This window comes from Rhodococcus sp. PD04 (genome assembly GCF_035918275.1).
GTDB classification, from domain to species: Bacteria; Actinomycetota; Actinomycetes; order Mycobacteriales; family Mycobacteriaceae; genus Rhodococcus; species Rhodococcus rhodochrous.
In genome coordinates, this window is sequence record NZ_CP142143.1 from 2,177,056 (window position 1) to 2,291,768 (window position 114,713).

A 114,713-nucleotide genomic window follows, 5' to 3' on the forward strand; every position below is an offset into this window, starting at 1 on the left:
TGTCGGTGGGTCCGGTTACTGTGCGCGTCATGGACGACCCCGAGGAACGACGGCCCCAAGCACGGCGCGAACGACGCGGACGGCGTCGCTCGGCCCGCACCGAGCAGGAACTGCCCGGCGGTGGCACCGAAGCGCAGGCCAAGGACGTCTGCCTCCGTCTGCTGACCGATCGCGCACGCAGCCGATCCGAACTCGCGACGAAGCTCGAGCAGAAGGGTTTCGCGTCCGACGTCGCGGAGCGCGCCCTCGATCGTCTCACCGAGGTCGGATTGATCGACGACGCGGATTTCGCGAACCAGTGGGCACGGTCACGGCATCTGCATGCGGGGAAGGGCAAGCGCGCGATCGCACTCGAACTGCGCCGCAAGGGAATCGACGCCGACGATGCGGCCGCGGCCCTCGAGCAGATCGACACCGCCGACGAACGCGAGCGAGCGATCGAACTGGTCCGCAAGAAGCTCCGTACCCAGCCGCCGCTGCCCACCGAGGGGGACCGGCGCGAGATCGCGGCCGAACGCGACAAGCTGGTACGGCGGCTGGTCGGGATGCTGGCCCGACGCGGCTACGCGCAGGGGATGGCCTTCGACGTCGTGCGGGAGGAACTCGCGACGTTCGGTGCCGACGCGAGCGACCTCCCGCACGACTGAAGCGTTACTTCCGGCCCTCGCCGGTCAGGTCCAGGCCCGGCACCGTCATGGTCGGAACGGTTCCCGGATCCTCGGCCGGCACGGCACCCTTCTTGCGCTTTCCGGATCGCAGACGCTTCTCGAGCCAGACCGCGAACTGCGTCAGCGCGCTGTTGAGGATGATTATGATCGCAGCGACCACCAGCAGCGACGGCAGGTAGTTCTGGAAGAACGCGCCGAGCTGCTGGCCGGAACGCACCACTTCGACATAGCCGATGAGGTAGCCGAGCGCCGAGTCCTTGAGCGCGATCACCATCTGCGACACGATCGCCGGGAGCATGACCGTGACGGCCTGCGGCAGCAGGATCAGCCGCATGAGCTGGTTCTTCCGCATGCCGATCGCGAAGGCCGCCTCGCTCTGACCGCGCGGGAGCGACCTGATGCCTGCGCGCACGATCTCGGCGATGACCGAGCCGTTGTACAGGGTCAGGCCGGTGATGACGGCCGCGAGCGCGAGATACCCCGACTTGAAGACGCGGTACTCGGCGAACACCTGGTAGGCGAAGATCATCAGGATCAGCACCGGGACGGCGCGGAACAACTCGACGATCGCGCCGGCGATCCAGCGGACCCACCGGTGGTCGGACAGGCGCGCGATGCCCAGGACCGTGCCGAGCACGAGTGCCAGCACGATCGATGCGACGGCCGCGATGATCGTGCCGCGGATGCCGGGCAGCAGATAGGTGGTCCAGCTGGACGATTCGACGAACGGCTCCCACTTGGCCGCTGTCAACTGCCCGTTGGCGTCGAGTGCGCGGTAGACGATCCAGCCGGCGACGACGAGGAGCACGGCCACGACCACCGACAGGATCTGGTAGAGCGCCTTGGCGCGGGGTCCCGGTGCGTCGTAGAGAACGGTTCCGTGTGCACTCATCGGGCGACCTCGTATCGCTTGCTGAGCCGACCGAAGAACAGGCCGGTGGGAAGGGTGAGGATGACGAATCCGAGCGCGAAGATGCCACCGACGACGAAGATGGCCGCTTCGTTCTCGATCATCGTCTTCATCAGCAGCGAGGCCTCGGACACGCCGATGACGGAGGCGATCGTCGAGTTCTTGGTCAACGCGATGAGCACCGAACCGAGCGGGGCGATGACCGCGCGGAACGCCTGCGGAAGGACGATCAGGCGCAGATTCTGGCTGAAGGTCAGGCCCAGCGAGCGGCCGGCCTCCGACTGCCCGAGCGAGACCGTGTTGATGCCCGAGCGGAGCGACTCGCACACGAACGCCGCCGTGTAGACGCTCAGGCCGAGCACGGCGAGCCGGAAGTTGTTGTCCACCAGGAATGTCGGCGACGACTCCGAAGCCAGTTTGATACCGAGTGTCTGGGACAGACCGAACAGGCAGAAGATGATGATCAGGGTCAGCGGGGTGTTACGGAAGATCGTCACGTAGGCGGTGCCGACGGCACGCGCCACGGGGATGGGGGACACACGCATTCCGGCGAGGATCGTTCCGAGGATCAGTGCACCGATCGCCGAGATGACGGTCAACTGGATCGTGGTCCAGAACGCGTCGAGTAGCTGGCTGCTGTACTTGCTCAACAGATCCACAGGTCACTCCGGGATCGAGGGGACGGATGGGAGTCCGGAACGGTCCGGCCGGTCCGTGGACTCACGGACCGGCCGCACCGGCGGACGTGACGGGTGGTGATACCCGTGCGCGGTGACGATCGACACTCAGTAACGATCGACGCTGGGCTGCTCCGGGAGCTCGTAGCCCGAGGCGCCGACGGTCTCCTGGAATGCGGCCTCCCATGCACCGCTGGCGATCATCTCCTCGATCGCGTCGTTGATCGCGTTGCGCGACTCGTCGTCGCCCTTGGCGAGACCGATGCCGTAGCGCTCGGTGGTGAACGGCTCACCGACGACCTTGAAGTCGCCCGGGCTCTGTGCGGCGTAACCGGCGAGGATGATGTCGTCGGTGGTCACCGCGTCGACCGCACCGTTGCGCAGCGCCTCGACACACAGCGAGTAGGTGTCGAACTCCTGGAGCTGGACGTCCTGCGCGTAGTTGTCCTTCACGTTCTGGGCCGGGGTCGAACCCGCCACCGAGCACAGGCGCTTGCCGCCGCTGAGCGTCTCGGGACCGGTGATCTCGGTCTCGTCCGCGCGCACGAGGAGCGACTGTCCGGCGATGAAGTACGGGCCTGCGAAGTCCACTTTTTCCTTGCGGGCATCGGTGATCGAGTAGGTCGCAACGACGTAGTCGACCTCACCGTTCTGGATGAGCGTCTCGCGCTGGGCCGAAGGAGCCTCCTTGAAGGTGATGTTCTCCGGCGGGACACCGAGCTGGCCGGCGACGTACTCGGCGACCTCGACGTCGAACCCGCTGAACGAACCGTCCGGGTTGCGCAGGCCCAGGCCCGGCTGGTCGAACTTGATACCGACCGTCAGGGTGCCGTTCTCCGCGGACTGCGAGACGCTGCGCGTCTCGTCGCCACCGCACGCCGTGGCGACCACTGCCACGGCGACGGCGCCGATGCCCAGGCGGATGGAGCGGGACAATTTCATCGAATACCTCCGGTGCGGTTCGGAACTACGTCCGGCGGGCCGGGCGGCCCGTCGGATGCGGGGAAAGGTCAGTGACTGAGGATCTTGCCGAGGAAGTCCTTGGCGCGATCGGATTTCGGTGCGGTGAAGAAGGTCTCGGGATCGGTGTCCTCGATGATGCGGCCGTCGGCCATGAACAGCACGCGATCGCCGGCCTTGCGGGCGAATCCCATCTCGTGGGTGACCACGACCATCGTCATGCCCTCCTTCGCGAGGGAGGTCATCACGTCGAGGACTTCCTGGACCATCTCGGGGTCGAGGGCGGAGGTGGGCTCGTCGAACAACATGACCTTGGGGTTCATCGCGAGCGCGCGTGCGATTGCGACGCGCTGCTGCTGACCACCCGACAGCTGCGCCGGGTACTTGTCGGCCTGGTTGGCGATCCCGACCCGGTCGAGCAACTGCATCGCCGACTCGCGGGCCTTGTCCTTCTTGATCTTGCGCACCTTGATGGGGCCGAGCATGACGTTCTCGAGGATCGTCTTGTGGGCGAACAGGTTGAACGACTGGAACACCATGCCGACGTCCGAACGCAGGCGGGCGAGTGCCTTGCCCTCCTCCGGCAGCAGGGTGCCGTCCACGTGGATCTCTCCCGAGTCGATCGGTTCGAGCCGGTTGATGGTGCGGCAGAGGGTCGATTTACCCGAACCCGACGGGCCGACGACGATGACGACCTGTCCTCGCGGGATCTCGAGGTTGATGTCCTGCAGTACGTGCAGGGATCCGAAATGCTTGTTCACCCCGTTCATGGAGATCATGGACGAGTTGGTGTCCGACTTCTCGGACGGACGATCCGTTCCGGCTGCCGCTGATGTCATATCTGCAGACCCTATGCCGTCCGACCCCCGAGACTTCGCATTTCGGGACACCTTCGGTGCACGCGTCACGGGATTTTTACTGCACGAGCAGTAACGGATACCTCGACGGAGCCCGCACGGTCGGCGCGAGGGAAGAGGGCCCACCGAGGTGAGATACCCTGAGACGTGTCACTGATCGACGAAGAAGCCCCCCGTACCGGTGCCCGGACCTACGAGGTCCGCACCTACGGCTGTCAGATGAACGTACACGACTCCGAGCGTCTGTCGGGGTTGTTGGAGGACGCCGGCTTCACCAAGGCCGCGCCCGGTGCGTCACCCGATCTGGTGGTTTTCAACACCTGCGCGGTGCGGGAGAACGCCGACAACAAGCTGTACGGCAATCTGAGTCATCTGCGTCCGGTCAAGGACGACAACCCCGACATGCAGATCGCTGTCGGAGGCTGCCTCGCCCAGAAGGACCGCGACACGGTCGTCAAGAAGGCGCCCTGGGTCGACGTGGTCTTCGGCACACACAACATCGGTAATCTCCCCGCCCTGCTCGAACGCGCACGGCACAACCGCCGCGCCGAGGTCGAGATCCTCGACGCCCTCGAGGCGTTCCCGTCGACGCTGCCCGCCAAGCGTGAGTCGTCGTACGCCGGATGGGTGTCGATCTCCGTCGGCTGCAACAACACGTGCACCTTCTGCATCGTGCCGTCGCTGCGCGGCAAGGAGGTCGACCGGCGCCCGGGCGACATCCTCGCCGAGGTGCAGGCGCTCGTCGACGAGGGCGTGCTCGAGGTGACACTGCTCGGCCAGAACGTCAACTCCTACGGCCGGTCCTTCGCCGATCCGGAGCAGCCCCGCGACCGGGGCGCCTTCGCGTCGCTGCTGCGCGCGTGCGGCGACATCGAGGGGCTCGAGCGGGTGCGCTTCACCTCCCCGCACCCGGCGGAGTTCACCGACGACGTCATCGACGCCATGGCGCAGACCCCCAACGTGTGCCCGCAGCTGCACATGCCGCTGCAGTCCGGCAGCGATCGGATCCTGCGCGCCATGCGCCGCTCGTACCGCAAGGAACGCTTCCTGGGCATCATCGAGCGGGTCCGTGCCGCGATGCCGCACGCGGCGATCACCACCGACATCATCGTCGGCTTCCCCGGTGAGACCGAGGAGGACTTCCAGCAGACCCTCGAGGTCGTCGAGAAGGCGCGCTTCACCAGCGCGTTCACCTTCCAGTACTCGAAGCGCCCCGGCACGCCCGCAGCCGACATGGAGGGGCAGGTCCCCAAGGCCGTGGTGCAGGAGCGTTACGACCGTCTGATCGCGCTGCAGGAACGCATCACCCTCGAGGAGAACCGCAAACTCGTCGGCACCGAGGTCGAACTGCTCGTCGCAGCGGGGGAGGGCCGCAAGAACGCCGAGACCGCCCGGATGAGCGGGCGTGCCCGCGACGGCCGCCTCGTCCACTTCCGTCCCGAGGGCGCGATCGACACCTCGGTGCGTCCCGGCGACGTCGTCACGATCGTCGTCAGCGACGCCGCGCCGCACCACCTCGTCGCGGACACCCCGATCCTCACGCACCGCCGCACACGTGCGGGCGACCACTTCGAACAGGGCCGGCTGCCCAAGACACCGCCGATCGGTGTCGGACTCGGACTGCCGAGCATCGGCGTCCCGGACCCGCTGCCGCCTCAGATGGGATGCAACGCATGACCACCGACAAGCCGCACGATCACCACGCGACGGGTGACGTACGCGCCGAACTCGAAGCCGCCGAACGGAAGGTGGCGAGCGACATCGACCCGGGCGCCCGGGCGATGTTCGTCGCGATCGCGGTCCTGATCCTGCTGGCGACCTTCAGCCTGCCCCACGCCGGATCCGCCAACGGGTGGGAGGTACTGTCCTTCGCCCCGGACGCGACCGCCGAGGAGATCGGTCTCCCGTCACGGCTGTTCGTGGGCTTCGCCGTGGTCTTCGCCGGTCTGGGCTCGATCCTCGCGCTCGTCACCCGCAAGTGGGCGCTGGCGTGGGTGTCCCTGGCCGGCTCGGCCGTGACCATCGTCTTCGGCATGCTCGCGATCTGGTCGCGGCAGACCCTGCCCGTCGAGTCGTCCGCCGCCGGACCGGGATTCGGTCTCGTGATCGGCTGGTTCGCCGTGATGGTCGTCGTCTTCCACTGGGCCCGTGTGGTGTGGGCACGGACCTCGGCCCAGCTCGAGGCCGAGGCCGAATTGCGGAAGGTCGCGGCCCAGCACGAACGGCCCCGCCTGATGCGCGACGACCCCGAGGTCTGACGCCTCCCGCACGAAGCGACGATCCCCCTCTCCCGACCGGGAGAGGGGGATCGTCCGTTTCGGATGTCCGGGGTCAGCGCTCGCCGACGGCGCCTTCGGCCGCGTCGGCCCACTCGCGCCACTGCGCGGCCTGGGCGAGAGCCTTCTCGGCCTCTTTCGCCCGGCCCGCCGCGGTCGCCTTGGCGGCCTGCTCCTCGAACTGGCGCACCCGCTCACGGAACTGGGCCGCACGCGCGAGGGCTTCGGGATCGGTGCGGCGCCACTCGGAATCCGCGGCCTCACGCACCTTCTTCTCGATGGCCCGCAGACGACCCTCGAGATCGTGCATGCGGTCGCGCGGCACCTTGCCGATCGCCTCCCACTGGTCCTGCAACTCGCGCAGACGGGCCCGGGCACCTTCGAGATCGGCCGACGGGTCGATCGAGGAGGCAGTCTCGAGCAGGGCTTCCTTCGCGCGGGCGTTCTCCTCGTACTCGGCGTCGCGCTCGGCGTTCGCGGCGTTGCGCGCGGCGAAGAAGACGTCCTGGGCGCCCTTGAACCGCTTCCACAGCTGGTCGTCGGCGTCCTTGGGTGCGCGTCCGGCCGCCTTCCACTCGGCGAGCAGGTCGCGGAAGGCCGCGGCGGTGGCACCCCAGTCGGTGGAGTTCTGCAGTTCCTCGGCCCGGGCGACGAGTTCCTCCTTGCGGCTCTTCGCCGCGGCGCGCTCGCGATCGAGCTCGGCGAAGTGGGCTCCGCGACGCCGGTTGAACGCCTCTCGTGCCTTCGAGTAGCGACGCCACAACACGTCGTCGACCTTCCGGTCGACCCCGCGGATCGTCTTCCACTCCTCGAGGATCTCGCGCAACCGGTCGCCGGCGGCCTTCCACTGGGTGGATTCGGCGGCGATCGTCTCGGCCTCGGCTGCGAGGGTCTCCTTGCGGGCCGTGCTCTCGGCGCGCCGGCGTTCCTTCTCCTGCTTGGCGAGAGCTGCGGCCTCTTCGGAGTGTTCGATGATCGCGGCGAGCCGGGTGGCGAGCGCATCGAGGTCGCCGATGACGGCGGCGGTCGGCAACGACTCGGCCAGTGCCTCGGCGGCCGCGCGGGTCTTCTTCACGTCGGCGGTGCCGGAGGTCAAGCGGGTCTCGAGGATCGCCACCTCGGTGGCGAGATCGTCGTAGCGGCGTCCGAAGTGCGCGAGGCCCTCGGCGGCGTCGCCTGCCTGCCACGATCCGATGCACCGCTCGCCGTCGCTCGTGCGGACCCATGCGGTGCCGTCCTCGTCGACGCGGCCGAACCGACTCGGATCGCTCGCGGGCACCGTCGGGACGTGGGGGTGCGTCTGAGCCGCGACGGGATGCGGCTTCGGGGGTGCTGCGGTGGAACTGCCGTTGTCGCGGGCGGCGGTACCGCCGGTGTCCCGACCGGCAGGGCCGGGCGTTGCAGCATGGGCTCGGGGTGTGGCGGGACCGGGACGCGGGGTCCGCTCCTGCGTCGACTCGCCGGTTCGGTCCTGTGCGTTCGGGTCGCTCATCGATACCTCATCTCTGCCGCGCGGCACGGCTGCCTGGTCGCATGGGTCTACCGCCGGTCGATCCCGGGGCTCCGCGATCGTGTCCGCCCACTATTGAAACAGGTCGTGTCGATGCAGGGCGCCGGGTCCGGTGGACTACGGTTGCCGATGTGTTGACCGCCGCGGCGTTCGTGCCGTCCCCACCGCTGCTCGTCCCCGAGCTGACCGGTCTCGCCGCGTCCGAGACCGACGATCTGCGCGAGGCGGTTCTCGAGGTCGGTCGCACCCTGTCCGGTGCCGCGGAATGGGTGGTCGTGGGCGCTGAGGCGGCCGAGCAGACCGTTCCCTCCACCGCGTGCGGAACCTTCCTCGGATTCGGTGTCGACATCACGGTCCGGCTCGGTCCCGAGGCCGCCGGCGAACCCGATCCCGCGCTCGCGTTGACCGCTCTGGTGGCCGGCTGGATCCGCGACCGCACGGCCCCCGGCACCCGCGTGACGACCCATGTGGTGGCCGCCGACGCGGAGGCCTCGCACTGCGCCGATCTCGGCCGCGACCTGCGTGAGGAGCTCGACCGCGACGATCTGCCGCGAGCGCTGCTCGTCGTCGCGGACGGAGCGACGACTCTCACGGCCAAGGCGCCCGGCGCCTACGATCCGCGCGCGGAGGAGGTCGAGGCGGCCCTGGCGGCGGCACTCGGCGCCGGCGACCCGGAGGTGCTCGCAGCGCTCGACCCCGACCTGTGTTCGGACATCAAACTGACCGGACGCGCTGCCTGGCACGTCCTGGCGGCGACCCTCGGCGAACGCCCGCGCTCGGCGTCCGTCACCTATTCCGCCGCGCCCTACGGCGTGGGCTACCACGTGGGGATCTGGACACCGTGAGCGCCGGAAGCACCGGCTCCGCCGACACGCTCGTCCCGATCGCGGTGGTGGGCCCCACGGCCACGGGTAAGTCCGATCTCGGATTGGATCTCGCCGAGACGCTCGGTGGCGAGATCGTCAACATCGACGCGATGCAGCAGTACCGCGGGATGGACATCGGGACGGCCAAGCTGGCACCCGGCGAGCGTCGCGGCATCCCGCACCATCAGCTCGACGTCCTCGACGTCACCGAGACCGCGACGGTGGCCCGCTACCAGCAGGCCGCGAGCGCCGACGTCGAGGCGATCCTCGGGCGCGGTCGTGTCCCGATCGTCGTCGGCGGATCGATGATGTACGTGCAGGCACTGCTCGACGAGTGGCAGTTCCCGGCGACGGATCCGCAGGTCCGTGCCAAGTGGGAGGCCGTGCTCGAGACCGAAGGGCTCGCCGCGGTCCACCGGGCCCTCCAGAGCGCCGATCCCGCCGCCGCGGCGACGATCCTGCCCACCGACGGTCGCCGCATGGTCCGCGCGCTCGAGGTCGTCGAGCTGACGGGGCAACCGTTCGCGGCGTCGCAGCCGACGATCGGTGAGCCCCGCTGGGGCACCGTGATCGTGGGCGTCGACCGCGACACCGCCGAACTCGACGACCGCATCGCGCAGCGCACGGACCTGATGTTCGAACGCGGCCTCGTCGACGAGGTGCACGGGCTCCTCGAGGCCGGCCTGCGCGAGGGTGTCACCGCGCGTCGTGCGATCGGTTACGCGCAGGTCCTCGCGTGCATCGACGGCGAATACGATCTCGACCACGCGCGCGAGCGGACGTTCATCGGGACCCGTCGCTACGTGCGACGGCAACGCTCGTGGTTCCGCCGCGACCCGCGCATCCACTGGCTCGACGGCGCCGACCCCCATCTGCTCGACGTCGCGCTGCGGGCCGTGCAGGGCGCACGCACATCACCGGCCCCACCAGCCCGATAAGGTAGCGCGCATGGAGTTCAGCAAAGGGCACGGAACCGAGAACGACTTCGTGATCCTTCCGGATCCCGACGCCCGCCTGGACCTCGACGCAGGCCGGATCGCTGCCCTGTGCGACCGGCGGCGCGGGCTCGGTGCAGACGGTGTGCTCCGGGTGGCGCGGGCAGGCGCACTGGTGTCGGCCGGCGTGCTCGGTGAACTGCCCGAGGGCACCGGGGCGGACGACTGGTTCATGGACTACCGCAACGGCGACGGATCCATCGCCGAGATGTGCGGCAACGGTGTGCGGGTGTTCGCGCACTATCTCACCGCGCACGGGTTCGAGAACCGCCGCGAATTCGTCGTCGGCAGCCGGGCCGGAGGCAAGCCCGTCACGGTGCACGAGACCGGGCCGGTCCTCGGCGAGGTGACGGTGGACATGGGCACGGTGCGCACCCTCGGCGAGTCGGCGGCGACCATCGACGGGCGGGTCTATCCGGGCATCGGCATCGACGTCGGCAACCCGCACCTCGCGTGCGTGGACCCGCACCTGAACGAGACGAGCCTGGCCGGTCTCGACCTCACCTCGCCCGGCTTCGACCCGGGCTTCTTCCCGCACGGCGTCAACATCGAGTTCCTGACCCCCATCGCGGCCGGAACGGTCCACATGCGCGTCCACGAACGCGGCGTGGGGGAGACCCGCTCGTGCGGAACCGGCACGGTGGCCGCGGCCGCTGCGGCCCTGCGCTTCGACGGCGCATCCGACGGTGCGGTGCGGGTGCAGATTCCCGGCGGCTCGGTCGAGGTGCGGATCGAGGACGGTCGCGCCTGGCTGCGCGGACCGTCGGTGCTGGTCGCGACGGGTGAACTGGACGACACCTGGTGGTCGGCGCCGAACTGATCGGCGCTGCTCGGCCCGGCGGAGGGTGCACTCGGGTACCCCCTGCGCGAATGCGGCGGAAAAACTCGAATGCACCGATTCGGGCTTCGTGACACCATGGAGGTGTATGACGAACACACAGCGCACGCGCCGCGCAACCACAGATGACAGCACTTCGACCGCGTACGACGCACCCGGAGGCTGGACCGCCGAGGATCCGTCCGTCGGCGAGATGCAACTCGAAGACCGCAGCGCGTTGCGGCGTGTGGCCGGTCTGTCCACCGAACTCGAGGACATCACCGAGGTCGAATACCGCCAGCTCCGACTCGAGCGTGTCGTGCTCGTCGGTGTCTGGACGGGCGGAACGGCCGCCCAGGCCGAAGCGAGCCTGGCCGAGCTGGCCGCACTCGCCGAGACCGCGGGCTCCGAGGTCCTCGAAGGTCTGGTGCAGCGCCGCGACCGGCCCGATGCCTCCACCTACATCGGCTCCGGCAAGGCCGACGAGCTCCGGCAGATCGTGCTGGCCACCGGCGCCGACACCGTGATCTGCGACGGCGAACTCACTCCCGCCCAGCTCACGGCGCTGGAGAAGGTCGTCAAGGTCAAGGTCATCGACCGGACCGCGCTGATCCTCGACATCTTCGCCCAGCACGCCACCTCGCGTGAGGGCAAGGCCCAGGTCTCCCTCGCGCAGATGGAGTACATGCTCCCGCGGCTGCGCGGCTGGGGTGAATCGATGTCGCGGCAGGCCGGTGGTCGTGCCGGAAGCAACGGCGGTGTGGGCCTGCGTGGTCCCGGTGAGACGAAGATCGAGACCGACCGTCGCCGGATCCGCGAGCGGATGGCCAAGCTCCGTCGCGAGATCAAGGCGATGAAGGCTGCGCGCGACACCAAACGCACCCGGCGTCTGCGCAACAAGATCCCGTCCGTCGCGATCGTGGGATACACCAACGCCGGCAAGTCGAGCCTGCTCAACAAGCTCACCGGATCCGGTGTCCTGGTGCAGAACGCACTGTTCGCGACCCTGGATCCGACGACCCGCCGGTCGGCGTTGCCCGACGGCCGCGAGTACGTGCTCACCGACACCGTCGGTTTCGTCCGGCACCTCCCGACCCAGCTGGTCGAGGCGTTCCGGTCGACCCTCGAGGAGGTCGCCGACGCCGATGTGCTGCTCCACGTCGTCGACGGCTCCGACCCGCTGCCCACCGAGCAGATCAAGGCGGTGCGCGAGGTCGTCACCGAGGTGCTTCGCGAATCGGACGCACCGCCGCCGCCGGAGCTGATCGTCGTCAACAAGATCGACGCCGCCGATCCCGTCACCCTCACGCAGTTGCGCAGCGCGATCCCCGGCGCGGTCTTCGTCTCCGCACACACCGGGGAAGGCGTCGAGGAACTGCAGACCCAGCTCGCGGAGCTGCTCGAGGATCCCGACGTCGAGGTGAAGCTGCTCCTGCCGTACACCCGCGGCGACCTGCTCGCGCGCATCCACTCGGACGGCCAGATCCTGTCGTCCGAACACGAGGTGGACGGCACGCGGCTGCACGCGAAGGTTCCGGCAGCGCTGGCGTCGGCATTGGTCGACTTCGCGGCCTGATGCGGCTCGTGCGCCGGGCGGCGCTGCTCGCTGCCGTCGCGGCGTTCGTGCCGGTCTCGCACGCCGCCGCGCAGGACGCCGGGATCCCGGTCGCGGATCTTCCGACCGAGATGCTGTGCACGCCCGACGATCCCGCGCTCGCCGAACTGTCCGGCCTCGCGACGATCGGCGACCGCCTGTTCGCGACGCCCGATGCCGGGGAGGACGAACGCCTCGTCGAACTCGACGAGGATTGTGCGGTGCTGCAACGGATCCCGTCGCCCGTCGATCCGTACGACGTCGAGGACCTCGCCGCGGGGCCCGACGGCCGGCTGTGGCTCGGGGATCTCGGCGACAACACCCGCGTCCGCGAGACGATCGCACTGATCTCCCTCGATCCCGACACCGGGCAGGGAGACCTGCACCGACTGACCTATCCCGACGGACCCCGCGACGCCGAGACCGTACTCGTCTCCGCCACAGGCGAACCGGTGATCGTGACGAAGGCGCTGTTCGGATCGAGCAATGTCTACCGACCCGCACGTGGACTGACGATCGACGGCCTCCCCGTCCCGGGGCCGGCCCCTCTCGAGAAGGTCGGGTCGCTGGCACTCGGACCGTCGGATACTCCCGGCGGCCCCATTCCCGGTGCGTCGTCCTCGATGATCACCGGTGGGGCGGTGAGCGCCGACGGGACGGTCGCGGCGGTCCGCACCTACACCGACGTCTACCTGTTCCACGTTCCCGACGGCGATCTCGCCGCCGCCCTGGTCGCAGGCCCTCGCTTCCGCATCCCGGTCCCGGACGAACCGCAGGGCGAAGCCGTCGCCTTCACCGCCGACGGCGATCTCCTCACCGCGTCCGAGCGTGGTGCGGCAGGCACGGAGAATCCACCGATCCGGATCCGTCGCGGTGCGACCGCTCTCTTCGCACCCGCCGACGACGATGCCGCGGACGAGATGTCGTCCGCGGCACTGCCGGTCGTGGGTGCGGGCGTGGCCGCCGGGGTGATCGCCCTCGGGGTTCTCGGACTCGTCGTCCGCCGCCGCGCCCGCGGCTGAAGTCGAGCGACGCGCCCAGGGGCGGGGTCAGGCGTCGAGGTCTGCGGCGACCAGCTCGGCGACCTGCGCGAGGACCGCGTCGTCGTCGCACGAGATCGTGACCTGCGTGCCCTGTCCCGCGCCGAGGGTCATGATCATCAGGGCCGAACCGGCATCGACGGGTTCGCCGCCGTCGACCGCCAGGGTCACGGGGACACCGGCCGCGACCACGGCCTCGGCGATGATTCCTGCGGGACGGGCGTGCAGGCCGATGGACGAACCGACGGCAACCGTGGTGCTGGGCATGTGAATCTCCTTCGTGGTGGGAAGTGCAGGGGGTCGGGTCGGATCAGGAGCGTGCCGCTACAGGCTCGGGGTTCGACTCGTCGGCGGATTCCCGGGCAGGACGGGTGATCGACTTGGCGATGCTCACCGCGAGTGCGGCGACCACCGTGCCCGCCGCCAGTGCGATCAGGAACCACACGACGCGGTCCATCGCGAACAGCACGAACAACCCGCCGTGGGGAGCGGTGAGCGTGACACCCGTCGCCATGACGATGCCGCCGGTCACGGCGCCGCCGAGCATCATCGACGGGATCACCCGGAACGGGTCGGCCGCCGCGAACGGAATGGCGCCCTCCGAGATGAACGACGCACCGAGCAGCCAGGCTGCCTTGCCGTTCTCGCGCTCGGCCGTGCTGTAGAGACGCGGACGCACCAGCGACGACAGCGCCATGGCGAGCGGCGGAACCATGCCGGCAGCCATGACCGCCGCCATGATCTCGAGCGAACCGGTGTTGGCGACGTCGAGACCAGCGACCGCGAAGGCGTAGGCGGCCTTGTTGACCGGTCCACCGAGGTCGAAGCACATCATCAGGCCGAGGATCGCACCGAGCAGCACCGCGGAACCGCCGGACAGACCGTTGAGCCAGTCGGTGAGACCGGTCGTGATCGCGGCCAGCGGGCGACCGAGCAGCAGGAACATGAGCCCGCCGACGATCAGGCTTGCGAGCAGCGGAATGATCACCACGGGCATCAGGCCGCGAGCCCACGTGGGCAGCGGGATACGGCCGACCCACAGGGCCGCGAAACCGGCGATGATGCCGCCGACGAGACCACCGATGAAGCCGGCGCCGACGAAGACGGCCACCGCACCGGCGGTGAAGCCCGGGGCCAGCCCCGGGCGGTCCGCGATCGCGAAGGCGATGTAACCGGCCAGTGCCGGGACGAGGAACGAGAACGCCAACGAGCCGATCTGGTACAGGACCGCACCGAGATAGGTGCCGAGCCCACCCGCGGGCAGGTTGGTGAGCGTGTTGTCGAGAACGATGTCGGAGGCCGAGTCGGTGATGTCGGGACCGGCGAGCAGGAAGCCCAGGGCGATGAGCAGACCACCGGCCGCGACGAACGGGATCATGTAGCTCACGCCGGTGAGCAGGATCTGCCGCAGACGGGTACCCCAGCCGAGGTCGCTGCTGCTCTCCGACTCACCCGCCGGGGCGCCGGAGGTTCCTTCGACGGTGCGCGCGGACGGATCGGTGGCGGCCCGCAGGGCCTCGTCGATCATGGTGTCCGGTTCGTTGATCGCGCGCTTGACGCCCGAGGCGATCACGGGCTTGCCGGCGAACCGCTCCCGGCCCTTGACGCCCACGTCGGTGGCGAAGATGACGGCGTCGGCGCCGGCGATCACGTCGGCGGGCAGGGGAGTGCTGCCACTCGATCCCTGCGTCTCCACCCGGACGGTCACACCCGCGCGTTCACCGGCGGCGGACAGCGCGTCGGCGGCCATGTAGGTGTGCGCGATGCCGGTCGGGCACGCGGTGACCGCGACGATCGTGCGGCCTCCGGGCTGTTCCGCGCTCTGCGGAGGCGCGACCGCGGGCTTCGCGGAGGCTGACGGTGCCGGTTGTTCCGGCGCTGCGGTCGAGGCGGCGGGAGCGTCGCTCGACGATTCGGGTCGCGGCGGGAGGACGTCCTCGACCAGCGCGATGATCTCCTCCGCGGATGCGGCCGCGCGCAGCGACGCGACGAAGTCGGGGCGCACGAGTGCACGGGCGAGAGCGGTGAGCAGCTTCATGTGGTCGCCGCCCGCACCTTCGGGCGCGGCGATGAGGAAGACCAGGTCGGCGGGGCCGTCGGGCGCACCGAAGTCGGCCTTCGGGGATAGTCGGGCGAATCCGAGCGACGGTGTGGTCACCGCTTCGCTGCGTGCGTGCGGGATCGCGATCCCGCCGGGAAGACCGGTGGCGGACTTGGCCTCCCGTTCGAGAACGGCTGCGGTGAGTGCGTCGGCGTCGGACGCGCGACCGGTCGCTGCGAGGCGCTCGGCGAGTGCGGCGATGACGGAGTTCTTGTCGGATCCCAGGTCGGCATCGAGCGAGACGAGTTCCGTGCCGATGATCGAGGAACCGCCTGCGGAGCCGGAGGTGGTGTCGGACATGACGTTCCTTAGGAGTGGGAGGGGAGCGGTCGGGGTCGGCGGTGGACGTCGGTGACGTGCACTCGGGATGGATCGACGGAATCGGGTGTGGGCAGGGCTGTTCCGGGGAGCGTGACGGCCGCGGTCCCGTAGGCCACGGCGAGGCGCAGGCACTCGTCGGGTGTGTGACCGGCCTGCTCGGCGAGCAGATATCCGGCGAGCGACGAATCGCCCGCGCCGACCGTGCTGCGGACCGTGACGTCGTCGGTGGTGGCCCGCCACGCGCCGGTGGCGGTGACCAGCACCGCGCCCGCACCACCGAGGGTCGCGAGCACCGCACCGACGCCGCGTTCCACCAGCACCCGGCCCGCGTCGACCACGGCGCCGACGTCTCCTGCGGCGGCGCCGGATTCGAGTTCGTGGGCGTCGGCGCCGGTGAGCTGGGCCAGTTCGTCGGAGTTCGGCTTGATCACGTCGGGGGCCGCCGCGGGGAACCGTTCGGCGAGGGCGAGCAGAGGCCGTTCGGAGGTGTCGACCGCGATGCGGCATCCGAGACCGCGCAGAGCACCCACGAGGTCGGCATACCACGACTCGGGCACACCCGGAGGGAGGGAACCGGACAGGACGGTCCACGCGGCTCCCTGCGCGCATTCGAGCAGGACGGCGTTCAGCTCGCCGAGGGTACTTCCGGTGCAGGGCGTTCCGGGTTCGTTGAGCTTCGTGGTGGTGCCGTCGGGTTCGGCGACGGTGATGTTGTTGCGCGTCGGCCCGGAGGTGGGCACGGCCCGATGGGTGATGCCCTGGTCGTCCAGCGCGGCGAGCAGAGGATCGCCGGCGTTGGCGGGAAGCACGGCGACGACCTCGGTCGTCGCGGCGTGCAGCACGCGGGCGACGTTGATCCCCTTACCACCCGGATCGACGGTGGATCGCTCGGTGCGATGCACCCTCCCGCGCTCGAGAGGGCCCGTCAGCCCGACCGTGCGATCGAGACTGGGGTTGGCCGTGAGCGTGACGATCATGCCGTCACCACCTCGATTCCGTGTTCGATGAGTTGCCGACGGTCGGTGTCGTCGAGGTCGGTGTCGGTGACCAGGACGTCGATCGGATCGAGCGACGCGAAGCTCAGCAGATTGCGCCGACCGACCTTCGACGAGTCGGCGACCACGACGACGCGGTCGGCGGTGCGCACCATCGCGCGCTTGACCGCGGCCTCGTCGGCGTCGGGGGTGGACAGGCCGTGGTCGATGCTGAGCGCGTTGGTGCCGATGAACGCCACGTCGACGTGCACCGTCGACAAGGTGGCGAGGGCCTCGGCGCCCACCGCCGCCTGCGTGACACCGCGGACGCGACCGCCGAGCAGGTGCAGTTGCACGGTGCTCATCGCGGCGAGGCGCGCGGCGATCGGTACCGAGTTGGTGACGACGGTGAGTTCGACCTCGGGCGGCAGTGCTCCGACGATCCTGCCGGTGGTGGTGCCGGCGTCGAAGAGCACGCTTCCGCCGGACGGTGGGAGAAAGGACGTCGCGGCGGCGGCGATGCGGTCCTTGTGTTCGGCGCGGGTGTGCTCGCGTTCGGAGAGAGCGGGCTCGGAGACCGAGAGCGAGGCGGCCGGGATCGCGCCGCCGTGGACACGACGCACGAGTCCCAGGCGTTCGAGATGCGCGAGGTCGCGGCGCACCGTCTCGGTGGTGACGCCGTACCGGTCGGCTAGCGCCGCAACCGATACGCGGCCGCGAGCCGCCACCAGCGCTGCGATCGCCTGCTGCCGTTCCTCTGCGTACACCGACACTCCTGGGGTACCCGATTTGTGGGGAAACAATGTTGGTTTATGTTGTTTTACGCCCGTCTGTGTTGACATGTCAAGGCTTCTGAGTAATCTGAGTCACAACGAACTACTGCGGTGAGGAGATCTCCATGGAGCAGTCGGCGTCCGTCCTGCACGGCACTCCCGTCGTCCCCGGCATCGGATACGGGCCGGTCATCCGACCCGTCGCGCGTCCTGTGGCCCCGGAGCAGGGCGCCTCGATCCCCGACACGGCGCGCGAGGCCGAGGTGGGCCGATTCGAGGACGCCGCGAAGGTCGTGGCCGAGCGGCTGCGGGCCCGCGCCTCGCGCGCATCGGGAGCCGCGGCAGAAGTGCTCCAGGCCACCGCCGTGCTGGTCGAGGACCGCGCCTGGCGCGGGGCGGCCGCGACGAAGATCCGGTCCGGCACCGACGCGGTCGGCGCCACGGTCGCCGCCACCGACCAGTTCGCGGCCCTGTTCGAGAAGATGGGCGGGCTGCAGGCCGAGCGGGTCACCGACCTGCTCGACATCCGCGACCGCGTGATCGCCGAGCTGCAGGGCGCCCCCGAACCGGGCCTCGAGATGCCCGACGCGCCGTCCGTGCTTCTCGCCACCGATCTCGCGCCCGCCGACACCGCCGGACTCGACCCGTCCGTCGTCGTCGCGCTGGCCACCTCGCTCGGAGGGCCCACGAGCCACACCGCGATCATCGCGCGCCAACTCGGCATCCCGTGTGTCGTCGCGGTGGCAGGTCTCGACGACGTCCCTGCCGGAACCGAGGTGCTGGTCGACGGCGCGACGGGCCGGATCGTGATCTCCCCGGACAGCGCCGAGGCCGCAGCCGAGGTCGAACGCGACCGCGTCGAGCGCGAGCGGGTGGCGGGCTGGTCCGGTCCCGGCGCCACCGCCGACGGTCACCCGGTCGAGATCCTCGCCAACGTGCAGGACGGATCGGGTGCCCGCGCGGCGCGCCGGACGCCGGCGCAGGGCGTCGGACTGTTCCGCACCGAGTTGTGTTTCCTCGACCGCGACACCGAACCGACGGAGGACGAGCAGGCCGACATCTACGCGGAGGTCTTCGACGCGTTCGAGGGACGGAAGGTCGTCCTGCGGACCCTCGACGCCGGCTCCGACAAGCCCCTCCGGTTCGCCAACCACCCCGACGAACACAATCCCGCCCTCGGCGTCCGCGGAATCCGCATCACGACCACGGCGCCGGGAGTGCTCGATCGTCAGCTCGACGCGGTGGCCGCCGCGGCCTCGCGCACCGGCGCCACGCCGTGGGTCATGGCACCGATGGTGGCGACCGTCTCGGAAGCAGCCGATTTCGCCGCGCGGGTGCGCGAGCGCGGGCTGTCACCCGGCGTCATGATCGAGGTTCCGTCCGCGGCGCTGCTCGCCGATCGGTTGCTCGAACACCTGGACTTCCTGTCGATCGGCACCAACGACCTCGCCCAGTACACGATGGCGGCCGATCGGATGTCGCCGCAGCTGGCCGCACTCACCGACCCGTGGCAGCCCGCGGTGCTCGCACTCGTGGCCCGCGCGGCGCAGGCCGGGGCGGCCGCGAGCAAGCCGGTGGGGGTGTGCGGCGAGGCGGCGGCCGATCCGCTCCTCGCCTGCGTCCTGGCCGGGATGGGCGTGACCTCCCTGTCGTGCGCGGCGTCGGCGGTGACGGGCGTCGGGGCCCGGCTCTCCTCGGTTCCGATGGACCGTTGTCGCGAGGCGGCCGAGGCGGTCCTCGCGAGCGACGACCCCGTCGCGGCACGTGCTGCGGCCGCGAAACTGCTGGACTGAGCGGCACGGCCGGGACGGCCTGTTCCACCCGGCCGGGACGGCCTGTTCCACGCCGCCGGGCCAACCGGTTCTACGATGTCCTGTCGTGACCGAACGAGCGAACACCACCGGACGCACGACCACACGCCGCGGCTGGACACTGCACGGCGACGGGCGTCGCATCAACCCCGGTGCGGTGGTCGCACCGCACGAGCGACTGTCGTGGCCGCGCACCATCGGCATCGGGATGCAGCATGTCATCGCGATGTTCGGCGCCACGTTGCTCGTGCCGACGATCACGGGCTTCCCGGTCACGACGACGCTGCTGTTCTCCGGTATCGGCACCGCGCTGTTCCTGATCATCACGCGCGGTCGGGTGCCCAGCTATCTCGGTTCGTCGTTCGCGTTCATCGCGCCGCTCAGCGCGTCGGCCGGTTCCGGTCCGGCAGCGCAGCTCGGCGGGATCGTCGCGGTCGGTATCGTGCTCGTGCTCATCGGCCTGGTGGTCAAGGCGGCAGGTTCGCGCATCATCGATGCGGTCATGCCGCCGGTGGTCACCGGGGCGATCGTCGCCCTCATCGGTCTCAACCTCGCGCCGACCGCCACGGGCTCGTTCGAAGCCCAACCGCTCGTCGCCACGATCACGCTCGTGGTCACGCTGCTCGTGACGGTGGTCGGCCCGGGCATGCTCGGCCGCCTCGGCATCCTCGTCGGTGTGATCGTCGGATGGATCTTCGCGGCGTTCACCGGGGCGATCGCGTCCGAACGTATCGACGCCATGCGGGACGCCGCCTGGTTCGGTCTGCCCGACCTGCGCGGCCCCACCTTCGAACTGTCGGTCGTGCTGCTGGCGCTGCCCGTCGTCGTCGTGCTGGTCGCGGAGAACGTCGGCCACGTCAAGGCGGTCGCCGCGATGACCGGCCGCAACCTCGACGACATGGCCGGCAACGCGCTCATCGCCGACGGCCTCGCGACCACCCTCGCAGGTGCGGGCGGTGGCTCGGGCACGACCACCTATGCCGAGAACATCGGCGTCATGGCGGCCACGCGCGTGTACTCGACCGCTGCATACGCCGTCGCGGCGGTCACCGCCGTGGTGCTCGCCTTCTCGCCGAAGTTCGGTGCGCTGGTGTTCACCGTGCCCGACGGTGTCCTCGGTGGCGCGACCCTCGTGCTCTACGGCCTGATCGGCATCCTCGGTGTCCGCATCTGGACGGAGGCGAAGGTCGACTTCACGGATCCGGTCAACCTCACGGTCGCGGCCGCCGCGCTCGTTGCCGGAATCGGCGACCTGACCCTGTCGATCGGCTCGGTCGAACTCGGCGGTATCGCCTGGGGTTCGATCGGCATCCTGGTCGCGTACCCCCTGCTGCGCAGACTCGCGGATCGGCGTCGCTGACCCGAGATCGGCGCGTCATGCGACCCACTCCGCGCCCATGGGGTCGTCCGGGTCACAAAATGCGCTCGCTTGTGTCAGCGTCACCACGCGCTCTCCTGCATACCGTGAGTATGTCGAACGACGTCTCACACAGGAGCGCAGATGGAACGCACCCTTTTCGAGCCCGAGCACGACCTCTTCCGGGAGTCGTACCGGAAGTTCCTCGAACAGGAGGTGGCCCCCTTCCACGAGCAGTGGGAGAAGGACAAGATCGTCGACCGTGAGGTGTGGAAGAAGGCCGGCGCGCAGGGCTTTCTCGGCATGGCGGTGCCGGAGGAATACGGCGGCGGTGGCATGGACGACTTCCGTTACAACGCCATCATGGCCGAGGAGACCACCAAGCTCGGCTTCAGCGGCCTGGGCTTCATGCTGCACAACGATGTCGTCGCTCCCTACCTGCTCGAACTCACCAACGAGGAGCAGAAGAAGCGCTGGCTCCCGGGCTTCTGTTCGGGCGAGCTGATCACGGCCATCGCGATGACCGAGCCCGGCACCGGCAGCGACCTGCAGGGCATCAAGACCCGCGCGGTGCGCGACGGTGACGACTGGGTCCTCAACGGCGCCAAGACGTTCATCACCAACGGTATCCACTCCGACCTGGTGATCGTCGTCGCCTGCACCGATCCGGAGAAGGGCGCCCAGGGCTTCTCGCTGCTCGTCGTCGAGCGCGGCATGCCGGGCTTCGAGCGGGGACGCAACCTCGACAAGATCGGCCTCGACGCCCAGGACACGGCGGAGCTCAGCTTCAACGATGTCCGCGTCCCGGCGTCCAACCTCCTCGGCCAGGAGGGCATGGGCTTCATCTACCTGATGCAGAACCTGCCGCAGGAGCGCCTCGCGATCGCCGTCGTCGCCGCTGCCGCGATGGAGCGCGTGCTCGACGACACGATCCAGTACTGCCGCGACCGCAAGGCGTTCGGCAAGCCGATCGGCAAGTTCCAGAACACCCGCTTCGAGCTCGCCGAGCTCGCCACCGAGACCCAGCTGGCCCGGGTCTTCGTCGACCGGTGCATCGAGCTGCTCAACGAGAAGAAGCTCACCGTCCAGGAGGCCGCGATGGCCAAGTACTGGACCACCGACAAGCAGGTCGAGCTGATCGACCGCTGCCTGCAGCTGCACGGTGGCTACGGCTACATGCGCGAGTACCCGGTCGCCAAGGCGTACCTCGATGCGCGCGTGCAGAAGATCTACGGCGGCACGAACGAGATCATGAAGGAAGTCATCGGGCGCGGCCTCAACGTCTGAGGCACGTACGAGAAGGCCGGGGTGGCTCCGCTCAGCGGAGCCACCCCGGCCTCGTTCGTCTCCGGTGGGCCCGGGGATCAGATCTTGCGGACGACCGTGACGACCTTGCCGAGGATGACGGCGTCGTTGCCCGGGATCGGTTCGAACATCGGGTTGTGCGGCATGAGCCAGACATCGCCATCGACCCGCTTGAAGGTCTTGACGGTGGCCTCGCCGTCGAGCATCGCGGCGACGATGTCGCCGTTCTCGGCGACGTTCTGCTGCCGGACGACCACCCAGTCGCCGTCGCAGATGGCCGCGTCGATCATCGACTGGCCGACGACCTTGAGCAGGAACAACGAGCCCTGACCGACGAGCTCGCGCGGCAGCGGGAAGACGTCCTCGACCGATTCCTCGGCGAGGATCGGACCACCGGCCGCGATGCGGCCGACGACGGGAACCATTGCAGCCGAAGGAATGTCGTCGGTCGACGAGCCGGCGACCACCTCGGGGGAGGACTCCGGTGCGGGGGTGGGCTCGAGGCCGCGGACGTCCACGGCGCGCGGACGGTTCGGATCCCGGCGCAGGAAGCCCTTCCGTTCGAGCGTGCGGAGCTGATGCGCGACGGACGACGTGGAGTTGAGTCCGACGGCGTCGCCGATCTCACGGATGCTCGGTGGGTACCCCCGTTCGCTGACGGAATCGCGGATGACCTCGAGTACACGACGCTGACGCTCGGTGAGGCTCGCGGTGGGATCGTCGGTCGTGGGTCCGCCCCGGCGGGCTGTGGATGTTCCGTCCGCCTTCATCGTGACCTCCGTGCGGCGAGTGTCGGATGGGTTGCAAGTTGCCTTTCGAATCTATCGAGATCCCGCGCGTATATCAAACAGATGTTCGAGATTCACCCTCCGAGGAGCTGTCGCAGGGGCGTGACTCGTGGTAGAACATTCGAACAGACTTTCGTTCGAACACATGATCGAGTGATCGAACAGGGTCGTGAGACCACGCCCGGCGACACGGACGGGGTCGGAAGACCACGCACAGCGACACGGAGGATTTCCGATGAGCAGAGCGGTTCGGATCGACACGGCGGTTCCGGTGGGTACGGCGGGAGAGGGCGCTGTGGCCCGAACCGGTGCCTTCGTCCGGACGAGCACGGCAGGGCGAACCGTCGCGAGCCCGCCCGGAGCAGGTGCCCCCGGGGCTGCGGCGTATCGCATCCGGCCGATCGCGACGTCGACGCTGCACCATCGCACCCGTGTCCCGGTTCGCGCGAGAGCGCGCGTCGCTGCGTCCTCGCGCGAATATCGCGAATATGTCGCCGCACCCTCGCGCGAACCCCTGCACCGCCGCTCGGAGATCACTCCGCGCAGCCGCAGGCCTGCCGAGGGGACGAGTCGGCGGCAGATGGCCGCGACGCTGCTCCTCACCGCGCTCGCGACGACGATGCTCCTCGTGCTCGCCCACATGCGCACCGACGAGGTGATCTCGCAGAGCGCCGGCACCACGGTCACGGTCGTGCGCGAGGGGGAGAGCCTGGAGGCGTTGGCCGCTCGCGTGTGGCCCGATGCTCCGATCGACGTCACGGTGGCGAGGACCGCCGACCTCAACTCGCTCGACGGTACGGCCGTGCAGGCCGGAAGCCGTCTCCTCGTGCCGGATTCCACCCGGGGATGAGGACGTCGTGGCCCTGCCCGACCCGCGATCCGCGCCCGAACCGGACAGGCGGGTATTGTCTAACACTGTCAGTCACACCACTCCGTGTGGTTGCGGCGGTGTCGGCCCACTCGCGGGTGGAGACGGTTCCGGTCGGGAGACATTGCTTCGGCGCCGACGTCGCGACCCGCACGGGCACGACGAAGGAACCGACATGTACTGCCCGTATTGCCGCCACCCCGATTCCCGGGTGGTCGATTCGCGTGAGGCAGACGAGGGTGCCGCGATCCGTCGTCGGCGGGCGTGTCCCGAATGTGGGCGCCGCTTCACCACAGTCGAAACGGCCGTGCTGTCCGTCGTCAAGCGCAGCGGCGTGACCGAGCCCTTCAGCCGCGAGAAGGTCGTGCGTGGCGTGGCCCGCGCCTGCCAGGGACGCGATGTCGACAACGATGCGCTCAACAAACTCGCGCAGCAGGTCGAGGACGCGGTACGGGCGAAGGGATCACCCGAGGTTCCGAGCCACGAGGTGGGGCTGGCGATCCTCGGACCCCTACGCGACCTCGACGAGGTCGCCTATCTGCGATTCGCCTCGGTCTACCGTTCCTTCAGTTCCGCAGAGGATTTCGAACGCGAGATCCAGGAACTGCGCGAGCACAAGAAGTCCCGCTCGGTCGAGACCGACTGAGCGGCCCGGTCGAAGCCGACCCGCACGCCGGCCGGTCCGGTCGCTACCGGATCCCGTCGATCGCCTTCAGGACGCGCTTCTCCGACACCGGGACCCGCGTTCCGAGACCCTGCGCGAACAGGCTCACGCGCAGTTCCTCGATCATCCAGTAGATCTCGACCACCTCGGGTGCGGCACGCCGTTCCTCCGGCAGTCGCGCGAGCAACTTGTCGTAGGCGCCGTAGACGCGATCGAGCACATCCATTCCCGCAGCGTCACGATGCGCGCTCGCCGGCAGCGCCTCGAGGCGTTGCGTGGCCGCGGCGAGATAGCGCGGCAGGTCGGCGATCCGCCGCGACCCCAGATCGGTGACGAAACCGGGGAACAGCAACGACTGCAGTTGTTCGCGTACGTCGTCGGCCGCCTCGCCGTTCGACCGATCGAGGAGCACACCCACCTCGTGAGCGTGGGACAGTACGGGCACAACCGCTTTCAGCAGGCGGGCGACTCGTCCCGGCAGATGGGAGCGCACCGTGGCCGCGAGCGCCTCGAACTCTTCGGGCGTGCGCACGGGTGCGCCGTGTGCGGCGATGAGTTCGTCCACCGCGCAGGCACGGCAGTCCTCGATCAACGCCTCGAACGAGCCGTCCGGATTCCGTCCGAGCGCGAGGCGCTCCATGTTGGTCAGCCCCGAGGTCACGGCCTTCGCCTTCGTCGGTGCCGACGAGAGCAGCAGGGCGCGCAGCCCTTGCCGTGTCGCGTTCTGCTGGGCCTGCGGTGTGCTGAGCACGCGCACCGCGACGCCGTCCTTCTCCGCGACGAGGGCGGGATAACCGGTGACCTTCCGGCCGCCGACCTCGCGGGTGACGGTCTCCGGCAGGTTCCCGAGGGTCTCGGCCGTCCACACCACCGCCGCGGGACGCTCGGTGCCCGCCGCGGCGCGTGAGACCTCCGCTTCGACCCGCGGAGCCAACTTCTTCCGCAGCGCCGCCAGGCTCTTGCTGCGGCCGAGCACGGTACCGCGCTCGTCGACCGCGGCGAAGGTCATCCGCAGATGGTCGGGCAACGCCCCGGGATCGAAGTCCGAGGGTTCGATCGTGCACCGTCCGAGCCGGGACAGTTCGCGGGCCATCGCGTTGACGAGCGGTTCGGAGCGGGGCGTCACCGACGCGAGCGCGGCCGCCGCGAAATCCGGAGCCGGGACGACCTGTCTCCGAAGATGTTTCGGCAGGGTCTTGATGAGGGCCGTGACCAGCTCGGTCCGCATCCCGGGTACCAGCCAGTCGAAACCGACGGACTTGAGGTTCGCGAGCAGCGCGACGGGGACGCGGGCGGTGACACCGTCCTCCTCCGTGCCCGGCTCGAACTGGTAGGTGAGGGGGAACTGGATCTCACCCTGGCGCCACGCATCCGGGTAGTCGCCTTCGAGCACCGACGCGGCGTCCTGGTTCACCACGGTGTCGGGCGTGAACGTCAGCAGGTCGGGTTGTTGCCTCCGGGTCTTCTTCCACCACGTGTCGAAGTGCCGGGCCGAGATCGCTTCCGGGCCGACCCGCTGGTCGTAGAAGTCGAACAGGGTCTCGTCGTCGACGACGATGTCGCGGCGGCGCGCACGGTGTTCGAGTTCCTCGACGTCCTCGAGCAGCGCCCGGTTGTCGTGGAAGAACTTGTGCTGCGTGCGCCATTCGCCCTGCACGAGGGCATGGCGGATGAACAGTTCGCGCGAGACCTCCGGATCGATCCGTCCGTACGGCACGGGACGCTGGGCGACCAGGGGGATGCCGTAGAGCGTGACGCGTTCGTAGGCCATCGCCGATTCGCGGCGCGTGGACCAGTGCGGCTCCGAGTAGGTGCGCTTGACCAGGTGCGGGGCGAGCTTCTCGACCCACTCGGGTTCGATGCGCGCAGCCGTCCGGGCCCACAGCCGTGAGGTCTCCACGAGTTCGGCCGCCATCACCCAGCGCGGTGGCTTCTTGAACAGCGACGACCCCGGGAAGATCGCGAACCGCGCGCCGCGGGCACCGAGGAAGTCGCGCTTGTCGCCCTCGCGAAGACCGATGTGCGACAGCAGACCTGCGAGCATCGACTTGTGGACGTCGTCGGGGTTCACGTCGCGATGGTGCGTCTGCCAGCCCATGTCGACGGTGATCTGACGCAGCTGCCCCTGTAGGTCCTGCCACTCGCGGATCCGCAGCCAGTGCAGGAACTCGTCGCGGCACAACCTGCGGAACCTGCTCGACGACAGTTCCCGCCGTTGTTCCTTCAGGTAGTCCCACAGCCGCAGGAAGGCCAGGAAGTCCGAGCCCTCGACCGCGAACCGCGCGTGCTTCTCGTCGGCGGCCTGCTGGAACTCGGTCGGGCGCTCGCGCACGTCCTGGATCGACAGGGCCGCGACGATGATGAGGACCTCGCGCAGGCATCCGTTGCGGTGGCCCTCGACGATCATCCGGGCCATGCGCGGATCGACGGGCAGCCGGGCGATCTCGCGGCCCGTCGCGGTCAGGCGCGGCGTCCCGCCCTTCTTCGCGGGTTCGAGCGCGCCGAGTTCCTCGAGCAGAGCGATGCCGTCGCGGATCGCGCGGGGATCCGGTGCCTCCACGAACGGGAACGCCTCGATGTCGCCGAGACCGAGCGCCGTCATCTGCAGCACGACCGACGCAAGGTTGGTGCGCAGGATCTCGGGTTCGGTGAATTCCGGCCGACCGTCGAAGTCGTCCTCCGAGTACAGCCGGATGCAGATACCGTCGGCGACGCGACCGCACCGTCCGGCACGCTGACGCGCCGAGGCCTGCGAGATCGGCTCGATCGGCAGTCGCTGCACCTTCGTCCGCACCGAATACCGCGAAATGCGGGCGGTGCCGGGGTCGACGACGTAGCGGATGCCGGGAACCGTCAGGGACGTCTCGGCGACGTTGGTGGACAACACGACCCGCCGGCCCGTGTGCGGTGCGAAGACCCGGTGCTGTTCGGCCGCCGACAGGCGTCCGTAGAGCGGGAGGATCTCGGTGTTGCGCAGCTTGCGGTCGCGCAGTGCGTCGGTGGTGTCGCGGATCTCGCGCTCGCCGGAGAGGAAGACCAGGATGTCGCCGTCACCCTCGCGCTGGAGTTCCTCGACGGCCTCGCACACCGCGTCGACGGGATCGCGGTCGACGAGCGTGTCGCCTACCTCGACGGTCAGCGGGCGGTAACGCACCTCGACGGGGTAGGTGCGGCCGGAGACCTCGACGATGGGCGCGGGCGTGCCGTTCGCGTCGGCGAAGTGGCGCGCGAAACGTTCGGGGTCGATCGTCGCCGAGGTGATGATCACCTTCAGGTCGGGGCGACGCGGAAGCAGCTGCGCGAGGTAGCCGAGCAGGAAATCGATGTTGAGGCTGCGCTCGTGCGCCTCGTCGATGATGAGCGTGTCGTACTGACGCAGCAGCCGGTCGCGCTGGATCTCGGCGAGGAGGATGCCGTCGGTCATCAGCTTGACGAGTGTCGACTCGGTGACCTGATCGTTGAAGCGCACCGTGTACCCGACGGTGTCGCCGAGCTCGGTGCCCAGTTCCTCCGCGAGTCGCTCGGCGACGGCCCGTGCGGCGATACGGCGCGGCTGGGTGTGGCCGATCAGGCCGCGAACCCCGCGCCCGAGTTCGAGACAGATCTTCGGGATCTGCGTCGTCTTGCCCGAACCGGTCTCACCGGCGACCACCACGACCTGGTGGTCGCGGATCGCGGCGGCGATGTCGTCCTTGCGCTGCGAGACCGGCAGATCCTCGGGATAGCGGATCTGCGGGACCGACGACGCGCGGGACGCGAGCCGGGTGCGAGCGGTCTCGATCTCGGCGGCGACCTTGGTCAGCGCCTCGCTGCCCCGCGCCCGGTCGAGCCTGCGACGGAGGCGGTTCTCGTCGCGGAGGGAGACCTCGGACAGGGCGGCGCGCAGTTCGCGACGATTCGGGGCGGGGGAGATGGACATGCTGATCACACAGCCTAGCGAAACGGCCCGGTCGGGGCCGGTCGGGGAGGGCAGGCTCCGGTGGTCAGCCCGCCGAGACGCGTACCCGGCCGATCACCTCACCGAAGATCTCCCGGTACGGGGCATGGACCGTGAAGTGGGTGAACCCGTAGCGCTCCCGGCTGCGCAGGATCTGCCCGGCCATCTCGTCGACCGTGCCGATCAGCACGAACGGCGAGTCGAGCAGATCGTCGGCGTCGATCGTGTGCTCGAACCGCTCGGCGAGCGCGGCGGCGGTGCCCGCCCGGTCGTCGGTCTCGACGACCGCCTGGAGCAGGGTGTGCCACTCGATGTCGTCGACCCGGTCGCCGGCCCGCGCCCGCGCGAACGCGACACGGTCGTCGGCCTCGGTCGCGGTGGCGATGCGGAACGTCCCCGGTGGCTTCCCCGGCAGCTGGACGGCGCCCGCGACGCTCACGATGTCGGCGTGGGCGGCGGCGACGGCGAGGATCCGGTCGCCGGTGCCTCCGACGATCAGGGGCGGGCCGTAGCCGCCGAATCCGCGCCGCTGCACCGGACGGAGCACGGGCAGGTCGAACGCTTCGCGCAGCGCCGCCTGCTCGTCGAAACCGGGCCCGGTGAACGATCGCTGCAGTTCCTGCACGGTGGATTCGAGTCGCTGGGCTCGTTCGTCGAAGCGTTCCCATTCGATCCCGGCCGCCTCGAACTCCCATCTCATGTGGCCTGCGCCGAGGCCGACCTCGAGCCGCCCGCCGGTGAGCAGATCGGTGGTCGCGATCTCGCGAGCGAGCAGTGCCGGACTCCAGAAACCGGCGTTGAGCACCATCGTGCCGACCCGCATGCGCTCGGTGGCGCCGGCGGCGGCGACCAGGACGGGGAACGGTGCAGGGACACCGAGGTGGTCGGCCGCGTACACCGCGTCGAAGCCGGCGTCCTCCACGGCGCGGCACCAGCGAGCGAACCCGTCGGGGGACCCGACCTCGAAGATGTTGACGGAGAAGCGGAACTCGGTCATGGCTCCCAGGGTGGTGGGTTCGGGCCTCCGGCGCCAGAGTCGTTTCCTCCGCATACGATGACGGGTGTCGTGATCGTCGTGGACGGGAGTTGGTCGTGGGTGCGTTGTGGCACGGATTCGCCGATATGGGCGCGATCGAACGGGACGGCGCATTCGTCGTGTCGCGCGGGGAAGGCGCCTACATCTGGGACGACGCCGGCAACCGTTATCTCGATGCCACCGCCGGACTGTGGTTCACCAATGTCGGTCACGGCCGTACCGAGATCGGCGAGGCGATCGCAGCGCAGGTCGCGAAGCTCGCCCACTATTCGAACTTCGGCGACCTGACCTCCGAGCCCGCGGTCGAACTCGCCGAGCGTCTCGCGGGGATCGCCCCGGTCCCCGGCAGCAAGATCTTCTTCACTTCGGGTGGATCCGACTCCGTAGACTCGGCGGCCAAGCTCGCGCGGCGTTACTGGCAGGAGGTCGGCAAGCCCGGCAAGCGGCTGCTGGTCTCGCGTGAGAAGGCGTACCACGGCATGCACGTCGGTGGCACCTCGCTCGCCGGTATCCCCGTCAACGGGGAGGGCTACGGCCGCCTGTGGGAGGACACCGCGCGGGTTGCCTGGGACGACGCCAAGGCGCTGCTCGAACTCATCGATTCGGTCGGTGCCGACTCCATCGCGGCCTTCTTCTGCGAACCCGTCATCGGTGCGGGCGGGGTGTACCTGCCGCCGGACGGCTATCTCGCCGAGATCCGCGACATCTGCCGCGACCACGACATCCTGTTCGTCGTCGACGAGGTCGTCACCGGTTTCGGTCGTATCGGTGGTTCGTGGTTCGCGTCGTCACGATTCGACCTGGCTCCCGACATGGTCACCACCGCCAAGGGACTCACCTCCGGCTACCTGCCGATGGGCGCCCTGTTCGTCGCTCCGCGCGTCGCCGAACCGTTCTTCGCCGGAGACGTGTGGTGGCGCCACGGTTACACCTACGGTGGGCACGCCGCTGCTGCGGCGGCCGCGCTCGCCAACCTCGACATCATCGAGCGCGAGGATCTGCTCACCGAGGCGGCGCGGATCGAACGGACTCTGCACGACAAGCTCGCTCCGCTGGCGGATCATCCGCGGGTGGCCGAGGTGCGCAGCGGTCTCGGTGCGGTGGCGGCCGTGCAGCTCGCCGATCCGTCCGAAGCTCTCGGTTTCGTCAAAACCCTGCGACAGCACGGGATCTCGGGACGCGCGGCCGGTCAGGGCGCGATGCAGATCTCCCCGTCGTTCGTGATGACCGACGAGCAGATCACCGATCTCGCCGACGGAATCGCCGCAGCACTCGGCTGATCCGTTCCTTCGGCCCGATCGGTACCTCGGCGAGGGGGAGTTCGGCGCTGCCGTCGCGTGCGGCGAGCGAACGGGCATAGCGCTCGTGCAGCACCGAACGCACCTCGTCGGGGCTGTAGTTCCGTCGCTGTCGCTCGTTGCGGGCGGCGACAGCACCGGTCGCCGCGACTCCCACGATCCCGGCGAGTCCGACGAGCTTCCACCACTTGCCACCGCGCAGTGCCATGGGGACGACCCTAGCGGCCGTCGGGGCCATGGGGACGACCCCAGCGGTCCGTCGGGGTCATGGGGACGACCACAGCGGCCGTCGGGCATGGCAGGCTGACGGCATGGACACTTCGTCGGCAGATCGGTCCGCCGGTGCGCGTTCGCGTCTCACCCTCGACGAGGCCGTGGCGACGACCCGCACGGGGGACCTGTGGATCTTCCGCGGCGCCGCCCCGGCCGACCGAGCGATCCAGACGCTGACCAACGCACCGGTCAACCACGTGGGGATGACGGTCGCGCTCGAGGACCTGCCGCCGCTGATGTGGCACGCCGAGCTCGGACGCAGTCTCCCGGACATGTGGACCGGGCGGCACCAGCGCGGCGTGCAGTTGCACGACCTGCGCAGCGCGGTGCAGGTGTGGGCCGCGCGTTACGGCCAGCGCGGTTGGCTGCGGCAGATCTCGGTGGCGGTCACCCCGGACCAGGAGGACCAGCTGCTGCGCACGATCGCGCGGCTCGACGGCACACCGTTCCCGTCGACGACGAAACTCACGGGGCGATGGTTCGCGGGCCGGCTCCCGCGCCGTCGCCGAGCTGCAGTCCCGTCCGGTGGGCTCGAGAGCGCGTACTGCGCCGAGGTGGTGGGGTTGACGCTGGAGGAGATGGGGTTGCTGCGGCAACGGCACCGGGGGAGCAACTGGTACGACCCCGGCCGGTTCTGGAGCGGCGACCGGCTGCCGCTCGCTCCCGGGGTGGAGTTCGGTGGCGAGATCGAGGTCGTGCTCGACGAGGACGACCTGGCTGCCGGAAGAGCGGCGGGCTCGGCGTCGTAGGACCTGGCAGTCGGCGCAGCGAGCGCCCCGTCTCGTGGTCGACGCACGACCGTCCGATAGTTGCGAAAGGTAAAGGCGATAGGTCGCACTACACTGATAGGCGTGACCGATCAGAGCTACCAGCCCACCCTCTCGCAGCTGCGTGCCTTCGTCGCGGTGGCCACCTACCGCCACTTCGGCACGGCAGCAGCGCGACTCGAGGTCAGCCAGCCCACCCTGTCCCAGGGCCTGGCGGCTCTCGAGAACGGCCTCGGCGTCCAGCTCATCGAGCGGAGCACCCGCCGCGTGCTCGTGACACCGGTGGGAGCGCGCCTGCTTCCCTACGCGGAGGTGGTACTCGACGCCGCCGACGGCTTCGTCGACGCGGCCGCAGGCGTGTCCGACGGACTCTCGGGCCCGCTGCGGGTGGGCCTGATCCCCACCGTCGCGCCCTACGTCCTGCCCGAGATCCTGCCCGCACTCGACCGGGCGATGCCGGCGCTGTCGCTGCAGGTCGTCGAGGACCAGACCGCGCGTCTCCTCGACGCACTGCGCGCCGGAACCCTCGACGTCGCCGTCCTCGCCCTCCCCGCAGACGTCTCGGGTGTCATCGAAGTGCCGCTGTACGACGAGGATTTCGTCCTCGTCCTACCGACCGGACACGAACTCGCCGGGCGCACCGACCTCTCGGTCTCCGCACTCGACGACGCACAGCTGCTCCTGCTCGACGAAGGTCACTGCCTGCGCGACCAGACACTCGACCTGTGCCGGTCCGTCGACGCGCGACCGGCACTCGGCGACACCCGTGCGACCTCCCTGTCCACCGTGGTGCGCTGCGTCGCAGGACGATTGGGCATCACCCTCGTCCCGGCCTCCGCGGTCGCCGTCGAAACTGCCCGGGGAGACCTCGAGGTCGCGCACTTCGCGGACCCGGCACCCGGCCGCCGGATCGGGCTGGTGTTCCGCTCGTCGTCCCCACGCGGAGTCGACTACCGCATCCTCGCCGACACGATCCGCGGCTGCGTCCCGCCGACCTGCCGCCCCGTCTCCTGACGAAGACCCCGATCAGCGCCGACCGCGGCAGTGTCGATCAACGCTTACCGCGGCAGTGTCGATCAACGCTTACCGCGGCGGTATCGATCAGCGCTTACCGCGCCGGGGCTTCCCGGGGCGCTTCCGCGCGGACGTCCCCGCCCGGCGGGACGTCTTGGGCTCGGGCGCGCGGCGCTTCGGGGTCGAGCCCTTGCGTTCGCCACGACGCGAGGTGCCGCCCGACTCGGCGTCCGGCTCGGAATCGCTGCGGCGGCCACGGGAACTGTTGGCCGTCCGTCCCCGGACGATGCCCACGAACTCGTCGACGTGATCGGTGGTCCGGTCGGTGACCCACACGAGACCCACCTGGGACGCGGGCGCGTCGACGACGGGACGGTAGGTCAGGTCGCGGCGGTGGTGCAGGCGGGCGAGCGACTGCGGCGTGACGAGTACACCCACCTCCGAGGCGACGTGCGAGATCGCGTCCTCGGTGGTCGCGGGCCGCTCGAAGGCCTCCTCACCGGGGAGGGCGACCCAGTCGAGCACGTCGTCGAGCGGATGCAGCACCGTCTCGTCGGCGAGGTCGGACACCGACACCTCGTCGACCGCCGCGAACACGTGCTCCTTGGGCACCACCACGACGGAGACCTCGGTGTAGAGCGGGATGACCGACAGGCCGTCCCGCTGCAACGGCAGGCGCAGCAGCGCGATGTCGGCGACGTCCTCGCGAAGCGGATCCGCACCGGCCGTGGGATCGACGGGGACCAGTTCGATCGGGACGTCCGGCATCCGCTCGTTCCACACCCGCACCCACTTCGCGGGGGTGACACCCGGGACGTAGGCCAAGCGGAAGGGTTGCACGGTCGGTTCGCTCACCGAGTCAGGCTACCGCTCCCGAGGTCCGCCGCCTACGACGATCAGCCCTCGACGATCTCGAACTCGTCGAACACCACTTCACCGGCCGCATCGGACTCGCCGAGGTTCACCTCGCCGATCAACGCCCAGCCGTGATCGCCCTGCGGATCGTGCAGGGTCTGACGCACCCGCCACAACTCGGGACCCATCTCGACGGTGAACAGCAGCGGTCCACGCGCGTCGGGGCCGGTGCCGATCTCGTCGTACTCGTCGAAGTACAGCTCGAGCAGGTCCTCCCAGTCCTCGGCGTCGAGACCGTCGCCGAGGGCCGCGAGTTCGTCCCAGCGTCGACGCGAGGCCAGTTCGACCCGCTTGAACATCGCGTTGCGGACCATGACCTTGAACGCGCGGACATTCGCGGACAACGGGCGAGGGGAGTCGACGCCGAACGCGATCTGCTGGTCGTCGGATTCCACCCCGGGATGGGTGAGGGACTCCCACTCGTCGAGCAACGACGAGTCGACCTGCCGGATCAGCTCGCCGAGCCACTCGATGATGTCCTCGAGTTCCTCCGTGCGCGCGGCGTCCGGCACCGTCTGCCGCAGCGCGCGGTAGGCGTCGGCGAGATAGCGCAGGACCAGCCCCTCGGAGCGGGCCAGGCCGTAGTGCGAGACCATCTCGGAGAAGGTCATGCTGCGCTCGATCATGTCGCGCACCACCGACTTCGGGGACAGGGGGAACTCCGACACCCAGGGATGCCCACCCCGGTACGTCTCGAAGGCCGGCTCGAGCAACTCCACGAGCGGCTTGGGCCAGGTGATCTCCTCGAGCAGTTCCATCCGCTCGTCGTACTCGATGCCGTCGGCCTTCATCTGCGCGACGGCCTCACCGCGTGCGGCATGCTGCTGCGCCATGAGCACCTGACGGGGATCGTCGAGCGTCGACTCGATGACCGACACCACATCGAGTGCGTAGGTGGGGGAGTCGACGTCGAGCAGTTCGATCGCTGCGAGGGCGAACGGCGACAGCGGCTGGTTGAGCGCGAAGTCGCGTTGCAGGTCGACGGTGAGGCGGGCCCGGCGCCCGAACTCGTCGGGCTCGTCGAGTTGCTGCACCACACCCGCCTGGAGCAGGCCCCGGTACAGCGAGATCGCCTTGAGGATGTGCTTGCGCTGCGCCGGACGGGGTTCGTGGTTGTCCTCGAGCAGGTGCCGCATCGCGTCGAAGCAGTTGCCCGGTCGCGCAATGACGTTGAGCAGCATCGAGTTGCTCACCGAGAAGCGTGACTGCAGCGGTTCGGGCGAAGCCGCGATCAGCTTGTCGAAGGTGCCCTCACCCCACGAGACGAACCCTTCGGGAGCCTTCTTGCGCTGCACCTTCCGGCGCTTCTTCGGGTCGTCCCCGGCCTTGGCGAGCGCCCGGACGTTCTCGATCTCGTGCTCGGGGGCCTGCACGACGACCGTGCCCATCGTGTCGTATCCCGCGCGGCCTGCGCGACCGGCGATCTGGTGGAACTCGCGCGCCTTGAGCTGCCGGGTGCGGGTGCCGTCGAACTTCGTCAGGCCCGTGAGCAACACGGTGCGGATCGGCACGTTGATGCCGACGCCGAGCGTGTCGGTGCCGCAGATGACCTTCAGGAGCCCGTCCTGCGCGAGCTTCTCGATCAGGCGCCGGTACTTCGGCAGCATGCCCGCGTGGTGCACACCGATACCGTGCCGGACGAGACGCGAGAGGGTCTTGCCGAAGCCGGTGGAGAACCGGAAGTCGCCCAGCGCGGTGGCGATCGCCTCCTTCTCGGCCTTCGTGCACATGTTCACGCTGGTCAGGGCCTGGGCGCGCTCGAGGGCCGCCGCCTGGGTGAAGTGCACGACGTAGACGGGCGCCTGATGCGTGGTGACGAGTTCTTCGATCGCTTCACCGATGGGTGCCTGCGAGTACGAGAAGGTCAGCGGGACGGGGCGTTCGGAGCCCGAGACCTCCATCGTCGGCCGTCCGGTGCGGCGGGTCAGATCCTTCTGCAGGAAGGTCACGTCGCCGAGCGTCGCGGACATGAGCAGGAACTGCGCGTGCGGCAACTCGATGAGCGGAACCTGCCACGCCCACCCGCGGTCGGGTTCGGAGTAGAAGTGGAACTCGTCCATCACGACCTGGCCGATGTCGGAGTCCGGTCCTTCGCGCAACGCGAGATTCGCGACGATCTCCGCGGTCGCGCAGATGATCGGCGCTCCGGCGTTGACCGATGCGTCGCCGGTCATCATGCCGACCTTGTCGGCACCGAAGACGTCGCACAGGGCGAAGAACTTCTCGCTCACGAGCGCCTTGATCGGGGCGGTGTAGAAGGTGCGCTTCCCGGCAGCGAGCGCGAAGAAGTGCGCGCCGAGCGCCACCATCGACTTTCCCGAGCCGGTGGGCGTGGCGAGGATGACGTTGGAGCCGGCGACGAGCTCCATGAGCGCTTCCTCCTGCGCCGGATACAGCGAGATGCCCCGATCCGTCGTCCAGGTGGTGAACGCGTCGAACAGCGCGTCGTCGTCGACGGGGTCGGGTATCAGATCGGGAAGCAGCACTTCTCCAGGCTAGTCGGAAGGACCCGACCCACCGGAGCGGGTCGCGTGGCCCTGCGTGTAGTGCAGGTCAGGTGGCGCTGCGCTCGTCCGAACCCATCGCGCCGAGCACCGCCATGCGGGTCTCCGGGCCACCGGAGATCTGCGACTCGCTCACACCCGACACGAGGAGCCGACGCCAGCGGTCGAGGTCGAACTCCAGGGGAGCGGTGGTCTCCAGGAAGTTCTCGACCACCCGCAGGAAGCGCATCGGGTCGTCGCGGAACGGGAAGTGGCCGGAGCCCCGGAAGACCTCGAGACGTGAACCGGGCATGGCCGAATGCGCGAGATAGCCGTGGGCGATGGGGATGACACTGTCGTGATCGCCCCAGATGAGCTGGACGGGAAGGTTCTCCGTCAGATAACAGCGGTCGAGCATGGTCACCACCTGACCGCGCCAGTCGACCACCGCACGCAGCGTACGCAGATACGCTTCGTAGGCCGTGGGGTCGGGGAGGTTCCCCAGTACGCGCACCAGATCCGAGGTGTCGTGCAGCAGGGCACCGGGCCGCAGCGGTGATCCGTTGACCCGGTTCAGTACCGCGCCGGCAGCGCGCAGGACGGGCATCGCCCCGGGCAGCCGCAGGACCCGCAGCGCTTCGCTGACGATCGGCACCGAGATCAGGCGCAGGGCGGGATGAACGTCCTTGGTGACCCCGCCGGAGGCGACGAGCACGAGACGCTCGACCATGTGGGGGAACTGGTAGGCGAACTGCATCGCCACCCCGCCGCCGAGGGAATGGCCGATCACCGTGACCGATTCGATCCCGAGGACCGACAGCAGGTCGCGCATGCCGTTCGCGTAGGCGGCCACCGAGTAGTCGGCCCGCGGCTTGTCGGAGCGACCGTGCCCGAGCAGGTCGGGAGCGATCACGGTGTACTTCTCCGCCAGGTGCGGGATCACGTCCTGCCAGGTCGACGAGTCGTCACCGATGCCGTGTACGAGCAGCAGTGCGGGACCGCTGCCGGCCATGCGGAATGCGCGTCGGTAACCGTGGATCGTGCGGAACACGATGCGGGGTTCGTTGTCCGGAACCGGGCGGAGCGTCCGGGCGCGCGGTGGAACCATGAGCGTCTCCTGCGACGTCGGTGATCGCGTGGTGGTAGCCGGGCTGCCCGACCCGTCGCCGGGAATCGGACACGACTACCACTGTGGCATGCCGCCGAAGCGTACCGCCTGTATGTGACGTCGACAACGACGATTGTGACGATCATGAAACATCCGGCGGACCCGTCGTGGCGTCAGCGCGGAGCGGAATCGTCCCCGTCGTCCGGACCGAGCTCGCCGAACCCACCGCCGCCGGTTCCTCCGTCGCCCGGACCGGGGAGATCGTCGCCGGGGTCGGTGCCACGCCGGTCGTATTCGGCGAGGAACCGCTCGAACTCCGCCCCGATCTCCTCACCCGTCGGCAGACTCTCGTCGGTCGGCAGGGGAGAGGTCTGTTGTTCCTGGGCGGCCACGTAGCTGTCGTACTGCCGCTCGAGCGCGTGCACCACCCCGAGGACCTCGGCGTTGTCCTCGATGTGCTCGTCGATCTGTTCCCGCACCCGCGCTGCGGCCTCACCGAGCGCCTGCAGCGGCAGATCGAGACCACCGACCTCGGCGACGTTCGTCAGCAACGTCTCGGCGGCCGCCGGATAGTCGGTCTGGGCGAGATAGTGCGGCACGTGCACCGAGAAGCCCACGGACTCGTGCCCGTGCTGTCCCATCCGGTATTCGAGCAGCGACGACACTCCTGCGGGCACCTGCAGCTCGCCCGACCAACGGTGGTGGCCCGCGATGAGGTCCTTGTTCGTCGAGTGCGCGGTGACCGCCAACGGCCGGGTGTGAGGGATCGCCATGGGGATCGCGTTGAGCCCGATCGTCCGCCGCACCCCGAACTGCTCGGCGAGCAACCGCACTGCGGTGATGAAGCGCTCCCACTTCAGATCCGGCTCGGCACCTGCGAGGAGCAGGAACGGGGTGCCCGCCTCGTCGATGAGTGCGTACAGATTCAACTCCGGCTCGGCGTAGTCCGAGAAGTGGTCGGCCTTGAACGTCATGAGCGGGCGACGCGACCGGTAGTCGATCAGTTCGTCGACGGCGAACGACGCGACGAGTTCGGTCTCGAGACTCTCGCGCAGATGTGTGGTCGCCAGCCGCACCGCGTGTCCCGCGTCGGCGAACCCTTCGAGACCGTGCACGAGGACCGGCCCCTCACCGTCCGGGGAGGTGAGTTGCGGAGCCGGGAATTCCAGCTCGTACATGCGGGACTGCTCGTCCATCTGCGAACCACTCCGATCACACTTCGTCTCGGCTCTCCGTCGGGTCACCCGACGTGGCATGGTGGTGTTCGAGTCTAATTGACGCCACGACGACCGATTCCGGGGCGCACATCCTGCCCGACGTCGACGACCGAGGGAGGTTCGGGTGACCCGACGCGACACTCGTCCGAGGCACCGCGCATCGGCCGGTCGGAGCGCGGTGGCGGCCGCCTGCCTGGTGCTCGCATCCGCCTGCTCCCAGACCGTCTCCGGCGATCCCAGGCCCGAGCCGGCGGCCCTGACGGCAACCGCACCTGCGTCCGCACCCGCGATCGTCCGGGCACCCGGCGATCTGGTGCTGCCCCCCGAACGTTTTCCCGAACCGTACGTCGCGGTGGTCCTCCCGCCGGAGGCGGTGGCGCAGGCGGCGCCCGACCTGACCGGGATCCAGCCCGGTTCGAAGGTCGATCCGGGCGGATGTCTGCCGCCCGCGCAGGATTACGGCCCGGAGAGCACCGCCATGGTGGTCGGTACCGACAACGCCGGTCGCGCGACGATCAGTGTCGAGGTCACCCGTTCCGCTCCGGATCTCGGCGAGTACCGCACCTATCTCACCGAGTGCTCGCAGGTGGACGCCACCGTGCGGGGGATCACCTCGACCGTCTCGACCGTCCTCGGCGACGATCCCGCCATAGCCGTCGACGGGGCCGAGACGCTGGCCCTGACCCGCACGGTCGACTCCGGCAGGGGATCGGGTGGCATGACGCAGTCGATGGCCGCGCGGATCGCGCAGATCGAGGACGTGCGTGTGACGGTCACGTACCTGTCCTTCGACGCGGCGCCGCCCGACGCCGACAATCTCGACCTCGTGTTCCGGGAGGCCGTCGACTTCGCCGCCCGCCCCTGACGGGGCCGGGTGCGCACCCTAACAGCGCTCACCGACGGGATCGTCCGTTCGGCACGGGTCGACGATGCCGGTCGCGGAGTTGTCCACAGCCGGCCGGTTCATCCCCAGAAGGCCGCGGAACGGCCCCGGGAGCCGCTTTCCGCTCGGACCGATGGGCCACGGTCCGAGCATGACAACTTCCACGCCTTCGTCGTCGCATCCGCTCCGTCTCACCGATGTCGGTGACGTGATCGCCGCCCTGCCCGCACTGATGGGGTTCCCGCCGACGCGCTCGATCGTCGTGATGTGCCTGACCCCGACCGGTGACGCCCCGACCCGCCCGAACGGGAAGGTGGCGAGTATCGGCGCCGTGATGCGACACGACCTCGTCCTGCCCCGGCCCGGGGAGCCGGTCCCGGAACTCATGCGCGCGGCGTTCCGGCGCTTCTGCGCCGTCTGTGCCCGCGAGGGCGCCGAATCGGTGGTGGCCGTTCTCGTGGACGACGATCTCATCGACCGGCACGATCCGGTGATCGCCGACGTGTGCAGGCTCGTCGACGACTTCGCCGATCGTCTCGACGCCGTCGGCATCGACCTGGCGGGGGTGTATGCGCTACCGGAGATCTCCGGTGGAGCGACCTGGTTCGTGCCCGGCCAGGACATCACCGGCAGCGTGGCCGATCCCGGGTCCTCGGTGGTCGCGGCGGCCCGGGTGTTCGAGGGCAGCCCGATCCGCGGCTCCCGCACCGAACTCGCCGCCCTGCTCGCGCCGTATCCGCCGGCGGTTCGGCAGGAGGTCGCGCGGTGCATCGACGAGGTCGTCGAAACTCGCGACCGCGAGTACGAGCGCTGTGCCCGCGAGGGCGGTGGTGAACGCGCCGACCGTCTCGAACTCGAAACCGTGCTCGCGCACATCGAGACGTACGCCGCCGGAACGGATCCCAGTGCGTCCGACATCGCCGAACTGGCCGTCCTGCTCGCCAACCGCACGGTGCGGGACGCCGCCATGGGGCTCGCGACCGGACCGCTCGCACGGCCGGCGGAGCGCTTGTGGACCGAGCTCGCCCGCGCCCTGCCCGATCCGGAGCGGGCCGATGCCGCCGCGCTCGTCGGCTTCGGTGCCTACGTGCGCGGCGATGGTCCGCTCGCCGGGGTCGCACTCGCAGCGGCCCTCGAATCCGATCCCCGCCACCGGCTTTCGGATCTACTCGACCAGGCCCTGCAGGCGGGACTGCGACCCGAGTCGATCCGCGGCCTCGCGGAGACCGGTCACGAGATCGCGGCGCGGTTGGGACTCGAACTGCCGCGCGGCGACGAACCGTCCTGACCGGAGCCGTGTGCGCGGTCGGGTCGTGCGCTCGATCAGCGTCGAGCGGCGTGCAACCGGTCGCCGAGGGCGCGGGTGAACTCCCACGCATCGGAGACGATCTCGTCGAGATCGGTGTGCTGGGGGTTCCACCCGAGTTCGGAGATCGCGCGACCGCTCGAGGCGATGAGCACGGCCGGATCACCGGCGCGGCGCGGCGCGTCGACCGCTGCGATCGGCAGGCCCGTGACCCGCTCGCATGCCGAGATGACCTCGCGGACGGTGAAACCCTCGCCGCTGCCGAGGTTGTAGATGCCGTGGCGGCCGGGCTCGGACTTCGTCAGAGCCAGCACGTGGGCGTCGGCGAGGTCCTTCACGTGGATGTAGTCGCGCACCGCGGTGCCGTCCTTGGTCGGCCAGTCGGTGCCGAAGACCGAGATGTGATCGCGCACACCGAGAGCGACCTGCAGTACCAGCGGGATCAGATGCGTCTCGACGACCCGGTTCTCCCCGGCACCGCCGTAGGCGCCGGCAACGTTGAAGTACCGCAGGCTCGTCGCCGCGAGACCGTGGGCGTGCGCATACGAGGAGATCGCATGATCGATGGCGAGCTTCGACGCACCGTACGGGTTGGTCGGCCGGGTGGGCGCGTCCTCGGTGATCGGCACGCTGTCGGGTTCGCCGTAGGTCGCGGCGGTGGAGGAGAACACCAACCGCGGGGTACCCGAGCGACGGATGGCCTCGAGCAGGGCGAGAGTGGTCACCACGTTGCCCTGCCAGTACTTCTCGGGGAACTCCACCGACTCGCCGACGAGGGACTGTGCACCGAAGTGGAGGACGCCGTCGAAACGGGATCCGGAGAGCAGTTCGTCGGCGACGGCCGCGATGTCGCCCTCGACGAACTCGGCACCGGTGGGCACCGCCTCGGCGTTCCCGGTGGACAGGTCGTCGACGACCACGACATCGTGGCCCTGCTCGAGCAGCACGGTCGTGCACACGCTGCCCACATAGCCGGCGCCGCCGGTCACCAGAAGTCTCACGCTGGACATCCCCTTTTCGCATGCCCGTACCGGACATGCGAAAAGGGGTCTGTGTCAGACCTGCTTCACCTGCACGGCGTGGGCCATCTCGTCGGAAAGCTCGAAGCTGTCGTGACCGGCCACGGTGATGGACACCGAGCCCGGTCGCGTCTCGACTGTAACCCGCGCGTCCGGGACCACACCGGCCTCACGCAGTCGCGCGATGACCTCGGGGTCGGACTGGACGTACTCCGCGAGCCGGCGCACCACGACCGCGGTCGGCTTGCCGTGCGGGATCTCCGTCAGCCGCACCAGTTTCTCGTCGAGGACCGCCGTGCGGTCGAGACCGAGCTGCGCCAGTCCCGGGATCGGATTGCCGTAGGGGGAGGTGGTCGGGTTGTTGAGCACCTCCACGAGGCGGCGCTCGACCTCCTCGCTCATCACGTGCTCCCAGCGACACGCCTCGGCGTGCACGTTCTCCCAGTCGAGACCGATCACGTCCACGAGAAGCCGTTCGGCGAGCCGGTGCTTGCGCATGACCGAGACCGCGAGATCGCGGCCCTTCTCGGTGAGCTGCAGGTGGCGGTCGCCGGCGACCCGGAGCAGGCCGTCGCGTTCCATACGGGCCACGGTCTGGCTGACCGTCGGTCCGCTCTGTTCGAGGCGCTCGGCGATACGCGCGCGCAGCGGCACCACGCCTTCCTCTTCCAAGTCGTAGATGGTCCGGAGATACATCTCCGTTGTATCGACCAGGTCCTTCACTCTCACACCCCTTCGTCTGGGCCGATTCTAACCGTGCGAACAGGACGGTGGGGGCGCCCTCCGAGGCTCGCATGTCGGTGGGTGGACCAGTAGCGTCTGTGTCCATGACCACGAGCTCCACCGCGGCGGGCGGTACGACACAGCTGAGCGGCGATCGGATAGTGGTGTGGAGCCCCGACTACCTCGATTACCGGTGGGGTCCGACACATCCGATGAATCCCACGCGCCTCGATCTCACGATGGCGCTGTCCCGCAGTCTCGGTCTCCTCGAGGGCGTCGAGACGGTCCGCCCGTCCCCTGCGGACGACACCGATCTGCTGCGCATCCACACCGCTTCCTACGTCGACGCGGTCAAGCGCGCGGGCTCCGCTCCGGAGGGAGCGGCACCCCCGGCCGACGCACCCCACGGTCTCGGCACCGAGGACAACCCGATCTTCCCCCGTATGCACGAGGCCAGCGCGACGCTCGCCGGGGGAACCCTCGCGGCCGCACGCGAGATCGCGAGCGGCCGGGCCCGCCGCGCGGTGAGCATCGGGGGCGGCATGCACCACGCGATGGCCGACTGGGCCGCCGGGTTCTGCGTCTACAACGACGCCGCCATCGCGATCTCGTGGCTGCTCGACCACGGCTACGACCGCATCGCCTACATCGACGTCGACGCTCACCACGGCGACGGTGTGCAGCACGCCTTCCTCGGCGATCCCCGCGTCCTGACCATCTCCCTGCACCAGCATCCCGCGACGCTGTGGCCCAACACCGGGTGGTCCAGCGAGGTCGGTTCGGGTCCGGCCGAGGGCACCGCCATCAATCTGCCGGTGCTGCCGGGCACCGTGGACGCGTTGTGGTTGCGCGCCTTCCATGCCGTCGTGCCGGGCGCGGTCGCGGCGTTCCGCCCCCAGATCCTCATCAGTCAGTGCGGTGCCGACAGCCACCGCGAGGACCCTCTGGCCGATCTCTCCCTGACCGTCGACGGCCAGCGCGCGTCGTATCTCGCGATGCGCGATCTCGCCGACCGCTACTGCGAGGGTCGCTGGCTCGCCGTGGGCGGCGGCGGTTACGGCCTCGTGCGGGTGGTGCCGCGCGCGTGGACCCACCTGATCGCCGCGGCGCTGGACCGCGAGATCGACCTGAGCACCCCGGTCCCGGCGGACTGGAGCGAGCGCGTCGGTGCTCTCGCCCCGAGTGTCGAACTGCCCACGGTCATGGGGGAGGGCTCCGACGTCTCGTACCTGCCGTGGGACGGTCCCGGTGGCACACCGGAAACGGGGATCGCGTCCCTGGACCGCGCACTGACCCGCATCGATTCGGCGATCATCGCCACGAGGCGGGCGGCCTTCCCGCTGCTCGGCCTGGACCCGGAGGACCCCCGTGACTGACCGGCAGAATCCCTCGGCGGCACCGGACTCCGCGTCTGCGACGGGCGCGGCCCCCGCGCAGGGTGCCGGGACGGCGGGGGAGACCGACCCCGCGCGCGAGGCGGCGCTGGCGCGCGCCCGCGACTATCCGCGGCACTGGGTCGCAGACGTGCTGGCCTCGGACGGCGGTGTCGTACACCTGCGGCCGATCGTCCCCGAGGACGCCGACGCGATCGTCGCCTTCCACAGCAAACTGTCCGAACGCACCCGCTATCTGCGGTACTTCGGTCCGTACCCGACGATCTCGAAGAAGGACCTGTTCAACTTCACGGTCGTCGACCACAAGTCCCGCGTGGCGTTCGTCGCGGTGCTCGGCGACGAGATCATCGCCGTCGGTCGGTACGAGGGACTCACGAACGAGGGCGACGGTCTCTCCGCCGAGGTGGCCTTCACCGTCGCCGATGCCCACCAGGGCCGCGGCCTCGGTCCGATCCTGCTCGAACACCTCGCCGGCGCGGCCGCCGAGAACGGACTGCACACCTTCGTCGCCGAGGTGCTCGCCGAGAACCGGCACATGATCACGGTCTTCCGGGAAGCCGGCTACCAGGTCAGCCGCAGCTTCGAAGGAGGAGTCGTCCGGCTCGAATTCGCGATCGATCCCACCGAGGCCCTCGTCTCCGTCCGCAACGCGCGCGAACGCGCCGCCGAGGCGCGCAGCGTGCGAAACATCCTCGGCCCCGGCAGTGTCGCCGTCATCGGTGCGTCCACCGACAGCCGCAAGGTGGGCAACGCCGTGCTGGTGAACATGCTGCGCAGCGGGTTCACCGGGCCGGTCTACCCGGTCAACGCCGAACACCGGTCCGTCCGGGGGGTCCGCGCCTACCCGACGGTCCGCGACATCCCCGACGAGATCGACCTCGCCGTCGCCGCCGTACCCGCCGAATCGATCGACTCGGTGCTCGACGACTGTCTCGCGAAGGGCGTCAAGGCGCTGCTCGTCGTCTCGTCGGGTTTCGGCGAGACCGGACCGGAAGGCCGCGACGCCGAGCGGCGGCTCACCCTGGCCGCGCGGTCGCACGGTATGCGCCTCATCGGGCCGAATGCTCTCGGTGTCGCCAACAACGATCCCGCGGTCCGGCTCAACGCGACCCTCGCACCCGTGCTCCCGGCAGCCGGCAACGTCGGCTTCTTCTGCCAGTCCGGTGCCCTCGGCATCGCCATCCTCGACGAGGCCGCCAAGACGGGGGTCGGGCTGTCGTCCTTCGTCTCGGCCGGTAACCGCGCCGACCTGTCCGGCAACGACCTGCTGCAGTACTGGGACACCGATCCCGCCACCGAAGTGGTGCTGCTGTATCTGGAGAGCTTCGGCAACCCGCGCAAGTTCTCGCGCATCGCGCGGCGGGTGGCGCGTAGCAAACCGATCGTCGCCGTCAAGAGCGGCCGCCACGCGGTGCCGCCGGCGCTCGCCGCGCGGACGGGGGAGATGGACGACACCATCGTGCGATACCTGTTCGAGCAGGCCGGTGTCGTCCAGGTCGAGTCCATCGGCCAGCTCTTCGACTCGGCGCTGCTGTTCGGTTACCAGCCGCTGCCCGCGGGTCCCCGCGTCGCCGTGGTCGGCAACTCCACCGCCCTGGGTCTGCTCGCCGTCGACGCCGCCCGCGGCCAGGGTCTGCAGGCACCGGACGCGGTGGATCTCGGCGCGCAGGCGTCGCCCGAGGAATTCGCCGAAGCCGTCGCCCGGGCGCTCGACTCACCCGATGTCGACTCGGTGATCGCGGTCTTCGTCCCACCGGTCGCCGTCGACGTCCAGCCCTACGCGCAGGCCCTGCGCGACGCCGTCGCCGGGTCGGAGAAGCCGGTGGTCACGACCTTCCTGGCGACCGAGGGCATCCCCGACGTCCTGGCCGTGCGCGGACCGGACGGCAACCCGACCCGCGGATCCGTGCCGTCCTATCCCGGTCCGGAACGAGCCGCGCTCGCCCTGGGACGGGCCTGGCGGTACGCGAAGTGGCGCAGTCGTCCGCCCTCGCAGGTCGTGCGACCGGCGGGCATCGATCCCGAGCGTGCCCGCGCGCTCGTGGACGGCTGGCTCGAGACGACTCCGGAGGGTCGCTACCTGTCGGACACCGAGGCGGCGCTGCTGCTGTCCTGCTACGGGGTCGAGGTCGCGGACTTCCGCGCGGTCACCACCGAGGAGGAGGCGGTCGAGGCGGCGGAGGAGATCGGTTTCCCCGTGGCGGTCAAGGCCACCGGTGCCCAGTGGCGGCACCGGCCCGACCTGAGCGGGGTCCGGCTCGATCTCGTCGACGCGGATTCGGTGCGGATCGCCTATCGCGACCTGGCCGCGGTCTCCGGGGAGCCGTTGATGCACGTGCAGCGGATGGCCCACAAGGGCATCGGGTGCGCGATCCGTGTGCAGGACGACCCGTCGTTCGGTTCGCTCATCTCGTTCGGTCTCGCCGGTGTGATCTCCGACCTGCTCGGCGACCGGGCCTACCGGGTCCTACCGCTCACGGAGGACGAGGCGGTCGAGCTGATCGATGCTCCGAAGGCGGCGCCGCTGCTGTCGGGCTACCGCAACGCCGCGCCCGTGAACAAGCCGGCGCTCGTCGACTTCGTCCAGCGGATCTCGGCGCTCGCCGACGACCTTCCCGAGGTACGCGAGCTGGTGTGCGAGCCGGTGCTGGCCTCGGTGGTGGGAGCCGAACTCACCGACGCGCACGTGCGGATCGGGCCCGAACCGCACCCGCTGGACCTCGGACCGCGCCGTCTGCGCTGACGTGAGGCCGGGGCGACGACTCCCGGCGGGACACCCCGGACAGCAACGATCCCCGAGAACCCAGCCCGGTTCTCGGGGATCGGATACCGCTGACGCGCCCGGTCAGCTGGCGTAGGCGCGAAGACGCTCGGCGCGGTCTCCTTCGCGGAGCTTGGCCATCACTTCGCGTTCGATCTGGCGGACACGCTCACGGGAGAGCCCGAAGAGCTTGCCGATCTGATCGAGGGTGCGGGGCTGACCGTCGTCGAGGCCGTAGCGCAGCCGGATGACCTGCTGTTCGCGCTCGTCGAGCGTTGCGAGGACGCTGCGGACGTCGCTGTGCAGCAGGCCGGCGATGACGGCGGTCTCGGCGGACGTCGCCTCGGCGTCCTCGATGAAGTCGCCCAGCGGGGCCTCCTCGTCGTTGCCGACGGGCATGTCGAGGCTCACCGGGTCGCGGCTGTGGTCGAGCAGGTCGGCGATCTTCTCGACGGGGATACCCGACTCGTTGGCGAGTTCCTCGTCGGTCGCCTCACGGCCGAGCTGCTGGTGCAGCTCACGCTTGATGCGGGCGAGCTTGTTGACCTGTTCGACGAGGTGGACGGGGAGCCGGATCGTGCGGCTCTGGTCGGCCATGCCGCGGGTGATGGCCTGACGGATCCACCACGTCGCGTAGGTCGAGAACTTGAAGCCCTTCGCGTAGTCGAACTTCTCCATCGCGCGGATCAGACCGAGGTTGCCCTCCTGGATGAGGTCCAGCAGGGGCATACCGCGTCCGGTGTAACGCTTCGCCAGCGAGACGACGAGGCGCAGGTTGGCCTCGAGCAGGTGGCTGCGAGCGGCCTGTCCTTCACGAACGATGATCGCGAGGTCGCGCTTCTTCGCGGCCGACAGGCGCTTCTTCGTCTCGAGCAGGTGCTTGGCATACAGGCCGGCCTCGATCCGCTTGGCCAGTTCCACCTCGTCGGCTGCGGTGAGCAGAGCAGTCCGTCCGATACCGTTCAGGTAGACGCGAACGAGATCGGCTGCGGGGCTCTGACCGTCGAGGTCGGAATCGAAGCGAGCGGTGGTTTCGGGGCGTGCCATGACGTGCCTCCTCATCGGTGGTGTCTCACAGGGTTCAACGACCGGCGAAGCGGTGGAGTTCCCGTCGGTCTCCGAGTACCACCGCGCTGACCTGCACTAACCCGATGAGCTCCTGAGAAGTTGCTGAGAGAACCGAATCGTGGAACCTCAGGAACGCCCCGAAGGGGGTCAGACGGGCTCGATCAACCCGTGCCGGACCAAGCCGTGCACGAGGCCCACCGATTGCGTGAGGAGGTCGTCCTCGTCCTCGCCGTGCGCGGCCGCGAGCAGCGACACGAGATCCCCGAGCGGAAGACCGTCGGCGCGCATGCCGCCGAGCAGGGCGGCCGCGAGATCGTCCACCTCGTGCTGCCAGGCCGGACCGCCACCACGGTGCACCCGCACGACCACCTGGTCCCACCCGTCCTCACCGGGCAGGTGCACCCGCTCGAGGGCCGTATCGGGCCGCACCGCGAAACGGGCGTCGAGCACCTCGTGCGTACGCAGCCAGTCGAGGCGACGGAAGTAGTCGACCGCCTCGTCACCCAGCGCATCGGTGAACGCGTGCCGCAGATCCTCGGCCATCACGTCGGACGGCAGGTCGGTGCGGCGCAGGTAGACGAACCCGAACCCGACGCCCTCGACGCCGTGCTCCTCGAAGTGGTCGAGCCACTGCTCGGCGCGCACCGCGACCTCCGGCTCCCGCTGATCGGCGTCGCCGTCGCGCAGCCACGTCCCGACGTACAGGGCGGGATCGGCCACATCACGCTGCACGATCCAGGCGTCGACGCCGTGTGACGGCAACCACGATGCGACCCGCGCCCGCCAGTCCTCACCCTCGACGTGCACCCAGGACGCGAGCATCGCGGCGGTGCCGCCGGGATTCAGGTGCTCGGCGGCCTGCGAGATCATGAGCCGACTGGCGCCGTCGAGGTCGAGACCGGAGTCGCGGTAGCTGTGCTCGACGCGTCCCGCGCTCACCACGAACGGCGGGTTCGCGACGATGCGGTCGAAGGTCCGGCCGGCGACCGGCTCGAACCACGACCCTTCGAGAAGATCGATGTCGATCTCGTTCAGCGCGGCGCTCGCGGCGGCCAGGGTCAGGCAACGGGGATTGATGTCGGTCGCGGTGACCTCGTCCGCGTGGTCCGCGGCGCGGATGGCCTGCACCCCGCAACCGGTGCCGAGGTCGAGCACCGAACCCACCCGATCGGTGGGGGTGGCCTGCAGCAGCGACAGGGAGGCCTGACCGACGCCGAGGACGTGATCGGGCCGGGTCGGGACGGGCCGGATCGAGCCGTCGAGATCGGACAGCACCCAGCGGCTACCGGTCCCGGCGTCGAGGGGTCGCAGGTCGAGAGCGGCCCGCACGCCGTCGCCGTCGCGTTCGACGAGCCCCGCCTGCACGGCCTGCTCCGTCGTCACCGGAGCGAGAGCCTGCGCGACCTCGTCCTCGGGGCAGGTGTCCTGGAGGAGGAACAGTCGCACGAGCACGCCGAGATCGCCCGCGCCACGCGCGATGCGCCGGGCGGGGACGGGTTCACTGCGTCCGAGGGCGGCGTGCGCCTCGGGTCCGAGCAGTTCCCGCACGGTGTCGAGGTCGTAGCGGCACCGGATCAGTGCGGTGCGCAGAGCCGGGCAGAGAGACAGGAGAAGGTCGCGGTCCACCACGACATTCTCGCAAGCGCCCCGTCGGGGATCCCTCTCAGCCGTCGATCACATGGTGTCGGGACGACTCGATCGCCGGGGCGTCGTCGAAGCGGCCGTCCCAGCGGCTCGGTTCGTCCTTGCGGCGCGGCGGCCGGTCGTTGGCGATGAGGACGGCGATCCACGGCAGCGGGATCGACACCCCGATGATCGCCATCGAGATCCAGGGATTGGCCCATACGCCGTACGCGATCGCCGCCAGCAGCAGGGCGGGGATGCGGACCGACATGATGGTGAGGTACTTGCGAACCCGTGCTCGGTGCTGATCCTCGAGCGACGTCTCCGCCGCGGTGATCAGAACCGGGTTGTCGGGCGATCCGTTCTCGGGGGATCCGCCGAAACCGTGAGTTCTCGCCATGTCTTCCACCTTCCCACGCCGGGCCGTCGCACGCACATACGCATCCGGCCCTTCCGTGCGGCATCATGGACACGTGAGCACGGATATCAAGGAACGGCCGGATACCACCACCGACGAAACGACCGACGACGACACCCCGAAGTTCTTCCACTACGTGAAGAAGAACAAGATCGCCGAGAGTGCGGTCATGGGTACCCATGTGGTCGCGCTGTGCGGTGAGGTCTTTCCGGTGACCCGGTCGCCGAAGCCCGGCTCGCCGGTGTGCCCCGAATGCAAGAAAGTCTACGACGGTTTGCGCAAGGGCGACTGAGACACCTGGTGGAACACCCCGTCGTCCGCCGCGGCGTCGGGTGATTCCGGCGGAAGCGTCTCCACCGGCGGAAGTTCGGTCTCGGCCGGGGGAACTTCGGATCCCCCGGCCTTGTCGTCGTGCCCGGCCTTCTCGTCGCACGAGGCCGTGTCGTCGGGTGGTGTCGTGTCGTCGTGGGATGCCGCCTCCGACTCGGCGGGCTTCCCGTCGATGGGCCACGACTCGGGTTGGCGATCGCCGGGCCGGATCAGGTCGGACAGACGGATGGTCGTGGAGCCCGTCAACCGGCGGGTGAGGTTCGTCACCGGCCCGCTGTCGGGCGACGGATCACGTGCCGACTGCTCGGCGAGCCAGATCCGCCACTGCTCCAGACGTGTGGCGCGCGCCGGCCAGAACTCCTGCACCGTGGCGTTGAACTCGGCTCCGAGGACCACGGCGAAACCCAGGAAGAACGTGAACAGCAGGAACGCGATCGGTGCGGCGAGTGCGCCGTAGGTGTAGCCCGTGGCGGCGACCCACGTCAGGTACCACCTCAGGATCACGCTCGACGCGAGGAAGAACACCCCGGCCAGGACCGCGCCACCGAGCAGTCGGTGCCACGGCAGCGACTTGGGCAGCGCCACCTTGTAGAGGGTCGTCAGCCCGATCAGCAGGAGCAGGCCCACCGCGGGGAAGTAGAAGGTGTCGATGATCCGTGAGCCGACATCGAACCAGGCGTCGGGCAGCAACCTGCCGATCAGGGTGGGTCCGAGCGCGACGAGGGGCATCGTGAACACCGCCAGGATCAGGAAGACCACGTAGAGGAGCAGCCCGAAGATCCGCTGCCACACGGGGTGACGATGGTCCTGCTGGTGGTGCGCTTCGACGATGGAGTCCACGAACGTCGAGATCGCCGACGATCCTGCCCACAGCGACAACACGAAGCCCAACGACATCACGTCGGCGCGCCCCCGCCGGAGGACGTCCTCGACGGTAGGCTCGATGATCTGGTCGACCACGCTGTCGCTGAAGACCGAGCGGAGGAAGGTGACGGTCTTCGACGTGATGATCTCCACCGTGTCGGGACCGAACCAGCCACCGACGTACCCGAGGCTGCCGAGCAGACCGAGCACCAACGGCGGTAGCGAGAGGGTCTGCCAGAAGGCCGCGGTCGCCGCCTTGCTGAAGATCGAGTGGTCCCAGGCGGACGACAGGGTGTGGGTGACGACCTTCCAGCCCTTTCCGACCGCGCGGCGAACGCGGCCGGAGGATGCCTGGGCGGGGGATCGTGGTGTGTCGTTCATCTACTTCCAGAATTCCTGATGACACGCTCGCGTGCGCGCACAGGCAGGTGAGGGCCTCTCGAATTCTGCCACGCAGTCCTCGGAGAACCCGCCGACGCCGCGGCTTCGGCGGGTTCGCGGGCTCCGAGACGATAGGCTGCATGACGGTCGGCGCCCGGACGAGTGCGGTGGGACCGACCCGAGCGAAGCGGACAAGGAGCACGAGAAACCGGTGAGCACCGAAACCGTCGGACAAGCTACGACCTCCGCCCCTGTGGCCCAGCTGCGTGCCTGGCAGCGCCGCGCCCTCACCAAGTACCTCGCGACGAAGCCGCGCGACTTCCTCGCCGTCGCGACCCCCGGCGCCGGTAAGACGACCTTCGCCCTCCGGGTGGCGTCGGAGCTGCTGCGCGACCGGACGGTCGACCAGATCACGGTCGTCGCCCCCACCGAGCACCTCAAGCATCAGTGGGCGGGTGCCGCTGCCCGCATCGGCATCGCGCTCGACTCGAACTTCACGAACTCCACCGGGCAGACGTCGAGCGACTACCAGGGCGTCGTGGTCACCTACGCGCAGGTCGCCTCGCATCCGTTCAAACACCGCGTGCGCACGGAGGCGCGTCGCACCCTGGTGATCCTCGACGAGATCCACCACGGTGGCGACGCGAAGAGCTGGGGTGAGGGCATTCTCGAAGCGTTCGGGGACGCGACCCGTCGTCTGGCGCTGACCGGTACGCCCTTCCGCAGCGACGACAGTGCGATCCCGTTCGTGAGCTACGAGCCGAACGAGGACGGTCTGTTGCAGTCCAAGGCCGACCACGCCTACGGCTACGCCGACGCGCTCGCCGACGGCGTCGTGCGCCCCGTCGTGTTCCTCGCGTACTCGGGCGAGGCGCGCTGGCGCACGAGTGCGGGGGAGGAGTTCACCGCCCGGCTGGGAGAGCCTCTCAGCGCCGAGCAGACGGCTCGGGCGTGGCGGACTGCCCTCGACCCCCAGGGCGACTGGATTCCCGCGGTGCTGGGGGCGGCGAACACCAGACTGCAGCAGCTGCGTGCCGGCGGCATGCCGGACGCCGGTGGACTCGTCATCGCCACAGACCAGACCACCGCCCGGGCGTACGCGAAGATCCTCGAGGCGATCACCGGCGAGATGCCGACCGTCGTGCTCTCGGACGATCCCACCGCGTCCGACCGCATCTCGCAGTTCAGCGAGGGCAACCAGAGGTGGATGGTCGCCGTGCGCATGGTGTCCGAGGGCGTCGACGTCCCGCGACTGGCGGTGGGCGTGTACGCGACCAGCGCCTCGACCCCGTTGTTCTTCGCGCAGGCGATCGGCCGCTTCGTGCGGTCGCGGCGCAAGGGGGAGACCGCCAGCGTCTTCCTGCCGTCCGTGCCGGTGCTGCTCGAACTCGCCAGCCAGCTCGAGGCCCAGCGCGACCACATCCTCGGCAAGCCGCACCGGGTCAAGGAGGGCTTCGACGACGAGTTGCTCGCCGACGCGAACCGGCGCAAGGACGAGCCCGGCGAGGACGAGAAGGCCTACCACTCGCTCGGGGCGGACGCCGAACTCGATCAGGTCATCTACGACGGATCCTCGTTCGGCACCGCGACATTCGCCGGTTCCGACGAAGAGGCCGACTATCTGGGGCTCCCCGGTCTGCTCGACGCGGAACAGATGCGGGCGCTGCTGCGTCAGCGTCAGGAACAGCAGCTGAACAAGCCCAAGGCCGCACCGGCACCCACTCCGCCGCCCCAGGTGACCGAGCGGGTCGAGACCGCCGACACCCTCGCCCAGCTCCGCCGCGAACTCAACTCGCTCGTCGCGGTCGTGCACCACCGGACCAGGAAGCCGCACGGGGTGATCCACGGCGAACTACGTCGCCAGTGCGGTGGTCCGCCGACGGCGATGGCGACCGCCGAGCAACTGCGCGATCGGATCGCGATCCTGCGCAGCTGGTGACGACGAGAACGGGCGACCACCTCGAGGTGGTCGCCCGTTCGGTCGGGTCTCGGAACCGTGGTTCCGGACGGCGGATCACACGGTGGCGTCGGACTCGCTCACGATCGTCGCTCCGAGTTCACGGAGGCGGTCGGTGTGCTCGTTCGCGTGGTGCCCGCAGAACAACAGTTCTCCGCCGGTCGGAAGGACGGCGCGGACACGAGCGGCGGCATTGCACCGATCGCAGCGATCTGCAGCGGTCAACTTCGGGCTGGTCAACGTACCGGGCATGACTCCTCCAAACTGGCCACCGCTCATATCGGGTGCCGGGGTCTGGTCCGCCGCACCGGCCGGCGCGGTGGATCTACTCTGACAGACGATTCGTATTCACGTGTTGTTCCCCTGGATGCCCAATGGTGGCGTGTTTCACGCATCGAACAGCGAAAACGCTGCGACATGGCCGTTTTCCGCACCGTGTGTTCGCTCACAGCGCAGAGCCCGAGGGTGCCCGGAACGCCCCGGAGAGGCCGTCCGACGCACAATGACGCCATGACCGAGACCCTGCTGCACATCATCTCCCGCGACGAGTGGGACCACTTCCGACCCCTCGGGGCGGTCGCACCGGAGTCCCTCGGGACCCAGGGTTTCGTCCACCTCTCCACGCCGCACCAGGTGCACCTGCCCGCCGACCGCTTGTACTCAGGCCGTACGGATCTGCTCCTGTTGCATGTCGATCCGACGCGTCTCGTCGACCCGCTCCGTTTCGAACCCGGCGTGCCGGAGGACCCGGAGTCCATGCGCTTCCCCCATCTCTACGGGCCGCTGCCCGTCGACGCCGTGGTGGAGGTGACGCCCTACCTGCCGGGGCCGGACGGTCGGTTCGCACCCCTCGACCGGGAGCGACCGGACGCGGTCGGGCCGGAGGACTAGTCTTTCGGCATGATCGTCGACGTGACGCCGCTGCCCGGGATCGGTGTACGCAAGGACTTCGAACTGGCCTCCGGGCGCCGCATCGGGGTGATCACCCACCGGGACGGTCACAGCGACCTCATCATCTCGAAGGCGGACGACCCCGACGCGTGTGCGGCCTCCCTCCCTCTCACCGTCGAGGAGGCGGCGACGCTCAGCAATCTGCTCGGCGCCCCACAGCTCGTCGCCCAGTTACGTGAGGACCACCGCGACCTGCCCGGGATCCTCACCCGCCAACTCCACATCCACGAGGACTCCCGCTTCGACGGAGCGGTCCTGGGCGACACCGCACTGCGCACCCGCACCGGCGTATCAGTCGTGGCGGTGATGCGTGCCGGCCAGGTCATGCCGTCCCCGACACCCGACTTCGTTCTCACAGGCGGGGACATCCTGGTGGCGGTCGGCACGGCGGACGGCCTCGACGCTGCCGCCAGGATCCTGCGCAACGGCTGATCCGGCGGTATGGACACCACGACACTCGCACTCATCGAACTGGGTGCGGTGTTCTTCGGACTCGGCGTCCTCGGCCGGCTCGCGGCGCGGATCGGCATGTCGCCGATCCCGTTCTATCTGATCGGCGGCCTGTGCTTCGGCAACGGTGGCTTCATCCAGCTCGGCGACATCGGGGCGTTCAGTCACATCGCCAGCGAGATCGGCGTGGTCCTGCTGCTGTTGCTGCTCGGTCTCGAGTACACGGCGAACGAGTTGATCAGCGGTCTGCGGCGCTCCCGGATCGGAGGCCTGATCGACCTCGCTCTGAACGCGGTGCCGGGAGCCGCCGTCGCGTTGATCCTGGGTCTCGGACCCATCGGAGCCTTCGTGCTCGCGGGTGTGACCTACATCTCGTCGTCCGGGATCGTGGCGAAGGTCCTCGCCGATCTGGGGCGCCTCGGCAACCGCGAGACACCGGTCGTCCTGTCGATCCTCGTCTTCGAGGATCTCGCGATGGCCGTCTACCTCCCGGTCCTCACGGCGATCCTGGCGGGCGTGAGTCTGCTCGGCGGCCTCGAAGCCGTCGCGATCTCGCTCGGTGTCGTCACCGTGGTGCTGGTGCTGGTGGTGCGATACGGGCGCTACGTCCCGTTGGTTGCCAGGCTGTTCGTGAGATACCTGGCAATCGATGTGGGGATCGGAGACTGCAATGGTCGACAACTCCGTCGGTCGAGGTCCGCAAGGGCGACGATCGTTCACGATGGCGTTCAAGTACGACATCGTGCGTCAGTGGGATCAGTGCGTCGAACGCGGAGCCAAGATCAGGTTGCTGCGTGAACACAACCTGGATCCGAATACCGTTCGTGCCTGGGTGCGCGCCCGCGATGAGGGACACTTCTCCCAAGCGATGCTCAAAGCGGCGGAGAGGTCGAAGGCGCGGATGAACAGCCAGGAACGGGCAGAGCTCGGGATGCTCCGCAAGAAGGTCGAGCAGCTCGAAGCGAAAGTCGCTCAAGCAGAAGCCGCCCAGGACATCCCGGGAAAAGCATTCGAGCTCTTGCAGGGGATCAACAAGACCTCGATCGACGACCCGTCCTCGGTCCCGACGGCGTTGATGAGCGCCGACGAATACCTGCGCTGGCTCGGACGCAACAACATGTCCTGACCGCGACGATCACCGGCTTGCACACCACCGGCATGGCGGTGGCCCGGGCGTGCGCGCTGGTGGGATTGGCGCGGTCGAGTTACTACCGGCTCGACCGCGGTTACCGGCACTACCGCCCGGCCGCCGCACCGATCCCGCACCGGCAGCGCCGTCAGCCCGCGGCGTTGACCGGCGACGAACGCCGGCGGATCGTCGATCTGCTCCTCGACGAGGCGCATGCGGATCTGTCGGTGGTGCAGATCTACTGGCGCGGATTCGACGACGGCCGGATCGACTGTTCGCAGCGCACCTTCTATCGGGTGGCGCGGGCGGAGAATCTGACCGGCGATCGACGGCGGCGCCGCTCCGGCGGTGGCGGGACCTCGCGTCGCAGACCGGTTGTCGCCGCCACGGCGGTGGGCCGGCTGTGGTCCTGGGATGTCACCAGTTTGCACGGGCCCGGCAAGCAGGACCTGTACCGGTTGTATCTGGCGATCGATGTGTTCTCCCGGTTCCCGGTGGCCTGGCGGATCGAGTATGCCGAGACCACTGCTCTGGCCGTGCAGATGTTCACCGAGGCATTCGCCGACTTCGGTGCTCCGGCGGTGCTGCATGCGGACAACGGGGCGTCGATGCGCGCGCATCGGATGCTCGATGCCTTGGACACCGCCGGTGTGCTGGCGTCGTTCTCGCGACCGCGGGTCAGTGACGACAATCCGTTCTCGGAGTCGTTGTTCAAGACGATCAAGTACGACCTGTCGTGTCCGGAGCGGTTCGACAGCATCGACCATGCCCGGGCATGGACCGAGGAGTTCTTCACCCGCTACGCCCTCGAACACCGGCACAGCGGGTTGGGTCGGCACACCCCGGTGTCGGTGCTGTTGGGCACCGCCACCGAGGAGCGCCGCGCCCGGCAGGCCCACCTCGACAAGGTCTGGCGCGAGCACCCGCACCGGTTCCGTCGCAGGCCCAGAGCACCGGACCTACCGCAGCTGACAGGAATCAACATCAACCACGATCTGTCTCAGACAGGTTGACAACTTCCGCGTCTCGGTCGTACTCGACAGTCCCGACCGGGAAACCCTGTTGCTCAAGCTGCTCGGCGCGGCGCTGTTGGTGGCGGGGATCGCGTCGGCCCTGCAGGTGTCCGCGGCCGTGGGCGCGTTCCTGCTGGGCATCGCCATCTCCGGTTCGACGGCACACAACGCGGTCCGGGTCCTCGAACCGCTCCGCGATCTGTTCGCCGCCATCTTCTTCGTCTTCTTCGGACTGAACACCGATCCGACGGCGATACCGCCGGTGCTCGGCTGGGCGATCCTGCTGGCTGTACTGACGGCGCTGACGAAGCTCGTCACCGGATGGATCGCGGCGGCCCAGCACGGTATCGCCGTGATGGGGCGGGCGCGCGCCGGCGCGGCACTCATCGCCCGGGGCGAGTTCTCCATCGTGATCGCCGGGCTGGCCGTCGCCTCCGGCCACGTCGACAGTCGCCTCGCGGCGATCGCGTCGGCATACGTGATGATCACCGCGGTGCTCGGTCCGGTAGCCGCGCGGGTCGTCGAACCGGTGATGCGGTTCGCGTCCGCCCGGCTCCCCGGACGCGAGGGACGACAACGTCTTCCAGGAGACGAACCGGAACTTCTCTAGCGCCCCCCGTGCCCGGAACCCCCGGGCCCGGAACGAGGAACGAGGGCCACCCGATCGGATGGCCCTCGTTCGTCCGTGAAGGATGTCAGTCGAGGTAGTCGCGCAGTACCTGCGACCGCGAGGGGTGGCGCAGCTTCGACATGGTCTTCGACTCGATCTGGCGGATGCGCTCGCGCGTCACGCCGTAGACCTGACCGATCTCGTCGAGGGTGCGCGGCTGGCCGTCGGTGAGGCCGAAGCGCAGACGCACGACGCCCGCTTCGCGCTCGGACAGGGTCTCGAGCACCGACTGCAACTGATCCTGCAGCAGGGTGAAGGAGACGGCGTCGACGGCCACGACGGCCTCGGAGTCCTCGATGAAGTCGCCGAGCTGGCTGTCGCCCTCGTCGCCGATCGTCTGGTCGAGCGAGATGGGTTCACGCGCGTACTGCTGGATCTCCAGCACCTTCTCCGGCGTGATGTCCATTTCCTTGGCGAGCTCCTCGGGCGTGGGCTCGCGGCCCAGATCCTGGAGCAGCTCGCGCTGGATACGGCCGAGCTTGTTGATGACCTCGACCATGTGCACCGGGATACGGATGGTGCGGGCCTGGTCGGCCATGGCGCGGGTGATGGCCTGACGGATCCACCAGGTCGCGTAGGTGGAGAACTTGTAACCCTTGGTGTAGTCGAACTTCTCGACCGCGCGGATCAGACCGAGGTTGCCTTCCTGGATCAGGTCCAGGAACGCCATACCGCGGCCGGTGTAGCGCTTGGCGAGCGAGACGACGAGGCGGAGGTTCGCCTCGAGCAGGTGGTTCTTGGCCCGGTTGCCGTCGCGGCAGATCCAGTTCAGATCGCGGCGCTGGGCGACGGGGAGCTTCTCGCCCTTCTCCGCCAGCTGCTGCAGCATGTGGGTCGCGTACAGACCGGCCTCGATGCGCTTGGCGAGCTCGACCTCCTCCTCGGCGTTGAGGAGGGCGACCTTGCCGATCTGCTTGAGGTAGGCGCGCACGGAGTCGGCCGAGGCGGTGAGCTCGGCGTCCTTGCGTGCCTGACGCAACGCTTCGGACTCCTCCTCGTCCCAGACGAAGTCGCCCGAGGCCTTGTCCTTCTCGCTGGGCTCGTCCTCGACCGCGACATCCTCGGCGCCGGCGAGATCACCCTCCGAGACCTCGAGGTCTGCGAGGTCCGCTTCCTCGGTGGCGTCGAAGTCCTCGTCGCCCGAACCTGCAGCCTTCGTGGCCTTCTTTGCTGCCTTCTTCGCGGTGGTCTTCTTGGCTGCCTTCTTCGCAGGAGCCTTCTTGGCGGCTGCCTTCTTCGCGGGGGCCTTCTTCGCAGCGGTCTTCTTCGCCGGCGGCTTGGCACCGGGAGCGGTGCCCTCCGCGGAGTCCGCAGCGCCTGCGACGCTCGAAGCGCCCGCAGCGGGTGCCGATTCGTTGGCGGAATCAGCGGTGTGGATGTCGGTGGCTGCCACGTACGCCCTTTCGTGACGAGGTAGTGCGGCGTCGCGCCAGAGTGATTCCGGCGGAGAGGTCTGTCGGGATGAGGGCCGGTTCCGGCCTGCTGGGGACCATTGTAACGATCCCTCGGGCGGCCGATGCGCCGGACTCAGGGAGTGACACCTGTTTTCGCAGCATATGCAGCCCCTACGATTCCCGCCGCGTTGCGCAGTTCGGCGGGGACCACCGGGGTGCGGTTGGTCAGGTGCGGGATCCACTTCTCGTGCTTGCGGCTGATGCCGCCGCCGGCGATGAACAGGTCGGGCCAGAGCAGAGCCTCGAAGCGGGTGAGGACACGGGAGACCTCCTTTGCCCACTGCTTGTACGACAGGTCGTTGCGTTCCTTGACCGACGAGGCGGCGCGGTGTTCGGCTTCCTTGCCGTCGACCTCCATGTGCCCGAACTCGGTGTTGGGCAGCAGTACACCGTTGTGCAGCACGGCCGAACCGATCCCGGTGCCGAAGGTCAGGAGGATGACCACGCCGTCGGTGTCCTTGGCGGCACCGAAGCGGTCCTCGGCGATCCCCGCGGCGTCCGCGTCGTTGAGCACCGAGACGTCCCGACCGCCGAGCACCCGCGAGAAGAGGGACCCGGCGTCGGTGCCGATCCACGACTTGTCGATGTTGGCGGCGGTGCGGGCGACGCCTCCGGTGACCACGCTCGGCAACGTCACGCCGACGGGACCCGTCCAGCCGGCCTGCTCGACGATCTGCGCCACCGTCGTCGCCACGGCCTCGGGAGTGGACGGTTGCGGAGTGAGGATCTTGATCCGGTCGCCGACCAGACGACCCGTGTCGAGATCCACCACGGCACCCTTGACGCCACTTCCCCCGATGTCGACTCCGAATCCGTGGTTGGCGGGAGTCGATCGGTCCGTGGGGACGTCCTGTGCCATTGCGTACTTCCTCTCGCTGGGTGGGGCCGGCTGCTCCGCTCGTGTGGAAACGATAATGCCCGGTGTCGCCGGGTGCGGGGTCGGTGGCGAAACCGTCGGCACTGTGTTCGGATCGGTTCGTGCACGCACAGAGAACACTCCCCGAACCCGAGTTGTCCGAACTGAGGGACGTGGCGGTGACCGTCGCACGTGAGGCCGCGTCCTACGTCCGTGCACGCCGGGTCGAACTGTTCGGTCCTCCGGGCTCGGGGGAGGCCGCCCGTGTCGGGACGAAATCGACGGCGACCGATCCCGTCACCGCCGCCGACACCGAGAGCGAGGAACTCATCCGGCGCCGGCTCGCGGAACTGCGGCCGGGCGACGCCTTCCTCGGTGAGGAGACTGGGAGCGACCACGGGACGTCGGCGGCCGCGGGCGGCGTCGTCTGGGTGGTCGATCCCATCGACGGCACGGTCAACTTCGTCTACGGACTCCCTGCCTCGGCGGTCTCGGTGGCCGCACGGGTCGACGGGCGCTCGGTGGCCGGTGCCGTCGTCGACATCGCATCGGGGGAGACGTTCTCGGCGGCAGAGGGCCTCGGTGCCCATCTGGACCTCGACGGCACGCGGGTGCCGTTGAGATGCAATCCCGTGACGGATCCGCGACTGGCGCTCGTGGCGACCGGCTTCTCGTACTCACCGGCACGGCGCGCGCGTCAGGGGCAGCTGGTGGCGGCGTTGCTACCGAGGGTGCGTGACATCCGGCGGGTAGGAGCGGCCGCCCTGGACCTGTGCATGGTCGCGGCCGGCAGGGTCGACGCCCACTACGAACACGGACTCGGTCCCTGGGACTGGGCGGCGGGGGCACTCGTCGCCGCGGAAGCCGGTGCGGTGGTGCGTGTCCCGAGCGGCACCGGGGACGACGGGGAGCTCACGGTCGCGGCCGCGCCGGGGATCGCCGCCGATTTCGAAACTCTGCTCGCCGAAATCGGAGCGCTCGACGCAATTCCGAATTGACCGATTCGTCGCATCGGGGAATTACCGTTCGTCACCTTTTACCGCAATAGTGACGAAAAACAGGATGCACGGTCTGTGAATACGGATTCAGCAGCGGGCATTGCGTGCGGCCGTGAGCAGATCGAGGTCGAGCGGAGCCGTCTGCTCGCCCACCGGGACCTCGCGCAGCGCCCGCAGGACCTCCTCGGCGTCGGCCCCGGGAGAGATGTCCCGGAAGTAGGTCCCCAGCGCGAGATCGACCGTGTCGTCCTCGCGTGTGTCCTGCACCAGTTCGGCGCACGGGGCGAGCAACCACACCGAGGATGCGGCCGCGCGCCCGGCCTCGCCGAAGCGGATCTGCCCCTGGCACTGCATGTTCTGGTCGACGTAGACCGGATCGTTGCCGGCCTGCACGTCGGGCGGGCTCGAGAAACCGTAATCGCTCAGTTGCGCGGCCACATGTGTCGCCTGGCCGCGTTCGCCGTTGGCGTTGTAGACCCGGACCCGGGTGGCCGCCAGGGGAGCGGGTTCGACCTCGAGCAGCGTCGATCGGTCCACGACCTCGCCGAGCGGCGCCGGTTGCGGGCCTTCGGGATCGGTGGCCTCGGTCGGGGGAGCGTTGCATGCCACGGTGGTCGTGACGGGCTCGGACGAGGTGAACACGGAGGTCCACACGACGATGGTGGCGGCGGCGAGGACGGCACCCGCCACGGCGGCCGGAACCATCCGGCGCCGACGGAACGGGCGGCCGCGGTCATCGGTTGCGCTTCCTTCGGTGATCAGGGAAACCACGCGGCCCTGCCTCTCGTGTCATGCCGTGTTCGTCGCACTCACTGTAGAGGTCGCGGACGTGGTCGGTGGAACCGCCGACCCGAGGAAATGTCACGAGTCGTTGTGTTGTTGATGACGATTGCCAGACAATTTCCGGCGTTTCCGCGCATCGATTGCATATTCGTGCGTGCGGTCGGCTATTGTTCGGCGGCCGAACCGTCCAAGAAGGGACGGTGCGGCGCGAAAACAGAGTGAATTCGGGTATGCCACAGCAGTGACACACCCGTCGGGAACTCCAACGGACGGCCGTGCGTTGCCCTGGCCGGGAGCACCGTCCGTGTCCCGGCCGGCTACCGGTACGAGTACTAGAAGGTAAGAGGAAATGGCGACTGACTACGACGCACCCCGGCGGACCGACAGCGACGATGTGTCGGAGGATTCACTCGAGGAACTGAAGGCCCGGCGCAACGAGGCCCAGTCCGCGGTGGTGGACGTCGACGAATCGGATACCGCCGAGTCCTTCGAGTTGCCCGGGGCGGATCTGTCCGGAGAAGAACTGTCGGTGCGTGTCGTCCCGAAGCAGGCCGACGAGTTCACCTGCTCGAGCTGTTTCCTGGTGCATCACCGGAGCAGGCTCGCGAGCGAGGAGAACGGAGTCATGATCTGCAGGGACTGCGCCGCGTAGGCATAGGGCAGCGTGAGGACCCACGTGCGAAACGAGGCGGGGTGACGACGGTGCGCCGTGGTCACCCGCGTCTCCCTCGTGCGTGCCCCGGCGCCGCGGCAGCCTGTGCTGTCCCGGCACCCGGGGCACGGTTGTATCCGGGGTCCTACCTACCTGTCGGTCCGGCCGTCCTTGCGGCCCGACTCGTCGCAACCCAGCGCCGCGAGCAGTTCGGCAGGCCGCCGCGTGCTCACCAGCCAGTAGGGAGTCGGATCCTCCGGGTCGTCGAGCACGACGAGTGCCATGGTCCGCACCCAGGGACGGTGCTGGACGAACGCTGCCGGATCGAGCTGGCGTCCCATCGCGGCGCTCTTGGCCGATGCCGGAACCACCACACCCCGCGAGATCACGTCGACGGGCAGATGTGCGCGACCGACGACGAGTTCGCCGCCGACCACCTCGACCCGGCTGCGTGAGAGCCAGGTCAGGACCCAGATCGGGACGGGGAGCAGAAGGACGTAGGGCAGCCACGCGTACATCCCCGGGGCGCCCATGTGCAGCTCGGCCGCGAGCAGAGCGGCCACACCGAGCCCGATCGGCCACCACCACCACGGCACCCACATCCGCTCCGAGAAGGTCGGAGCGTCGGCCGTCGGAGGGGTAGTCGGTGAGGTGCGCGAGGAACGGGACACACCGTAAGGATAGTCGCCTCGGTGGGGCGGCCCGGCACGCGAGTAGTCTCGGACGACGTGACCGATCTTCCCCCGATACCGCTGCGCCGGCTCGATCCGGAGCTCCCCGTGCCCACTCGTGCCCACCCCGGTGATGCCGGTGTGGACCTGTGCACGTCGGTCGACGTGACCCTTGCCCCGGGGGAGCGGGCGCTCGTCGGCACCGGCATCGCTGTCGCGCTGCCCGTGGGCACGGTCGGCCTGATCCACCCCCGTTCGGGCCTCGCCGCCAAGTTCGGCCTGTCCGTCGTGAACACTCCCGGGACGGTCGACGCGGGCTACCGTGGAGAGATCAAGGTGTGCCTGATCAACCACGACACCGAGCGCGCCGTCGAACTCCGCCGAGGCGACCGCATCGCGCAGCTGCTCGTCCAGCGTGTCGAACTCGTCGACTTCGTCGAAGTGGACGAGCTCGACGACACCGCGCGGGGCAGCGGCGGATACGGATCGAGCGGCGGGCACGCCGGCCTCGTGAAGGAGGGTTCCTGACATGTTCGGACGACGCCGCAAGGACCGCGGGTCGAACGTCGAGACGACCGACGCGGCATCCGCCGGCGACCTCGGCGCGTACGACGGGCCCTCCGACGAGGACTACGACGAATACGCCACCGGAAGTGCGGCCGATTCCGGCCCGTACGACATCGACGAGGTCGACGAGGAGACGGTGACCGATTCCCGTCTGGACCTGGGGTCCGTGCTCGTCCCGCTGCCGGCCGGTGGCCAGATCCAGGTCGAGATGGCACCGAACGGGACGCCGCAGAACGTCCACCTTGTGACCCAGTTCGGGCGCATCACGGTCTCCGCATACGCCGCACCGAAGTCGCCGGGACAGTGGCGCGAGGTCGCGGCCGAGCTCGCAGAGACGCTGCGCAACGACAACGCCGAGGTCAGCATCGAATCGGGGCCCTGGGGGCGTGAACTCCACGGCAGGACTCCGAACGCCGATCTCCGGTTCATCGGTGTCGACGGCTTCCGCTGGATGATCCGCTGTGTCGTCGCGGCGCCATCCGGGAACGCCGGAGCCGACTCCGAACTCGTCCGGATCGCGCGGTCGGTGATCTCCGGTACCGTCGTCCGCCGCGGATCCGAGCCCCATCCGGTCCGTACGCCGCTGCCGATCGTGCTGCCCGAGGCACTCACCCGCCAGCTCGTCGCGGCGCAGCAGCAACAGGCCGCCGCACAGCAGCAGCAGGGCGCCGCTCAGCAGCAGGGCGCGGTTCCGGCGCAACCCGCTCCGCGGACGGCTCCGCCGGCGCAGCCCGCCCAACCGACGCAGCAGCAGGTCCCGCCCACCCAGCCGAGCCCGCCGCCGCGCCGGGGCGAATCCGGTTCGGCGATGCAGCAACTCGGCTTCTGAGGCCGATTCCGATCATCGTTTCGGGTCGGGGGCGATCCTGTCGAGCGCGGTGAGGCACAGCCTCCCGAGCACGGAGGGATCGTCCCCGACCTGTCCGAGCGTCACCGTCGCGAGTTCCGCGTGCGGGATCTCCCGCGCCCATTGCTGCCCCACCTCGAGCGGATGGACCGCGTCGTCCACCGCGGCCGCGATACCGACCGGCACGGTCACCGATCGCAGTTCTTCGACGTCGAGTGCTCGGTACTGTGCGGCCTCGTCCAGCGCGGACGGGAGATCGGGCCACTGTGCGCTCCACGAGCGCGTCAACTCCCGTGCGAGCCAGGGCGGACTCGATGCCGTCATCGCAGCGGTGACCGCGGCGAGCCCGTGTTCGCGCAGCTCGGAGGCCGTCCACCGCGCGCTCGCGGCGGCCGGCGCCTCTCGCGGATCGCCGGTCCACGCAGGTAGGGCCGCGAGGACGCCGACGACCCGATCCGGATTGTCGAATGCCCACCTCAGGGCGACGGCCGCTCCGATCGACACCCCTCCCACGAGGATCGGTCCGTTTCCGGCCGCGTCGTCGAGTGCGGTGAGATAGCTCGCCACCACACCTCGCGGATCCGGATCGACGGCGATCGGGGTGATGCCCCGCCGTCGGAGTTCGGCGCCGAACGCCTTGTCGGCGAAGCATGCGTCCGAACCCGTGCCGGGAAGCACGACCGCGGTGCCGGCGGTCGGAGTGACCGGGGATGCGCTGTGGGACATGCGGACGATCCTGCCCCATCGGGCCCCGGAGACCGCGCTCACCTGCCCGCACAGCAGGACGAACGACAGCTGCACGCCTGTGTGCATCGTGCAACTTGTATCCGGCGAGAATGCGTCTACAGTGGCGGTCGAAGAAGAGTCCGGTGGCACGTGATCCGTGCCCCTTCCGTACAGGAGCGTGTTATGGCTTCCCCGGCCGGCTACCTGCGTCGGCTCACACGGCGGCTCACCGAGGACATCGAAGAACTCGATGCCGAGGAGATGGCCGAATCCTCGCACTCCACGGGCGCCCTACCCGTCGTCGAATGCGCCCGCGGTCAGGAAGTGACCATGTACGGACGTCTTCGCAGTGTCGAGTCGTGTTCGCGTGCTGCTGCCGCCGTCGTCGAGGCGGAGTTCTTCGACGGCACCGATTCGATCCAGCTCGTGTGGATCGGTCGTCGGCGCATCCCGGGGATCGAACCCGGGCGTACGTTGACGGTCCGCGGTCGTGTCGGCGAGCGCGGCGGACGCAAGGTGATCTACAACCCCTACTACGAGTTGCGCGAGCCCGCCTGACCCTGGCGAGCGCGAGGGGTACCCCTGGTGCATGCAGGGTCTCGTACCCCTGTGCCGGATGTGGCAGGCTCGTAGGAGTGAGCGACACCAACCAGCAGACGATGCTCGAACAACTCGGTGGGATCAGCGGGTTGATCTATTCGACGCTGCCGGTGCTGGTGTTCGTCCCCGTCAACAGCCTGTGGGGTCTCACCGTCGCCATCTGGTCCGCGCTGGGCGTCGCCCTCGCGGTCCTCGTATGGCGTCTGATCCAGCGCACCCCGATCCAGCCCGCGATCTCGGGCTTCTTCGGTGTCGCCCTGTGTGCCTTCATCGCTCATCGCACCGGCGACGCGAAGGGATATTTCCTCTTCGGGATCTACGCGAGCCTGGTCTACGGGGGCGCTTTCCTGGTGTCCGTGCTCGTCCGCAGACCGCTCGTGGGTGTGATCTGGGGGATGCTCAACGGCCAGGGATCGCGGTGGCGCTCGCATCCCACCGCGGTACGCGCATACGACGTCGCGACCCTCGCGTGGACCCTGGTCTTCCTCGGCCGCTATCTCGTGCAGAACCACCTCTACGACGAGGACCGCACCGGCTGGCTCGCGGTGGCGCGGATCGGTATGGGCTGGCCGCTGACCGCGCTTGCCCTGCTCGTGACACTCTGGGCGGTCCGGCGCGCCGACCGCATCGTCGAACCCCCGCCTGCGGCGACGGCCGACGACGCATCGGTCGACGACGCACCTACCGATGATCCTGGGGCGGACGAGGCGCGGTCCGAAAAACCCCGCGACGAACACGGCGCGCACGACGAGCAGCGATTCCCCGGTCGGCACAGACTCCACGACTAGTCGGTACAAGCTCTGCGACCAGTAGGTACTGCCTCCGCGACTAGCGGTTCACCGCCTGCCGGAGATCGTCCTCGACGTCCTCCGCCGTGACGAACAGCAGTTCGTCCCCGCCCTCGAGCGGATCGTCCGGCTGCGGGACGATCACACGCCCGCCGCGCAGGATCGCCACCAGCGCCGTATCGCGCGGCAGTTCCAGTTTCCGAACCGGTTTCCCGGCGAGAGCGGTGGTGTCGCGCAGAGTGATCTCCACCAGGTTCGCACCCTTGCGGAGCGTCATCAGCCGCACCAGATCGCCCACGGTGACGGCCTCCTCGACGAGCGCTGCGAGCATGCGCGGCGTGGACACCGCGACGTCCACACCCCACGATTCGTCGAACAACCACTCGTTGCGGGGATCGTTGACGCGGGCCACGACCCGCGGGACACCGAACTCGGTGGTCGCCAGCAGACTGAGGACCAGATTGGCCTTGTCGTCGCCCGTCGCCGCGATCACGACGTCGTACTGCTCGAGTCCGGTGGATTCGAGCGAGCTGAGTTCGCAGGCGTCGGCGTGGACCCACGTCGCGTCCGGCACGGACTCGGGTTCGACGTGGTCGAGCTTGCGTTCGATGAGCATCACCTCGTGGGCGTTGCGCAGCAGTTCCCGCGCTATCGAGCGCCCCACCGCGCCGGCGCCGGCGATCGCCACCTTCATGTGGGCTTCCTCTCGGGTGGACGGGTCAGTTCTCGTCGACCGGCGGGTTCTCGGCGCGCGTGATCGCCTCCGAGACCGAACCGGACACGGCCGCGATGTAGACGGAATCGTCGGCCTGCAGCACGGTCCTGCGGTCGGGCAGCAGCCCGGTGCCGAACCGGATCAGGAACGCGACGCGCGAACCCGTGGCCTCCTCGAGGTCGGTGACGCGTCGTCCGACCCATCCCTCGTGCACGTTCACCTCGGCGATGGCGACGGATCCGGTGGGGTCGCGCCAGCGGGCGGTCTCGCTGTCGTGCGTGAGCGCATGCAGGAAACGGTCGGTGGTCCACGGCACGGTCGCCACGGTGGGGATGCCGAGCCGCTCGTACGCCGCGGCCCGCTTGGCGTCGTAGATCCTCGCGACGACGCGTTCGACGCCGAAGGTCTCGCGGGCCACGCGCGTCGAGATGATGTTCGAGTTGTCGCCGGACGAGACCGCCGCGAAGGCGTCGGCTCGTTCGATGCCGGCGGAGATCAGAACTTCGCGGTCGAAGCCCATGCCGAGCACGGTGTGCCCGGGGAAATCGGGACCGAGTCGTCCGAACGCGCTCTCGTCGCGGTCGATAACCGCGACCTCGTGACCGAGCCGGACGAGAGCGGTGGCCACCGCCGAACCGACCCGACCGCACCCCATCACCACCACGTACACCCGTGGACTCCGTTCCGGTCGATCTTTCCGAGACGGACCGCAGCGGACCGCCGATCCGAACGGTACCGCGTGACGATCTTCGACAGGTCGTGACCCGGCCGAGGGGTACTTCGGGGCCGGAACCGCATAGGCTTTGCGCGTGTCCAAGCTTTCCACCGCGGCTAAGCGGCTCGTGCTGGGTCGTCCCTTCCGCAGCGACACTCTCGGGCACGAGTTGCTGCCCAAGCGCACCGCACTGCCCGTCTTCGCCTCCGACGCGCTGTCGTCGGTCGCCTACGCACCCGAGGAGATCTTCCTCGTCCTCTCCGTTGCGGGGCTGTCCGCTTATGCCTTCTCCCCGTGGATCGGTCTCGCGGTCGCCTTCGTGCTCGTGATCGTGATCGCCGGTTACCGCCAGACCGTGCGCGCCTATCCGTCCGGCGGTGGCGACTACGAGGTGGCCACGAAGAATCTCGGCCCCACTGCAGGACTGACCGTGGGCAGTGCGCTGCTCGTCGACTACGTCCTGACGGTCGCGGTGTCGCTGTCGTCCGCGGCGGCGACGGTCGGATCGGCCGTCCCGTTCGTCGCCCGGCACAAGGTGCTCTTCGTCGTCGTCGCGATCGCGTTGCTGACCGCGGTGAACCTGCGCGGGCTCCGGCGCGCCGGCCGGGCGTTCGCCGTCCTCACCTACACATTCGTGGGCTGCATGCTGGTGATGCTCGGGGCCGGACTGTTCCGGATCTTCGTCCTGGGCGACGATCTGCGTGCGGAGTCGGCGGACTTCGAACTCGTCGCCGAGCAGACGGATCTGACCGCGCTCGCCTTCGTCCTCCTGCTCGCGCGCGCCTTCTCGTCCGGTTGCGCGGCGCTGACGGGTGTCGAGGCGATCAGTACGGGTGTGCCGGCCTTCCGGAAGCCGAAGGCGCGCAATGCCGCGACGACCCTGCTGGTGCTCGGCGGTATCGCCGTCACGTTGTTCCTCGGGGTGGTCTTCCTCGCCGAGCGGCTCGGTGTGGTGGTGGCCGAGCATCCCGCCACCCAGCTGCGGGGTGCACCCGAGGGCTACGAGCAGAAGACGCTGCTCTCCCAGCTGGCGCACACCGTCTTCGACGGGGTGCCGGTCGCGTTCGTGCTGATCACGATCGTCACCGCCGTGATCCTCGTGCTCGCCGCCAACACGGCCTTCAACGGATTCCCGGTGCTCGGTTCGGTTCTCGCGCAGAACCGCTACCTGCCGCGTCAGTTCCACACCCGCGGCGACCGGCTCGCCTTCAGCAACGGCATCCTCTTCCTCGCCGGGATCGCCATCGTCTTCGTGTGGGTCTTCGAGGCCGAGGTCACCCGGCTCATCCAGTTGTACATCGTGGGTGTGTTCGTCGCGTTCAGCCTGGGGCAGGCCGGCATGGTGCGTCACTGGACGCGGGAACTGGGCACGGAGACGGATCCGTCGGCGCGGGGCCGCATGGTGCGGTCGCGGTGGATCAACGGCGTCGGATGCGTCTCCACGTCGGTGGTGCTGCTGGTCGTGCTGACGGGCAAGTTCGCCGCCGGGGCGTGGATCGCGGTGGTGACCATGATCGTCGCGTTCGTGCTCATGAAGGCGATCCGGCACCACTACGACACGGTCGCTGCGGAACTCGAGAGGGCGGACTGGGACGGTGTGCTGCCCAGCCGCACCCATTCGATCGTGCTCGTCTCGACCCTGCACCTGCCCACGATGCGCGCCCTCGCCTACGCCCGGGCGACCCGCCCCGACACCCTCGAGGCGATCACCGTGAACGTCGACGACGAGAGCACACGGCGTCTCGTACTCGAGTGGGAGAAGAGTGATCTGACCGTGCCGTTGAAGGTCGTCGAGTCGCCCTACCGGGAGATCACGCGGCCCGTCCTCGACTACGTCCGTCGCGTGCGGCGCGATTCTCCCCGCGACGTCGTGACCGTCTTCATCCCCGAATACGTGGTGGGGCACTGGTGGGAGCAACTGCTCCACAACCAGAGTGCCCTGCGGCTCAAGAGCCGGCTCCTCTTCCAGCCGGGGGTGATGGTGACGAGCGTGCCCTGGCAGCTGCGCTCGTCCGCGGACGCCGGCGCGGTGGGGCGGGCCACCCCGAACGGACAGGATCGACAGTTCGACAACGAGGAGGAACCGCGGTGAATCGTCAGGCACACCCGCGCACGGATTGGTCCGGCCGGAGGATCGAGGTGGTCCTCGGCAACCCCGCCCACGGTGGTGCGTGTGTCGCGCGGTTCGAGGGACGCGTCGTGTTCGTGCGGCACGGACTGCCGGGGGAGCGGGTCTTCGCTCGCGTGACCGAGGACCGGGGCGGGTCGTTCTGCTTCGCCGACGTGGAGGACGTGCTCGAGACGTCCGAGGACCGCGTCGATCGGGTGTGCCCGATCTCCGGTCCGGGAGGAGCGGGTTGCTGCGACCTCTCGCACATGACCGTCGAGGCGCAACGCCGGTTCACGGGTGCGGTGGTGGCCGAGCAACTGCGCCGGCTCGGTGGGGTGGACCGGGAGGTGACCGTCGAGGAGGTGCCGGGTGGTGCGTCCAACGGCACCCTGTGGCGCACCCGGGTCCGGCTCGCGGTGGACGTGGTGGGGAACCCGGGATACCGCCGGTACCGCAGCAACGAGGTCGTCCCGGAACTGGCGTGCCCGCAGATCGATCCGCACGCCTACGTCGGTCTCGCCGATCGTGTGTGGCAGCCCGGAGCGGAGCTGCAGGTCGTGCTCGACGCGGACGGCCGCCGGCACGTGGTGGAGATCGCACCTCCCGTTCTCTCGGGTGGTGCCCGACGGCAGGGCCGGCGTGGCGCTGCGTCGCGTCGGGCGGCGGTGAACGCGCCCCGGCCGGAGAAGGTGATCGAAGGCCCGGGACGTGTGGTCGAGCGGGTCGGCGAGCGCGAATGGCGGTTGGCGCCGACCGGTTTCTGGCAGGCCCATCGCGGCGCTGCGTCGACCTATTCGGCGGCGGTGGCCGACTGGGCGCAGGCATCGGAAGGCGCGACGGCGTGGGATCTGTACGGCGGAGTGGGGGTCTTCGCGGCCGTGCTCGCCGAGCAGGTCGGTCCGTCCGGTCGGGTGGTGTCGGTGGAGTCGTCGAAGACCGCCGTCGACGACGGGATCGAGGCGCTCGCCGACCTCGGTCAGGTGTCCTTCCGTCACGGGCGCGTGGAGCGGGTGATCCCCGATCTGCCGGCTCCCGAGGTGGTCGTCCTCGACCCGCCCCGCGCGGGGGCGGGCAGGGACGTGGTGGCCGCCGTGGCCGCAGCGGGACCGCGCCGGATCGTCCATGTGGGCTGCGATCCCGCGTCCTTCGGCCGTGATGTGGGTCTGTACCGGGATCACGGATTCGAGTTGGCGGACGTCCGGGCCTTCGCGGCGTTCCCCTCCACCCATCACGTGGAATGCATCGGTCTGTTCACCCGTTGAACCGGTTCCCGTCGCACCTCTCGGGGGGTGTGACGGGGATCGCATCCGGGTAGTCGGTGTGACATGAGAAAGAGATTGCTTGTAGTACGCAACTAATCTGTATAGTTGCATGACGTAATCAATTAGTTCATTCCGACGGAGGTTCGCTGTGCCGGAAAAGGCTCAGGCCCACGAACTCGCCGACGCCATCTTCATGTTCGGTCGCACGCTGCGTGGTGCACTCGTGCACCACGACACCGATGTGCTTCCTTCCGCGCTCGTCGCGGTGCTGTTCGTGCTCGCGCGGATGGGGGAGTGCCGCCCCAGCGAGCTCGCCGTCGAAATGTGCGTCAGCCAGTCGTCGTTGAGCAGACAGATCGCCGAACTCGTCGAGCGCGGCCTCGTGGATCGACATCCCGATCCCGACGATCGTCGCGCTCACCGGGTGAGTTGTTCGGTCGCGGGTATCGAGATCCTCGAACTCGTGAAGAAGCGCCGGACCGAACGGCTCTCCGCAGAACTCGCGGACTGGCACGAGGACGAGATCGCGGGCGCCATCACGACGCTCGAACGTCTCACCTCGTCCCTGGCTCCGCTCGTCATCGATACTCGAAGGACCAATTCATGACCACAGTCTCCGGATCGGGAGCGCAGCCGGATGCTCCGGCAGCCGAGGAGCAGATGACGCACCGCGAGATCCTCGTCGTGCTGTCGGGCCTCCTCGCGGCTCTCTTCACGGCGCTGCTGAGCAGCACCATCGTCTCGACCGCTCTGCCGACGATCATCGCGGATCTGAACGGCACCCAGACCCAGTACGCCTGGGTCATCACCACGGCGCTGCTCGCGAACGCCGCGTCGACGCCCATCTGGGGCAAGTTCGCCGACCTGTTCAACAAGAAGCTGCTCGTCCAGCTCGGGATCCTGGTCTTCGTGATCGGCTCGGTGCTGGCCGGTATCGCGCACAACGTGCCGGTCCTGCTCGCCGCCCGCGTGATCCAGGGCATCGGCATGGGCGGTCTGACCGCTCTCGTCGTCGCGATCATCGGCAGCATCATCCCGCCCCGTCAGCGTGGCCGGTACTCCGGTTACATGGGCGCCGTCATGGCCGTCGCGATGTCGGGCGGACCCGTGCTCGGTGGTGTCATCGTCGACCTCCTCGGCTGGCGCTGGTGCTTCTACGTCTGCGTGCCGATCGCGGTCGTCGCGCTGATCCTGCTGCAGCGCACGCTGCACGTCGCGACCGTCCGCAAGGAGAACGTGAGCATCGACTGGTTCGGTGCCACGCTCATCACCGCTGCCGTGAGTGTCCTGCTCGTCTGGGTCTCCTTCGCCGGTAAGGCCGACTACTACGAGTGGTTCTCGGTCGAGTCCGCCCTCTACGTCGGTGCCGGCATCGTCCTGCTCGTCGCGACGCTGATCGTCGAGTCCAAGGTCGCCGATCCGATCATCCCGCTGAAGATCGTCACCGAACGCACCACCGGCCTCGCGATCATCGCGTCCGTGGCAGTCGGTATCGGCCTGTTCGGTGCCACCACCTTCCTCGGTCAGTACTTCCAGACCTCGCGGGCCTACAGCCCGACGGTCGCGGGTCTGCTCACCATCCCGATGGTCGCCGGCACGCTCGTCTCGTCGATGCTCTCCGGTCAGCTCATCACGCGCTTCGGCAAGTGGAAGGGCTTCCTGATCGGCGGCGCGATCCTGCAGATGGTCGGCTTCGGCCTGCTCGGCACCGTCGACCACCTCACCTCGCTCACGCTGATCAGCGTGTACATCGCGATCGTGGGTCTGGGCACCGGCATGCTGATGCAGAACCTCGTCCTCGCCGTGCAGAACACCGTCAGCGTGCGCAACATCGGCGCCGCGAGCAGCTCGGTCGCCTTCTTCCGTACCTTCGGTGGCGCGATCGGTGTGTCGGTGCTCGGTTCGATCCTCGCGTCCCGTGTCGCGACGATCTCCGCCGACGGCCTCGCGAAGCTCGGTGTCGACACCTCCGGCGGTGGATCGGGCGGGACCCTCGACTTCTCCCAGCTTCCCGAACCGGTGGCGGAAGTCATCCGTGCCGCCTACGGCGACGCGACGGCGACCCTCTTCCTCGTAGCGGCGGCGTTCGCGGTCGTTACCCTGGTGGCAGTGGTGCTGATTCCGAACCAGGCGTTGCGCACCACCATCGACCTCGTCGAGGAGAAGTCGCCGGCCGATCGCGCCGACATCTCCTCGTGAGGGTGACCTCGCTCACCGGCAGACGATCCGTCCGCCGGTGACCAGGAGATCACGCGGAAGCGAGTCGGTGGCGGGAGACGCTCCGTTCCTGCGCTCCGTAGACTGAGGAAATCACTCGCGCGACGAGCGTGAGCCACGAGCCGGAGGGAGCTGTTCCAGTTGGGTGTTCTGTCCCGCATCCAGTCGCCCGACGATCTACGTCGACTCTCCCCTGTGGAGCTCACCGAGCTCGCGGGGGAGATTCGGGAATTCCTGGTCGAGAAGGTCGCGGCGACCGGCGGTCACCTCGGGCCCAATCTCGGCGTCGTCGAGCTGACCATCGCTCTGCACCGGGTGTTCGATTCGCCACGCGACCCGATCCTCTTCGACACCGGTCACCAGGCCTACGTCCACAAGATCCTCACCGGTCGTCGCGACGAGTTCGACAGTCTCCGGCAGAAGGGCGGGTTGTCCGGCTACCCGTGCCGCGCGGAGAGCGAACACGACTGGATCGAGTCGTCGCACGCCTCGGCGGCCCTGTCGTACGCCGACGGACTCGCCAAGGCCTATTCGCTGTCCGGACAGTCCGATCGGACCGTGGTGGCCGTGGTGGGCGACGGCGCGCTGACCGGTGGTATGTGCTGGGAGGCGCTCAACAACATCGCCGCCGGGCAGAACCGCTCGATGGTGATCGTCGTCAACGACAACGGCCGCTCCTACGCGCCCACGATCGGCGGTCTCGCCGAGCACCTCGCGGCGCTACGCCTCAAGCCCGGCTACGAGAAGGTGCTCGACAACAGTCGGCGCATCGTCAAGCGGATCCCCTGGATCGGCTCGGCGGCCTACTCGGTGCTGCACGGCATGAAGTCCGGCGTGAAGGACGCGGTCAGCCCCCAGGTGCTCTTCACCGATCTGGGCATCAAGTATCTCGGCCCCGTCGACGGGCACGACGAGCAGGCGATGGAATCCGCTCTGCGCCGTGCGAAGGCGTACGGCGGCCCCGTCCTGGTCCACGCCGTCACCCGCAAGGGAGCCGGCTACGCGCCCGCCGAGAACCACCTCGCCGATCAGATGCACGCCACGGGCGTGATGGATCCGCGCACGGGTCGCGCGAAGTCCGCCTCCGCCCCCGACTGGACGTCGGTCTTCTCCGACGAACTCATCGCGCTGGGGGAGAAGCGGGAGGACGTCGTGGCCATCACCGCCGCGATGCCCGGGCCGACCGGCCTCGCCAAGTTCGGCGAACGGTTCCCCGATCGCACCTTCGACGTCGGCATCGCCGAACAGCACGCGGTGACCTCGGCGGCAGGTCTCGCGCTCGGCGGGATGCATCCCGTCGTCGCCGTCTACTCGACCTTCCTCAACCGGGCGTTCGACCAGCTGCTCATGGACGTCGCGCTGCTGAAGCAGCCGGTCACCGTGGTGCTCGACCGTGCGGGTGTGACGGGCTCCGACGGCGCCAGCCACAACGGCATGTGGGATCTGTCCTTGCTGGGCATCGTCCCCGGCATCCGGGTCGCCGCTCCACGCGACGGGGCGACGCTGCGCGAGGAACTCGGTGAGGCGCTCGACGTCTCCGACGGACCGACCGTCCTCCGCTTCCCCAAAGGCTCGGTGGGAGAAGACATCCCGGCGATCGAGCGTCTCGACGGCACCGTCGACGTGCTGCGGATGCCGCCATCGCGTCGCGGCGACGCACTGATCGTCGCGGTCGGTGCCTTCGCCGGTCTCGCGCTCGACGTCGCCGATCGTCTCTCCAAGCAGGGCATCGACGCTGCCGTCGTCGACCCGCGGTGGGTGTTCCCGGTGCCCGACGCGGTGGTCGACCTCGCCCGTGGCTTCCGGATCGTCGTCACGATCGAGGACAGCGGCCTCCACGGTGGTGTCGGCTCGGCGGTCTCCGCCGCGTTGCGCCGCAACGACGTCGACGTGCCCACGCGCGATCTCGGGGTGCCGCAGAAGTTCCTCGATCACGCCTCCCGCAACGAGATCCACGCCGAACTCGGTCTGACGGCCCAGGACGTGGCGCGTCAGGTCACCGGTTGGGTCGCCGGCCTGGACAGCGAACCCGAGGAACGGTCGCGCCCCTCGGCGGTCGAGCAGTCCGACCGCGAAGCGGGCTGAGTCCGGCCGGACCCAGGTACACACAGACACGAGGGGCGGTATCCGGTGATCCGGATACCGCCCCTCGCGTCTGTATCGACTAGCTCTGCATCTCCTCGAGTTCCATGCCCTTGGTCTCGGGAATCCTCGACTTGACGAAGAAGAACGACAGCAGGGCGAAGAACGCGAACAGTCCGTACAGGAACCACAGTCCGACCGCGGAGGTGAGCGGCGGGAACGCCAGCGTCACCGTGAAATTCGCGACCCAGTTGGCGGCGGTGCTGATGCCGAGGGCCACTGCGCGCATGCGGTTCGGGAACATCTCGCCGAGCATCACCCACATGATCGGGCCCCAGGTGGCAGCGAAGAAGATCACGAAGGCGTTCGCGCCGACGAGCGCGAGCGCCCCCCACGGTGCCGGCAGTTCGACGTCCTCACCGCTGCCGACCGCCTGCGAGAAGGCGATCGCGGCGAGCAACAGGCTGACGAACATGCCGATCGAACCGGTCATCAACAGCGGACGGCGGCCGATCTTGTCGACGAACAGGATCGCGACGAACGTCATGAGCACGTTGATCACGGCCGTGATCACCGACGTCGTGAACGACTGGTTCTCGGTGAAGCCCACCGACTTCCACAGGGTCGTCGAGTAGTAGAAGATCGCGTTGATACCGACGAACTGCTGGAAGACGGCCATCGTGATGCCGACCCACACCAGCGGCTGCAGACCGAAGACCGGGCCGCGGATGTCGCCGAAGGACGCCTTCGACTCCCGCCGCAGCGTCAGCCGGATCTCGCGGACACGCTCGTCGGGCCGGAGTTCGCCCGTGACGTTGGCCAGCACGGCCGCGGCCTCTTCGTCCATGTCCTTGCCGACGAGATAGCGGGGCGACTCCGGGATCGTCAGCGCCAGTACGCCGTAGAGGACGGCGGGCGCGACGCCGACGAGGAACATCCACCGCCAGGCCTCGAGATTCCACCACAGCTCGTTCGACGCTCCACCGGCGGCGTTCTGCAGGACCGCGTCGGACAGCAGGGCCGCGAAGATGCCGAGGGTGATGGCGAGCTGCTGCAGCGATGCGAGCGCACCGCGGTAGCGGGCGGGTGCGATCTCGGAGATGTAGGTGGGTGCGATGACCGAGGCGATACCGATGCCGAGGCCGCCGAGCACGCGCCACAGCATGAGATCTGGAACGCTGAAGGCCAGACCGGACCCGATCGACGAGATGACGAACAGGGCGGAGCCGAGGAGCATCACGCGCTTGCGGCCCCAACTGTCGGCGAGGCGTCCGGCGAACCATGCGCCGACGGCACAGCCGAGCAGGGCGATGGCGACGGCGAAACCGGTCACGAACGAACTGAGCGCGAAGTTGTCCTGGATGGAGTCGACGGCGCCGTTGATGACCGAGCTGTCGAAGCCGAACAGGAAACCGCCCACGGCTGCCGCGACGGTCACGGCGATGACTTTCGCGGCGTGTGCGGTCGATGGTTGGGTCACCGAGGAACTCCTGGATGGGACTGGCCGCGAGGGCGGGAAAAGGGCTGGACACAGTGTGTTTTCTTCAGGGGAACATTACGCCGGGGTGAACGGCCGACTCGACGTTTCCGGCGAGAACTCGCCCACAGGGCGGACTCCGGACGGGACATCCACGGTGTGTGACGACGCCTCCGAGCGGGCAGGAAGTTAAGAAATATTCTCTCCGCACCGTCGTTCTGCCTGCGACGTTCCCGTCCGGTGAGGACCTCTGCTTGACACTGTGTGATCTGGGAATACAGTCTCGTTCCATGACTCGGCGACGACCGGACGCAACGGTGCAGGGTGTGGTGGGTGAAGCGGCGTTCCTTCTGACCTCTCCCCGGAGGTTCCTCATGGAGATCGCTCTGCCTCCGGTGGGGCACGGTGTGGTGGAACACAGCAAGGCGCTCATCGATCCCGTCACACGTTTCCGGAACACGAGCGCGTATATCTTCCTCGTGGCGTTCGGCGACGACGAGGAACGGCGCAGGGTGGTGCGCTTCGTCAACCGCGCACACGCACCGGTTCGCGCCGACGGATACAACGCCTTCGATCCGAAGCTCCAGTTGTGGATCGCCGCAGTGATGTTCCACGGCGGCCGCGACGTGTACGAGCGGTTCTTCGGCCGCCTCGATCGGGCCGAGGCCGAACGGCTGTACCGCGAGTTCGCGGTCTACGGCACATCGCTGCAGGTACCTGAGGAGATGTGGCCCGCCGACCTCGACGCGTTCGATGCCTACTGGCACAGCGTCGTCGACGATCTCGAGATCGACGAGACCGTTCGTTCCTACGCGCGCGCCCTGCTCTCCGGGGGCGAGTTGCCGATCGTCGTCCGGCCGGCGATGGCGCTCACCAGGTTCTTCACCCTGGGTATGCTCGATCCCCGTATCCGGGAGGCCTACGGCTTCACGTGGACCGATAGCCACCAGCGGTGGTTCGATCGCCTCATGCGGATCGCGGTGCCCGTCTACCGGGCACTGCCCATGGCGGCACGGCACCTGCCCATGAAGCTCGTCCTGCGCGATGCGCGCACGAGGTTCTCTGGTGTGTCCGCGCACGCTGCTGCCTAGGACGCGGCAGCGCCGGAATCCGGCAACGCGCAGGAGGGACGGGGATCAGTTCTCCGCCGTGAGGGCCTTCGCCAGTCGCGGCACGGTCAGCGCGCGCTGCCACGGCCGTGCCCCGCCCTCGGCGAAGCGGCCTTCGATGTACTCCTCGACGTCGACCCCGTCGGAGACGTCCCAGTCCCAGCACAGGCGCCGAACGAGCTCGGGACTCACCAGGTTCTCCACGGGAACGGCGACTTCCTCGCTCAGAGCGGCAAGTTCGCCGCGCGCGAGGGCGAGACGTGCGGCCTCCTCGGGGTGGTGACGCGACCATCGACCGGCAGGGGGAGGCCCGGTCAGCGGCGGCGTGAGGGGTGGGAGCCGGTCCTCCGGCAGTGCACGGGCCCGCTCGATCGCGTTGAGCCACGCGCGCGAGGAACGCCGCTGCCGCGGACCACCGAAGACCGGAAGCTTCTGCAACTGTTCGATGGTGGTGGGATTCGCCTCCGCGGCGGCGATGATCGCGGAGTCGGGAAGGATGCGCCCCGGCGCGATGTCGCGTCGGGCGGCGATCTCGTCGCGCGTGGTCCACAGTTCCCGGACGATCGCGAGGCGACGCCGGTCCTTGATCGCGTGGATCTTGGACGTCCGCCGCCACCGGTCGGGCTTCGGAGCGGGCGGCCCCGCGAGCCGGATGTGCTCGAATTCCTGGGCGGCCCACTCGGTCTTGTTCTGCTGCTCGAGTTCGCGCGCCATCGCGTCGCGGAGTTCCACGAGCGGTTCGACGTCCAGCGCGGCGTAGTTGAGCCACGAGTCGGGGAGCGGTCGCGTCGACCAGTCCGCCGCACCGTGGCCCTTGCGCAGCTCGAGGCCGAGGGTCTCGGCCACGATCGCGGCGAGACCGACGCGGGGGAATCCGGCGAGACGACCGGCGAGTTCGGTGTCGTACAACTTCGCCGGGCGGAGCCCGAGTTCGGCCAGGCCGGGGAGATCCTGGTCGGCGGAATGCAGGACCCATTCGAGGTCGTTGATCACCTCGGCCAGGGGAGCGAGGTCGTCCCGCGTGGGAATGGGATCGAGCAGCACCGTGCCGGCGCCGTCACGACGGAGCTGTACGAGATAGGCGCGCGCGGAGTAGCGGTAGCCCGATGCGCGTTCGGCGTCGACGGCGAGCGGGCCGTGTCCCTGCGCGAGCATCGCTGCCGCGTCGGCGACCCCGCGCGCCGTGGTGACGACCTCCGGGACGCCGTCGCGGGGTTCGAGGAGCGGCACCGTGGTCACGCTCGTGCTCTTCTGCTCGTCCTCGTCGTTCTGTGCCGGCATGGGCGTGACTCTAGCGGTGTCGTCCCCGTGTGCAATTCCGTTCCTGTCCGGAACGTCCGATCGGTGGACACGCACGGACCCGCTCGACGTCTCGCGAACTCCCCTCGGGACGCCGTCACCTCTCCTGCGAGACGACATCGTCGCGCTCCGCATCCGATGCGAGGATGTCGTCGTTCTCCGCGCCGGCCGCGAGGATGAGGTCCTCGAGGGCGGGGGAGAAGTCGTCGACGAGTTCCCACAGGTCGGGAACGAGATCGGGACACGAGATCAGACCGATGTCGAGCCTGCCGTCGAGGGAGAGCACCGTGATGTTGAGCGCCGCGCCGTGGAAGATCGGTCCGAAGGGGTACATCGCCGTCATGCGGGCGCCCAGGAAGTACAGCGGCACGGCAGGTCCGGGCACGTTGGAGATCACGAGGTTGTGGATCACCGGATGCCGGTCGGCGAGCCGCAGTCCGGCGTAGGCGCGCATCGCGGGGGCGAACACGGCCGCGCCGAGGAACTGGGACCAGTCCTGCAGCAGGTTCGCGCCGAGGTCGGCGTTGTGTTCCTTGGCCACCGCGTTCGCTTCCGAGAGTGCCCGCAGCCGCTCTGCGGGGTCGGCGATGTGGGTGTGGAGGTCGGCGAACATCGCCGAGACCTGGTTGCGTCCCGGCCGATCCGACCTGCCGTGGACCGAGACCGGGATCATCCCGATGAGCGGGGAGTCGGGCAGCTCGCCGCGCCGCTCCAGATATCGGCGTAGCGCGCCGGCGCACACCGCCATCACCACGTCGTTGACGGTGACGCCGAAGACGTTCTTCACCAGCTTCACGTCGTCGAGGTTCAGCTCGGCGAAGCCGACGTTGCGGTGTCCGGTGATGGTGGAGTTGAACGGGGTGCGCGGCGCCGTGAACGGCGCGGGCATGGCGTCACCGCGTCGGGCGCGGGCGATCCACGAGGTCAGCGATGTGACCGCGCCGGGAAGGATCCGCAGCAGATGGAGGGGCCGGCGGGCGACGTTGAGGGCTCCGGCGATCGCGATGGCGAGATCGTTCGCGTCGCCGGCACCCCACTGCACCGGTTCGGGCCGGGGATCGGCCGGGTCGAGGCTGCACAGCTGCGCGATGAGTGCGGCACCGGAGACCCCGTCCACCCCGGCGTGGTGCATCTTCGCGATGACGGCGATCCTGCCGTCGTCGAGACCGTCGACGAACCACATCTCCCACAGTGGCCGGGAGCGATCCAGGGGTTGCGCGGCGATGTGTCCGCACAGCTCCGCGAGCTCGGTCCGGCCGCCCGGGGCGGGTACGCCGACGTGGTGGACGTGCCGGTCGAGGTCGAAGTCGTGGTCGTCGACCCAGACCGGATGGTCGAGGTTGAACCTGCTGTCGGCGAGCTTCATCCGGAACTGGGGTACGGCGGTGAGGCGCGCTTCGAGTTCGTTGCGCAGGCTCACGTAGTCGTAGCCGCCCGGGACGGTGGACGGATCCAGCACGATCAGCCCGCAGATGTGGAGGAGCTGACTTGGGGTCTCGAGATAGAGGAAACCGGCATCGAGCCCGCTGAGACGCTGCATGGAACCAAGAGTAGAACAGGTTCTAGAAATCCGGTCGGATTGCAGCGGTTTTCACCGCTGGAGTCGCGCAACCCCCGCCGGAGGCAGACCCGCGGCATATGCGAGGACGTCACAGAACGCCTCCACGTGTGGGGTCAGCATGTCGGACTGCGGGGTCCACGACGCGCGCAGTTCCAGTTGGTGGGCGCGTCCCGGGCCCGCGATGTCCCCGAACCGCACGGAGGTCGTCGCCGTCACGGTGCCGCCCAGCGCCGTGAGCGGTTCACCGTGCGCGGCAAGGGCGTCGACGAGCCAACTCCACGCGACCTCCGGCAGCAGCGAGTCCGCTGCCAGGCTCTCGTCGACGTCGGCCTGGATGTACGAGACGAGCCGGGTGGTTCCGTGCCACGCCTCGTCGCCGTCGGGGTCGTAGAGAAGGATGAGGCGGCCGAACGCGTCGCCCTCGGACTGCTCGGGCACACGGTCGGTCTCGTCGTGCAGGACCTCGGCGCCCAGCGCGTAGCTGTAGGGCGCGAGCCGTTGCGGGGGCCGGATCGGCCCGACCTCGATCTCCGGGCGCACGGTGGCCGCGTTCATCGCATCGACTGCGGAACGGAAGCGGGCCGGCTCGGCGGGCGAGGTGGTCACCGAGCGGAGGTTAGTGCCGGTGACGCACCGCACGCGGGAGGCGCGCCGATTCCGGCGAACGGCGCGGGCGTGGCAGCATGGGCAGCGGGTCCGGACCACACGTCCTGTGTGCGACCGGCAGACGCTGCCCTGCGCGACGGCGCGCAGTGCCCGAAGAACGAGGATCGATGACCGGCTTGGAGAACACGAACGTCGGATCTGCGGTGCCCGCGGAGTACCCCGCGCGGAGGATCCTGCCTCATGCGCCCCTGCTGGCGGCCGCGCGCGGCGAGAAGCCTGCCCACCGCCCCGTGTGGTTCATGCGCCAGGCCGGCCGCTCCCTGCCCGAGTACCGCGAGATCCGGGCCGGCATCGGCATGCTCGAATCCTGCTTCGACCCCGAACTGGTCTGCGAGATCACGATGCAGCCGGTGCGGCGGCACAAGGTCGACGCCGCCATCCTGTTCTCCGACATCGTCGTCCCGCTCAAAGCCGCCGGGATCGACCTCGACATCGTCGCCGGCACGGGCCCGGTCGTCGCGAACCCCGTCCGCACCGCCGCCGACGTCACCGCGCTGCCGACCCTCGAAGCCGAGGAGGTCGGAGCGGTCGCCCGCGCGGTCGGTCTGCTGACCCGCGAGCTCGGCGACACCCCGCTCATCGGGTTCGCGGGCGCGCCCTTCACCTTGGCGTCCTATCTCGTCGAAGGCGGTCCGAGCCGCAACCACGAGCGCACCAAGGCGCTCATGCACGCCGACCCGAAGACCTGGCACGCCCTCCTCGGCAAGCTCACCGATGTCGCCATCACCTTCCTGCGCGCGCAGATCGGTGCCGGTGTCGACGCGGTCCAGCTCTTCGACTCGTGGGCCGGTGCCCTCTCGCTCGCCGACTATCGCGAGTACGTCCTGCCGCACTCCGAACGTGTCTTCGCCGAGATCGCCGGTGCGGGGGTGCCGCGCATCCACTTCGGTGTCGGCACCGGTGAGCTTCTCGGCGCCATGGGCGAGGCGGGTGCCGACGTGGTCGGCGTCGACTGGCGCATCCCGCTCGACGTCGCCGCGACCCGCGTCGGCCCGGGCAAGGCCCTGCAGGGCAATCTCGACCCCGCGATCCTGTTCGCCGGCCGCGAGGTCGTCGAACGCGAGGTGCGTCGCATCGTCGCCGAGGCCGACCGCGCTCTCGAGGCCGGCGCCATCGGACACATCTTCAATCTCGGTCACGGCGTCCTGCCCGACACCGATCCCGACGTCATCACCCGAGTGGTCGAGCTGGTGCATTCGCTGTGAACCCGCCGACGGTCGCGGTCGTCGGCGGTGGGATCAGTGGGCTCGTCGTCGCGTACCGGCTGCGCCGTTCGCTCGGCGCCGCCGCGCGGATCGTCGTGCTCGAACGATCGTCGCGGCTCGGCGGCAAACTCCGCACGGTCCCGCTCGCGGGCGACCCCGTCGACGTCGGTGCCGAAGCGTTCATCGCACGCCGACCCGAGGTGCTCGCGCTCGTCGAGGAACTCGGCCTGAGCGACCACATCGTCCACCCCTCGGCCGCCCGTCCGCTCCTGTACGCCGACGCACGACTGCATCCGCTGCCGGCAGGCACGCTGATGGGTATCCCCGCATCCGCGCAGTCCGTCGAAGGACTCGTCGACGACGAGACCCTGGCACGCATCACCGCCGAACCCTCCGTGCCGTTCCACTGGGACCGGGACTCCGACGTCTCCGTCGCGGAACTCGTCCGATCGCGCTTCGGTGAGCAGGTGGTGCGGCGCAGCGTCGACCCGCTGCTCGGCGGGGTGTACTCGGGGCTGTCCGACACCGCAGGTGTGCGCGCCACCGTCCCGACGCTCGCGGCAGCCCTCGACGCCGGCGCGACGAGCCTGAGCGAGGCCGTCGCCCGTGCACTGCCCCCGAAGTCGGACGCTCCCGTCTTCGGGACGCTGCGCGAGGGCTACGGCGTGCTGATCGAGGCCCTCGTCCGCGAGGCCGACGCCGAGTTCCTGTACGGCACGGCGGCATCCGGACTGAAGCGCAGCGCCGGCCGGTGGTCGGTCGATCCGCTCGGCGAGGTCGACGGTGTGGTGCTCGCCGTGCCCGCCCCGGACGCCGCCCGGCTCCTCGCCGACAGCGTGAGATCCGCCGCGCAATGCGCCGCGCAGATCCCGCTCGCCTCGTCGGTCGTGGTCGCGCTCGCGTTGCCGCACGACGCCGGTCTGCCGCAGAACTCCGGGATCCTCGTCGCGACGGGGGAGGATCTGTCGGCGAAGGCCTTCACGCTGTCGAGCCGCAAGTGGCCGCACCTCGCCGAACGACCCGTCGCACTCGCCCGCGCGTCGTTCGGACGGTTCGGCGACGACGCGCTCGTCGACGCATCCGAGGCCGACCTGATCGCGCTGGCCCGCGCGGATCTCGCGACCGTCACCGGAGTCGACGCCGAACCGGTGGCCGCCTTCGTGCAGCGGTGGCACGGCGGGCTGCCGCAGTACCGCGAACACCACGGCGAGATCGTCGCCGCCTTCGAGGCCGAGATCGCAGGGATCGACGGACTCGAGGTCGCCGGCGCGATGCTGCACGGTGTGGGCGTACCCGCATGTATCGCAACAGGCACGGCCGCGGCCGCACGCCTGGCTGCACGAATGGAAGGATGAACGTCATGGCACGTCTCGACTACGACAAGCTCAATTCCACCCTCCGTTACGCGATGTGGTCGGTCTTCCAGGTCCGACCCGGCGTTCTCGGCGACGACCGCACGGCGGCGATCGAGGACGCGAAGGCGTTCTTCGCCCGCTTCGACGACACCGACGTGATCGTCCGCGGTCTCTACGACGTGGCCGGCACCCGCGCCGACGCCGACTTCATGATCTGGACCCACGCCGAGCACATCGAGGATCTGCAGAAGCTGTACGCCGACTTCCGGCGCACCACGATCCTCGGCCGCGCGAGCACCCCGGTCTGGTCGAACACCGCACTGCACCGGCCCGCGGAGTTCAACAAGAGCCACCTGCCCGCCTTCATCGCGGGGGAGGAGCCGGGCAACTACGTCTGCGTGTACCCCTTCGTGCGGTCCTACGAGTGGTACCTGCTGCCCGACGAGCAGCGTCGCAAGATGCTCGCCGACCACGGCATGGCGGCCCGCGGCTACCCCGACGTCCGCGCCAACACCGTTCCGGCCTTCGCGCTCGGCGACTACGAGTGGATCCTCGCCTTCGAGGCGCCGGAGCTGCACCGCATCGTCGATCTCATGCGCGACCTGCGTGCCACCGACGCGCGCCTGCACGTCCGCGAGGAGACCCCCTTCTTCACCGGACCGCGGGTCGACGTCGAAGCCCTCGTCGCGTCGCTGCCCTGACGTGACCTCGACGAGCGCGGTGCCACCCGAGGGGGGAGGTCGTCTGTTCTCCCAGATGGCCCACTGGGGGATGTTCTCGGCGCAGGCACGCGACGGCGAGGTCGTCGCCGTGCGGCCCTACGCCGGGGACCGCGACCCCTCACCGATCCTGGGGAACATCCCCGGATCGGTGCGGCACCGTGCTCGCATCGCCGGGCCGGCCGTTCGCCGCGGCTGGCTCGAGAACGGACCGGGACCGAGCTCACGACGCGGCGACGACGAGTACGTCGCCGTCTCGTGGGACGAGCTCACCGAGCTCCTCGCGGGCGAACTGCAGCGCGTGAAGGACCGGCACGGGAACCGGGCGATCTTCGGCGGATCCTACGGCTGGTCGGCACCCGGCCGGTTCCACCACGCACAGAGCCAGGTGCACCGCTTTCTGAAGATGTTCGGCGGCTACACCCGCTCGGTGCACTCCTACTCGCTCGGCGCGACCGGCGTGATCATGCCGCACGTCGTGGGGACCCACTGGAAACTGTTCGCGCGCTCGACCTCCTGGGAGGTCATCGCCCGCGAGACCGATCTGATGGTGTGCTTCGGCGGGATCCCGCTCAAGAACACCGCCGTCAACGACGGCGGCACGAGCGACCACCCCACCCGCGACGCCCTCGACCGGATGCGGGCCCGCGGCGGCCGGATCGTCTCGTTCAGCCCGATCCGCAGCGACGTGCACGGTGAGCACGAGTGGCTGGCACCCCGGCCGGGCACCGACGTCGCGATCATGCTCGCCCTCGGCTACGTCCTGGCCACCGAAGGCCTCGCCGACCGCGAGTTCCTCGACCGCTACTGCACCGGTTACGACCGCTTCGAGGAATACCTGCTCGGCCGCACCGACGGCGTCCCCAAGACCCCCGAGTGGGCCGCCGGACTGTCGGGCATCCCGGCCGGCACCCTCGTGGACCTCGCGCGACGCATGGCCCGAGGCCGCACCCTGGTGTCGGTCACATGGTCGCTGCAACGCGTCCGGCACGGCGAGCAGGCACCCTGGGCGGGTGTGACCCTCGCCGCGATGCTCGGTCAACTCGGCGTTCCCGGAGGCGGTTTCGGCCACGGCTACGGCTCGATGAACGAACCCGGTCTCGCGCCCGTCCCGTATCCGCTGCCCACCCTGTTCCAGGGCAACAACGACGTCGAGGACTTCATCCCCGTCGCCGCGATCGCCGACCTGCTGCTGCGGCCGGGGGAGCAGTTCGACTACGACGGGCAACGCCTGACCTTCCCCGACACCCGGCTCGTGTACTGGGCGGGCGGCAATCCCTTCCACCACCACCAGGACATCGGCCGGCTCCGCCGGGCCCTGCAGCGACCCGACACGATCGTCGTCCACGACCCGTACTGGACGCCGATGGCCAAGCACGCCGACATCGTCGTGCCGTCGACCACCGCGCTCGAGCGCGACGACCTGACGTGCACGCGCAACGATCCGCTGCTCGTCGCGATGCAGGCCGCCGTCCCGCGGTTCGCCGACGCCCGCGACGACTACGACACCTTCACCGATCTCGCCCATCGCCTGGGCTTCGGCGAGAAGTTCACCGAGGGCCGGAGCTCCCGGCAGTGGCTCGAGCACCTCTACGAGCAGTGGCGTGGTTTCGTCCTCGCCGACGACCGGCGGATCGAGGACCCGCCGCCCTTCGACGACTTCTGGTACGGCGGACCGGTCCGGATGCGGACCGAGGACGATCTGACCCTGTTCGAGGACTTCCGGACCGACCCCGAGGCGAACCCGCTGCGGACCCCCAGCGGACGGCTCGAGATCTTCTCCGCCGATATCGACTCGTTCGGGTACGACGACTGCGCCGGGCACCCCACCTGGTACGAACCCGACGAGTGGCTCGGCTCCTCGCGGGTCGAACGGTTCCCGCTGCACCTGATCGCCAACCAGCCGGCCACGCGCCTGCACGGCCAGCTCGATCACGGCTCGGTGAGCCAGGCATCGAAGATCCGTGGACGCGAACCGATCCGGATGCATCCCGAGGACGCGGCCGCGCGAGGTCTGGAGGCCGGTGACATCGTGCGCGTCTTCAACGAACGGGGTTCCTGCCTCGCCGGGGTGGTCCTCGACGACGGCCTGCTGCCGAACGTCGTCCAGCTCGCGACCGGAGCCTGGTACGACCCGCTGGATCCGTCCGATCCCGGGTCGATGTGTGTGCACGGGAACGCGAACGTGCTCACCCCCGATGTCGGCACGTCGTCGCTGTCCCACGGGTGCACGGGGCAGCACGTGCTCGTCGACGTCGAGCGGTTCGACGGCGAGTTGCCGCCCATCCGGGCCTACGATCCGCCGGTCGTCCGGCAGCGCTGAGCGCTCACGGTCGTGCCCGCCACGAGCACGGCCGTTACGCGTCGGGTCCTCACAGACCGAGGGACGCCTGGACCTCGCGCAGAGTGGCCGAGGAGGCGGCCAGCCCCGCCTCCTCCTCCGGCGACAGCGGCACGTCGAGCACGGTGTGCGCGCCGCGCGCGTCGACGACGGTGGGCAGCGAGAGGCAGACGTCCTGCAGGCCGTGCCGCCCGGTCTGCAGCGTCGAGACCGCGAGCACGCGGCGCTGGTTCCGCAGCACGGCCTCCACGATGCGGGCGCTCGACAGGCCGATCGCGAGATTCGTGGCGCCCTTGCCGCGGATGATCTCGTAGGCGCTGCGCACGACCTCGTCGAAGAGTTCGGCGCGGGTCTCCGGATCGAAGACCGGCCGGCCGTCGACGGAGAAGGACTTCACCGGCACACCCCCGATCGTCGCGCCCGACCACAGTGCGACCTCCGAATCGCCGTGCTCCCCGACGACGAACGCGTGGACGTTCTCGATCGCGACGTCGGCGCGGTGGGCGAGCAGATATCGCAGCCGGCCGGAATCGAGCACCGTGCCCGACCCGAAGATCCGGCCGTCCGCGATGCCGCTCGCCGCGATCGCGGCGCGGGTGACGATGTCGACCGGATTGCTGACGAAGACGACCACCGCCTCGGGGGAGACGGACAGGAGGCCGGGAGTCAGGTCCCGTGCCAGGGCGACGTTCGCGGCCGCGAGATCGAGGCGGGACTGGCCGGGATGCTGTTTGGCACCGGCGGTCACGACGATCAGATCGGAACCGGCGGTGACGGCGATGTCGTCGCTGCCCTCGATGCGGCACGACGGCGCGAACTAGGTGCCGTGGTTCAGGTCGAGGACCTCCGCGCGCACCTTCGCGGCATTCGTGTCGTACAGCGCGATCGCGTCCGCCGATCCCCGGAGCAGGCACGCGTACGCCACTGCGGTACCGACGCTCCCGGCGCCGACGACGGACAGCTTCGTGTGTCGCCGGATTCTCGTACCCGTCTCACCCATGCGAGGAATTGTGGCTCATACGGGCGGCTCGCTCGCTACCGTTGGGATTCATGAACCGGTCCGCATCGGCACGTTCCCTGCGCGCGGCCGGTGCCGCGGTCGCAGTTGCGATGATCGTCGGAGCCTGCTCGGGGTCCGACGACGACAGTTCGCCGACCGAGGGGACCTCCCCGCCCGGTACGGCTGCGGGGGTCTCCGCGACGGACACCGCCGTGAACCCGGTCGACCAGGCGCGGCTCGAACAGGTACTCGAGCAGACGGCGCAGGAGTTCCTGGTGCCCGGTGCCGCGGCCCTGCTGCGGACACCGTCCGGCACCGTCACCGCCACCTACGGGACCACCGAGCGCGACGGTGGGGACCCGGTCTCCCTCGACGACCATGTCCGGGTCGGTTCCAACACCAAGACCTGGACGGCGACCGTGATCCTGCAGCAGGTGCAGGACGGGAACCTCGCACTGTCGGATCCGGTGTCGAAGCATCGACCCGACGTCCCGAACGGCGACGCCATCACGATCGAACAACTGCTGAACATGCGGTCCGGTCTCTACAACTACACCGAGACACCGGAGTTCAACCAGGCGATGGACGACGATCCCGAACGGGTCTGGCAGCCCGAGGAACTGCTCGACCTCGCGTTCGCCAACCCGCCGTACTTCCCGCCGGGGGAGGGCTACCACTACTCCAACACCAACTACGTGCTGCTCGGCCTGATCGCCGAACAACTCGACGGCAGACCGCTCGCGCAGATCTTCGACGAGCGCCTCTTCCGTTCGACCGGTCTGACCAGGACATCGCTCCCGGGGCCCTCCGACACGTCGCTGCCGTCGCCCTACGCCCACGGTTACTTCTACGGCACCAACATGCTCACCCTCACCGACCCGGCGCTTCCGCCCGAGATGCAGGCCAAGGCCCGGGACGGCACGCTCGAACCGACCGATGTGACCAGGATGAACCCGTCGTGGGCATGGGCGGCGGGCGGGGGTATCTCGACCGCCGAGGACCTCGCCACGTGGGTGGAGGCGCTGACCGGCGGCGACCTCCTCGACGCGGACCTGCAGCAGCAGCGGATGACGACCATGCCTTCGACCGATCCGGCGAACCCGGACGCCCCGAGCTACGGCTGGGGCATCGCGAAGATGGGTCCCATGTACGGGCACACCGGTGAACTGCCCGGGTACAACTCGTTCATGGGCTCCGATCCCGACAACGGCGTCACGCTGATCGTATGGACCGATCTCGCGCCCGGGGTCGACGGCCGTGATCCCGCGTCGACCGCGGCCAAGAGTCTCATGGAGGAGATGTACCCGAGCTGACCTGCCGATGTCGCGCAGCCGTTAGCCTCGGGGCATGGCCGAGACCCCCTTCGATGCCGTCCTGTTCGACTTCTCCGGCACCCTGTTCCGGCTCGAGGAGGACGAGAGCTGGCTCGCGGACGTCACCGACCACGAGGGCAGACCCTTCGACGTGCACCGGCAGGCCGACCTCATGCGGCGGCTGACGCAACCCGTCGGGCAGCCCGTCGAGATGGACGCCGACGAGCACCATGCGTGGACCAACCGCGACCGCGAACCGCGCTGGCACCGTGAGGCCTACCTGACGGTGCTGCGGAAGTCGGGCGTGGCCGATCCCGAGCAGGCACAGGCGCTCTACGAGAAGGTGACCGACCCCGACTGCTGGACCGTCTATCCCGACACGGTCCCCGTCATCGAGGCGCTCGCCGGGGACGGGATCGCCGTCGGCGTGGTGAGCAACATCGCCTTCGACCTGCGGCCGGCGTTCGCGCGGCTCGGTATCGACGACCTCGTGTCGGTGTTCGCCCTGTCCTTCGAGGTGGGCGCCGTCAAGCCCGAGCCGGAGATCTTCCGCTACGCGGTGGAAAGACTGGGCGTCGATCCGGCACGCACGTTGATGATCGGCGACAGCGAGAAAGCGGACGGTGCCGCCCGGTCGATCGGGTGCGCGTTCGAACTCGTCGAACCGGCACCGACCGCCGAGCGGCACGACGCGCTGTGGACCGCGCTGGCCGCGGCCGGGATCACTCCGACGGAACCAGGCGCAGGGAGATCGAGTTGATGCAGTACCGCTTGTCGGTGGGCGTCGGATAACCCTCGCCCTCGAAGACGTGCCCGAGATGGCTGTGGCACGTCGCGCACACCACCTCGATGCGTCGCATGCCCAGCGAGTTGTCCTCGCGCAGGATCACGGAGTCGGAGTCGGCAGGGTCGAAGAACGACGGCCACCCGCAGTGGGAGTGGAACTTCTCGGTGCTGCGGAACAGTTCGGCACCGCACGCGCGGCATTCGTAGATGCCTTTGGTCTCGGTATCGGTGTACTCGCCGACGAAGGGGCGCTCGGTGCCGGCCTGCCGCAACACGGCGAACTCGGCGGGAGTGAGCTTCGCGCGCCATTCCTCGTCGGTGTGGACGACCTTGGGTGCGGGCTCGGATCGAGGAGCAGACGTCATGATCTCCACGCTAACCGCGGTGGGCGCGCGCGTCACGTCCGTACACCGTCCGACGTTTCACGTCCGTGTATCGACCGTCGTTTCACGTCCGTGCCGGTTGTTTCTCCTCGAGCAGGTGCGACGGCTCGATACCGTCCGCCAGGCGTCCTTCGCGCTTCGCGGCGAGGTAGCGGTCGAGCAGGACGGCGAAGACGACGATGAGCAGCAGCGACCAGCCGAAGGTGGTCTTCATGTACTCCGCGGCGCGTCCGGCCTCCACCCACCGGCTCGACAGCCACGAGTCGTAGCTCAGGAAGCCGTAGACGGCGAGCCATGCGGGCCAGTTCCGCATCACGGAGTTCGGCAGCAGCACCGTCATCAGCAACGGGAACAGCATCATCGAGTAGTACATCTGGCCGAGCGATCCGAGCAGGAACGAGGCCGCGAGCAGCACACCGCCGGCGGTGCACACGAAGAACACCTCGTCGTGGCGGCAGTAGCGGTACAGCAGCCACACCGAGACCGCGACCATCACCGCGAGCACCGCCCGCAGGCCGAAGATCAGCCAGGCCGGGAGCCCGTAGTACATGCCGTTGCCGACGATCGCGCTGTTGAAGTAGTCGCGGGACTCGAGCAGGTACGGCACGGTGTGCTCGACGAACTGCCACGCGTCGACCGACAAGGGCCACGCGATGAGCGTGAGCGCGATCGGGACGCCCGCCGCGGTGATGAAGACCTTCCACTGGCCACGCACGAGTGGGAGGAACAACAAGGGAGCGAGGATCGGTTTGACCGCAAAGGTCAGGCCGAGCGCAGCCCCCGCCCACAGATCACGTCGTTTGAGCAGCAGCGTCAGGAAGGCGATCTCGCCGAGCAGGACGAGACCGTTGATGTTCGTGAAGACGAGTGTGTTCGTCACCGTCTCGGACGCGAACGCGGCGAAGACCAGCACCGGCGCGATCGGCGAATCGAGTCGCAGACCGAACATGCGCAGCAGCAGGTAGAGCGCGATGAGGATCGCGATCGCATTGGCGAGGATGAACAACCACCGCGACCGCTCGGGGTCGATCACCGCGATCGGGGCGATCAGCAGCGTGCCGGAGGGCGGATAGAGGTAGTGGGGATCGACCCACTGGAACTCGGCGGTGTACACCGGCCGACGGTTGAGGAAGGCCAACGCCGCATTGTAGACCGGGGTGAAGTCGTCCGTCCGGAACCCGTTGACCGCTTTGATCACTACCCGGTGCAGAACCGTCAGTACGGCAAGGGGCCACACCACGGCCTTGACCACCTCGGCGGTCGTGCGTGCGGTCCGGGGTTCGAGACTTCTGAGGAACACTACGGCACGGTACACCGCGGGCCTGCGGGCTCGTGCACACGCCCTGACCCCCGGTCGGGGAACGTCTACGCGGGGCACAGGCTTCCGTTGGGCGGAAGTTCCCCGTCGGACAGATAGGTCTCGACCCGGGCCTGCACGCAACCCGAGTGCAGGACCGCCGAATAGCCGGCACCCTGCCACGACAGCGACGCCCAGGCGATACCGCCCGCGGTGAGCACACCGGTCACCGACTCCACCCCGGCATTGCCCACGATCGGATCTGCGGCCCCCGAGGACACGAGCACGGGCACGTCGAGTGCCGCCGGCAGCGGCGGGGGCGGCAGGCTCGGCCACGCCGCACATGCCGTCAGTCCCGTCGCCAGGTCCGCGCCGTACAGCGGATACAGGCCGGACCAGTTCCGGGCGAGATCGCCCGCGTGGGTCGGAGTCGGCCAGCGCTGTCCGTCGCTGCACCGCGCGACGAACTGACCGTCCGTCGAGAGCCTCTCCTCGGCCGCACCGACCAGTTCGATGAGCGGCATGACATCACCGTCCCGCGCGGCCGCGAGGACGTCCGCCACCTCACGGACGCGAGCCTGCAGATCGGCGCGCGGAGTGCCGAGGACACTCGTCAACGCCGTGAGGAACGAGTTCGCCGAGACCGGCGCGAGCTCACCCGTGGTGGCCTGCTCGTGCAGCCCCTCGATCGCCGCGCGGGGATCGTCACCGAGGGAGCAGTCGAGGGCGGTGCACTGCCGGGCGAAGGCATCGACGGCGGCCTCCGCGCCGCGGGCCTGCGACTCGGCCATGAGCTCGGCGTCGGCCGTGGCCGCGGCGGGGGAGTCGAGGACGAGACGACCGACCGCGCCCGGATAGGCGGCGGCGTAGGCGAGCGCGACCGTCGCACCGTTCCCCACGCCCAGGAGGCCGATCCGGTCCACTCCCCATGCCTGGCGGAGGCGTTCGATGTCGTCGGCGGCGTGCGACGCGCCGAACATCAGCTGCTGCGGCTGCAGGTAGTCGGTGCACGAGACGGTCGCCTGACGGCCCAGATCGGCGACACGTTCGGGTGCATCGCCGGTGCGGCCGAATTGCCCGAGATCGCCGAGGCCGCGACGATCCGCGGGAAAGATGCAGTCGATCGCGAGCGAGTTGCCGATTCCGCGCCGATCCACCGCGACGATCGGACGCATCGCCAGTGCACCGGACATCGGACCGGTCGCCATCCCGGTCAGTGCACGCGTCGATGCGATGTCGGCGCCGGTCGTGAGAACCAGCGGCGCCACGTCGGTGGGGGTGTCGGGCAGTCGTGCGCGCATGACGGCCAGGGGGAAGGTGCCGGTGACGGTGCCGGCCGCATCGATCGGGGCGACGACCTCCGCGCACTCGAGAACGAGGCCCTGGGGACCGGGAGGTGCGTCGAACGAGGAGAGCGTCTCGTCCGTGCAGTTCCGCCACGTCGGTTCGGCCGACGGCACCGGAAGTTCGGGTACCGCGGTCTCGTCCTGCGGGGTCCTGTCGACGGCGACACCGGGATCGTCGCGCACCACGGCGACGTCGGGACGTATCGACGGTCCTGCTCCGCACGCGGTCGACGCCGCGGCAACCGTGATCAACATCGCGGCGATCACTCCCGATCTGCGCATGCGCACAGCCTGCCAGGTTCACCGACGGAGGCGTGCAACCGGTGGTGGAGCAGCCGATCGGAAGTGTCCTCCCGGAGCGTGACGCCGAGGTGAACGCCGTGTGAAGTAGGTCGCATTCCGGATTCGAGTGCGGATCCGAGCATGGTGCGGTCGTACCCTGGGCTAATGCACGAACGTCTCGTCGACCGCAATCCGGTGGTGCCTGCTGACCAGTTGGTGGCGCAGATGGTGCCCCCCGCGATGTTCGACGAGGTGAGCTTCGAGTCGTACATCCCGGATCCGAACGAGCCGAGCCAGGCGGCCGCGGTGAAGACCGCTGCGGAGTTCGTCAGCAAGATCGGGAAGATCCGCGGTGGCAAGCGCGGCCTGTTCGGCCGCCGCTCCCAGCCGCAGGGTGCCGGCCTCTACCTCGACGGCGGCTTCGGCGTGGGCAAGACCCACCTGCTCGCCTCGATCTTCCACAGCGCACCCTCTCCCAAGGCCTTCGGCACGTTCGTCGAGCTCACCCACGTCGTCGGCGCCCTCGGGTTCAACAAGGCCGTCGAGGAGCTGTCTAGCCACAGCGTGCTGTGCATCGACGAGTTCGAACTCGACGATCCGGGCGACACCATGCTCGTCTCGCGCCTGCTGACCGAACTGTCGGCCCGCGGTGTCTCGATCGTCGCGACCTCCAACACGCTCCCCGGCCAGCTGGGTGAGGGACGGTTCGCGGCACAGGACTTCCTGCGCGAGATCAAGAAACTCGCGTCGATCTTCGAGACCATCCGCGTCGACGGCCCCGACTACCGTCACCGCGACCTGCCGCCCGCACCCGATCCGGTCGACTCGGCCGAGCTCACCGAGCGCGCCGAGGCGATCCCGGGTGCCACGCTCGACGACTTCGACGAGCTGTGCGCGCACCTGAGCACGTTGCACCCCTCGCGGTACGGCAAGCTCGTCGAAGGTGTGCCCGCCGTCTTCCTCGAGGGTGTGCATCCGGCGAAGGACCAGTCGGTGGCCCTGCGTCTGGTGGTCCTCGCCGACCGCATGTACGACGCGAGCATTCCCGTGACGGTCTCCGGCGCCAAGCTCGACGAGATCTTCACGCCCGAGATGCTCGCGGGTGGCTACCGCAAGAAGTACCTGCGTGCGACGTCCCGCCTCCTGGCGTTGTCCCGCTTCGAGGTCGCCGCGGGCTGAGCGGATACCCGGCGCTCATCCGCGCCGGGTCGTTCACACCGCATCACCGGATCACTGCCGGCATTCCGTTCAGAGGGTGCGCTGCATGACGAAATCGTCGTGTGTCTGCGCGCCCACGACGAACGTGCGCGTGCCCACCACCTCGAAGCCCTGCTTCTCGTAGAAGCGCCGGGCGCGGGTGTTCTCCTGATTGACACCGAGCCACAGGCCCGCCCGCCCGAGCGCGCGGGCCCGCGCGACGATCGCGTCCATGAGCGCTGCGGACACCCCCGACCCGTGATGGCCCGGCATCACGTACAGCTTGCTGATCTCGATCGCCGGCCGCGCCGTGATCATCGCGTCGATCGCCGGATCCTCGGGCGCGGCGTCCACTGCCATCAGGTAACCGACGATCTCCTCACCTGCGCGTGCCTCGAGAACGATGCGTTCGGGGGAGGACAGGTATTCGGCGAACTTCTCCGCGCTGAGGGTGCGCTCGATGAAGTCGGCGATGTCGTCCTCGGCGGCGTCCGGAGGGCAGGCGAGCGGGAAGGTCGCGGCGGCGACCTGGGCGATCGCCTCGGCATCCCAGATGCCCGCCTCGTCGACGGAGACCGCTTCTTCGAGTGGTGGCATGGACATGCACACCAGTGAAGCACTCGGACGGGATGATCCGGCAGGAGCCCCGGCGTGTCGATGCGAGACGGAGACACGAGCCCGGACACGAGGCGAAGAAGGGCCGGATATGGCTGAACCCCAGCCTTGGATGGGGGGTCATGGCTGGGGTTCGACACCATCGGGGGGATGGCAACATCCACGCTACATGAGGGATACCTCAGGTTCCAGCCGCAGTGGTCACGGTTCCGTCACACGGTCCCGTGCATACGACTTGCACGAAATGTCGGTGCGTTGTACCGTCGCGGCTATGAAGCGCGTACTCGTAGTTCACCGCCGTAGCGGGGTCTGATTCGGACCGACCCCTCGCTGCGGGTCGTTGAGCTACGCGTCGGTCCTTCCTTCTCGTGGAAGACCACTACGAACGATGAACGCCTTCACCTCCTTCTCCGGTTTCGCTCCGATGTTCCCCTTCGGCACCCCTGATGCCGATCCGTTCTTCGCCCGCTACGGGCGCGCACTTCCTCGGGGATTGCGCGAGGAAGCCTCCGGCATGAGCTGGACGGAATTCGAATCCACCTACGGTGCCCAGCACGGTCCGGTCCGCCTCGGCGGCTGGACTGCGACGACCCTCGGTGCGGGACGCAGCGCCTTCGAGGCGACGATCGCGATCGGCGACACCATCCATACCGCATCCGCCACGACCTGCGGGCCGATCGCCGCGATGACCGCGATGCTGTACGACCTCGGACTGAACATCGAGATCCTGTCGTTCCATCGCCACGACCTCGGTGGGATGTCCGCGACCTTCCTGCTGTGCCGCTCCGGCGAGCGCACGGCCTGGGTCATGGGCACCGGCGAGACCGGCACCGAGTCGTCGCTGCGGGCGATGATCGCGGGGATCAACAAGCTCGGCGCGTGACGCGCCGGTCCGGTGCGGGGGAGTACCTCCGCACCGGATCGCTGTCGGATTCCTCACCGGATGGCTCGGACGTCGACCCACTCCACGAACGAATGAAGGCCCCCTTCGAAATTCGAAGGGGGCCTTCATCTTCTGTGCGCGATACTGGGATTGAACCAGTGACCTCTTCCGTGTCAGGGAAGCGCTCTCCCGCTGAGCTAATCGCGCCGGCATGGTGATCGCCGGAGTGGAGCGGATGACGGGATTCGAACCCGCGACCCTCACCTTGGCAAGGTGATGCGCTACCAGCTGCGCTACATCCGCATGTGCACGTTGTTTCGGTGAACCGGTCCGACCCACGTGCTGGTCGAACCTGGTGCGCGATACTGGGATTGAACCAGTGACCTCTTCCGTGTCAGGGAAGCGCTCTCCCGCTGAGCTAATCGCGCGAGGTGGAGACGGGAATCGAACCCGTGTGCACGGCTTTGCAGGCCGTTGCCTCACCACTCGGCCACTCCACCGTAAAAGGTCGAGTCCAACCTCTCGAGCGGATGACGGGATTCGAACCCGCGACCCTCACCTTGGCAAGGTGATGCGCTACCAGCTGCGCTACATCCGCATTCGCACCGTTCGGCGTCTTGCTCTCCGTGGTGCGGTTCAAAACAGTAGCCGAGCATCTACGGAACACACAAATCCGCAGGTCAACGGAAGAAAACGGCAGATTTCGCGAAGGTGACGGGTCGATGACCCCCGCGGGAGGCGCCGAATCGGGTTGCCGAATCGGGCTTCGGGGGTCGATCTCGTGTCGCTCCCGCCGGCGGTTGCACCTTCCGGGGCCTCCGGGACGAAGAGATCGTCCGAGGCTCCGGCTTCGAGGTGCCGGCTCCGGATGCCGAGTCCTGGGTCCGACTCCTGTCCCTCGCGTACGCGCGCGTGCAGCGCGGGGACGCGCCGCACGGAACAGCGCATCGAAACGCTGTCACCAGGCGATTCGTGTTCATGGCGGGAGCGTGTTAGTGTTCCATCTCGTTCGAGCCGCTGTGAAGCGGCCCGGTCCCGTGGCTCAGTGGAAGAGCGTCCCGTTCACACCGGGGAGGTCGCTGGTTCGATCCCAGCCGGGACCACCGAGATCGACAGTGACGAAAGGCACCCCCGCAGGGGTGCCTTTTTTCGTACCTTGATGAAATCGTTGAGCATGCGTGGCGCCCGGTCGGGCGGGTCGCCCGCGAGCGCTTGTTTCCTTCGAACCGCAACGGCCCCATCGGGCTCGACCACGCGTGTCGTGTGGGCACAGCTGTGGTGCTTGTGGCCGAAGTGCGCATAGTGATGGCAGGATCGTGGTCGTCGAGGAGGACACGTCCGGATGAGCGTTGCGGACAGCGAATGGCCGGTCGTGGGGGCGACCGGAGCGAGATTCGGATCCGGTCGGTCCCGTCGACGTCGGCGGCCGGCGGATCACGCCGTGCCGGTACGGAATCACCGCGAGCCGGGCCCCGTCGTGGACGAGGTCACGGCAGCCGAGGTGTACCGGCCCGCAGCGCAACCGGTCGACACAGCGCAACCGGTCGACAGAGCGCAGTCGGTCGGAGCAGCGCAGGCGGCCGGCCGGAATGCGGGCACCGGGACCAGTGTGGGAATCGAGGACATGAACCAGCCAGAGACGTCGTCGTTCGTGCGCCCGTTCGTACGGAGCGGGGGACGCACCCGAGCCGAGGTGGAGTTGCCTCTCGAAGTGCTCGTGTCGGCCGTCCCCTCCGCGATGGGCAGTGAGTCCGGTCCGGCGATGGACGAGCATCGCCTCGTGCTGGCGTTGTGCGCCCAGCCGAGATCGATCATGGAGATCGCGGCCCTCGCGCAGATCCCGCTCGGTGTCGCCCGCGTGCTCGTCGGCGATCTCGCGGCGACCGGCGAGATCACCGTGCACCGCACCGCCGACAAGGTGGGACCGAACGTCGAACTGCTCGAACGGGTACTGACGGGTCTCAACCACCTCTGAGGACTTCACGGCTCCCTGTGTTCGCGGTCCGCGCGGATGTCGATAGCATGAGGAAGTTGCCGTGTGCTCGCGGTCGTCGACCGCAGCACGTGCCCGGCGACGACCACGTATCAGGCATCGAGCCGAGGAGTCCGTCACAGTGACCACGCCCGCATCCGCGAAACCAGCCACGATCGTCCGGGTGCCCGCGGGGACCACTGCGGGCGCGGCGGTCCGTGACGCGGGTCTGCCCACCAAGGGACCCGAGACGATCGTGGTCGTCCGCGACTCCGAAGGCGCGCTGCGCGACCTGTCCTGGACGCCCGAAGCGGACGTCGAGGTCGAGGCCGTCGGCGCCGACACCGACGACGGCCGCAGCGTCATCCGCCACTCGGCCGCCCACGTGCTCGCGCAGGCCGTGCAGCAGGAGTTCCCGGAGGCCAAGCTCGGCATCGGCCCGCCGATCCGCGACGGCTTCTACTACGACTTCCAGGTCGAGCGTCCCTTCACGCCCGAGGATCTCGCGAAGCTCGAGAAGCGGATGAAGAAGATCGTCAAGGACGCCCAGCGCTTCTCGCGTCGCGTCGTCGACAGCCTCGAGGACGCCCGCGAGGAACTGAAGGACGAGCCGTTCAAGCTCGAACTCATCGACGACAAGTCCGGCATCGACGACCCCGAGGTGATGGAGGTCGGCGGCAAGGAACTGACCATCTACGACAACCTCAACCCGCGCACGGGTGAGCTCGTCTGGAAGGACCTGTGCCGCGGCCCGCACGTGCCCACCACCAAGTTCATCCCGGCCTTCAAGCTCACGCGCAGCTCCGCGGCCTATTGGCGCGGCGACCAGGACAACGCCGGCCTGCAGCGCATCTACGGCACGGCCTGGGAGTCCACCGAGGCGCTCGACGCGCACCTCGAACTCCTCGCCGAGGCCGAACGCCGCGACCACCGCAAGCTCGGCAACGAGCTCGACCTGTTCTCGTTCCCCGACGAGCTCGGTTCGGGTCTGCCCGTCTTCCATCCCAAGGGCGGCATCATCCGCCAGGAGATGGAGAACTACTCGCGCCAGCGGCACGTCGAGGCCGGCTACGAGTTCGTGTACTCGCCGCACATCACCAAGGGCCAGCTGTACGAGGTGTCCGGTCACCTCGACTGGTACCGCGACGGCATGTTCCCGGCGATGCACATCGACGAGGAGCTCAACGAGGACGGCACCGTCCGCAAGCCGGGCCAGGACTACTACCTCAAGCCCATGAACTGCCCGATGCACGACCTGATCTTCCGGTCGCGCGGGCGCTCCTACCGCGAACTGCCGCTGCGCATGTTCGAGTTCGGTTCGGTCTACCGCTACGAGAAGTCCGGTGTCGTCCACGGCCTGACCCGCGTGCGCGGCATGACGCAGGACGACGCACACATCTTCTGCACCCCGGAGCAGATGCGCGACGAGCTCACCAGCGTCCTGAACTTCATCCTCGACCTGCTCAAGGATTACGGGCTCGACGACTACTACCTCGAACTGTCGACGAAGAACCCCAAGAAGTTCGTCGGCAGCGACGAACTGTGGGACGTCGCGACCGAGACGCTGCGCGAGGTCGGTGAGGCCTCCGGCCTGAACCTCGTGCCCGACCCGGGCGGAGCCGCCTTCTACGGCCCGAAGATCTCCGTGCAGGTCAAGGACGCGCTCGGCCGCAGCTGGCAGATGTCGACGATCCAGCTCGACTTCAACCTGCCCGAACGCTTCGAGCTCGAGTACACCGGCGCCGACGGTGCCAAGCACCGCCCCGTCATGATCCACCGCGCACTGTTCGGTTCCATCGAGCGGTTCTTCGGTGTGCTCACCGAGCACTACGCCGGTGCCTTCCCCGCGTGGCTCTCGCCCGTTCAGGTCGTGGGCATCCCCGTGGCCGCCGACTTCGAGGGTCACCTGTTCGACGTCGTCGGAAAGCTGAAGGCGCAGGGGATCCGCGCCGAGGTCGACGTCTCCGACGACCGCATGCAGAAGAAGATCCGCACACACACCACGCAGAAGGTGCCGTTCATGCTGCTCGCCGGAGAGCGCGACGTCGCGGCCGGCGCGGTCAGCTTCCGCTTCCGCGACGGCACGCAGGTCAACGGCGTGCCCGTCGACGAGGCCGTGCGGATCGTCACCGAATGGGTCCGCCGCCGCGAGAACGCCTCGCCCACCGCCGAACTCGTCGGCTCCGGTGGGGAAGGCAGCCCGTCGTGACGGGCGACCGCACCCCGGGGCCCGCCGACATCCCAGCGACGGAGGACAGTCCCGCCTCGATGGTCGATCGCGGCGTGGGAGAGTCCGACCACCTGCAGCGCCTGTGGTCGCCCCACCGGATGTCGTACATCACCGAGTCCCCGCGGGGTCGCGACGAGCCGTACGAGCCCTTCACCGACATCCCGAAGATGTCCGACGAGGAGGGCCTGGTCGTCGCACGCGGCGAACTGGTGTACGCGGTGCTCAACCTGTACCCGTACAACCCGGGACATCTGATGATCGTGCCGTATCGCCGGGTGGCGAACCTCGAGGATCTGACGCCCGAGGAGAGCGCGGAGCTCATGCAGTTCGCGCAGCGCGCGCTCCGCGTCATCAAGCGCGTCTCGCGGCCGCACGGCTTCAACGTCGGCCTCAACCTCGGTGCCGCGGCGGGAGGCTCGCTGGCCGAGCATCTCCACCTGCACGTCGTCCCGCGCTGGGGCGGCGACGCCAACTTCATCACCGTCCTCGGTGGGTCGAAGGTGATGGTGCAGCTGCTGCGCGACACCCGTGCACTGCTCGCCTCGGCATGGGACGAGTGACAGCCCTCCCCGAGTCGTCGCGATCGCAGCGCACGGCCGTGGTGCCGTTCGCATGCCGATCCACCGCGGGCCGACCGCGCATTTCCGGCTCCACTCGTGGCAGGATCGGATTCCGGACACAACGGTCGGACAGGAAGACAGGGGTCGCGGGATGCTGAGCTTCTTCGGGCGTGCGTCGGTGTCGAAGGTCACCGCGCCGCTCGGCAAGGCGCTGATCCGTACCGGCCTGACTCCGGACGCCGTCACGCTCATCGGCACCGTCGCCACGATCGCCGCCGCCGTGACCCTGTTCCCCATGGGACACCTGTTCTGGGGAACGATGGTCATCTGGCTGTTCGTCATGTTCGACATGCTGGACGGCGCCATGGCCCGGGCCCGTGGGGGCGGAACGCGCTTCGGAGCGGTACTCGACGCGACCTGCGACCGGGTCGCCGACGGTGCGATCTTCGGTGGTCTCGCGTGGTGGGCCGTCTACCACGAGCAGAGCCGCCCGTTGTTCGTCGCCACCCTCGTCTGCCTCGTGACGTCGCAGGTCATCTCGTATGCGAAGGCGCGGGCCGAGGCGAGCGGTCTGTCCGCCGATGGCGGCCTGATCGAGCGACCCGACCGGCTCGTGATCGTGCTCGTGGGCGCCGGTCTCACCGGCCTCGGGCTCGACTGGGCGATCCACATCGCGATGTGGCTGCTCGTCGTCGGATCGGTGATCACGGTCTTCCAGCGGGTTCTCGCCGTCCGCAACTCCGCGGGTGCGCGCGAACTGCTTCCCATCACGCCCCCGGCCGGCGGGACGACGGAGACCCGGGACGACGGGGGAGCGCAGTGAGTGTCGGCGAGAAGGCGTCCGATCTCGCGTACGCGGGTGGCTGGCGCCTGGTCCGGGCACTGCCCGACGGCGTCGCGCGACGGTTGTTCGACGCCGGCGCCGACTATGCGGCGCGCCGTGGCGGCGGACCGCAGCAACTGCGCCGCAACCTCGCGCGGGTGCTCGGGGTGCAGCCGGACGAGGTGCCCGACGATCTGATCCGCCGGTCGGTCCGGTCCTACGCGCGCTACTGGCGCGAGGCGTTCCGCCTGCCGTCGATGGATCTCGACGCGACCGCGAAGTCGATCGATTCGTCCATCGAGGGCCGTGAGCACATCGAGGCGGCGCTCGCCGCCGGTCGCGGCGCGATCCTGGCGCTGCCCCACAGTGGGAACTGGGATCTCGCCGGCGTGTGGTGCGTCCGCTACTTCGGCGGATTGACCACGGTCGCCGAGCGCCTGCGTCCCGAGTCCCTCTACCGCCGTTTCGTGGACTACCGCGAGGGTCTCGGTTTCGAGATCTTCCCCTCGAGCGGCGGGGAGACGCCTCCGTTCGGGGAGCTGGCCGCGCGGTTGCGCGACAACCGGATCGTGTGCCTGCTCGGCGAACGCGACCTCGCTCGCAAGGGAGTCCCGGTCACCTTCTTCGGCGAACCGACCCGCATGCCCGCCGGACCGGCGAAACTGGCCATCGACACCGGTGCGGCACTGTTGCCGGTGCACTGCTGGTTCACCGAGGACGGCTGGGGGTTCCGTGTGGATCCGGAGCTCGACGTGAGCGTCGGGATCGACGCTGCCACACAGGCCCTCGCCGACCGGTTCGCCGCCAACATCGCCGCCCACCCCGAGGACTGGCACATGCTGCAACCGTTGTGGCTCGACGACCTGTCGGAGGCCCGCCGCGCCCGGATGGAGGCGTAGGTGAGGATCGGGATGGTCTGCCCGTACTCCTTCGACGTTCCCGGTGGAGTACAGGCACACGTCGTGGATCTCGCGGAGGTCCTCATCGGCCGCGGGCACGAGGTGAGCGTGCTCGCTCCCGCGTCGGAGACGACGCCCCTGCCGGACTTCGTCGTCTCCGCAGGTCGCGCCGTCGCCATTCCGTACAACGGATCGGTCGCGCGCCTGAGTTTCGGTCCCGTCTCCTACGCGCGGGTCCGCCGCTGGATCAACGACAACGACTTCGACGTCCTCCACATCCACGAACCGAACGCGCCGAGCCTGTCGATGCTCGCGCTCAAGGTGGCGGAAGGGCCGATCGTTGCGACCTTCCACACGTCGACGACGAAATCGCTGGTGCTCAGCACCTTCCAAGGTGTCCTGCAGCCCTATCTCGAGAAGATCAGCGGCCGGATCGCGGTGTCCGAGCCGGCCCGGCGCTGGCAGGTCACCTCTCTCGGCGCCGACGCGGTCGAGATCCCCAACGGTGTCGACGTGCCGTTCTTCCGGCACGCCCCGCTGCTGCCGGGCTACCCGCGACCGGGCCGCACGGTGCTGTTCCTCGGCCGGTACGACGAATCCCGCAAGGGCATGGATGTCCTGCTCGGAGCGTTGCCGGCTCTCGTCGCCCGGCATCCCGACATCGAGATCCTCGTGGTGGGGCGCGGCGACGAGGAGCGGTTGCGGAAGGAGGCGGGGCGCTACTTCCGGCACCTGCGCCTGCTCGGGCAGGTCGACGACGACGAGAAGGCGTCCGCGATGCGCAGCGCCGACGTGTACTGCGCGCCGAACCTCGGTGGTGAGAGTTTCGGCATCGTGCTCGTCGAGGCCATGGCGGCGGGGACGGCGGTCGTCGCCTCCCAACTCGACGCCTTCCGCCGTGTGTTGCGCGACGGACAGGCCGGTGTCCTCGTCCCGGTCGGCGATGCCGACGCGCTCGCACGCGGCATCCTCGAGGTCCTCGACGACGACGACCGCCGGCAGGCGCTGGTCGACTTCGGATCCACGGTGGTCGAGGCGTACGACTGGCCGGTGGTCGCTGATCAGATCCTGCGGGTCTACGAGACCGTCACCGTCGGTGCCGGCCCGGTGCGGGAGGTCCGGTCGTGACCGTCAGCGCGGTGACGATCCTCGTCCTGTCGCTGGTCGCCGCCGTGGTCGTGGCGATCGGTGTGTGGGCCTATTCCACCGCCAACCGGCTCGACCGTCTCCACGTGCGCTCGGATCTGTCCTGGCAGGCACTCGATGCGGCCCTGGCGCGCCGCGCGGTGGTCGTGCGGAGCATCGCCGCGTCGATCCCCGTCCCGGAGGGACGCGCACTCGCCCAGCTCGCCGACACCGCCGAGCGGGCCGACCGCGACCGGCGCGAGGAGGCCGAGAACGCGTTGTCGGCTGCCCTGGCACGGCTCGAGACCGGCCGGCTGCGGCCCCAGCTCGTGGCCGAACTCGCCGATGCGGAGGCACGCGTGCTCATCGCCCGCCGCTTCCACAACGACGCGGTACGCGACACCCTGGCGCTGCGCACCCGACGACCGGTCCGCTGGCTGCACCTCGGGGGAACCGCGCCGCTGCCCACCTACTTCGAGATCGCCGAGCGGGCGGGTGCAGTCGCCACCGCGTCTCCGGCCGTTCCCGGCACGGCTCCTTCTCCGAGCGCGACCCCTGCCTCCGGCACTGCCACTGCTCCCGCTGCGCGCACCACCCCCGTGCCGGATCGGGCACGCACGTCGGCCCGCGTCGTGCTGCTCGACGAGGACGGCCGGGTCCTGCTGCTGCGCGGACACGACCCGGCGGTGCCCGAGCGGCACTTCTGGTTCACGATCGGCGGCGCCGTCGAACCCGGCGAGGACCTCGCGTCGGCCGCGCTCCGCGAGCTCGCCGAGGAGACCGGCCTGCGGGTCGAGCGCGACATCCTGTGTGGGCCGATGTGGCGGCGCGTGGCCGTCTTCCCGTTCAACGGCGAGGTCCTGCACTCGGAGGAGCTGTTCTTCGCGGTGCGGGTGCCGTCCTTCGAACCCGCAGCGGACGGCTTCACCGATCTCGAGCGGAGCATGCGCCTCGAACACCGCTGGTTCGACGACGACGAACTGCAGACGCTCGTGCAGTCCGGGAACCCGGTCTACCCGCACGATCTGCCCGAGCTGCTCGACGAGGCGCGGCAGGTCGCGATGCGGCGGCTCGAGCCGGAGATCCGCGCGATCCACTGAGCCCGAGCCGCTCCTCACACGAGCGTCGACCGGAACGACCAGGCGTCCTGCAGCCGGGCGTAGAGCCTGCCCGTGGCGACCAGCTCGTCGTGCGTGCCGTCCTCGACGATCCGGCCCCGGTCGAACACCAGGATTCGATCGGTGACCCGCGCACTGTGCAGGCGGTGGGCGATCGTCACCGTGGTGCGTCCCCGTCCGATCGATGTCAGCGCCCTTTGCAGGCGCACGTCGGTTCCGGCATCGACACCGCTGGTGGCCTCGTCGAGGACCAGCAGGTCGGGGTCGACGAGCGCGGTGCGTGCCAGCGCGACGAGCTGGCGTTCGCCGACCGACAGCGCCTCACCGCGCTGGCCGGTGCGGGTGTCGAGGCCGTGCGGCAGGTCGCGGGCCCAGTCGTCGAGCCCCAGCTCGGCAAGGATCGCTTCGACGTCGTGCCGGTCGGCTCCCGGACGGGCGACGGCGATGTTCTCGAGGACGCTGCGATCGAACAGGAAGGGATCCTGGGGGACCACGGCGACACGCCGGGCGAGCGACTCGTCGCCGATGCTCGCGACGTCGACACCGGCGAAGCGGACGGTACCGGTCGTGGGGTGCAGTTGCCGGGTGAGCAGCTTGGCGAAGGTGCTCTTGCCCGAACCGGTCTCGCCCACCACCGCGACCTGCTGCCCGGCACCGATCCGCAGGTCCAGCCCGCTCAGGACCGGGCGTCCGGGGACGTAGCCCACCTCGACGGTGTCGATGTCGACGTCGAACATCCCGGGTCGCAGCGGCGTCGCGATCTCCTGTGCGACCGCGTCGGTCTCCAGGTCGAGGATCGCGAGCACCCGGCGCAGTCCCGCCTCCGAGTTCTTGGCGTCGGCGAGCGTGTTGACGGCGAACTGCAGGGGACGGACGAAGAACGTCACGAGGAAGACGAAGGCGACCACCGTCCCCACGGTGATCGACGAACCCACACCGGAGGTGCCGAGGCCGAGCACGACCCCGCCGCACATCACCGCGATCGTGATGAGTGTGTCGATGCTCTGGCCGACGGAGAACGAGGCGCTCATCGGCAGCAGCGTGCGGACCTGTGCGTCCGCCGTCGCATCGATCCGCGAATGCAACCGGGTCCGGACCCGCTCGACGGCGCCGGCGGCCCGGATCGTGTCGATCCCGGTGAGGGTCTCCGCGAACGCCGCGTACAGCTGCCCGATCCGCGAGCGCACCACGTCGAACCGGCCCGCGATGATCCGCTGCACGTAGCGGCCGACGAGCGGCACGACGCACGCGACCAGCGCCGCCAGGATCGCCAGCGGCCACGAGTACACCGCCATGACGACGAACGCGATCGTCATCTGGGTCAGGTTCTGGACGAGGGTCATGCCGCCACCCTGGGCGAACACCGTCACCGCATCGAGGTCGTCGGTGCTCCGCGCGACGAAGCCGCCCTGCGCGCCGGATTCCAGACGGGTGGGAGGCAGCCGCAGGGTGTGGTCGAGCACCCGGATCCGCAGGGCGGACACGACGTCCTCGACGGTCGAGATCAGACGACGGTTCATCAGCGACGAGCCGACGCCCGCGACCAGCACGGCCGCCATTCCCAGGAGCGCGCACCGGACGACGATCCGGGTGCGCTCCTCGGAGGTGACCGCGGTGAGCAGACCGTGATCGATCGTGTACTGCACCACGACGGGAACGACGATGCGTCCCACCGCCGCGAACGCGGCGAACGCCAGGGTGGCGGCCAGTCCGGTCCGCACCGACGGGACGAGCCGGGCGACGCGGCGGAGCAACGCGACGGTGCCGAGTCGTTCGGTGTCGGTCCTTTCGGCGTCCGGTTGTGGGGATGCGGTGGGGGACACGGTCATCGGGTCGCCCCCTCGAGTTCGGCCGTGCGTGCATTGTCGTCGTAGGCCGTCACCAGATCGCGGTAGGCGGGCACCGATGCCGCGAGACCGGCGTGAGTGCCGGTCGCGACCACCCGGCCCTGATCGACGAAGACCACCTCGTCGGCGAGTGAGATCATCGCCGGACGGTGTGCGACGACGAGGATCGTGGTCTCCGATCGTCCCTGCGAGAACTCCGCCCGCAGGTTGTCGACGACGGCACGCTCCACGGCGGGATCGAGCGCGGACGTGGCGTCGTCGAGGACGAGCACACGGGGTCGCCGCACGAGTGCCCGAGCGAGGGCGATGCGCTGACGCTGGCCGCCGGACAACCGCGCGTGACCGTCGCCGATCACGGTGTCGAGACCGTCCGGCAGTTCGTCGACGAAGCCGGCCTCGGCGAGCGCGAGCGCGCGACGGACCGCTGCCTCGTCGATCCCGTCGTCCCACAGGGTGAGGTTGTCGCGCACGGATCCGGCGAAGACGAACGGGGTCTGGGTGACGAGAGCGACGTGTCGTGCCGTGTGACCGGGTGGTGTCGTGGCCAGGTCGACGTCGTCGAGGGTCACGGTGCCCGAGGTGGGCGGGAACAGACGAGTGAGCAGCGCGACGAGGGTGGACTTGCCGGAACCGTTGCGCCCGACGAGCGCCACGATGCGTCCCGGGCGCAGATCCAGGTCGACCGAGTCGACAGCGGGCCGGTCGGCGTCGGCGAAGCGGTAGGAGACGGCATCGGCGCGCAGACGGGCCGGAGCTACCGAGTGGGGGACGGAGGCCGAGCCGGACGGCTCCGATTCGGACTCGGCCAGGACCGCCTCGACGCGGCGGCGACCGACCACACCGGCCGGCAGGACGGCGAGGAAGCGGCCGATGACACCGAGCGGTATCGCCATGGTGAGCAGCAGGTAGACGACCGAGACCAGAGCGCCGATGGTCACCGCACCGGCCTCGATCCGCACCACGCCCACGAGCAGGACCACGAGGACCGCGAACGACGGGGTCAGTTCGATGAGCGGGTCGAAGATCGCCCCGACACGACCCGCGGACCGATTGGCCCTCGCGAGTTCGTGTGCGGCGCCGGCGAATCGCCGCGTCTCGTCGTCGGTCGCTCCGAGCGTGCGGATGACCTGGGCGCCGGCGATCGCCTCGTGCGCGAGCGCGGCGACCTCGGCGCGGCGCGACTGCACCTGCCGGGCGCGCGGCGACAGGACCCGTTGGTAGACCACGTTCGTCGCGATGAGCGCGGGGATGAGCACGGCCGCGATCACACCGAGCCGGGTGTCCGTGCGGAAGACCTGGACGAGCACCGCCAGGAGCATGCCGGTCATGCCGACCGCGAACGGGAAGTGCTGCATCGGGGCGTGGGCGGAGTCGGCGTCGGAGACGGCATGGGCGAGCAGGCGACCGGTGGGATGACCTCGGTGCCAGCGCGATCCGGAATCGAGATAGTGATCGGCCAGGCGCGTGCGCGTGCGGGCCAGTCCGCGGAACTGGACGGTGCCTCCCGCGAACGTGCGGGTCACGATGCTCAGGACGCGCAACAGGGCGACGCCGATCAACGCGAGGGCCGTTGCCACAGCGACGCCGGTGGACAGCTCGCCGCGTTCGAAGCTCCCGAGGACGAGATCGTCGGTGGCCGAGCCGATCACGTCGGCGAACAGCACCGTGCACAGGCCGTTGGCGATGCTCGCGCCGATCGCGACCGCCGCGGGGACGGGGAATCGGCGACAGTCCTCGACCATCATCGCGATCCCTGCCCGGAAGGTGGCTCCGCGGAGCGGTTCACGAGCAACAGGGCGGTTCGGTGCCACGGGCATCCCAGCCTTTCTTCGGTTCCCGGACATCCGCGTGAACCCTCGAGGTGAAACGGCGGAGTGCGCCCACGGCCGTGGGCGCACATCCCTCCCATCATGAGCATCGGCAACGATCCGGGCGACGGTTCGAGTCGGCGTGATCGAAACCTCCGGAGCCCGGCCGGGGGGAGTGGACCGGCAGTGTGCAGTCCAGTTGTTGTCAACTGGCTATGGGGGTGGCTCGGATACGGCCCTAGGCTGGGGTCCGCTGCCCGTCGCCCGTGCGCCGGCAGTATTCGCCGATCCGTCCACCGAGGAGGAATCCCCATCGTGACCAGCCCCGATACCGCCCCCGTCACCGGCACCGCCCGCGTCAAGCGCGGCATGGCCGAGATGCTCAAGGGCGGGGTGATCATGGACGTGGTGACCCCCGAGCAGGCGAAGATCGCCGAGGACGCCGGCGCGGTGGCGGTCATGGCCCTCGAACGCGTGCCCGCCGACATCCGCGCGCAGGGCGGCGTGTCGCGCATGAGCGATCCCGACATGATCGACGGCATCATCGAGGCCGTCTCGATCCCCGTCATGGCCAAGGCGCGCATCGGCCACTTCGTCGAGGCGCAGATCCTGCAGGCCCTCGGGGTCGACTACATCGACGAGTCGGAGGTGCTCACCCCCGCCGACTACGAGAACCACATCGACAAGTTCGCGTTCACCGTGCCGTTCGTGTGCGGTGCCACGAATCTCGGTGAGGCACTGCGCCGTATCAACGAGGGTGCGGCGATGATCCGCTCGAAGGGCGAGGCCGGCACCGGCGACGTCTCGAACGCCACGACCCACATGCGCCGGATCCGCCAGGAGATCCGGCGCCTGACCTCGCTTCCCGAGGACGAGCTCTACGTCGCCGCCAAGGAATTGCAGGCCCCCTACGACCTCGTCGTCGAGGTCGCCCGCGCCGGCAAGCTGCCCGTCACCCTCTTCACCGCCGGTGGCATCGCCACCCCCGCCGACGCCGCGATGATGATGCAGCTCGGGGCCGAGGGCGTGTTCGTCGGATCCGGAATCTTCAAGTCGGGCAACCCTGCCCAGCGTGCGGCCGCGATCGTCAAGGCCACCACCTTCCACGACGATCCCGACGTGCTCGCGAAGGTCTCGCGGGGTCTCGGCGAGGCGATGGTCGGTATCAACGTCGACGAGATCCCGCAGCCGCACCGGCTCGCCGAACGCGGCTGGTGACCGCTCTACCGGGGTGCGCTCTACCGGGGTGCGTGCAGGGCGAGCAGGGCGACGTCGTCCTGCACGCCCGCTCCGAGCGTCGCGAGCGCCTCGCGGACGGCCCCGACCGCTTCCGCCGCGCTCGTCGGCTTCGACGCGCGGACGTGGTCGAGGAGCCGATCCTCCCCGTAGCGTTCACGGGTCTCGCCGGAGACGAGCGCCTCGGTCACCCCGTCGGTGTACAGCAGCAGCGTGTCGCCGGGGCGCAGCGCGAAGGTATGCTCGACGAGTCGCGGCGTGGGCAGCATCCCGATCAGCTGTCCGCCGATCGTGGGGAGATAGTCGACGTTGCCGTTGGCGCGCACGAGGAGCGGCGGCGGATGCCCACCCGAGGCGAGACGGATGTCGACCCGTCCCGTATCCGGATCGGGAGCGACCGTACCGAAGGTGAGCGTGCAGAAGGGGGCTCGCGTCTCGCTGTCGCGTTCGTCGAGCAGGGTGGTGTTGAGCGTCCTGAGCGCCGCGGACGGGAACGTCTCGTAGACCGCCGCGGCGCGCAGCGTGTAGCGGACGATCGACGTCACCGCCGCTGCGCGAGCGCCCTTTCCGCACACATCGCCGAGGAACAGCCCCCACGTGCCGGCGCGCGCGGGGAACAGGTCGTAGAAGTCGCCGCCGACCTCGTCGGGGGACGCGATGTGGTAGTACGCGTCGACCTCGAGTCCCGGTACCGCGGGCAGGCTCGGTGGAAGCAGGGTCGCCTGGAGCGTGGCGTTGATCTTGCGGAGCCGCTCACGCTCGAGTTCCGCCTCGCGACGGGCACGGAGCAGTTCTGTCTCGTAGGCGCGGCGCTCGCGCGCATCGAACAGCATCGTGCGGATCAGCGCGGGCCTGCCCTCGGCGTCCGGCTCGACCACCGAGGCGGCCAGGACCGGAAGCCGGGTCCGGTCGGCACGGACGAGTTCGAGAGCGATCCCGTTGATCTGCCCGTGCATGAGCAGGAGCGGCGCGTAATGGGTCTCGTGGTAGATACGGCCGCCCACGCTGAGCAGGTCCGAGAAGTACCGCTTGCCGACCAGTTCGTCGCTCGGGAACCCGAGCCAGTCCGTCAACGTCCGGTTCACCTCCGTGATCCGTCCGTCCGGGAGCGTCGTCAGGAATCCGCACGGCGCGTTGTCGTACAGCGCATCGCCGTGTCGGATACGGGGATCGAGGGTCCGATCGGTCGTCGCCGTCACCCCGATCGGCGCGCGAACGCCGCGATCGCGGCTGCTGTCTCTTCGGGTGCGCTGAGCTGCGGGCAGTGGCCGGTCGCGTTCAGAGTCACGAGTTCGCTCCCGGGGATCTGCTCGTGAACGAAGGCACCGACCTCGCGCGGAGCGATCGCATCGTGGGCGCACTGGGCGACGAGCGTGGGCACCGACACCGCGGCCAGATCGGAGCGATTGTCGGCGAGGAAGGTCACCCGGGCGAAGACGCGCGCCACCTCGGGATCCGTGCGGCAGAAGATCTCGGCGAGTTCGTCGCCGAGCTCCGGCCGCTCGGGATTGCCCATGATGACCGGCGCCATCGACTCGGTCCAGCCCAGATAGTTCGCTTCGAGGGATTCGAGCAGCTCGTCGATGTCGTCGGCGCTGAACCCACCTCGGTAACCGGTGGCCGGATCGTCGATGAAGCACGGGGACGGCGCGAGCAGCACGAGACCGGAGAAGACCTCCGGGGCAGCGGCCGCCGCGAGGACACCGATCGACGCGCTCACCGAGTGACCGACGAAGAGCACCGGCCCGAGATCCAGGCTCCGGCACAGGTCCACGACGTCCTCGGCGTAGGTCTCCATCCGCGAGTAGCGCTGGGAGTCCCAGGCGGTCGCATCGGAACGCCCGGAGCCGACGTGGTCGAACCGCACCACGGTGAAGTCGGGTTCGAGCAGCGGGATCACCAGTCGCCACAGGTGCTGGTCGCAGCCGAAACCGTGCGCGAGGACGACCACCGGGCCCTCTCGGTTGCCCGTGATCGTCACGCTGTTCCTGTGCACCACATCGGTGACTTGTCGCATTGCACCCCCTCCGTTCTCCCGAGGGTGTCATATTCGCTACTTGATAGCGATCCCGGTTCTCTCGCCACTTCCCGGGGACACGGCGTTCGGCACACGTCCGTGCAGCTAGCCTTCTTGCGTACGGTGCACAGAAGGAGTTCCCATGGCGAAGATCGAGCAGATCCTGGCGCTCGAACAGATCGAGAACGACATCTTCCGGGGCATAGCGACGGAGACGTTGCTGCCGAGGACGTTCGGTGGTCAGGTGGCCGGTCAGGCGCTCGTGTCGGCGGTCCGCACCGTCGATCCCGCATTCGGGGTCCACTCGCTGCACGGCTACTTCCTCCGCCCGGGGAACCCGACGATGCAGATCGTCTACCTCGTCGACCGGATCCGCGACGGCCGCTCCTTCTGCACCCGGCGCGTGACGGCCGTCCAGGACGGCAAGGCGATCTTCACCATGTCGGCGTCGTTCCACGTGCGCGACGAGGGGATCGAGCACCAGGACACGATGCCGCGGGTGCCGGCGCCGGAGGAACTGCCCGATCCGGAGACCGTGGTCGACGACGCGACCCTGCTGTGGGCGAAGAAGGAATGGGCCGAATGGGACTTCCGATTCGTTCCCCGCGACCGGATGGACTCGTCGAGCAGGATGGCCGCCCAGCAGCAGCTGTGGTTCAAGTCCCGCGAGATCCTCCCCGACGACCCGGTCTTCCACGTGTGCACGCTCGCGTACATGAGCGACATGACGTTGCTCGGCTCGGCGAGCGTCGGCCACGACGACGAACGGACGCAGGGCGCATCCCTGGACCACGCGATGTGGTTCCTGCGACCGTTCCGCGCCGACGACTGGCTGCTCTACGACCAGACGTCACCCTCCGCCGGGCTGGGGCGCGCACTGACCCAGGGGCGGATCTTCGATCGCAACGGCAACATGGTCGCGGCGGTGGTGCAGGAAGGACTCACGCGGTACCTGCGCGAGTCCTGAACGAGGGCGTCCCCGACGAGGACGTCCCCACAGAGTGCCTGCGCATCGGCGACCCCGAACGGACAGGCAGGCAACGATGACCATTTCCTCTCCCACGATCGGCGTCCTGGCACTGCAGGGCGACGTCCGCGAACACCGCAGTGCTCTCGAGGCGGCGGGTGCGCGGACGATCGCGGTGCGGCGCGAGCGCGAACTCGACGAGGTCGACGGCATCGTCCTCCCCGGCGGCGAGTCCACGACCGTCAGCCGTCTGTTGCGCGTGTTCGATCTGCTCGAGCCGTTGCGGAGCCGGTTGAAGGCGGGCCTGCCCGCCTACGGTTCGTGCGCCGGCATGATCCTGCTCGCCTCCCGGGTGCTCGACACCACCGAGGACGCCGAACACCTCGACGCCCTCGACATCGTGGTGCGCCGCAACGCGTTCGGCCGTCAGGTCGACTCGTTCGAGACCGACCTGCCGCTGACCGGCCTCGACGACGGGCCCGTGCGTGCGGTGTTCATCCGCGCACCGTGGGTGGAGGAGGTCGGGCCCGACGTCGAGGTCCTGGCCACGGTGCCGGACGGGCCGGCGGCGGGCCGGGTGGTCGCGGTGCGTCAGGGTGCCGTGATCGCGACCTCCTTCCATCCCGAGATCACCGGCGACCATCGCGTGCACCGGTTCTTCGTGGAGACCGTGCGCTCGGCCACCTGACCGCGGAGCGCGCCCGACGACCTCGACGACATGACGACACGGCCACCGTGCCGGTGGCCCACACCGGGAGCGAGTAGAATCGACGCTCCGACCTGTCGGTTGACGCCGACCACACTTCGCCGGAAGGGGCTCGAAGCGAATGAGCGGCCACTCCAAATGGGCCACCACCAAGCACAAGAAGGCGGTCATCGATGCCAAGCGCGGCAAGATGTTCGCGAAGCTCATCAAGAACATCGAGGTGGCGGCTCGGACCGGCGGTGGCGACCCGGCGGGTAACCCGACCCTGTTCGACGCCATCCAGAAGGCGAAGAAGAGCTCGGTCCCGAACGACAACATCGAGCGTGCCCGCAAGCGTGGCGGCGGTGAGGAAGCCGGCGGTGCCGACTGGCAGACCATCACCTACGAGGGCTACGGCCCCAACGGTGTCGCGCTGCTCATCGAGTGTCTGACCGACAACCGCAACCGCGCCGCCGGCGAGGTCCGCACGGCGATGACCCGCAACGGCGGCAACATGGCCGATCCGGGTTCGGTCGCCTACCTGTTCACCCGCAAGGGAGTCGTCGTGCTCGAGAAGAACGGCCGCTCCGAGGACGAGATCCTCGAGGTCGTCCTCGAAGCGGGTGCCGAGGAGATCAACGATCTCGGCGACTCCTTCGAGATCGTCTCCGAGGCGTCCGACCTGATCGCCGTGCGTACGGCTCTCGTCGACGCCGGCATCGACTACGACTCGGCCGACCCCGATTTCCGGGCGTCCGTCGAGGTGCCGGTCGACGCCGAGGGTGCACGCAAGGTCATGAAGCTGGTCGACGCGCTCGAGGACTGCGACGACGTGCAGAACGTCTACACGAACGTCGACATCTCCGACGACGTCCTCGCCGAACTCGACGCCTGAGCGACGCTCTCGTCGTACTCGTCCACGAGCGACGCTCGTCGTACTTGTCACAGCAGCCGGGGTCGCGTGTCGGTCTCCCGGCACCCGATCCCGGCCGCTATGCTCTCGAACAGGCGTTCGCAATCGTGCGAAGCGAGGTCGGGTCCGTCGAAGGCGTCGGAAACCGGCCGTATTCGGGTGTCGAGAGGTGAGTCGGGTGCGCGTGATGGGTGTCGACCCCGGTCTGACCCGCTGTGGTCTGGGGATGGTCGACACGGGACGCGGACGCGACGTGATCCCCGTCGCCGTCGGTGTCATCCGCACCTCGCCCGAACTCGACCTCGAGCACCGGCTCCTCAAGGTCTCCGACTCGGTCGAGGAGTGGATGGACCGCTACAAGCCCGACGTCGTGGCGATCGAGCGCGTGTTCTCCCAGCACAACGTACGTACCGCGATGGGCACCGCGCAGGCCGGCGGCGTCGTCGCCCTCGCCGCCGCGCGGCGCTCGATCCCGGTCATGTTCCACACGCCGAGCGAGGTGAAGGCCGCGGTCAC

The 114,713-nt window shown here is 69.1% G+C and carries 101 protein-coding genes, 6 tRNA genes and 3 pseudogenes (1 of these 110 running past the window's edge); 61 read left to right on the forward strand and 49 right to left on the reverse strand.

What is annotated here, in order from left to right:
• The first annotated feature begins 29 nt into the window (after positions 1-29).
• Entirely contained in the window at positions 30-647 is a 618-nt protein-coding gene (gene recX, locus U9J23_RS10055; RefSeq protein ID WP_059381246.1) for a recombination regulator RecX, read from the forward strand.
• 4 nt (positions 648-651) lie between these two features.
• Here the strand turns inward: recX and U9J23_RS10060 are convergent, their stop codons facing one another.
• The 4 genes from U9J23_RS10060 to gluA all read right to left on the reverse strand — a co-directional run bounded on the left by U9J23_RS10060 (position 652) and on the right by gluA (position 3,994).
• Positions 652-1,560, reverse strand: a complete 909-nt coding sequence (locus U9J23_RS10060) for an amino acid ABC transporter permease (RefSeq protein ID WP_326602540.1) — start codon at positions 1,558-1,560, stop codon at positions 652-654.
• Positions 1,557-2,237, reverse strand: coding sequence for an amino acid ABC transporter permease (locus U9J23_RS10065; protein ID WP_059381248.1), 681 nt, complete (start codon positions 2,235-2,237; stop codon positions 1,557-1,559). The genes U9J23_RS10060 and U9J23_RS10065 overlap by 4 nt, the downstream gene beginning before the upstream one ends.
• A 126-nt stretch (positions 2,238-2,363) precedes the next feature.
• Positions 2,364-3,197 (reverse strand): glutamate ABC transporter substrate-binding protein, encoded by an 834-nt coding sequence (locus U9J23_RS10070; protein ID WP_059381249.1) that lies wholly within the window; start codon positions 3,195-3,197, stop codon positions 2,364-2,366.
• Positions 3,198-3,265: 68 nt separating this feature from the next.
• Positions 3,266-3,994: a glutamate ABC transporter ATP-binding protein GluA gene (gene gluA / locus U9J23_RS10075; protein ID WP_174479586.1), complete on the reverse strand. Its 729-nt coding sequence runs from the start codon at positions 3,992-3,994 to the stop codon at positions 3,266-3,268.
• Between the two features lie 225 nt (positions 3,995-4,219).
• Here gluA and miaB point away from each other — a divergent pair, with 225 nt between their 5' ends.
• The gene (gene miaB, locus U9J23_RS10080) at positions 4,220-5,749 is read left to right on the forward strand and encodes a tRNA (N6-isopentenyl adenosine(37)-C2)-methylthiotransferase MiaB (protein WP_085468037.1); all 1,530 of its coding nucleotides are present in this window, start codon (positions 4,220-4,222) and stop codon (positions 5,747-5,749) included.
• Entirely contained in the window at positions 5,737-6,330 is a 594-nt protein-coding gene (locus U9J23_RS10085; protein ID WP_085468038.1) for an Rv2732c family membrane protein, read from the forward strand. Before miaB ends, U9J23_RS10085 begins: the two co-directional genes overlap by 13 nt.
• Positions 6,331-6,403: 73 nt before the next feature.
• Here U9J23_RS10085 and U9J23_RS10090 read toward each other — a convergent pair whose 3' ends face one another.
• A complete protein-coding gene (locus U9J23_RS10090; RefSeq protein ID WP_085468039.1) occupies positions 6,404-7,840 on the reverse strand; it encodes a DUF349 domain-containing protein in 1,437 nt (478 codons plus the stop codon).
• 149 nt (positions 7,841-7,989) lie between these two features.
• Here U9J23_RS10090 and U9J23_RS10095 point away from each other — a divergent pair, with 149 nt between their 5' ends.
• The 5 genes from U9J23_RS10095 (at position 7,990) to U9J23_RS10115 (ending at position 13,152) form a co-directional block, all read left to right on the forward strand.
• On the forward strand, positions 7,990-8,703 hold the full coding sequence (locus U9J23_RS10095) for a hypothetical protein (protein ID WP_106199981.1): 714 nt from the start codon (positions 7,990-7,992) through the stop codon (positions 8,701-8,703).
• A complete protein-coding gene (gene miaA / locus U9J23_RS10100) occupies positions 8,700-9,662 on the forward strand; it encodes a tRNA (adenosine(37)-N6)-dimethylallyltransferase MiaA (RefSeq protein ID WP_085468041.1) in 963 nt (320 codons plus the stop codon). The genes U9J23_RS10095 and miaA overlap by 4 nt, the downstream gene beginning before the upstream one ends.
• Positions 9,663-9,672: 10 nt before the next feature.
• Positions 9,673-10,539: a diaminopimelate epimerase gene (dapF, locus tag U9J23_RS10105; protein WP_085468042.1), complete on the forward strand. Its 867-nt coding sequence runs from the start codon at positions 9,673-9,675 to the stop codon at positions 10,537-10,539.
• A gap of 106 nt (positions 10,540-10,645) precedes the next feature.
• A complete protein-coding gene (gene hflX / locus U9J23_RS10110) occupies positions 10,646-12,112 on the forward strand; it encodes a GTPase HflX (RefSeq protein ID WP_085468043.1) in 1,467 nt (488 codons plus the stop codon).
• Positions 12,112-13,152 (forward strand): hypothetical protein, encoded by a 1,041-nt coding sequence (locus U9J23_RS10115; RefSeq protein ID WP_085468044.1) that lies wholly within the window; start codon positions 12,112-12,114, stop codon positions 13,150-13,152. The genes hflX and U9J23_RS10115 overlap by 1 nt, the downstream gene beginning before the upstream one ends.
• Positions 13,153-13,179: 27 nt before the next feature.
• On the opposite strand, the gene U9J23_RS10120 is transcribed toward U9J23_RS10115, so the two are convergent.
• Genes U9J23_RS10120 through U9J23_RS10135 form a run of 4 tightly spaced genes read right to left on the reverse strand, consistent with a single transcriptional unit; the run spans position 13,180 to position 17,333 of the window.
• Entirely contained in the window at positions 13,180-13,437 is a 258-nt protein-coding gene (locus U9J23_RS10120; RefSeq protein ID WP_085468045.1) for an HPr family phosphocarrier protein, read from the reverse strand.
• Between the two features lie 43 nt (positions 13,438-13,480).
• Positions 13,481-15,571 carry a PTS fructose transporter subunit IIABC gene (locus U9J23_RS10125; RefSeq protein ID WP_326602546.1) on the reverse strand — a complete coding sequence of 697 codons (2,091 nt, stop codon included), beginning with the start codon at positions 15,569-15,571 and terminating at the stop codon, positions 13,481-13,483.
• Positions 15,572-15,579: 8 nt separating this feature from the next.
• Complete coding sequence (locus U9J23_RS10130) at positions 15,580-16,569, reverse strand: 1-phosphofructokinase family hexose kinase (protein WP_326602548.1); 990 nt, start codon at positions 16,567-16,569, stop codon at positions 15,580-15,582.
• Positions 16,566-17,333, reverse strand: a complete 768-nt coding sequence (locus tag U9J23_RS10135; RefSeq protein ID WP_059381489.1) for a DeoR/GlpR family DNA-binding transcription regulator — start codon at positions 17,331-17,333, stop codon at positions 16,566-16,568. The genes U9J23_RS10130 and U9J23_RS10135 overlap by 4 nt, the downstream gene beginning before the upstream one ends.
• Positions 17,334-17,464: 131 nt before the next feature.
• Between U9J23_RS10135 and ptsP the strand changes: the two genes are divergently transcribed.
• The 3 genes from ptsP to U9J23_RS10150 all read left to right on the forward strand — a co-directional run bounded on the left by ptsP (position 17,465) and on the right by U9J23_RS10150 (position 21,794).
• Entirely contained in the window at positions 17,465-19,132 is a 1,668-nt protein-coding gene (ptsP, locus tag U9J23_RS10140; RefSeq protein ID WP_326602551.1) for a phosphoenolpyruvate--protein phosphotransferase, read from the forward strand.
• 85 nt (positions 19,133-19,217) lie between these two features.
• Complete coding sequence (locus U9J23_RS10145; protein ID WP_326602552.1) at positions 19,218-20,510, forward strand: uracil-xanthine permease family protein; 1,293 nt, start codon at positions 19,218-19,220, stop codon at positions 20,508-20,510.
• A gap of 141 nt (positions 20,511-20,651) precedes the next feature.
• Positions 20,652-21,794 (forward strand): acyl-CoA dehydrogenase family protein, encoded by a 1,143-nt coding sequence (locus U9J23_RS10150; protein WP_059381263.1) that lies wholly within the window; start codon positions 20,652-20,654, stop codon positions 21,792-21,794.
• A gap of 77 nt (positions 21,795-21,871) precedes the next feature.
• Here U9J23_RS10150 and lexA read toward each other — a convergent pair whose 3' ends face one another.
• Positions 21,872-22,582, reverse strand: coding sequence for a transcriptional repressor LexA (lexA, locus tag U9J23_RS10155; RefSeq protein WP_059381264.1), 711 nt, complete (start codon positions 22,580-22,582; stop codon positions 21,872-21,874).
• A 253-nt stretch (positions 22,583-22,835) separates the two neighbouring features.
• Between lexA and U9J23_RS10160 the strand changes: the two genes are divergently transcribed.
• Positions 22,836-23,450, forward strand: coding sequence for a LysM peptidoglycan-binding domain-containing protein (locus U9J23_RS10160; protein ID WP_228524897.1), 615 nt, complete (start codon positions 22,836-22,838; stop codon positions 23,448-23,450).
• Between the two features lie 193 nt (positions 23,451-23,643).
• Positions 23,644-24,114: a transcriptional regulator NrdR gene (gene nrdR, locus U9J23_RS10165; protein ID WP_106199973.1), complete on the forward strand. Its 471-nt coding sequence runs from the start codon at positions 23,644-23,646 to the stop codon at positions 24,112-24,114.
• Positions 24,115-24,157: 43 nt separating this feature from the next.
• On the opposite strand, the gene hrpA is transcribed toward nrdR, so the two are convergent.
• Together hrpA and U9J23_RS10175 are read right to left on the reverse strand one after the other, a co-directional pair.
• Positions 24,158-28,051: an ATP-dependent RNA helicase HrpA gene (gene hrpA, locus U9J23_RS10170; RefSeq protein WP_326602891.1), complete on the reverse strand. Its 3,894-nt coding sequence runs from the start codon at positions 28,049-28,051 to the stop codon at positions 24,158-24,160.
• A gap of 64 nt (positions 28,052-28,115) precedes the next feature.
• Complete coding sequence (locus U9J23_RS10175; protein WP_326602558.1) at positions 28,116-29,066, reverse strand: TIGR03621 family F420-dependent LLM class oxidoreductase; 951 nt, start codon at positions 29,064-29,066, stop codon at positions 28,116-28,118.
• Positions 29,067-29,191: 125 nt separating this feature from the next.
• Here U9J23_RS10175 and U9J23_RS10180 point away from each other — a divergent pair, with 125 nt between their 5' ends.
• Entirely contained in the window at positions 29,192-30,385 is a 1,194-nt protein-coding gene (locus U9J23_RS10180) for an aminotransferase family protein (RefSeq protein ID WP_059381492.1), read from the forward strand.
• Here U9J23_RS10180 and U9J23_RS10185 read toward each other — a convergent pair.
• Positions 30,345-30,611 (reverse strand): hypothetical protein, encoded by a 267-nt coding sequence (locus U9J23_RS10185; protein ID WP_006551320.1) that lies wholly within the window; start codon positions 30,609-30,611, stop codon positions 30,345-30,347. The two genes, U9J23_RS10180 and U9J23_RS10185, sit on opposite strands and share 41 nt — an antisense overlap.
• 103 nt (positions 30,612-30,714) lie before the next feature.
• On the opposite strand from U9J23_RS10185, the gene U9J23_RS10190 reads away from it, so the two are divergent.
• Positions 30,715-31,425, forward strand: coding sequence for a hypothetical protein (locus U9J23_RS10190; protein WP_059381267.1), 711 nt, complete (start codon positions 30,715-30,717; stop codon positions 31,423-31,425).
• Between the two features lie 102 nt (positions 31,426-31,527).
• Entirely contained in the window at positions 31,528-32,457 is a 930-nt protein-coding gene (locus tag U9J23_RS10195; RefSeq protein WP_059381268.1) for a hydrogen peroxide-inducible genes activator, read from the forward strand.
• A gap of 87 nt (positions 32,458-32,544) precedes the next feature.
• On the opposite strand, the gene U9J23_RS10200 is transcribed toward U9J23_RS10195, so the two are convergent.
• From U9J23_RS10200 to U9J23_RS10215, 4 genes are all read right to left on the reverse strand, one after another.
• A complete protein-coding gene (locus U9J23_RS10200; protein WP_059381269.1) occupies positions 32,545-33,312 on the reverse strand; it encodes a LysR family substrate-binding domain-containing protein in 768 nt (255 codons plus the stop codon).
• Positions 33,313-33,353: 41 nt separating this feature from the next.
• The gene (locus U9J23_RS10205; protein WP_059381270.1) at positions 33,354-35,858 is read right to left on the reverse strand and encodes a DEAD/DEAH box helicase; all 2,505 of its coding nucleotides are present in this window, start codon (positions 35,856-35,858) and stop codon (positions 33,354-33,356) included.
• Between the two features lie 67 nt (positions 35,859-35,925).
• On the reverse strand, positions 35,926-36,963 hold the full coding sequence (locus U9J23_RS10210; protein ID WP_059381271.1) for an alpha/beta fold hydrolase: 1,038 nt from the start codon (positions 36,961-36,963) through the stop codon (positions 35,926-35,928).
• 173 nt (positions 36,964-37,136) lie between these two features.
• Positions 37,137-38,159, reverse strand: a complete 1,023-nt coding sequence (locus U9J23_RS10215) for a proteasome assembly chaperone family protein (RefSeq protein WP_059381272.1) — start codon at positions 38,157-38,159, stop codon at positions 37,137-37,139.
• Between the two features lie 145 nt (positions 38,160-38,304).
• On the opposite strand from U9J23_RS10215, the gene U9J23_RS10220 reads away from it, so the two are divergent.
• Positions 38,305-39,045, forward strand: a complete 741-nt coding sequence (locus U9J23_RS10220; protein ID WP_229580087.1) for a DUF5642 family protein — start codon at positions 38,305-38,307, stop codon at positions 39,043-39,045.
• A 169-nt stretch (positions 39,046-39,214) separates the two neighbouring features.
• Positions 39,215-40,351 carry a DUF4192 domain-containing protein gene (locus U9J23_RS10225; RefSeq protein WP_059381273.1) on the forward strand — a complete coding sequence of 379 codons (1,137 nt, stop codon included), beginning with the start codon at positions 39,215-39,217 and terminating at the stop codon, positions 40,349-40,351.
• 35 nt (positions 40,352-40,386) lie between these two features.
• On the opposite strand, the gene galE is transcribed toward U9J23_RS10225, so the two are convergent.
• Together galE and U9J23_RS10235 are read right to left on the reverse strand one after the other, a co-directional pair.
• The gene (gene galE / locus U9J23_RS10230; protein WP_174479575.1) at positions 40,387-41,379 is read right to left on the reverse strand and encodes a UDP-glucose 4-epimerase GalE; all 993 of its coding nucleotides are present in this window, start codon (positions 41,377-41,379) and stop codon (positions 40,387-40,389) included.
• A 45-nt stretch (positions 41,380-41,424) separates the two neighbouring features.
• Entirely contained in the window at positions 41,425-42,111 is a 687-nt protein-coding gene (locus U9J23_RS10235; RefSeq protein ID WP_016692727.1) for a metal-dependent transcriptional regulator, read from the reverse strand.
• Positions 42,112-42,215: 104 nt separating this feature from the next.
• On the opposite strand from U9J23_RS10235, the gene U9J23_RS10240 reads away from it, so the two are divergent.
• The gene (locus tag U9J23_RS10240; protein ID WP_026061234.1) at positions 42,216-43,487 is read left to right on the forward strand and encodes an acetoin utilization protein AcuC; all 1,272 of its coding nucleotides are present in this window, start codon (positions 42,216-42,218) and stop codon (positions 43,485-43,487) included.
• Between the two features lie 106 nt (positions 43,488-43,593).
• A complete protein-coding gene (locus U9J23_RS10245; RefSeq protein WP_059381495.1) occupies positions 43,594-46,248 on the forward strand; it encodes a bifunctional acetate--CoA ligase family protein/GNAT family N-acetyltransferase in 2,655 nt (884 codons plus the stop codon).
• Between the two features lie 102 nt (positions 46,249-46,350).
• Here U9J23_RS10245 and U9J23_RS10250 read toward each other — a convergent pair whose 3' ends face one another.
• From U9J23_RS10250 to U9J23_RS10260, 3 genes are all read right to left on the reverse strand, one after another.
• Positions 46,351-47,313: a sigma-70 family RNA polymerase sigma factor gene (locus U9J23_RS10250; protein ID WP_016692730.1), complete on the reverse strand. Its 963-nt coding sequence runs from the start codon at positions 47,311-47,313 to the stop codon at positions 46,351-46,353.
• 168 nt (positions 47,314-47,481) lie between these two features.
• Positions 47,482-48,960: a DUF7782 domain-containing protein gene (locus tag U9J23_RS10255; RefSeq protein ID WP_085468052.1), complete on the reverse strand. Its 1,479-nt coding sequence runs from the start codon at positions 48,958-48,960 to the stop codon at positions 47,482-47,484.
• A gap of 37 nt (positions 48,961-48,997) precedes the next feature.
• Complete coding sequence (locus tag U9J23_RS10260) at positions 48,998-49,357, reverse strand: DUF3099 domain-containing protein (protein WP_059381275.1); 360 nt, start codon at positions 49,355-49,357, stop codon at positions 48,998-49,000.
• 73 nt (positions 49,358-49,430) lie between these two features.
• On the opposite strand from U9J23_RS10260, the gene U9J23_RS10265 reads away from it, so the two are divergent.
• On the forward strand, positions 49,431-49,667 hold the full coding sequence (locus tag U9J23_RS10265; RefSeq protein ID WP_006551335.1) for a DUF3039 domain-containing protein: 237 nt from the start codon (positions 49,431-49,433) through the stop codon (positions 49,665-49,667).
• On the opposite strand, the gene U9J23_RS10270 is transcribed toward U9J23_RS10265, so the two are convergent.
• Positions 49,640-50,950, reverse strand: coding sequence for a YihY/virulence factor BrkB family protein (locus U9J23_RS10270; RefSeq protein ID WP_272266498.1), 1,311 nt, complete (start codon positions 50,948-50,950; stop codon positions 49,640-49,642). The two genes, U9J23_RS10265 and U9J23_RS10270, sit on opposite strands and share 28 nt — an antisense overlap.
• Before the next feature lie 211 nt (positions 50,951-51,161).
• Here U9J23_RS10270 and U9J23_RS10275 point away from each other — a divergent pair, with 211 nt between their 5' ends.
• Entirely contained in the window at positions 51,162-52,889 is a 1,728-nt protein-coding gene (locus U9J23_RS10275; RefSeq protein ID WP_272266499.1) for a DEAD/DEAH box helicase, read from the forward strand.
• A 75-nt stretch (positions 52,890-52,964) separates the two neighbouring features.
• Here the strand turns inward: U9J23_RS10275 and U9J23_RS10280 are convergent, their stop codons facing one another.
• Entirely contained in the window at positions 52,965-53,159 is a 195-nt protein-coding gene (locus tag U9J23_RS10280; protein WP_006551338.1) for a DUF7455 domain-containing protein, read from the reverse strand.
• A 258-nt stretch (positions 53,160-53,417) separates the two neighbouring features.
• Between U9J23_RS10280 and U9J23_RS10285 the strand changes: the two genes are divergently transcribed.
• The 6 genes and pseudogenes from U9J23_RS10285 to U9J23_RS10310 all read left to right on the forward strand — a co-directional run.
• A complete protein-coding gene (locus tag U9J23_RS10285) occupies positions 53,418-53,798 on the forward strand; it encodes a DUF952 domain-containing protein (RefSeq protein ID WP_326602569.1) in 381 nt (126 codons plus the stop codon).
• A 9-nt stretch (positions 53,799-53,807) separates the two neighbouring features.
• Entirely contained in the window at positions 53,808-54,290 is a 483-nt protein-coding gene (locus U9J23_RS10290) for a cation:proton antiporter regulatory subunit (protein ID WP_059381280.1), read from the forward strand.
• A 9-nt stretch (positions 54,291-54,299) separates the two neighbouring features.
• Positions 54,300-54,926, forward strand: a pseudogene (locus U9J23_RS10295) (cation:proton antiporter); the annotation flags it as partial.
• 103 nt (positions 54,927-55,029) lie between these two features.
• Positions 55,030-55,434 carry a hypothetical protein gene (locus U9J23_RS10300; RefSeq protein ID WP_326602573.1) on the forward strand — a complete coding sequence of 135 codons (405 nt, stop codon included), beginning with the start codon at positions 55,030-55,032 and terminating at the stop codon, positions 55,432-55,434.
• On the forward strand, positions 55,431-56,450 hold the full coding sequence (locus U9J23_RS10305; protein WP_442802289.1) for an IS3 family transposase: 1,020 nt from the start codon (positions 55,431-55,433) through the stop codon (positions 56,448-56,450). The genes U9J23_RS10300 and U9J23_RS10305 overlap by 4 nt, the downstream gene beginning before the upstream one ends.
• 10 nt (positions 56,451-56,460) lie before the next feature.
• Positions 56,461-57,060 (forward strand): annotated as a pseudogene (locus tag U9J23_RS10310) (cation:proton antiporter); the annotation flags it as partial.
• Positions 57,061-57,145: 85 nt separating this feature from the next.
• On the opposite strand, the gene U9J23_RS10315 reads toward U9J23_RS10310, so the two are convergent.
• Positions 57,146-58,513, reverse strand: coding sequence for an RNA polymerase sigma factor (locus U9J23_RS10315; protein ID WP_059381282.1), 1,368 nt, complete (start codon positions 58,511-58,513; stop codon positions 57,146-57,148).
• Positions 58,514-58,647: 134 nt separating this feature from the next.
• Positions 58,648-59,433, reverse strand: coding sequence for a polyphosphate--glucose phosphotransferase (gene ppgK / locus U9J23_RS10320; RefSeq protein ID WP_059381283.1), 786 nt, complete (start codon positions 59,431-59,433; stop codon positions 58,648-58,650).
• A gap of 101 nt (positions 59,434-59,534) precedes the next feature.
• On the opposite strand from ppgK, the gene U9J23_RS10325 reads away from it, so the two are divergent.
• Positions 59,535-60,428 carry an inositol monophosphatase family protein gene (locus tag U9J23_RS10325; protein ID WP_326602894.1) on the forward strand — a complete coding sequence of 298 codons (894 nt, stop codon included), beginning with the start codon at positions 59,535-59,537 and terminating at the stop codon, positions 60,426-60,428.
• 87 nt (positions 60,429-60,515) lie between these two features.
• Here the strand turns inward: U9J23_RS10325 and cei are convergent, their stop codons facing one another.
• Positions 60,516-61,199 (reverse strand): envelope integrity protein Cei, encoded by a 684-nt coding sequence (gene cei, locus U9J23_RS10330; protein WP_059381284.1) that lies wholly within the window; start codon positions 61,197-61,199, stop codon positions 60,516-60,518.
• Positions 61,200-61,560: 361 nt separating this feature from the next.
• Between cei and U9J23_RS10335 the strand changes: the two genes are divergently transcribed.
• Complete coding sequence (locus U9J23_RS10335; RefSeq protein ID WP_006551346.1) at positions 61,561-61,863, forward strand: DUF4193 domain-containing protein; 303 nt, start codon at positions 61,561-61,563, stop codon at positions 61,861-61,863.
• Positions 61,864-62,012: 149 nt separating this feature from the next.
• Here the strand turns inward: U9J23_RS10335 and U9J23_RS10340 are convergent, their stop codons facing one another.
• On the reverse strand, positions 62,013-62,465 hold the full coding sequence (locus tag U9J23_RS10340) for a DUF3093 domain-containing protein (protein WP_059381285.1): 453 nt from the start codon (positions 62,463-62,465) through the stop codon (positions 62,013-62,015).
• 126 nt (positions 62,466-62,591) lie between these two features.
• Here U9J23_RS10340 and dut point away from each other — a divergent pair, with 126 nt between their 5' ends.
• A complete protein-coding gene (gene dut, locus U9J23_RS10345) occupies positions 62,592-63,062 on the forward strand; it encodes a dUTP diphosphatase (protein ID WP_059381286.1) in 471 nt (156 codons plus the stop codon).
• A 1-nt stretch (position 63,063) separates the two neighbouring features.
• On the forward strand, positions 63,064-63,930 hold the full coding sequence (locus U9J23_RS10350) for a DUF3710 domain-containing protein (RefSeq protein WP_085468055.1): 867 nt from the start codon (positions 63,064-63,066) through the stop codon (positions 63,928-63,930).
• Positions 63,931-63,942: 12 nt separating this feature from the next.
• On the opposite strand, the gene U9J23_RS10355 is transcribed toward U9J23_RS10350, so the two are convergent.
• Positions 63,943-64,674, reverse strand: coding sequence for an alpha/beta hydrolase (locus tag U9J23_RS10355; RefSeq protein WP_326602897.1), 732 nt, complete (start codon positions 64,672-64,674; stop codon positions 63,943-63,945).
• Positions 64,675-64,857: 183 nt separating this feature from the next.
• On the opposite strand from U9J23_RS10355, the gene U9J23_RS10360 reads away from it, so the two are divergent.
• Together U9J23_RS10360 and U9J23_RS10365 are read left to right on the forward strand one after the other, a co-directional pair.
• On the forward strand, positions 64,858-65,232 hold the full coding sequence (locus U9J23_RS10360) for a DNA-binding protein (RefSeq protein WP_059381289.1): 375 nt from the start codon (positions 64,858-64,860) through the stop codon (positions 65,230-65,232).
• 77 nt (positions 65,233-65,309) lie between these two features.
• Positions 65,310-66,062 (forward strand): DUF3159 domain-containing protein, encoded by a 753-nt coding sequence (locus tag U9J23_RS10365; RefSeq protein WP_059381290.1) that lies wholly within the window; start codon positions 65,310-65,312, stop codon positions 66,060-66,062.
• A 40-nt stretch (positions 66,063-66,102) separates the two neighbouring features.
• Here the strand turns inward: U9J23_RS10365 and U9J23_RS10370 are convergent, their stop codons facing one another.
• Together U9J23_RS10370 and U9J23_RS10375 are read right to left on the reverse strand one after the other, a co-directional pair.
• Positions 66,103-66,756, reverse strand: a complete 654-nt coding sequence (locus U9J23_RS10370) for a potassium channel family protein (protein WP_085468056.1) — start codon at positions 66,754-66,756, stop codon at positions 66,103-66,105.
• Between the two features lie 25 nt (positions 66,757-66,781).
• Positions 66,782-67,447 carry a potassium channel family protein gene (locus U9J23_RS10375; RefSeq protein ID WP_059381292.1) on the reverse strand — a complete coding sequence of 222 codons (666 nt, stop codon included), beginning with the start codon at positions 67,445-67,447 and terminating at the stop codon, positions 66,782-66,784.
• A gap of 139 nt (positions 67,448-67,586) precedes the next feature.
• On the opposite strand from U9J23_RS10375, the gene U9J23_RS10380 reads away from it, so the two are divergent.
• The 5 genes from U9J23_RS10380 to dxs all read left to right on the forward strand — a co-directional run bounded on the left by U9J23_RS10380 (position 67,587) and on the right by dxs (position 75,166).
• Positions 67,587-69,584 carry an APC family permease gene (locus U9J23_RS10380; protein ID WP_059381293.1) on the forward strand — a complete coding sequence of 666 codons (1,998 nt, stop codon included), beginning with the start codon at positions 67,587-67,589 and terminating at the stop codon, positions 69,582-69,584.
• Complete coding sequence (locus U9J23_RS10385) at positions 69,581-70,864, forward strand: class I SAM-dependent RNA methyltransferase (protein ID WP_326602580.1); 1,284 nt, start codon at positions 69,581-69,583, stop codon at positions 70,862-70,864. Before U9J23_RS10380 ends, U9J23_RS10385 begins: the two co-directional genes overlap by 4 nt.
• A gap of 148 nt (positions 70,865-71,012) precedes the next feature.
• Positions 71,013-71,471, forward strand: a complete 459-nt coding sequence (locus U9J23_RS10390) for a MarR family winged helix-turn-helix transcriptional regulator (protein WP_059381295.1) — start codon at positions 71,013-71,015, stop codon at positions 71,469-71,471.
• The gene (locus tag U9J23_RS10395) at positions 71,468-73,063 is read left to right on the forward strand and encodes an MDR family MFS transporter (RefSeq protein WP_059381296.1); all 1,596 of its coding nucleotides are present in this window, start codon (positions 71,468-71,470) and stop codon (positions 73,061-73,063) included. Before U9J23_RS10390 ends, U9J23_RS10395 begins: the two co-directional genes overlap by 4 nt.
• A gap of 159 nt (positions 73,064-73,222) precedes the next feature.
• Positions 73,223-75,166: a 1-deoxy-D-xylulose-5-phosphate synthase gene (dxs, locus tag U9J23_RS10400; protein ID WP_272266500.1), complete on the forward strand. Its 1,944-nt coding sequence runs from the start codon at positions 73,223-73,225 to the stop codon at positions 75,164-75,166.
• Between the two features lie 79 nt (positions 75,167-75,245).
• Here the strand turns inward: dxs and U9J23_RS10405 are convergent, their stop codons facing one another.
• Entirely contained in the window at positions 75,246-76,643 is a 1,398-nt protein-coding gene (locus U9J23_RS10405) for a sugar porter family MFS transporter (RefSeq protein WP_088898189.1), read from the reverse strand.
• A gap of 287 nt (positions 76,644-76,930) precedes the next feature.
• Between U9J23_RS10405 and U9J23_RS10410 the strand changes: the two genes are divergently transcribed.
• Positions 76,931-77,731: an oxygenase MpaB family protein gene (locus U9J23_RS10410; RefSeq protein ID WP_261379167.1), complete on the forward strand. Its 801-nt coding sequence runs from the start codon at positions 76,931-76,933 to the stop codon at positions 77,729-77,731.
• A 45-nt stretch (positions 77,732-77,776) separates the two neighbouring features.
• Here the strand turns inward: U9J23_RS10410 and U9J23_RS10415 are convergent, their stop codons facing one another.
• The 3 genes from U9J23_RS10415 to U9J23_RS10425 all read right to left on the reverse strand — a co-directional run bounded on the left by U9J23_RS10415 (position 77,777) and on the right by U9J23_RS10425 (position 81,215).
• Positions 77,777-79,030, reverse strand: a complete 1,254-nt coding sequence (locus U9J23_RS10415) for an HRDC domain-containing protein (protein ID WP_059381300.1) — start codon at positions 79,028-79,030, stop codon at positions 77,777-77,779.
• A 115-nt stretch (positions 79,031-79,145) separates the two neighbouring features.
• Positions 79,146-80,588: a WS/DGAT/MGAT family O-acyltransferase gene (locus U9J23_RS10420; protein WP_106199952.1), complete on the reverse strand. Its 1,443-nt coding sequence runs from the start codon at positions 80,586-80,588 to the stop codon at positions 79,146-79,148.
• Positions 80,589-80,639: 51 nt separating this feature from the next.
• A complete protein-coding gene (locus U9J23_RS10425; RefSeq protein ID WP_026061620.1) occupies positions 80,640-81,215 on the reverse strand; it encodes a DUF3000 domain-containing protein in 576 nt (191 codons plus the stop codon).
• Between the two features lie 167 nt (positions 81,216-81,382).
• Here U9J23_RS10425 and hemE point away from each other — a divergent pair, with 167 nt between their 5' ends.
• The 4 genes from hemE to U9J23_RS10445 are packed head-to-tail and all read left to right on the forward strand — an operon-like array spanning position 81,383 to position 86,877.
• Entirely contained in the window at positions 81,383-82,480 is a 1,098-nt protein-coding gene (gene hemE, locus U9J23_RS10430) for a uroporphyrinogen decarboxylase (protein ID WP_085468064.1), read from the forward strand.
• Positions 82,477-83,835 (forward strand): protoporphyrinogen oxidase, encoded by a 1,359-nt coding sequence (locus tag U9J23_RS10435; RefSeq protein ID WP_106199950.1) that lies wholly within the window; start codon positions 82,477-82,479, stop codon positions 83,833-83,835. Before hemE ends, U9J23_RS10435 begins: the two co-directional genes overlap by 4 nt.
• 5 nt (positions 83,836-83,840) lie before the next feature.
• Positions 83,841-84,536: a hydrogen peroxide-dependent heme synthase gene (hemQ, locus tag U9J23_RS10440; protein ID WP_085468290.1), complete on the forward strand. Its 696-nt coding sequence runs from the start codon at positions 83,841-83,843 to the stop codon at positions 84,534-84,536.
• A gap of 55 nt (positions 84,537-84,591) precedes the next feature.
• Complete coding sequence (locus U9J23_RS10445) at positions 84,592-86,877, forward strand: molybdopterin-dependent oxidoreductase (RefSeq protein ID WP_106201537.1); 2,286 nt, start codon at positions 84,592-84,594, stop codon at positions 86,875-86,877.
• Positions 86,878-86,926: 49 nt separating this feature from the next.
• Here the strand turns inward: U9J23_RS10445 and U9J23_RS10450 are convergent.
• A pseudogene (locus tag U9J23_RS10450) lies at positions 86,927-87,895 on the reverse strand (L-lactate dehydrogenase).
• A gap of 50 nt (positions 87,896-87,945) precedes the next feature.
• Between U9J23_RS10450 and U9J23_RS10455 the strand changes: the two are divergent.
• Positions 87,946-89,208, forward strand: coding sequence for a serine hydrolase domain-containing protein (locus U9J23_RS10455; RefSeq protein ID WP_326602589.1), 1,263 nt, complete (start codon positions 87,946-87,948; stop codon positions 89,206-89,208).
• A 34-nt stretch (positions 89,209-89,242) separates the two neighbouring features.
• The gene (locus tag U9J23_RS10460; protein WP_085468066.1) at positions 89,243-89,968 is read left to right on the forward strand and encodes an HAD family hydrolase; all 726 of its coding nucleotides are present in this window, start codon (positions 89,243-89,245) and stop codon (positions 89,966-89,968) included.
• Here the strand turns inward: U9J23_RS10460 and msrB are convergent.
• The 3 genes from msrB to U9J23_RS10475 form a co-directional block, all read right to left on the reverse strand.
• The gene (gene msrB, locus U9J23_RS10465) at positions 89,931-90,359 is read right to left on the reverse strand and encodes a peptide-methionine (R)-S-oxide reductase MsrB (RefSeq protein WP_085468293.1); all 429 of its coding nucleotides are present in this window, start codon (positions 90,357-90,359) and stop codon (positions 89,931-89,933) included. The genes U9J23_RS10460 and msrB overlap by 38 nt on opposite strands.
• An 82-nt stretch (positions 90,360-90,441) precedes the next feature.
• Complete coding sequence (locus U9J23_RS10470) at positions 90,442-91,677, reverse strand: glycosyltransferase family 87 protein (RefSeq protein ID WP_085468067.1); 1,236 nt, start codon at positions 91,675-91,677, stop codon at positions 90,442-90,444.
• A 65-nt stretch (positions 91,678-91,742) separates the two neighbouring features.
• On the reverse strand, positions 91,743-93,287 hold the full coding sequence (locus tag U9J23_RS10475; protein WP_085468068.1) for an alpha/beta fold hydrolase: 1,545 nt from the start codon (positions 93,285-93,287) through the stop codon (positions 91,743-91,745).
• A gap of 180 nt (positions 93,288-93,467) precedes the next feature.
• Here U9J23_RS10475 and zapE point away from each other — a divergent pair, with 180 nt between their 5' ends.
• Entirely contained in the window at positions 93,468-94,481 is a 1,014-nt protein-coding gene (gene zapE, locus U9J23_RS10480) for a cell division protein ZapE (protein ID WP_059381308.1), read from the forward strand.
• 69 nt (positions 94,482-94,550) lie between these two features.
• Here the strand turns inward: zapE and U9J23_RS10485 are convergent, their stop codons facing one another.
• A complete protein-coding gene (locus tag U9J23_RS10485) occupies positions 94,551-95,102 on the reverse strand; it encodes a GNAT family N-acetyltransferase (RefSeq protein WP_059381309.1) in 552 nt (183 codons plus the stop codon).
• A 400-nt stretch (positions 95,103-95,502) separates the two neighbouring features.
• On the opposite strand from U9J23_RS10485, the gene U9J23_RS10490 reads away from it, so the two are divergent.
• Positions 95,503-95,997, forward strand: a complete 495-nt coding sequence (locus tag U9J23_RS10490; protein ID WP_059381310.1) for an alpha-isopropylmalate synthase regulatory domain-containing protein — start codon at positions 95,503-95,505, stop codon at positions 95,995-95,997.
• 135 nt (positions 95,998-96,132) lie between these two features.
• Here U9J23_RS10490 and U9J23_RS10495 read toward each other — a convergent pair.
• The 5 genes from U9J23_RS10495 to U9J23_RS10515 all read right to left on the reverse strand — a co-directional run bounded on the left by U9J23_RS10495 (position 96,133) and on the right by U9J23_RS10515 (position 96,595).
• Positions 96,133-96,204 (reverse strand) — tRNA-Val (locus U9J23_RS10495).
• Positions 96,205-96,224: 20 nt separating this feature from the next.
• Positions 96,225-96,300: transfer RNA gene (locus U9J23_RS10500), tRNA-Gly, on the reverse strand.
• 50 nt (positions 96,301-96,350) lie between these two features.
• A tRNA-Val gene (locus U9J23_RS10505) sits at positions 96,351-96,425 on the reverse strand.
• A 1-nt stretch (position 96,426) separates the two neighbouring features.
• Positions 96,427-96,497 (reverse strand) — tRNA-Cys (locus tag U9J23_RS10510).
• A gap of 25 nt (positions 96,498-96,522) precedes the next feature.
• A tRNA-Gly gene (locus U9J23_RS10515) sits at positions 96,523-96,595 on the reverse strand.
• Between the two features lie 433 nt (positions 96,596-97,028).
• Between U9J23_RS10515 and U9J23_RS10520 the strand changes: the two genes are divergently transcribed.
• From U9J23_RS10520 to U9J23_RS10555, 8 genes are all read left to right on the forward strand, one after another.
• Positions 97,029-97,100: transfer RNA gene (locus U9J23_RS10520), tRNA-Val, on the forward strand.
• A 239-nt stretch (positions 97,101-97,339) separates the two neighbouring features.
• Positions 97,340-97,972: a DUF742 domain-containing protein gene (locus U9J23_RS10525; RefSeq protein ID WP_059381311.1), complete on the forward strand. Its 633-nt coding sequence runs from the start codon at positions 97,340-97,342 to the stop codon at positions 97,970-97,972.
• A 139-nt stretch (positions 97,973-98,111) separates the two neighbouring features.
• The gene (thrS, locus tag U9J23_RS10530; RefSeq protein WP_229580073.1) at positions 98,112-100,178 is read left to right on the forward strand and encodes a threonine--tRNA ligase; all 2,067 of its coding nucleotides are present in this window, start codon (positions 98,112-98,114) and stop codon (positions 100,176-100,178) included.
• Between the two features lie 59 nt (positions 100,179-100,237).
• Positions 100,238-100,759, forward strand: coding sequence for an HIT family protein (locus U9J23_RS10535; RefSeq protein WP_051033086.1), 522 nt, complete (start codon positions 100,238-100,240; stop codon positions 100,757-100,759).
• 151 nt (positions 100,760-100,910) lie between these two features.
• A complete protein-coding gene (pgsA, locus tag U9J23_RS10540; RefSeq protein ID WP_026061728.1) occupies positions 100,911-101,582 on the forward strand; it encodes a phosphatidylinositol phosphate synthase in 672 nt (223 codons plus the stop codon).
• Positions 101,579-102,481 carry a phosphatidylinositol mannoside acyltransferase gene (locus tag U9J23_RS10545; RefSeq protein WP_059381313.1) on the forward strand — a complete coding sequence of 301 codons (903 nt, stop codon included), beginning with the start codon at positions 101,579-101,581 and terminating at the stop codon, positions 102,479-102,481. Before pgsA ends, U9J23_RS10545 begins: the two co-directional genes overlap by 4 nt.
• Complete coding sequence (locus U9J23_RS10550; RefSeq protein ID WP_326602597.1) at positions 102,482-103,609, forward strand: glycosyltransferase family 4 protein; 1,128 nt, start codon at positions 102,482-102,484, stop codon at positions 103,607-103,609.
• Complete coding sequence (locus tag U9J23_RS10555; RefSeq protein ID WP_059381315.1) at positions 103,606-104,706, forward strand: NUDIX hydrolase; 1,101 nt, start codon at positions 103,606-103,608, stop codon at positions 104,704-104,706. The genes U9J23_RS10550 and U9J23_RS10555 overlap by 4 nt, the downstream gene beginning before the upstream one ends.
• Before the next feature lie 14 nt (positions 104,707-104,720).
• Here the strand turns inward: U9J23_RS10555 and U9J23_RS10560 are convergent, their stop codons facing one another.
• Complete coding sequence (locus U9J23_RS10560) at positions 104,721-106,553, reverse strand: ABC transporter ATP-binding protein (RefSeq protein ID WP_059381316.1); 1,833 nt, start codon at positions 106,551-106,553, stop codon at positions 104,721-104,723.
• Positions 106,550-108,388 (reverse strand): ABC transporter ATP-binding protein, encoded by a 1,839-nt coding sequence (locus U9J23_RS10565; RefSeq protein WP_326602599.1) that lies wholly within the window; start codon positions 108,386-108,388, stop codon positions 106,550-106,552. Before U9J23_RS10565 ends, U9J23_RS10560 begins: the two co-directional genes overlap by 4 nt.
• A gap of 306 nt (positions 108,389-108,694) precedes the next feature.
• On the opposite strand from U9J23_RS10565, the gene pdxS reads away from it, so the two are divergent.
• Complete coding sequence (pdxS, locus tag U9J23_RS10570; protein WP_059381317.1) at positions 108,695-109,597, forward strand: pyridoxal 5'-phosphate synthase lyase subunit PdxS; 903 nt, start codon at positions 108,695-108,697, stop codon at positions 109,595-109,597.
• A 20-nt stretch (positions 109,598-109,617) separates the two neighbouring features.
• On the opposite strand, the gene U9J23_RS10575 is transcribed toward pdxS, so the two are convergent.
• Both U9J23_RS10575 and U9J23_RS10580 read right to left on the reverse strand, forming a co-directional pair.
• The gene (locus U9J23_RS10575) at positions 109,618-110,814 is read right to left on the reverse strand and encodes a SpoIIE family protein phosphatase (RefSeq protein ID WP_272266502.1); all 1,197 of its coding nucleotides are present in this window, start codon (positions 110,812-110,814) and stop codon (positions 109,618-109,620) included.
• Positions 110,811-111,632 carry an alpha/beta fold hydrolase gene (locus U9J23_RS10580; protein ID WP_059381319.1) on the reverse strand — a complete coding sequence of 274 codons (822 nt, stop codon included), beginning with the start codon at positions 111,630-111,632 and terminating at the stop codon, positions 110,811-110,813. The genes U9J23_RS10575 and U9J23_RS10580 overlap by 4 nt, the downstream gene beginning before the upstream one ends.
• 142 nt (positions 111,633-111,774) lie before the next feature.
• Between U9J23_RS10580 and tesB the strand changes: the two genes are divergently transcribed.
• The 4 genes from tesB to ruvC form a co-directional block, all read left to right on the forward strand.
• Positions 111,775-112,599, forward strand: coding sequence for an acyl-CoA thioesterase II (gene tesB, locus U9J23_RS10585; protein WP_059381320.1), 825 nt, complete (start codon positions 111,775-111,777; stop codon positions 112,597-112,599).
• A gap of 76 nt (positions 112,600-112,675) precedes the next feature.
• Complete coding sequence (pdxT, locus tag U9J23_RS10590; protein ID WP_174479578.1) at positions 112,676-113,287, forward strand: pyridoxal 5'-phosphate synthase glutaminase subunit PdxT; 612 nt, start codon at positions 112,676-112,678, stop codon at positions 113,285-113,287.
• Between the two features lie 139 nt (positions 113,288-113,426).
• Positions 113,427-114,179: a YebC/PmpR family DNA-binding transcriptional regulator gene (locus U9J23_RS10595; RefSeq protein ID WP_006551388.1), complete on the forward strand. Its 753-nt coding sequence runs from the start codon at positions 113,427-113,429 to the stop codon at positions 114,177-114,179.
• Positions 114,180-114,375: 196 nt separating this feature from the next.
• Positions 114,376-114,713: the 5' portion of a crossover junction endodeoxyribonuclease RuvC gene (gene ruvC, locus U9J23_RS10600; RefSeq protein ID WP_059381322.1), read on the forward strand. 241 nt of this gene lie beyond the right edge of the window; 338 of the gene's 579 nt are visible here — the first part of the coding sequence; the start codon lies at positions 114,376-114,378; its stop codon lies beyond the right edge, outside the window.

What these genes read in the sequence shown, in the direction of transcription:
- U9J23_RS10340 (WP_059381285.1), bottom strand. Translation starts at nt 62,465, where the DNA reads ATGTGGGTGCCGTGGTGGTGGTGGCCGATCGGGCTCGGTGTGGCCGCT.
- U9J23_RS10395 (WP_059381296.1), top strand. Translation starts at nt 71,468, where the DNA reads ATGACCACAGTCTCCGGATCGGGAGCGCAGCCGGATGCTCCGGCAGCC.
- msrB (WP_085468293.1), bottom strand. Translation starts at nt 90,359, where the DNA reads ATGACGTCTGCTCCTCGATCCGAGCCCGCACCCAAGGTCGTCCACACC.
- hemQ (WP_085468290.1), top strand. Translation starts at nt 83,841, where the DNA reads ATGGCACGTCTCGACTACGACAAGCTCAATTCCACCCTCCGTTACGCG.
- U9J23_RS10280 (WP_006551338.1), bottom strand. Translation starts at nt 53,159, where the DNA reads ATGCCCGGTACGTTGACCAGCCCGAAGTTGACCGCTGCAGATCGCTGC.
- U9J23_RS10160 (WP_228524897.1), top strand. Translation starts at nt 22,836, where the DNA reads ATGAGCAGAGCGGTTCGGATCGACACGGCGGTTCCGGTGGGTACGGCG.
- U9J23_RS10150 (WP_059381263.1), top strand. Translation starts at nt 20,652, where the DNA reads ATGGAACGCACCCTTTTCGAGCCCGAGCACGACCTCTTCCGGGAGTCG.
- U9J23_RS10445 (WP_106201537.1), top strand. Translation starts at nt 84,592, where the DNA reads ATGGCCCACTGGGGGATGTTCTCGGCGCAGGCACGCGACGGCGAGGTC.
- U9J23_RS10595 (WP_006551388.1), top strand. Translation starts at nt 113,427, where the DNA reads ATGAGCGGCCACTCCAAATGGGCCACCACCAAGCACAAGAAGGCGGTC.
- U9J23_RS10580 (WP_059381319.1), bottom strand. Translation starts at nt 111,632, where the DNA reads ATGCGACAAGTCACCGATGTGGTGCACAGGAACAGCGTGACGATCACG.
- U9J23_RS10185 (WP_006551320.1), bottom strand. Translation starts at nt 30,611, where the DNA reads ATGGCACTGCGCGGTGGCAAGTGGTGGAAGCTCGTCGGACTCGCCGGG.
- U9J23_RS10225 (WP_059381273.1), top strand. Translation starts at nt 39,215, where the DNA reads ATGACAACTTCCACGCCTTCGTCGTCGCATCCGCTCCGTCTCACCGAT.
- galE (WP_174479575.1), bottom strand. Translation starts at nt 41,379, where the DNA reads ATGTCCAGCGTGAGACTTCTGGTGACCGGCGGCGCCGGCTATGTGGGC.
- hrpA (WP_326602891.1), bottom strand. Translation starts at nt 28,051, where the DNA reads ATGTCCATCTCCCCCGCCCCGAATCGTCGCGAACTGCGCGCCGCCCTG.
- U9J23_RS10285 (WP_326602569.1), top strand. Translation starts at nt 53,418, where the DNA reads ATGACCGAGACCCTGCTGCACATCATCTCCCGCGACGAGTGGGACCAC.
- hflX (WP_085468043.1), top strand. Translation starts at nt 10,646, where the DNA reads ATGACGAACACACAGCGCACGCGCCGCGCAACCACAGATGACAGCACT.
- U9J23_RS10130 (WP_326602548.1), bottom strand. Translation starts at nt 16,569, where the DNA reads ATGATCGTCACGCTCACGGCCAACCCCAGTCTCGATCGCACGGTCGGG.
- U9J23_RS10215 (WP_059381272.1), bottom strand. Translation starts at nt 38,159, where the DNA reads ATGGACGAGCAGTCCCGCATGTACGAGCTGGAATTCCCGGCTCCGCAA.
- U9J23_RS10180 (WP_059381492.1), top strand. Translation starts at nt 29,192, where the DNA reads ATGGGCGCGATCGAACGGGACGGCGCATTCGTCGTGTCGCGCGGGGAA.
- ppgK (WP_059381283.1), bottom strand. Translation starts at nt 59,433, where the DNA reads ATGGCACAGGACGTCCCCACGGACCGATCGACTCCCGCCAACCACGGA.
- nrdR (WP_106199973.1), top strand. Translation starts at nt 23,644, where the DNA reads ATGTACTGCCCGTATTGCCGCCACCCCGATTCCCGGGTGGTCGATTCG.
- U9J23_RS10175 (WP_326602558.1), bottom strand. Translation starts at nt 29,066, where the DNA reads ATGACCGAGTTCCGCTTCTCCGTCAACATCTTCGAGGTCGGGTCCCCC.
- U9J23_RS10060 (WP_326602540.1), bottom strand. Translation starts at nt 1,560, where the DNA reads ATGAGTGCACACGGAACCGTTCTCTACGACGCACCGGGACCCCGCGCC.
- U9J23_RS10485 (WP_059381309.1), bottom strand. Translation starts at nt 95,102, where the DNA reads ATGTCCATGCCACCACTCGAAGAAGCGGTCTCCGTCGACGAGGCGGGC.
- U9J23_RS10410 (WP_261379167.1), top strand. Translation starts at nt 76,931, where the DNA reads ATGACTCGGCGACGACCGGACGCAACGGTGCAGGGTGTGGTGGGTGAA.
- U9J23_RS10260 (WP_059381275.1), bottom strand. Translation starts at nt 49,357, where the DNA reads ATGGCGAGAACTCACGGTTTCGGCGGATCCCCCGAGAACGGATCGCCC.
- U9J23_RS10370 (WP_085468056.1), bottom strand. Translation starts at nt 66,756, where the DNA reads ATGAAGGTGGCGATCGCCGGCGCCGGCGCGGTGGGGCGCTCGATAGCG.
- ptsP (WP_326602551.1), top strand. Translation starts at nt 17,465, where the DNA reads ATGGAGCAGTCGGCGTCCGTCCTGCACGGCACTCCCGTCGTCCCCGGC.
- U9J23_RS10210 (WP_059381271.1), bottom strand. Translation starts at nt 36,963, where the DNA reads ATGGTTCCACCGCGCGCCCGGACGCTCCGCCCGGTTCCGGACAACGAA.
- U9J23_RS10300 (WP_326602573.1), top strand. Translation starts at nt 55,030, where the DNA reads ATGGCGTTCAAGTACGACATCGTGCGTCAGTGGGATCAGTGCGTCGAA.
- U9J23_RS10115 (WP_085468044.1), top strand. Translation starts at nt 12,112, where the DNA reads ATGCGGCTCGTGCGCCGGGCGGCGCTGCTCGCTGCCGTCGCGGCGTTC.
- U9J23_RS10420 (WP_106199952.1), bottom strand. Translation starts at nt 80,588, where the DNA reads ATGCAGCGTCTCAGCGGGCTCGATGCCGGTTTCCTCTATCTCGAGACC.
- U9J23_RS10335 (WP_006551346.1), top strand. Translation starts at nt 61,561, where the DNA reads ATGGCGACTGACTACGACGCACCCCGGCGGACCGACAGCGACGATGTG.
- U9J23_RS10490 (WP_059381310.1), top strand. Translation starts at nt 95,503, where the DNA reads ATGAACGCCTTCACCTCCTTCTCCGGTTTCGCTCCGATGTTCCCCTTC.
- U9J23_RS10535 (WP_051033086.1), top strand. Translation starts at nt 100,238, where the DNA reads ATGGTCGATCGCGGCGTGGGAGAGTCCGACCACCTGCAGCGCCTGTGG.
- gluA (WP_174479586.1), bottom strand. Translation starts at nt 3,994, where the DNA reads ATGATCTCCATGAACGGGGTGAACAAGCATTTCGGATCCCTGCACGTA.
- pgsA (WP_026061728.1), top strand. Translation starts at nt 100,911, where the DNA reads ATGCTGAGCTTCTTCGGGCGTGCGTCGGTGTCGAAGGTCACCGCGCCG.
- U9J23_RS10460 (WP_085468066.1), top strand. Translation starts at nt 89,243, where the DNA reads ATGGCCGAGACCCCCTTCGATGCCGTCCTGTTCGACTTCTCCGGCACC.
- U9J23_RS10560 (WP_059381316.1), bottom strand. Translation starts at nt 106,553, where the DNA reads ATGACCGTGTCCCCCACCGCATCCCCACAACCGGACGCCGAAAGGACC.
- U9J23_RS10085 (WP_085468038.1), top strand. Translation starts at nt 5,737, where the DNA reads ATGCAACGCATGACCACCGACAAGCCGCACGATCACCACGCGACGGGT.
- lexA (WP_059381264.1), bottom strand. Translation starts at nt 22,582, where the DNA reads ATGAAGGCGGACGGAACATCCACAGCCCGCCGGGGCGGACCCACGACC.
- U9J23_RS10120 (WP_085468045.1), bottom strand. Translation starts at nt 13,437, where the DNA reads ATGCCCAGCACCACGGTTGCCGTCGGTTCGTCCATCGGCCTGCACGCC.
- U9J23_RS10070 (WP_059381249.1), bottom strand. Translation starts at nt 3,197, where the DNA reads ATGAAATTGTCCCGCTCCATCCGCCTGGGCATCGGCGCCGTCGCCGTG.
- U9J23_RS10355 (WP_326602897.1), bottom strand. Translation starts at nt 64,674, where the DNA reads ATGTCCCACAGCGCATCCCCGGTCACTCCGACCGCCGGCACCGCGGTC.
- zapE (WP_059381308.1), top strand. Translation starts at nt 93,468, where the DNA reads ATGCACGAACGTCTCGTCGACCGCAATCCGGTGGTGCCTGCTGACCAG.
- dapF (WP_085468042.1), top strand. Translation starts at nt 9,673, where the DNA reads ATGGAGTTCAGCAAAGGGCACGGAACCGAGAACGACTTCGTGATCCTT.
- hemE (WP_085468064.1), top strand. Translation starts at nt 81,383, where the DNA reads ATGACCGGCTTGGAGAACACGAACGTCGGATCTGCGGTGCCCGCGGAG.
- U9J23_RS10190 (WP_059381267.1), top strand. Translation starts at nt 30,715, where the DNA reads ATGGACACTTCGTCGGCAGATCGGTCCGCCGGTGCGCGTTCGCGTCTC.
- tesB (WP_059381320.1), top strand. Translation starts at nt 111,775, where the DNA reads ATGGCGAAGATCGAGCAGATCCTGGCGCTCGAACAGATCGAGAACGAC.
- U9J23_RS10250 (WP_016692730.1), bottom strand. Translation starts at nt 47,313, where the DNA reads ATGGCACGCCCCGAAACCACCGCTCGCTTCGATTCCGACCTCGACGGT.
- U9J23_RS10125 (WP_326602546.1), bottom strand. Translation starts at nt 15,571, where the DNA reads ATGTCCGACACCACCTCCGGCTCCGCAGGCGGTTCCTCGATCATCGGC.
- U9J23_RS10290 (WP_059381280.1), top strand. Translation starts at nt 53,808, where the DNA reads ATGATCGTCGACGTGACGCCGCTGCCCGGGATCGGTGTACGCAAGGAC.
- U9J23_RS10525 (WP_059381311.1), top strand. Translation starts at nt 97,340, where the DNA reads ATGAGCGTTGCGGACAGCGAATGGCCGGTCGTGGGGGCGACCGGAGCG.
- U9J23_RS10415 (WP_059381300.1), bottom strand. Translation starts at nt 79,030, where the DNA reads ATGCCGGCACAGAACGACGAGGACGAGCAGAAGAGCACGAGCGTGACC.
- U9J23_RS10090 (WP_085468039.1), bottom strand. Translation starts at nt 7,840, where the DNA reads ATGAGCGACCCGAACGCACAGGACCGAACCGGCGAGTCGACGCAGGAG.
- U9J23_RS10350 (WP_085468055.1), top strand. Translation starts at nt 63,064, where the DNA reads ATGTTCGGACGACGCCGCAAGGACCGCGGGTCGAACGTCGAGACGACC.
- U9J23_RS10270 (WP_272266498.1), bottom strand. Translation starts at nt 50,950, where the DNA reads ATGAACGACACACCACGATCCCCCGCCCAGGCATCCTCCGGCCGCGTT.
- recX (WP_059381246.1), top strand. Translation starts at nt 30, where the DNA reads ATGGACGACCCCGAGGAACGACGGCCCCAAGCACGGCGCGAACGACGC.
- U9J23_RS10360 (WP_059381289.1), top strand. Translation starts at nt 64,858, where the DNA reads ATGGCTTCCCCGGCCGGCTACCTGCGTCGGCTCACACGGCGGCTCACC.
- U9J23_RS10455 (WP_326602589.1), top strand. Translation starts at nt 87,946, where the DNA reads ATGAACCGGTCCGCATCGGCACGTTCCCTGCGCGCGGCCGGTGCCGCG.
- U9J23_RS10240 (WP_026061234.1), top strand. Translation starts at nt 42,216, where the DNA reads ATGACCACGAGCTCCACCGCGGCGGGCGGTACGACACAGCTGAGCGGC.
- U9J23_RS10565 (WP_326602599.1), bottom strand. Translation starts at nt 108,388, where the DNA reads ATGCCCGTGGCACCGAACCGCCCTGTTGCTCGTGAACCGCTCCGCGGA.
- pdxT (WP_174479578.1), top strand. Translation starts at nt 112,676, where the DNA reads ATGACCATTTCCTCTCCCACGATCGGCGTCCTGGCACTGCAGGGCGAC.